Source organism: Rhizobium sp. BT04 (genome assembly GCF_030053135.1).
In the GTDB taxonomy this organism is placed as follows: Bacteria; Pseudomonadota; Alphaproteobacteria; order Rhizobiales; family Rhizobiaceae; genus Rhizobium; species Rhizobium binxianense.
In genome coordinates this window covers 669,367-781,064 of the sequence record NZ_CP125652.1, presented here as the reverse complement: position 1 = coordinate 781,064, position 111,698 = coordinate 669,367, and the positions used below count along the sequence as shown (strand labels likewise).

107 protein-coding genes, 2 tRNA genes and 5 pseudogenes (2 of these 114 only partly in view) are annotated in these 111,698 nt (G+C 61.2%); 65 read left to right on the top strand and 49 right to left on the bottom strand.

The features are described from left to right. On the top strand, nt 1-36 hold the 3' portion of the coding sequence (locus QMO82_RS12400; protein ID WP_183607229.1) for a copper chaperone PCu(A)C. It extends 984 nt beyond the left edge of the window; the window shows 36 of its 1,020 coding nt (coding positions 985-1,020); the start codon falls outside the window, past its left edge; its stop codon occupies nt 34-36. A 73-nt stretch (nt 37-109) separates the two neighbouring features. Here the strand turns inward: QMO82_RS12400 and QMO82_RS12395 are convergent, their stop codons facing one another. Beyond that, nucleotides 110-376, bottom strand: a complete 267-nt coding sequence (locus QMO82_RS12395; RefSeq protein ID WP_183607230.1) for a hypothetical protein — start codon at nt 374-376, stop codon at nt 110-112. A 121-nt stretch (nt 377-497) separates the two neighbouring features. On the opposite strand from QMO82_RS12395, the gene crcB reads away from it, so the two are divergent. From crcB to QMO82_RS12360, 7 genes are all read left to right on the top strand, one after another. Further along, a complete protein-coding gene (crcB, locus tag QMO82_RS12390; RefSeq protein WP_183607231.1) occupies nt 498-875 on the top strand; it encodes a fluoride efflux transporter CrcB in 378 nt (125 codons plus the stop codon). Nucleotides 876-969: 94 nt separating this feature from the next. Beyond that, the gene (locus QMO82_RS12385) at nt 970-1,962 is read left to right on the top strand and encodes an RluA family pseudouridine synthase (protein ID WP_183607232.1); all 993 of its coding nucleotides are present in this window, start codon (nt 970-972) and stop codon (nt 1,960-1,962) included. Continuing rightward, nucleotides 1,959-2,612: an HAD-IA family hydrolase gene (locus QMO82_RS12380; protein ID WP_183607233.1), complete on the top strand. Its 654-nt coding sequence runs from the start codon at nt 1,959-1,961 to the stop codon at nt 2,610-2,612. The genes QMO82_RS12385 and QMO82_RS12380 overlap by 4 nt, the downstream gene beginning before the upstream one ends. 9 nt (nt 2,613-2,621) lie before the next feature. Continuing rightward, nucleotides 2,622-3,407, top strand: coding sequence for an ATP12 family chaperone protein (locus QMO82_RS12375; RefSeq protein ID WP_183607234.1), 786 nt, complete (start codon nt 2,622-2,624; stop codon nt 3,405-3,407). 67 nt (nt 3,408-3,474) lie between these two features. Beyond that, nucleotides 3,475-3,933 carry a hypothetical protein gene (locus QMO82_RS12370; RefSeq protein ID WP_183607235.1) on the top strand — a complete coding sequence of 153 codons (459 nt, stop codon included), beginning with the start codon at nt 3,475-3,477 and terminating at the stop codon, nt 3,931-3,933. 141 nt (nt 3,934-4,074) lie between these two features. Then, a complete protein-coding gene (locus QMO82_RS12365; protein WP_183607236.1) occupies nt 4,075-5,607 on the top strand; it encodes an acyl-CoA carboxylase subunit beta in 1,533 nt (510 codons plus the stop codon). Nucleotides 5,608-5,746: 139 nt separating this feature from the next. After that, the gene (locus QMO82_RS12360; protein WP_183607237.1) at nt 5,747-6,139 is read left to right on the top strand and encodes a DoxX family protein; all 393 of its coding nucleotides are present in this window, start codon (nt 5,747-5,749) and stop codon (nt 6,137-6,139) included. A 42-nt stretch (nt 6,140-6,181) separates the two neighbouring features. On the opposite strand, the gene sugE is transcribed toward QMO82_RS12360, so the two are convergent. From sugE to QMO82_RS12320, 8 genes are all read right to left on the bottom strand, one after another. Then, nucleotides 6,182-6,496, bottom strand: coding sequence for a quaternary ammonium compound efflux SMR transporter SugE (gene sugE / locus QMO82_RS12355; RefSeq protein WP_097619638.1), 315 nt, complete (start codon nt 6,494-6,496; stop codon nt 6,182-6,184). A 179-nt stretch (nt 6,497-6,675) separates the two neighbouring features. Then, the gene (locus QMO82_RS12350) at nt 6,676-7,143 is read right to left on the bottom strand and encodes a YaiI/YqxD family protein (RefSeq protein WP_183607238.1); all 468 of its coding nucleotides are present in this window, start codon (nt 7,141-7,143) and stop codon (nt 6,676-6,678) included. Nucleotides 7,144-7,153: 10 nt separating this feature from the next. Then, a complete protein-coding gene (locus tag QMO82_RS12345) occupies nt 7,154-7,627 on the bottom strand; it encodes a GNAT family N-acetyltransferase (protein ID WP_183607239.1) in 474 nt (157 codons plus the stop codon). Next, nucleotides 7,627-8,754, bottom strand: a complete 1,128-nt coding sequence (locus QMO82_RS12340; protein WP_183607240.1) for an S-(hydroxymethyl)glutathione dehydrogenase/class III alcohol dehydrogenase — start codon at nt 8,752-8,754, stop codon at nt 7,627-7,629. The genes QMO82_RS12345 and QMO82_RS12340 overlap by 1 nt, the downstream gene beginning before the upstream one ends. Nucleotides 8,755-8,866: 112 nt before the next feature. Continuing rightward, nucleotides 8,867-10,876, bottom strand: a complete 2,010-nt coding sequence (locus QMO82_RS12335) for an acetyl/propionyl/methylcrotonyl-CoA carboxylase subunit alpha (protein WP_183607241.1) — start codon at nt 10,874-10,876, stop codon at nt 8,867-8,869. 75 nt (nt 10,877-10,951) lie between these two features. Continuing rightward, nucleotides 10,952-11,656 (bottom strand): hypothetical protein, encoded by a 705-nt coding sequence (locus QMO82_RS12330; RefSeq protein WP_183607242.1) that lies wholly within the window; start codon nt 11,654-11,656, stop codon nt 10,952-10,954. 97 nt (nt 11,657-11,753) lie between these two features. Beyond that, entirely contained in the window at nt 11,754-12,704 is a 951-nt protein-coding gene (locus QMO82_RS12325; protein ID WP_183607243.1) for a DMT family transporter, read from the bottom strand. 98 nt (nt 12,705-12,802) lie between these two features. After that, nucleotides 12,803-12,887 (bottom strand) — tRNA-Leu (locus QMO82_RS12320). A 184-nt stretch (nt 12,888-13,071) separates the two neighbouring features. Here QMO82_RS12320 and lipB point away from each other — a divergent pair. Both lipB and QMO82_RS12310 read left to right on the top strand, forming a co-directional pair. Next, nucleotides 13,072-13,791, top strand: coding sequence for a lipoyl(octanoyl) transferase LipB (lipB, locus tag QMO82_RS12315; RefSeq protein ID WP_183607244.1), 720 nt, complete (start codon nt 13,072-13,074; stop codon nt 13,789-13,791). Nucleotides 13,792-14,062: 271 nt separating this feature from the next. Beyond that, nucleotides 14,063-14,707, top strand: a complete 645-nt coding sequence (locus QMO82_RS12310) for an isoprenylcysteine carboxylmethyltransferase family protein (protein WP_183607245.1) — start codon at nt 14,063-14,065, stop codon at nt 14,705-14,707. A 61-nt stretch (nt 14,708-14,768) separates the two neighbouring features. On the opposite strand, the gene QMO82_RS12305 is transcribed toward QMO82_RS12310, so the two are convergent. The 3 genes and pseudogenes from QMO82_RS12305 to QMO82_RS12295 form a co-directional block, all read right to left on the bottom strand. Continuing rightward, nucleotides 14,769-15,134, bottom strand: a complete 366-nt coding sequence (locus tag QMO82_RS12305) for a hypothetical protein (protein ID WP_183607246.1) — start codon at nt 15,132-15,134, stop codon at nt 14,769-14,771. 329 nt (nt 15,135-15,463) lie between these two features. Beyond that, the gene (locus tag QMO82_RS12300) at nt 15,464-15,973 is read right to left on the bottom strand and encodes a BON domain-containing protein (RefSeq protein WP_183607247.1); all 510 of its coding nucleotides are present in this window, start codon (nt 15,971-15,973) and stop codon (nt 15,464-15,466) included. A 106-nt stretch (nt 15,974-16,079) separates the two neighbouring features. Continuing rightward, nucleotides 16,080-16,549, bottom strand: a pseudogene (locus QMO82_RS12295) (peptide deformylase). A 249-nt stretch (nt 16,550-16,798) separates the two neighbouring features. On the opposite strand from QMO82_RS12295, the gene mgtE reads away from it, so the two are divergent. Both mgtE and QMO82_RS12285 read left to right on the top strand, forming a co-directional pair. Beyond that, entirely contained in the window at nt 16,799-18,211 is a 1,413-nt protein-coding gene (mgtE, locus tag QMO82_RS12290; RefSeq protein WP_183607248.1) for a magnesium transporter, read from the top strand. 60 nt (nt 18,212-18,271) lie between these two features. Continuing rightward, a complete protein-coding gene (locus tag QMO82_RS12285) occupies nt 18,272-18,664 on the top strand; it encodes a MerR family DNA-binding transcriptional regulator (protein WP_085737334.1) in 393 nt (130 codons plus the stop codon). A gap of 95 nt (nt 18,665-18,759) precedes the next feature. On the opposite strand, the gene QMO82_RS12280 is transcribed toward QMO82_RS12285, so the two are convergent. Continuing rightward, a complete protein-coding gene (locus tag QMO82_RS12280) occupies nt 18,760-19,749 on the bottom strand; it encodes a heparan-alpha-glucosaminide N-acetyltransferase (protein WP_183607249.1) in 990 nt (329 codons plus the stop codon). Then, on the bottom strand, nt 19,749-20,513 hold the full coding sequence (locus QMO82_RS12275; protein ID WP_183607250.1) for a DUF599 domain-containing protein: 765 nt from the start codon (nt 20,511-20,513) through the stop codon (nt 19,749-19,751). The genes QMO82_RS12280 and QMO82_RS12275 overlap by 1 nt, the downstream gene beginning before the upstream one ends. Before the next feature lie 286 nt (nt 20,514-20,799). Here QMO82_RS12275 and QMO82_RS12270 point away from each other — a divergent pair, with 286 nt between their 5' ends. Together QMO82_RS12270 and QMO82_RS12265 are read left to right on the top strand one after the other, a co-directional pair. Beyond that, nucleotides 20,800-22,203, top strand: a complete 1,404-nt coding sequence (locus QMO82_RS12270) for an L-serine ammonia-lyase (protein ID WP_183607251.1) — start codon at nt 20,800-20,802, stop codon at nt 22,201-22,203. A 161-nt stretch (nt 22,204-22,364) separates the two neighbouring features. Then, the gene (locus QMO82_RS12265; protein WP_183607252.1) at nt 22,365-22,802 is read left to right on the top strand and encodes a DUF1489 family protein; all 438 of its coding nucleotides are present in this window, start codon (nt 22,365-22,367) and stop codon (nt 22,800-22,802) included. A 149-nt stretch (nt 22,803-22,951) separates the two neighbouring features. Here QMO82_RS12265 and QMO82_RS12260 read toward each other — a convergent pair whose 3' ends face one another. From QMO82_RS12260 to QMO82_RS12230, 7 genes and pseudogenes are all read right to left on the bottom strand, one after another. Then, on the bottom strand, nt 22,952-23,227 hold the full coding sequence (locus QMO82_RS12260) for a hypothetical protein (RefSeq protein WP_183607253.1): 276 nt from the start codon (nt 23,225-23,227) through the stop codon (nt 22,952-22,954). A 113-nt stretch (nt 23,228-23,340) separates the two neighbouring features. Next, entirely contained in the window at nt 23,341-24,897 is a 1,557-nt protein-coding gene (locus tag QMO82_RS12255) for a serine hydrolase (protein WP_183607254.1), read from the bottom strand. A gap of 157 nt (nt 24,898-25,054) precedes the next feature. After that, nucleotides 25,055-25,801: a hypothetical protein gene (locus QMO82_RS12250; protein ID WP_183607255.1), complete on the bottom strand. Its 747-nt coding sequence runs from the start codon at nt 25,799-25,801 to the stop codon at nt 25,055-25,057. A 250-nt stretch (nt 25,802-26,051) separates the two neighbouring features. Continuing rightward, nucleotides 26,052-26,657, bottom strand: coding sequence for a transglutaminase-like cysteine peptidase (locus QMO82_RS12245; protein ID WP_183607256.1), 606 nt, complete (start codon nt 26,655-26,657; stop codon nt 26,052-26,054). Between the two features lie 364 nt (nt 26,658-27,021). Continuing rightward, nucleotides 27,022-27,564 (bottom strand): annotated as a pseudogene (locus QMO82_RS12240) (alpha/beta fold hydrolase); the annotation flags it as partial. 120 nt (nt 27,565-27,684) lie between these two features. Next, entirely contained in the window at nt 27,685-28,296 is a 612-nt protein-coding gene (locus QMO82_RS12235; RefSeq protein WP_183607257.1) for a PilZ domain-containing protein, read from the bottom strand. A gap of 124 nt (nt 28,297-28,420) precedes the next feature. After that, the gene (locus tag QMO82_RS12230) at nt 28,421-29,065 is read right to left on the bottom strand and encodes a PAS domain-containing protein (protein ID WP_183607258.1); all 645 of its coding nucleotides are present in this window, start codon (nt 29,063-29,065) and stop codon (nt 28,421-28,423) included. Between the two features lie 263 nt (nt 29,066-29,328). Here QMO82_RS12230 and QMO82_RS12225 point away from each other — a divergent pair, with 263 nt between their 5' ends. Next, nucleotides 29,329-30,120, top strand: coding sequence for a rhomboid family intramembrane serine protease (locus tag QMO82_RS12225; RefSeq protein WP_183607259.1), 792 nt, complete (start codon nt 29,329-29,331; stop codon nt 30,118-30,120). Between the two features lie 91 nt (nt 30,121-30,211). Continuing rightward, nucleotides 30,212-30,646: a CBS domain-containing protein gene (locus QMO82_RS12220; RefSeq protein ID WP_183607260.1), complete on the top strand. Its 435-nt coding sequence runs from the start codon at nt 30,212-30,214 to the stop codon at nt 30,644-30,646. An 85-nt stretch (nt 30,647-30,731) separates the two neighbouring features. Here the strand turns inward: QMO82_RS12220 and QMO82_RS12215 are convergent, their stop codons facing one another. The 3 genes from QMO82_RS12215 to folE all read right to left on the bottom strand — a co-directional run bounded on the left by QMO82_RS12215 (nt 30,732) and on the right by folE (nt 32,904). Beyond that, a complete protein-coding gene (locus QMO82_RS12215) occupies nt 30,732-31,694 on the bottom strand; it encodes a patatin-like phospholipase family protein (RefSeq protein ID WP_183607261.1) in 963 nt (320 codons plus the stop codon). Nucleotides 31,695-31,811: 117 nt separating this feature from the next. After that, the gene (hisI, locus tag QMO82_RS12210; protein WP_097612728.1) at nt 31,812-32,264 is read right to left on the bottom strand and encodes a phosphoribosyl-AMP cyclohydrolase; all 453 of its coding nucleotides are present in this window, start codon (nt 32,262-32,264) and stop codon (nt 31,812-31,814) included. Between the two features lie 25 nt (nt 32,265-32,289). Further along, the gene (gene folE / locus QMO82_RS12205; RefSeq protein ID WP_183607262.1) at nt 32,290-32,904 is read right to left on the bottom strand and encodes a GTP cyclohydrolase I FolE; all 615 of its coding nucleotides are present in this window, start codon (nt 32,902-32,904) and stop codon (nt 32,290-32,292) included. 310 nt (nt 32,905-33,214) lie between these two features. Between folE and QMO82_RS12200 the strand changes: the two genes are divergently transcribed. The 4 genes from QMO82_RS12200 (at nt 33,215) to thrS (ending at nt 36,856) form a co-directional block, all read left to right on the top strand. Next, a complete protein-coding gene (locus QMO82_RS12200) occupies nt 33,215-33,661 on the top strand; it encodes an iron-sulfur cluster assembly scaffold protein (RefSeq protein ID WP_183607263.1) in 447 nt (148 codons plus the stop codon). Nucleotides 33,662-33,666: 5 nt separating this feature from the next. Then, nucleotides 33,667-34,071 (top strand): membrane protein insertion efficiency factor YidD, encoded by a 405-nt coding sequence (gene yidD / locus QMO82_RS12195; RefSeq protein WP_183607264.1) that lies wholly within the window; start codon nt 33,667-33,669, stop codon nt 34,069-34,071. Between the two features lie 127 nt (nt 34,072-34,198). Continuing rightward, the gene (locus QMO82_RS12190) at nt 34,199-34,726 is read left to right on the top strand and encodes a DUF1697 domain-containing protein (RefSeq protein WP_183607265.1); all 528 of its coding nucleotides are present in this window, start codon (nt 34,199-34,201) and stop codon (nt 34,724-34,726) included. Between the two features lie 123 nt (nt 34,727-34,849). Further along, a complete protein-coding gene (gene thrS, locus QMO82_RS12185; protein ID WP_097619681.1) occupies nt 34,850-36,856 on the top strand; it encodes a threonine--tRNA ligase in 2,007 nt (668 codons plus the stop codon). Between the two features lie 198 nt (nt 36,857-37,054). Here thrS and QMO82_RS12180 read toward each other — a convergent pair whose 3' ends face one another. Then, the gene (locus QMO82_RS12180; RefSeq protein ID WP_183610836.1) at nt 37,055-38,155 is read right to left on the bottom strand and encodes a hypothetical protein; all 1,101 of its coding nucleotides are present in this window, start codon (nt 38,153-38,155) and stop codon (nt 37,055-37,057) included. 113 nt (nt 38,156-38,268) lie between these two features. Here QMO82_RS12180 and QMO82_RS12175 point away from each other — a divergent pair, with 113 nt between their 5' ends. The 3 genes from QMO82_RS12175 to QMO82_RS12165 all read left to right on the top strand — a co-directional run bounded on the left by QMO82_RS12175 (nt 38,269) and on the right by QMO82_RS12165 (nt 40,715). Further along, the gene (locus QMO82_RS12175) at nt 38,269-38,853 is read left to right on the top strand and encodes a nitroreductase (protein WP_183607267.1); all 585 of its coding nucleotides are present in this window, start codon (nt 38,269-38,271) and stop codon (nt 38,851-38,853) included. Further along, complete coding sequence (locus tag QMO82_RS12170) at nt 38,853-39,464, top strand: flavin reductase family protein (protein ID WP_183607268.1); 612 nt, start codon at nt 38,853-38,855, stop codon at nt 39,462-39,464. The genes QMO82_RS12175 and QMO82_RS12170 overlap by 1 nt, the downstream gene beginning before the upstream one ends. A 108-nt stretch (nt 39,465-39,572) precedes the next feature. Next, complete coding sequence (locus tag QMO82_RS12165) at nt 39,573-40,715, top strand: DUF2336 domain-containing protein (protein ID WP_183607269.1); 1,143 nt, start codon at nt 39,573-39,575, stop codon at nt 40,713-40,715. Here QMO82_RS12165 and QMO82_RS12160 read toward each other — a convergent pair. Further along, nucleotides 40,712-41,122 carry a hypothetical protein gene (locus QMO82_RS12160; RefSeq protein WP_183607270.1) on the bottom strand — a complete coding sequence of 137 codons (411 nt, stop codon included), beginning with the start codon at nt 41,120-41,122 and terminating at the stop codon, nt 40,712-40,714. The two genes, QMO82_RS12165 and QMO82_RS12160, sit on opposite strands and share 4 nt — an antisense overlap. A 130-nt stretch (nt 41,123-41,252) precedes the next feature. On the opposite strand from QMO82_RS12160, the gene QMO82_RS12155 reads away from it, so the two are divergent. Further along, nucleotides 41,253-41,711 (top strand): GNAT family N-acetyltransferase, encoded by a 459-nt coding sequence (locus tag QMO82_RS12155; RefSeq protein ID WP_183607271.1) that lies wholly within the window; start codon nt 41,253-41,255, stop codon nt 41,709-41,711. An 18-nt stretch (nt 41,712-41,729) separates the two neighbouring features. Here QMO82_RS12155 and QMO82_RS12150 read toward each other — a convergent pair whose 3' ends face one another. Both QMO82_RS12150 and QMO82_RS12145 read right to left on the bottom strand, forming a co-directional pair. After that, nucleotides 41,730-42,947, bottom strand: coding sequence for an AI-2E family transporter (locus QMO82_RS12150; protein WP_183607272.1), 1,218 nt, complete (start codon nt 42,945-42,947; stop codon nt 41,730-41,732). A gap of 115 nt (nt 42,948-43,062) precedes the next feature. After that, a complete protein-coding gene (locus QMO82_RS12145) occupies nt 43,063-44,202 on the bottom strand; it encodes an esterase-like activity of phytase family protein (RefSeq protein ID WP_183607273.1) in 1,140 nt (379 codons plus the stop codon). Nucleotides 44,203-44,488: 286 nt separating this feature from the next. Between QMO82_RS12145 and QMO82_RS12140 the strand changes: the two genes are divergently transcribed. From QMO82_RS12140 to QMO82_RS12120, 5 genes are all read left to right on the top strand, one after another. Beyond that, nucleotides 44,489-44,887 (top strand): hypothetical protein, encoded by a 399-nt coding sequence (locus tag QMO82_RS12140; protein WP_183607274.1) that lies wholly within the window; start codon nt 44,489-44,491, stop codon nt 44,885-44,887. 129 nt (nt 44,888-45,016) lie between these two features. Further along, on the top strand, nt 45,017-45,463 hold the full coding sequence (locus tag QMO82_RS12135; RefSeq protein ID WP_183607275.1) for a hypothetical protein: 447 nt from the start codon (nt 45,017-45,019) through the stop codon (nt 45,461-45,463). 140 nt (nt 45,464-45,603) lie between these two features. Beyond that, a complete protein-coding gene (locus QMO82_RS12130) occupies nt 45,604-52,467 on the top strand; it encodes a calcium-binding protein (RefSeq protein WP_283196644.1) in 6,864 nt (2,287 codons plus the stop codon). A gap of 38 nt (nt 52,468-52,505) precedes the next feature. Then, nucleotides 52,506-54,218 carry a type I secretion system permease/ATPase gene (locus tag QMO82_RS12125; RefSeq protein ID WP_277545179.1) on the top strand — a complete coding sequence of 571 codons (1,713 nt, stop codon included), beginning with the start codon at nt 52,506-52,508 and terminating at the stop codon, nt 54,216-54,218. Beyond that, nucleotides 54,215-55,525 (top strand): HlyD family type I secretion periplasmic adaptor subunit, encoded by a 1,311-nt coding sequence (locus QMO82_RS12120; RefSeq protein WP_183607278.1) that lies wholly within the window; start codon nt 54,215-54,217, stop codon nt 55,523-55,525. The genes QMO82_RS12125 and QMO82_RS12120 overlap by 4 nt, the downstream gene beginning before the upstream one ends. 111 nt (nt 55,526-55,636) lie before the next feature. On the opposite strand, the gene parE is transcribed toward QMO82_RS12120, so the two are convergent. After that, a complete protein-coding gene (gene parE, locus QMO82_RS12115; protein WP_183607279.1) occupies nt 55,637-57,736 on the bottom strand; it encodes a DNA topoisomerase IV subunit B in 2,100 nt (699 codons plus the stop codon). 219 nt (nt 57,737-57,955) lie between these two features. Here parE and QMO82_RS12110 point away from each other — a divergent pair, with 219 nt between their 5' ends. Continuing rightward, nucleotides 57,956-58,855: an alpha/beta hydrolase gene (locus QMO82_RS12110; RefSeq protein ID WP_183607280.1), complete on the top strand. Its 900-nt coding sequence runs from the start codon at nt 57,956-57,958 to the stop codon at nt 58,853-58,855. A 51-nt stretch (nt 58,856-58,906) separates the two neighbouring features. Here QMO82_RS12110 and QMO82_RS12105 read toward each other — a convergent pair whose 3' ends face one another. Next, nucleotides 58,907-59,131 (bottom strand): hypothetical protein, encoded by a 225-nt coding sequence (locus tag QMO82_RS12105; protein WP_183607721.1) that lies wholly within the window; start codon nt 59,129-59,131, stop codon nt 58,907-58,909. Here QMO82_RS12105 and tpiA point away from each other — a divergent pair. The 3 genes from tpiA (at nt 59,079) to QMO82_RS12090 (ending at nt 62,278) form a co-directional block, all read left to right on the top strand. Continuing rightward, nucleotides 59,079-59,849, top strand: coding sequence for a triose-phosphate isomerase (gene tpiA / locus QMO82_RS12100; RefSeq protein WP_183607281.1), 771 nt, complete (start codon nt 59,079-59,081; stop codon nt 59,847-59,849). The genes QMO82_RS12105 and tpiA overlap by 53 nt on opposite strands. Nucleotides 59,850-59,980: 131 nt before the next feature. After that, a complete protein-coding gene (gene secG, locus QMO82_RS12095) occupies nt 59,981-60,505 on the top strand; it encodes a preprotein translocase subunit SecG (RefSeq protein WP_183607282.1) in 525 nt (174 codons plus the stop codon). A 144-nt stretch (nt 60,506-60,649) separates the two neighbouring features. Then, on the top strand, nt 60,650-62,278 hold the full coding sequence (locus QMO82_RS12090; protein WP_183607283.1) for a CTP synthase: 1,629 nt from the start codon (nt 60,650-60,652) through the stop codon (nt 62,276-62,278). A gap of 60 nt (nt 62,279-62,338) precedes the next feature. Here the strand turns inward: QMO82_RS12090 and QMO82_RS12085 are convergent, their stop codons facing one another. Next, nucleotides 62,339-63,427, bottom strand: a complete 1,089-nt coding sequence (locus QMO82_RS12085) for a citrate synthase/methylcitrate synthase (protein WP_183607284.1) — start codon at nt 63,425-63,427, stop codon at nt 62,339-62,341. Between the two features lie 84 nt (nt 63,428-63,511). Between QMO82_RS12085 and QMO82_RS12080 the strand changes: the two genes are divergently transcribed. From QMO82_RS12080 to QMO82_RS12055, 6 genes and pseudogenes are all read left to right on the top strand, one after another. After that, nucleotides 63,512-64,657, top strand: coding sequence for a citrate synthase (locus QMO82_RS12080; protein WP_183607285.1), 1,146 nt, complete (start codon nt 63,512-63,514; stop codon nt 64,655-64,657). A gap of 136 nt (nt 64,658-64,793) precedes the next feature. Further along, entirely contained in the window at nt 64,794-65,312 is a 519-nt protein-coding gene (locus QMO82_RS12075) for a FecR domain-containing protein (RefSeq protein WP_183607286.1), read from the top strand. A gap of 5 nt (nt 65,313-65,317) precedes the next feature. Further along, nucleotides 65,318-67,174, top strand: coding sequence for a CHASE2 domain-containing protein (locus QMO82_RS12070; protein ID WP_183607287.1), 1,857 nt, complete (start codon nt 65,318-65,320; stop codon nt 67,172-67,174). 98 nt (nt 67,175-67,272) lie between these two features. Then, nucleotides 67,273-69,243 carry a DEAD/DEAH box helicase gene (locus tag QMO82_RS12065; RefSeq protein ID WP_183607288.1) on the top strand — a complete coding sequence of 657 codons (1,971 nt, stop codon included), beginning with the start codon at nt 67,273-67,275 and terminating at the stop codon, nt 69,241-69,243. A 65-nt stretch (nt 69,244-69,308) separates the two neighbouring features. Beyond that, a pseudogene (locus tag QMO82_RS12060) lies at nt 69,309-69,380 on the top strand (GNAT family N-acetyltransferase); the annotation flags it as partial. A 54-nt stretch (nt 69,381-69,434) separates the two neighbouring features. After that, a complete protein-coding gene (locus QMO82_RS12055) occupies nt 69,435-70,139 on the top strand; it encodes a methyltransferase (RefSeq protein ID WP_183607697.1) in 705 nt (234 codons plus the stop codon). On the opposite strand, the gene glp is transcribed toward QMO82_RS12055, so the two are convergent. The 5 genes from glp to QMO82_RS12030 are packed head-to-tail and all read right to left on the bottom strand — an operon-like array spanning nt 70,108 to nt 75,566. Next, nucleotides 70,108-71,331, bottom strand: a complete 1,224-nt coding sequence (gene glp, locus QMO82_RS12050; RefSeq protein WP_183607289.1) for a gephyrin-like molybdotransferase Glp — start codon at nt 71,329-71,331, stop codon at nt 70,108-70,110. The genes QMO82_RS12055 and glp overlap by 32 nt on opposite strands. Then, nucleotides 71,328-71,825: a cyclic pyranopterin monophosphate synthase MoaC gene (gene moaC / locus QMO82_RS12045; RefSeq protein ID WP_183607290.1), complete on the bottom strand. Its 498-nt coding sequence runs from the start codon at nt 71,823-71,825 to the stop codon at nt 71,328-71,330. Before moaC ends, glp begins: the two co-directional genes overlap by 4 nt. Nucleotide 71,826: 1 nt before the next feature. Next, nucleotides 71,827-72,639, bottom strand: a complete 813-nt coding sequence (trpC, locus tag QMO82_RS12040) for an indole-3-glycerol phosphate synthase TrpC (protein ID WP_183607291.1) — start codon at nt 72,637-72,639, stop codon at nt 71,827-71,829. Nucleotides 72,640-72,648: 9 nt separating this feature from the next. Beyond that, nucleotides 72,649-73,665, bottom strand: coding sequence for an anthranilate phosphoribosyltransferase (gene trpD / locus QMO82_RS12035; RefSeq protein ID WP_183607292.1), 1,017 nt, complete (start codon nt 73,663-73,665; stop codon nt 72,649-72,651). An 8-nt stretch (nt 73,666-73,673) separates the two neighbouring features. After that, nucleotides 73,674-75,566, bottom strand: a complete 1,893-nt coding sequence (locus QMO82_RS12030; RefSeq protein WP_183607293.1) for a SurA N-terminal domain-containing protein — start codon at nt 75,564-75,566, stop codon at nt 73,674-73,676. A 221-nt stretch (nt 75,567-75,787) separates the two neighbouring features. Here QMO82_RS12030 and QMO82_RS12025 point away from each other — a divergent pair, with 221 nt between their 5' ends. Then, nucleotides 75,788-76,069, top strand: a complete 282-nt coding sequence (locus QMO82_RS12025) for a hypothetical protein (protein ID WP_097619829.1) — start codon at nt 75,788-75,790, stop codon at nt 76,067-76,069. Between the two features lie 101 nt (nt 76,070-76,170). Here the strand turns inward: QMO82_RS12025 and QMO82_RS12020 are convergent, their stop codons facing one another. Then, nucleotides 76,171-76,425, bottom strand: a complete 255-nt coding sequence (locus QMO82_RS12020) for a GlsB/YeaQ/YmgE family stress response membrane protein (RefSeq protein ID WP_097619707.1) — start codon at nt 76,423-76,425, stop codon at nt 76,171-76,173. Nucleotides 76,426-76,995: 570 nt separating this feature from the next. Between QMO82_RS12020 and QMO82_RS12015 the strand changes: the two genes are divergently transcribed. From QMO82_RS12015 to QMO82_RS12005, 3 genes are all read left to right on the top strand, one after another. Next, nucleotides 76,996-77,151, top strand: coding sequence for an entericidin (locus QMO82_RS12015; RefSeq protein ID WP_183607294.1), 156 nt, complete (start codon nt 76,996-76,998; stop codon nt 77,149-77,151). Nucleotides 77,152-77,664: 513 nt separating this feature from the next. After that, nucleotides 77,665-78,546 carry a transglutaminase family protein gene (locus QMO82_RS12010; RefSeq protein WP_183607698.1) on the top strand — a complete coding sequence of 294 codons (882 nt, stop codon included), beginning with the start codon at nt 77,665-77,667 and terminating at the stop codon, nt 78,544-78,546. A 97-nt stretch (nt 78,547-78,643) separates the two neighbouring features. Continuing rightward, nucleotides 78,644-79,462, top strand: coding sequence for a transglutaminase family protein (locus QMO82_RS12005; protein ID WP_183607295.1), 819 nt, complete (start codon nt 78,644-78,646; stop codon nt 79,460-79,462). 15 nt (nt 79,463-79,477) lie between these two features. Here QMO82_RS12005 and QMO82_RS12000 read toward each other — a convergent pair whose 3' ends face one another. Together QMO82_RS12000 and QMO82_RS11995 are read right to left on the bottom strand one after the other, a co-directional pair. Beyond that, nucleotides 79,478-79,702 carry an alkylphosphonate utilization protein gene (locus QMO82_RS12000; RefSeq protein ID WP_010035073.1) on the bottom strand — a complete coding sequence of 75 codons (225 nt, stop codon included), beginning with the start codon at nt 79,700-79,702 and terminating at the stop codon, nt 79,478-79,480. A 1,142-nt stretch (nt 79,703-80,844) separates the two neighbouring features. Continuing rightward, nucleotides 80,845-80,934, bottom strand: a tRNA-Ser gene (locus tag QMO82_RS11995). Nucleotides 80,935-81,200: 266 nt separating this feature from the next. On the opposite strand from QMO82_RS11995, the gene QMO82_RS11990 reads away from it, so the two are divergent. Beyond that, nucleotides 81,201-81,527: a GYD domain-containing protein gene (locus QMO82_RS11990; protein WP_183607296.1), complete on the top strand. Its 327-nt coding sequence runs from the start codon at nt 81,201-81,203 to the stop codon at nt 81,525-81,527. Nucleotides 81,528-81,603: 76 nt separating this feature from the next. On the opposite strand, the gene QMO82_RS11985 is transcribed toward QMO82_RS11990, so the two are convergent. Continuing rightward, nucleotides 81,604-81,807 (bottom strand): hypothetical protein, encoded by a 204-nt coding sequence (locus QMO82_RS11985; protein ID WP_183607297.1) that lies wholly within the window; start codon nt 81,805-81,807, stop codon nt 81,604-81,606. 117 nt (nt 81,808-81,924) lie between these two features. Next, nucleotides 81,925-82,398, bottom strand: a complete 474-nt coding sequence (locus QMO82_RS11980; protein WP_246718267.1) for a hypothetical protein — start codon at nt 82,396-82,398, stop codon at nt 81,925-81,927. A 429-nt stretch (nt 82,399-82,827) separates the two neighbouring features. Between QMO82_RS11980 and QMO82_RS11975 the strand changes: the two genes are divergently transcribed. From QMO82_RS11975 to QMO82_RS11945, 7 genes are all read left to right on the top strand, one after another. Continuing rightward, on the top strand, nt 82,828-83,934 hold the full coding sequence (locus QMO82_RS11975) for a septal ring lytic transglycosylase RlpA family protein (RefSeq protein WP_183607299.1): 1,107 nt from the start codon (nt 82,828-82,830) through the stop codon (nt 83,932-83,934). A gap of 74 nt (nt 83,935-84,008) precedes the next feature. Next, the gene (locus QMO82_RS11970) at nt 84,009-85,202 is read left to right on the top strand and encodes a D-alanyl-D-alanine carboxypeptidase family protein (RefSeq protein ID WP_183607300.1); all 1,194 of its coding nucleotides are present in this window, start codon (nt 84,009-84,011) and stop codon (nt 85,200-85,202) included. Between the two features lie 135 nt (nt 85,203-85,337). Further along, nucleotides 85,338-86,018, top strand: a complete 681-nt coding sequence (gene tmk / locus QMO82_RS11965; protein ID WP_183607301.1) for a dTMP kinase — start codon at nt 85,338-85,340, stop codon at nt 86,016-86,018. Between the two features lie 8 nt (nt 86,019-86,026). Continuing rightward, nucleotides 86,027-87,052, top strand: coding sequence for a DNA polymerase III subunit delta' (locus QMO82_RS11960; RefSeq protein ID WP_183607302.1), 1,026 nt, complete (start codon nt 86,027-86,029; stop codon nt 87,050-87,052). A gap of 296 nt (nt 87,053-87,348) precedes the next feature. Beyond that, the gene (gene metG / locus QMO82_RS11955) at nt 87,349-88,899 is read left to right on the top strand and encodes a methionine--tRNA ligase (protein WP_183607303.1); all 1,551 of its coding nucleotides are present in this window, start codon (nt 87,349-87,351) and stop codon (nt 88,897-88,899) included. A 4-nt stretch (nt 88,900-88,903) separates the two neighbouring features. Continuing rightward, entirely contained in the window at nt 88,904-89,686 is a 783-nt protein-coding gene (locus tag QMO82_RS11950) for a TatD family hydrolase (protein WP_183607304.1), read from the top strand. A 4-nt stretch (nt 89,687-89,690) separates the two neighbouring features. Then, nucleotides 89,691-90,509, top strand: a complete 819-nt coding sequence (locus tag QMO82_RS11945) for an MBL fold metallo-hydrolase (RefSeq protein ID WP_183607305.1) — start codon at nt 89,691-89,693, stop codon at nt 90,507-90,509. 31 nt (nt 90,510-90,540) lie between these two features. Here the strand turns inward: QMO82_RS11945 and QMO82_RS11940 are convergent, their stop codons facing one another. Further along, nucleotides 90,541-91,167, bottom strand: a complete 627-nt coding sequence (locus QMO82_RS11940; RefSeq protein WP_183607306.1) for a TerC family protein — start codon at nt 91,165-91,167, stop codon at nt 90,541-90,543. 270 nt (nt 91,168-91,437) lie between these two features. On the opposite strand from QMO82_RS11940, the gene QMO82_RS11935 reads away from it, so the two are divergent. Together QMO82_RS11935 and QMO82_RS11930 are read left to right on the top strand one after the other, a co-directional pair. Continuing rightward, a complete protein-coding gene (locus tag QMO82_RS11935) occupies nt 91,438-92,127 on the top strand; it encodes a hypothetical protein (RefSeq protein WP_183607307.1) in 690 nt (229 codons plus the stop codon). 66 nt (nt 92,128-92,193) lie between these two features. Then, a complete protein-coding gene (locus tag QMO82_RS11930) occupies nt 92,194-92,574 on the top strand; it encodes a hypothetical protein (RefSeq protein ID WP_183607308.1) in 381 nt (126 codons plus the stop codon). 200 nt (nt 92,575-92,774) lie between these two features. Here QMO82_RS11930 and QMO82_RS11925 read toward each other — a convergent pair whose 3' ends face one another. Then, nucleotides 92,775-94,037 carry a DUF4010 domain-containing protein gene (locus QMO82_RS11925; protein WP_183607309.1) on the bottom strand — a complete coding sequence of 421 codons (1,263 nt, stop codon included), beginning with the start codon at nt 94,035-94,037 and terminating at the stop codon, nt 92,775-92,777. A 313-nt stretch (nt 94,038-94,350) separates the two neighbouring features. Between QMO82_RS11925 and QMO82_RS11920 the strand changes: the two genes are divergently transcribed. After that, nucleotides 94,351-95,172 (top strand): universal stress protein, encoded by an 822-nt coding sequence (locus QMO82_RS11920; protein WP_183607310.1) that lies wholly within the window; start codon nt 94,351-94,353, stop codon nt 95,170-95,172. A 146-nt stretch (nt 95,173-95,318) separates the two neighbouring features. Here the strand turns inward: QMO82_RS11920 and QMO82_RS11915 are convergent, their stop codons facing one another. Beyond that, the gene (locus QMO82_RS11915; RefSeq protein WP_183607311.1) at nt 95,319-95,840 is read right to left on the bottom strand and encodes a PAS domain-containing protein; all 522 of its coding nucleotides are present in this window, start codon (nt 95,838-95,840) and stop codon (nt 95,319-95,321) included. A 159-nt stretch (nt 95,841-95,999) separates the two neighbouring features. Here QMO82_RS11915 and QMO82_RS11910 point away from each other — a divergent pair, with 159 nt between their 5' ends. From QMO82_RS11910 to QMO82_RS11885, 6 genes are all read left to right on the top strand, one after another. Next, nucleotides 96,000-96,197, top strand: a complete 198-nt coding sequence (locus QMO82_RS11910; RefSeq protein ID WP_246718288.1) for a hypothetical protein — start codon at nt 96,000-96,002, stop codon at nt 96,195-96,197. A gap of 8 nt (nt 96,198-96,205) precedes the next feature. Beyond that, a complete protein-coding gene (locus QMO82_RS11905) occupies nt 96,206-96,985 on the top strand; it encodes a LamB/YcsF family protein (RefSeq protein ID WP_183607312.1) in 780 nt (259 codons plus the stop codon). A 111-nt stretch (nt 96,986-97,096) separates the two neighbouring features. Further along, nucleotides 97,097-97,804, top strand: a complete 708-nt coding sequence (locus QMO82_RS11900; protein ID WP_183607313.1) for an allophanate hydrolase subunit 1 — start codon at nt 97,097-97,099, stop codon at nt 97,802-97,804. Next, entirely contained in the window at nt 97,801-98,760 is a 960-nt protein-coding gene (locus tag QMO82_RS11895) for a biotin-dependent carboxyltransferase family protein (RefSeq protein ID WP_183607314.1), read from the top strand. Before QMO82_RS11900 ends, QMO82_RS11895 begins: the two co-directional genes overlap by 4 nt. 97 nt (nt 98,761-98,857) lie before the next feature. Then, complete coding sequence (locus QMO82_RS11890) at nt 98,858-99,547, top strand: DUF599 domain-containing protein (protein WP_183607315.1); 690 nt, start codon at nt 98,858-98,860, stop codon at nt 99,545-99,547. A gap of 120 nt (nt 99,548-99,667) precedes the next feature. After that, nucleotides 99,668-100,570 carry a LysR family transcriptional regulator gene (locus tag QMO82_RS11885; RefSeq protein WP_183607699.1) on the top strand — a complete coding sequence of 301 codons (903 nt, stop codon included), beginning with the start codon at nt 99,668-99,670 and terminating at the stop codon, nt 100,568-100,570. Here the strand turns inward: QMO82_RS11885 and QMO82_RS11880 are convergent. Then, nucleotides 100,559-101,509, bottom strand: a complete 951-nt coding sequence (locus QMO82_RS11880; RefSeq protein ID WP_183607316.1) for an alpha/beta fold hydrolase — start codon at nt 101,507-101,509, stop codon at nt 100,559-100,561. The two genes, QMO82_RS11885 and QMO82_RS11880, sit on opposite strands and share 12 nt — an antisense overlap. Before the next feature lie 426 nt (nt 101,510-101,935). Here QMO82_RS11880 and QMO82_RS11875 point away from each other — a divergent pair, with 426 nt between their 5' ends. The 3 genes and pseudogenes from QMO82_RS11875 to QMO82_RS11865 form a co-directional block, all read left to right on the top strand. Beyond that, nucleotides 101,936-103,261: an epoxide hydrolase family protein gene (locus QMO82_RS11875; protein WP_183607317.1), complete on the top strand. Its 1,326-nt coding sequence runs from the start codon at nt 101,936-101,938 to the stop codon at nt 103,259-103,261. A 149-nt stretch (nt 103,262-103,410) separates the two neighbouring features. Next, nucleotides 103,411-105,555, top strand: coding sequence for a mechanosensitive ion channel family protein (locus QMO82_RS11870; protein WP_183607318.1), 2,145 nt, complete (start codon nt 103,411-103,413; stop codon nt 105,553-105,555). A gap of 201 nt (nt 105,556-105,756) precedes the next feature. Next, nucleotides 105,757-106,014 (top strand): annotated as a pseudogene (locus QMO82_RS11865) (hypothetical protein); the annotation flags it as partial. A gap of 2 nt (nt 106,015-106,016) precedes the next feature. On the opposite strand, the pseudogene QMO82_RS11860 reads toward QMO82_RS11865, so the two are convergent. The 4 genes and pseudogenes from QMO82_RS11860 to glyA form a co-directional block, all read right to left on the bottom strand. Then, nucleotides 106,017-106,118: pseudogene (locus tag QMO82_RS11860) on the bottom strand (FAD-dependent oxidoreductase); the annotation flags it as partial. 37 nt (nt 106,119-106,155) lie between these two features. Continuing rightward, on the bottom strand, nt 106,156-107,052 hold the full coding sequence (gene purU / locus QMO82_RS11855) for a formyltetrahydrofolate deformylase (protein WP_183607319.1): 897 nt from the start codon (nt 107,050-107,052) through the stop codon (nt 106,156-106,158). After that, the gene (gene folD, locus QMO82_RS11850) at nt 107,049-107,969 is read right to left on the bottom strand and encodes a bifunctional methylenetetrahydrofolate dehydrogenase/methenyltetrahydrofolate cyclohydrolase FolD (RefSeq protein WP_183607320.1); all 921 of its coding nucleotides are present in this window, start codon (nt 107,967-107,969) and stop codon (nt 107,049-107,051) included. The genes purU and folD overlap by 4 nt, the downstream gene beginning before the upstream one ends. 115 nt (nt 107,970-108,084) lie before the next feature. Beyond that, entirely contained in the window at nt 108,085-109,362 is a 1,278-nt protein-coding gene (gene glyA, locus QMO82_RS11845) for a serine hydroxymethyltransferase (protein ID WP_281413779.1), read from the bottom strand. A gap of 130 nt (nt 109,363-109,492) precedes the next feature. On the opposite strand from glyA, the gene QMO82_RS11840 reads away from it, so the two are divergent. After that, entirely contained in the window at nt 109,493-110,389 is an 897-nt protein-coding gene (locus tag QMO82_RS11840) for a LysR substrate-binding domain-containing protein (RefSeq protein ID WP_183607321.1), read from the top strand. A gap of 317 nt (nt 110,390-110,706) precedes the next feature. Beyond that, nucleotides 110,707-111,698 carry the 5' portion of a transporter substrate-binding domain-containing protein gene (locus QMO82_RS11835; RefSeq protein ID WP_183607322.1) on the top strand. The gene runs 40 nt beyond the window's last position, so the window shows 992 of its 1,032 coding nt (coding positions 1-992); its start codon is at nt 110,707-110,709; the stop codon falls past the right edge of the window.

The following is a 111,698-nucleotide window of genomic DNA, read 5'->3' as shown; positions in this document are numbered from 1 at the left end:
CTGGTGCTGCAGGTGTTGTCGGCCCAGGGCAAGTAGGGCAGCGGCTGTTGAGACAGAGAAGCCCGCGACTGTGATTTCAGTCGCGGGCTTTTTGTGTGGACGGCGGTGGTCAGAAATCTTCGTAGGATCGCAGCGCCTGCTTCAGGCCGGCCTGCGGCTGGCGGTTGCCCTTGGCCATCAGGTCGAGCGCCACCTCCGTCGACTGGATGATGCTGGAGGGCTCATCGGCTTGATCGGGGTTTTCGGCCTTCAATTGCCGGTCGGCAATGCGCCGTGCATCACGCGCAACGGTGCTCGTTGCCACACGCTGAGGGATTCTCAGCGATTCGAAGGCAATGGCAGCGGTGTTGGCCGATACGGACAGGAGCTGGGTCATGCCGTCACCGTATCGGCATGATCTTGGCGCCATCATAACAAAATCATCGGCATTTTACCGGATGGTAAGAATTCATTCCGTCACGATTGGAATCTCCGCGGAGTTGCGATAAATCCGGCTGATGATCCAGGCTCTTCTCGTCGCTGTCGGCGGCGCTATCGGTTCCGTTCTCAGATATTATGTCGGCCAGTGGTCGCTGCGGCTCTTCGGCCCGGCCTTTCCCTGGGGCACGCTCGCCGTCAATGTCGTCGGCTGCTTCGTCATCGGCGTCTTCGCCGAGCTGATCGCGCGGAAATTCAATGCCTCGGCGGAACTGCGCCTGTTGCTGATCACCGGCTTGCTCGGTGGCTTCACCACTTTTTCGGCCTTCTCGCTGGATGCGATCTCGCTGTTCGAACGCGGCGAGGCTGTCGCCGGCGGCATTTATATCGCTGCGAGCGTCGGACTTTCGATGGCGGCCGTCATCGCAGGCCTCGCTATCATGCGCGCGTTGGCCTGATTTCTTTTCCGGTTTCCGTTTTGCGTGAAAATGCTCTAAAGGCTGCGGCAAGAACGCCGGCTAGGCCCGCGCTGCAATTTCCGAAAGATTTTTTATGGCTGGCATAGAACATATCAAGGTTGAACCCGACGAAGCCGGCATGCGGCTCGATCGCTGGTTCAAGGTGCATTTTCCCGGGCTCGGTTTCGGTCCGCTGCAGAAGCTGTTGCGCTCCGGCCAGGTGCGTGTCGACGGCGGACGGGTCAAATCGGATGCGCGCGTGCAGCCCGGCCAAACGGTGCGGGTGCCGCCGCTGGATGTCGATGCCAAGGTCAAATCCGGACCGATCGCCGGTAGAGATCTCAAGCATTCGTCCGATTTCGAACTGTTGTCGCGCATGGTGCTGCATGAGGACGATAAGGTCATCGTGCTCAACAAGCCGCCCGGTATTGCGGTGCAGGGCGGCTCCGGTGTCGCCCGGCATATCGACCAGATGCTCGAAGCCTGGACCAGCCCGAAGGGCGAAAAGCCGCGGCTCGTGCATCGCCTCGACCGCGACACCTCAGGTGTTCTCGTCATCGCCCGCACCCGCGGCGCCGCACAGAAGCTGACGGCGGCCTTTCGCGAGCGCGACACCAAGAAGACCTACTGGGCGCTGGTCAAGGGCGTGCCGCGCAAGCACGAGGACAAGATCTCGACCTGGCTCGTCAAGGAACCGACTGCCGATGGCGACCGGATGCGCATCGCCAAACACGGCGAGGACGGCGCCGACCATGCGATTTCGTTCTACCGCGTGCTGGAGACGGCGGCACAGAACCTCGCATGGCTGGAGATGGAGCCCTATACCGGCCGCACCCACCAATTGCGCGTCCATGCCCTGCATATTGGCCATCCGATCATCGGTGACCCGAAATATTTCGACGATGATCCGAATTGGGATTTTCCGGGCGGCGTCCAGAAGAAGCTGCATCTGCACGCGCGCCACATCGACATCCCGCACCCCTCCGGCGGGCGGCTGCGCGTCAGTGCGCCGCTGCCGGCCCATATGGTGCAGACCTGGAATCTGCTCGGCCTCGACCTTGCCGGCGCTGAAAGGGACAGCGAATGAAACTCGCGCTTTTCGATTGCGACGGCACGCTGGTCGATAGCGCCGGCCTGATCCACGAAACCATGCGTAGGACCTTCGAGAAATTCGGCAAGCCGGAACCGCGATTTGAGGACACCAAGTCCATTATCGGCCTGTCCCTCGATATCGCGATCGCCCGCATGCAGGGCAAGCCGCATGTCGAGCCGGAAGATATCGATATGACGGCGCATTACAAATCGCTGTTCTCGGTCGTGCGCAGGGATCTCGACTACAGGGAGCCGCTGTTTCCCGGCATTCGCGAGATGATCGACGCAATCAGCGGGCGCGAGGATCTGCTGATCGGCGCAGTGACAGGCAAATCCAGGCGCGGGCTGAACCTCGTGATGGAGACGCACGGCTTCGACCCATATTTCATCGTTGCGCGCACCGCAGACGATTGCCCTTCCAAGCCGCATCCGGCCATGGTGACGGAATGCTGTGACGAAACCGGCATCAATGCCACTGATGCCATTGTCATCGGCGATGCGATTTACGATATGCAGATGGCAAAGGCTGCCGGCGCCAAGGCGATCGGCGTTGCCTGGGGCTATGCCAGCGTGGATGAGCTGATCGCCAACGGCGCCGATGCGATCGCTTACCATCCCAACGAGATATTGCGTCATTTTTCCTGAGGTGAACCCATGCGCGATCTGCTGAACGACCTTTCCGAAGGCCTGAGTCATCCCGATCCCATCCGCCGCGCGCAGATCCAGATGAAGAAGCCGCTGCCGAAGCGTTTCTATAACGACGTCTCGGTTGCCGAGCACGAGGACGGTTTTGCGATCACGCTCGACGGCAAGATGGTGCGCACGCCGGCTCGGCAGGTTCTGGCGGTTCCCACGGAGGCGCTGGCTCGGCTTGTCGCCGCCGAATGGCAGGCGCAGGGCGAAGAGATCAATCCCGTGACGATGCCGGTGACGCGGCTCGTCAACACGGCACTCGACGGCGTGACCGCCAATGCGCAGGCGATCTTCGAGGATATCCTGCGCTTTTCCTCCAGCGATCTCATCTGCTACCGCGCCGATGGGCCGGAACCGCTGGTCGAGCGCCAGGCCGGGCGTTGGGATCCAGTGGTCGACTGGGCGGCCAACGATCTCGGCGCCCGCTTCATCCTCATCGAAGGCGTGATGCCGCAAGAGCAGCCGCGCGAAGCGACTGCCGCCTTCGCCGTCACGCTCGCCAGATTTGATAGCCCGATGGCGCTTGCCGCACTCCACACGGTTACCACGCTCACAGGTTCGGCGATCCTGGCGCTCGCCTTTGCCTGCGGCCGGGTGCCGAGGGAGGAGGTCTGGTCGCTTGCTCATCTCGACGAGGACTGGACGATCGAGCATTGGGGCAGCGACGAGGAAGCCGAGGAGCGCCGCGCCAAGCGCTTTGCCGAGTTCAAGGCGGCGACGGAGGTTTTTTTCGCCCTAAGCGCCTGAAACATATTGCCTTCTCGGACATTATGACGAAATCTGCGACTCCAACGGGGTGGTGCGGGATTTTGCAATGAATTGGCTGAGGTCGTGTTTTTGCCGGGCCGCACTCTTTTGTGTCGCGCTCACGGCCTGCGCCAGCCTCTCGGCCACGAAGCCGGAGGCCCCGATGTACGACGTGCGCAGCGCCGTCGTTGTCTCCGGCCCGAACATGCCGGCCGAGCTGCTTGCCGGCATCAACGACCGCGTCAACGCTGCGATCAACGTCACCGTGCGCGATACTGTGCTGCCGCGGGTGGTGCTGACGATCCGCGTGGTGTCCATCGAGAAAGGCCTCGGCTTTCAGAAGGACCGCAATGTCGCGAAGATCAGCATCGACGCCGCCTCCGTCGAGGACGGCTCGGTCATCGCCGTCAGCGCCTTCGACGTGACCAGCATCGCCGCCGACCCCAAGCTTGCCGACGAGATCTTGGCCGAGGACGTCGCAGCAAGGATCCGCTCGGTTTTCTCACTCAGCGGGCGCGGGCGATAGAGCGATTCAGCTTTTAACGGAAGCGCAGAACCGCTCTATCCTGTTGTTTTTACGCAATTCCGGGAAAACCGCTTCGCACTTGTCCCGGAATTGCTCTAGCATTTACTGCCGGATTGCCGCCTGCTGCGGTGAGGAGATCGTATGAAGGAAATTCTCGAAGAACTGGAACGGCGCCGCGACGTAGCCCGCCTCGGCGGCGGTGAAGCACGCATCGACGCCCAGCACAAGCGCGGCAAGCTGACGGCACGTGAGCGCATCGACCTCTTCCTCGACGAAGGCTCCTTCGAGGAGTTCGACATGTTCGTCGAACATCGCTCCACCGATTTCGGGATGGACAAGAGCCGTATTGCCGGGGACGGGGTCGTCACCGGGTGGGGCACCGTCAACGGCCGCACGGTGTTCGTCTTTGCCAAGGACTTCACCGTCTTCGGCGGCTCGCTGTCGGAAGCGCATGCCGAGAAGATCATGAAGGTGCAGGACATGGCGCTGAAGAATCGCGCGCCTGTTATCGGTATCTATGATGCCGGCGGCGCCCGCATCCAGGAGGGTGTGGCGGCGCTCGGCGGTTACGCCGAGGTATTCCAGCGCAATGTGCTTGCCTCCGGCGTCATTCCGCAGATCTCGGTGATCATGGGTCCCTGCGCCGGCGGCGACGTCTATTCGCCGGCCATGACCGATTTCATCTTCATGGTGCGCGACACCTCCTACATGTTCGTCACCGGCCCCGACGTGGTGAAAACCGTGACCAACGAGACGGTGACGGCAGAGGAACTCGGCGGTGCCGTGGTCCACACGGTGCGCTCGTCGATTGCCGACGGTGCCTACGAGAATGATGTCGAAACCTTGCTGCAGGTGCGCCGGCTGATCGATTTCCTGCCGCTTTCGAATACCGCGCCGCTGCCCGAGATCGAGTGTTATCAGTCGGTGACAGATGTCGATATGTCGCTCGATACGCTGGTGCCGGCCAGCGCCAACAAGCCATACGACATCAAGGAGTTGATCCGGAAGGTGGCGGACGAGGGGGATTTCTTCGAGATCCAGCAAAGTTTTGCCGGAAATATCGTCTGCGGCTTCGGCCGCGTCGAAGGCTCGACCGTCGGTTTTGTCGCCAACCAGCCGATGGTGCTGGCCGGGGTGCTCGACAGCGACGCGTCGCGCAAGGCGGCGCGCTTCGTGCGCTTCTGCGACTGCTTCAACATTCCGATCGTCACCTTCGTCGACGTCCCCGGCTTCCTGCCGGGCACGGCGCAGGAATATGGCGGCCTGATCAAGCATGGCGCCAAGCTGCTCTTTGCCTATGCCGAGGCGACGGTGCCGAAACTCACCGTCATCACCCGCAAGGCCTTCGGCGGCGCCTATGACGTGATGGCGTCGAAACATCTGCGCGGCGACCTCAACTATGCCTGGCCGACAGCGCAGATCGCCGTGATGGGCGCCAAGGGTGCGGTCGAGATCATCTTCCGCAAGGATATTGCCGATCCGGAAAAGATCGCCGCGCATACGAAAATGTACGAGGACCGGTTCCTTTCACCCTTCGTCGCCGCCGAGCGCGGTTATGTCGACGAGGTGATCATGCCGCATTCGACCCGCCGGCGGCTGGCCCGCGGATTGAAGATGCTGCGCAATAAGGATCTCGCCAATCCCTGGAAGAAACACGACAACATCCCGCTCTGACATTTGCGGGCGAATAAAACCGCCAGCTCACGTGTTTACCTGCTGTCGAAAAAGTGAACGGCTGTCAGCAATCCGTGTGTTCAATCCGTGTCGATGACAGGCTAACGCTCGGCCGTATTGTTTTAAATGGAGAGGTTTAATGTCAAGTTTCGAGCGTCTTTCTGCCTATCGCCCCTATGGGCTGGCCGCTCTCAGAATCATCACCGCGCTGCTCTTTATCGAACACGGCACGATGAAGCTGTTCGCTTTCCCGGCTGCGCAGATGGCCGGCCCGCTGCCGCCGCTGATACTGTTTGCCGCCCTTCTCGAGCTTATTGGCGGCATCCTCATTCTCGTTGGCCTGCTGACGCGCCCTGTCGCCTTCCTGCTCGCCGGCGAAATGGCCGTCGCCTATTTCATGGCGCATGCCCCGAACAGCTTCTTCCCGGCCGTCAACCAGGGCGACGCCGCGATCCTGTTCTGCTTCGTCTTCCTCTACCTGTTCTTCTCCGGTCCCGGCGCTTTTGCCGTCGATAACCGCAAGTCAGCCTGAACGATAAACTGAGGGGCGTCGGCGACGCCCCTCAGCCTCATATCAGGCGGTGAGCTTGAGACCGGCGATACCGCCGACGATCAGCATGATGCAGGCAAGGCGGGAGACACTTGCCTCATCGCCCAGCAGCCAGATGCCGAGGAGCACGGTGCCCACCGTGCCGATGCCGGTCCAGACCGCGTAGGCAGTGCCGATCGGCAGATGCTTCACCGCGAGGCCGAGCAGCACGATGCTGACCACCATGGATATGACAGTCAGCGTCGTCGGCAGCGGTCGCGTGAAACCCTCGGTGTATTTAAGGCCGATCGCCCAACCGCATTCGAAAAGACCGGCGAGAAAAAGCAGAAACCAGGCCATGCGACTCTCCTTGTTCAAGAGCGAGGCCGTCCCCGCGACGGTTGCATCCTTGGGATGCCGCAGTCGTCTGCGATAGCGCCTATATGCGCGAGGCGACGGCTGACTTCAAGGTAGGAATCGGCACGGCCGCCATACCACCCGTTTCTTGCGCACCGGTTTTGCAGGTTCAAGGTACGGGATCAGCCTTGCCCGCCGGCTTCCGCGGCAAGGTTCTTGGTGCGGCGGCAGAGGCGGTCGAAGGTTTCGAGGAAGCGTGAGCGGTCTTTCGGGCTGAAGGCGGCGTTGTAGCCCTTGCTCTCGCCGGTTTCGCGCAAATGCGCGCCGAGATCGCGCATGGCGCTCGCCATACCGATATTCGTCTCGTCGAAGACGCGTCCCGTGGGGCCGCTGACGAAGGCGCCGGTCGCGACGCAGCGCACGGCGAGCGGTACATCGGCGGTGACGACGACATCGCCGGCGCCGGCGCGCTCGGCGATCCAGTTGTCGGCGGCGTCGAAAGCGTTGGATACGATGACGTTGTGGATCATCGGATCGCGCGAGGGGCGCAGGCCGGAATTGGCGACGAAGGTGACTTCGAGGCCGTGGCGTTCGGCAACCTTCAAGATTTCCGGCTTCACCGGGCAAGCGTCGGCGTCGACATAGATCATGGCGAAATCCTCATGCCGGCTGAATGGCCGGCTGTCTGATCATATCGATATGGGGAATGCCGTCTTCCAGATATTCCTGCGATATCCCGACAAAGCCGAAGGATTCGTAGAAACGGCGCAGATGGGCTTGCGCCGACAAGGCGATCGGACTTGCCGGATAAAGCCGCTCACAGGCGGTGATCGCTTCGCGCATCAATGCATCGCCCAGCCGCTTGCCGCGGTGGGCAGGCGAGACGACGACGCGGCCGATCTTTGACGGATCCCGCGGCTCATACGGTTTCAGGATTCGCGCTGCGCCCAGGAGCTCAGCGCCCTCCAGCAGCCGCAAATGCAGAGCATCGATATCCTTGCCGTCGAGTTCCGGATACGGGCAGTTCTGCTCGACGACAAAAACATCGACGCGCATTCTCATCAGGTCGTAGAGCTCCCGCGCGGGGAGCTCGTCGAGCCTCCTGAGATCGACCCTGTAGTTGGCTGCAGCCATCAGTAGACCACCACGCCGCGGATGCTCTTGCCCTTGTGCATCAGCTCGAAGCCCTTGTTGATGTCCTCGAGCGGCATGGTGTGGGTGATCATCGGGTCGATCTGGATCTTGCCCTGCATGTACCAGTCGACGATCTTCGGAACGTCGGTGCGGCCGCGGGCGCCACCGAAGGCCGTGCCCATCCAGTTGCGGCCGGTGACCAGCTGGAACGGGCGGGTGGAGATCTCCTGGCCGGCGCCGGCAACACCGATGATGATGGATTTGCCCCAGCCGCGATGGCTGGCCTCCAGCGCCTGGCGCATCACCTTGGTGTTGCCGGTGCAGTCGAAGGTGTAGTCGGCGCCGCCGATCAGGTCGCCGTTGCGCTTGGTCAGGTTGACGAGATAGGGCACGATGTCGTCGCCGACCTCCTTCGGATTGACGAAATGGGTCATGCCGAACTTTTCGCCCCAGGCCTTGCGGTCATTGTTGATGTCGACGCCGATGATCATGTCGGCACCGGCAAGGCGCAGCCCCTGCAGCACGTTGAGGCCGATGCCGCCGAGACCGAAGACGATCGCCGTCGAACCGATCTCGACCTTGGCGGTGTTGATGACCGCGCCGATGCCTGTGGTGACGCCGCAGCCGATGTAGCAGATCTTGTCGAAGGGGGCGTCCGGATTGACCTTGGCAAGGGCGATCTCCGGCAGCACGGTGAAGTTCGAAAAGGTCGAGCAGCCCATATAATGGTGGATCTTGTCCTTGCCGATCGAGAAGCGGCTCGTACCATCCGGCATCAGCCCCTGGCCCTGGGTCGCGCGAATCGAGGTGCAGAGGTTGGTCTTGCGGGAAAGGCAGGAATAGCATTCGCGGCATTCCGGCGTGTAAAGCGGAATGACGTGGTCGCCCTTCTTCACCGAGGTGACGCCGGGGCCGACATCGACGACGATGCCGGCGCCCTCATGGCCGAGGATGGCCGGAAACAGGCCTTCCGGATCGGCGCCCGACAGGGTGAAATCGTCGGTGTGGCAGATGCCCGTCGCCTTGACCTCGACCAGCACTTCGCCGGCCTTCGGTCCCTCCAGCTGCACAGTCATCACCTCAAGCGGTTTGCCTGCCTGAACGGCAACGGCGGCGCGAACGTCCATCTTCCTGTCTCCCTGCTGATTTTATCGGTTCCCAGCTGATTTATCGGGCTGAGCTTGGCATGGTCGGCGAACTCGGCTCAAGTGAAAACGGCCGGCCGCCGGTCTTTTCCTCTCAGGCGAATTCCATGATCACGGCGTCGACGGCCAGGCTTTCGCCGGCCGCGGCGTTGATCTTCGAAACGACGAGATCGCGGTCGGCGCGCAAGACGTTTTCCATCTTCATCGCCTCGACGATCGCCAGCGTCTCGCCGGCCTTGACCTCCTGGCCCTCGGCAACCGCGATAGCGACGACGAGGCCGGGCATCGGGCAGAGTAGGAGCTTGGAGGTATCCGGCGGCAGCTTCACCGGCATCAGCCTGTCGAGTTCGGCATGACGCGGCGAAAACACCTTGGCGATGACAGAGAGCCCCTGCCAGTCGATACGCAACCCGTTCAGAACGGGGCGAATCTGTGCGGTGATATCGCGACCGCCGACCTTGCCGCTCCAGACAGGTTCGCCAGGTCTCCAATCGGTGACAATATTCTGGCTCTCGCCCTCTATCGACATGTCCATATCGAAGGGGATGGTGACAAGGCCGTCGAGCAACCTTGCAGCGACGTGGTTGTCGCCAATCTTGACCACCCAGTCCTCGCGCAGCGCGCCCGATGCGGCGCGCAGACGATCGGCGAAACGTTCGCGGCGGTTCGCCTCGATCAGCGATGCGGAGAGGGCGATGGCGGCAAGCACGGCCTCCTCCGCCTGCTCCGGTTTCATCGGCGCAAAACCATCGGGATATTCCTCGGCGATGAAGCCTGTGGAAAGCCGGCCCTCGCGCCAGCGCGGATGTTTCATCAACGCCGACAGGAAGGGAACATTGTGTTCGATGCCGTCAACGACGAAGCCGTCGAGCGCCTTGCCCATGGCCTCGATCGCCTCCAGCCGCGTCGGCGCCCAGGTGCAGAGCTTGGCGATCATCGGATCGTAATACATCGAGATCTCGGCGCCCTCGAAGACGCCGGTATCGTTGCGGATGACGACATTGCCGGTCCGGCCTTCGGCCGGCGGGCGGTAGCGCGTCAGGCGGCCGATCGAGGGCAGGAAGTTGCGGTAGGGATCTTCGGCATAAAGCCGACTCTCGATCGCCCAGCCGTCGAGCCTGATGTCCTTCTGAGCAAAGGGAAGGGGCTCTCCCGCTGCCACCCGGATCATCTGCTCGACGAGATCGAGACCGGTGACGAGTTCGGTCACGGGATGTTCGACCTGCAGGCGGGTATTCATTTCGAGGAAATAGAAATTGCGGTCGCGGTCGACGATGAATTCGACGGTGCCGGCGCTCTGGTAGTCGACGGCTTTCGCCAGCGCCACCGATTGTTCGCCCATCGCTTTGCGGGTGGATTCATCGAGGAAGGGCGAGGGCGCCTCTTCCGCCACCTTCTGGTTCCGCCGCTGGATCGAGCATTCGCGCTCGCCGAGATAGACGACATTGCCATGCGCATCGGCCAGCACCTGGATCTCGATATGGCGCGGCTCGACAACGTATTTCTCGATGAAGACGCGTTCGTCGCCGAACGAGCTTTTCGCCTCCGAGCGGGCGCGCTCGAAGCCGTCGCGCACCTCGGCCTCGTTCCAGGCAATGCGCATACCCTTGCCGCCGCCGCCGGCCGATGCCTTGATCATGACGGGATAACCGATGCCACCTGCGATCGCTTCCGCATTGGCGGCATCCTCGATGATGCCGAGATGGCCGGGCACGGTGGAGACGCCGGCGGCATTGGCGAATTTCTTCGATTCGATTTTGTCGCCCATTGCCATGATGGCCTTCGGCTTGGGGCCGATGAAGACGATGCCCTGCTTTTCCAGTTCAGCGCAGAAGGCGGCGCGTTCAGACAGGAAGCCGTAGCCGGGATGAACCGACTCCGCACCCGTCGCCTTGCAGGCGGCGATGATCTTTTCGGCCACCAGATAACTCTCCGACGCCGCGGCCGGGCCGATATGCACGGCCTCGTCGGCCATCTCGACATGCAGCGCGTCCCGATCCGCATCCGAATAGACCGCAACGGTTCGAATGCCCATGCGGCGCGCAGTCTTGATCACGCGGCAGGCGATTTCGCCGCGATTCGCGATCAGGATTTTCTTGAACATCGAGACTCCACCCAGAAATGCGTTCCGGAGTTTTACGCACAAAACACCGGAACGCACAATCAGGCTTGAGGAGCATCAGGCGACAGCGGCTTCGCAGACAGGTTCCTCGTCGACGATTCGCAGCCAGCGGCTGCGCCGCGGCTCGGCATAGTCACGCAGCTCGACGGCGGCCATGATCCCCGCCCAGTGGGGATGATTGGCGCCGGGCAGGGTTGCCTGCTCGATCTGCTGGAGCACGCCGTATTCGGCCGAGGAAACGGGAATGATGCCGCTTTCGGCGACGCTTCTGAAGATTCGCATCGCGAAATCGACGTCCTGGCGGGTAATGCCCCGGCGATCGACGGCACGCGACAGCTTGTAGCCACCGATATTGTCGGTGATCGCCAGACGGAGCTGATCGAGGGCGAGCGCTCTCAATTCACCCGGGACGTCGGCCGAAATCTCCATGACGTGGAGAATGAGCTCGAGTTCCAGCGCCGAGTTGACGACACCGTCGGTCGTGAACATGCGCATGATCCAGGCGACGTTGATTTCATCAAGGGAGCCCTGCGGATAGGTGTAATGAACGATGAAACCGGCGAGCTGCTCTACGAAGAAAGCGTTCCAGGCGGCACATTTTTCAGGGCAGGAATTATTCAGCGCCAACATCGCCACGACATCGTCGGACGTCCGGATGCCTTCCGGAAAAGCATGTTTACGCAATAGCAATATATCTTCGGCCGTCAGCCGATGCTTGCCGGCCACCACACAGGCCGGAAAAGCGAGACGAAATTCGCTCATGTTTTAGCTCCAGGCTTCATCATGAAGCCGGAGACAGTTTTATCGCCTGCGAATTGACGATCCCTCAAGAAGAGGAGTTAATCCGATATTCCCGGGGTCAGGAAGATTTTAACGATTGCGCCTGCAGCCGCTCCCGCCAGATGATGAAGAGCCCTGAAGCAACGATGATGAAGATGCCGATCCATTTGGAAAAGCTCGGGAAATCGTTGAAAAGCGCATAGCCGAGAACGGTCGCCGAGATGATCTCGAAGTACTGGAACGGCGCAAGCAGCGACAGCGGCGCAAGCCGGAAAGCCCGGACCACGAGCATATGTGCATATCCCGAGATCGAGCCGAGGGCGAGAAGCAGGACAAGGCCGAGGCCGGAGGAGGGTAGGGAGACGGCAAAATCGGCATTGCCGGAACTGCTGCCGACGAGAAGGGCGGCCGCCATGAAGACCGTTCCGCCGATGCCGGCCATCGTCTGCATGGTCAGCGGCGAATCGGCCTCGCCGATGGCGCGGTTGAGGAAGAGATAGAGTGAGAACAGGAAGGCGCAGGCGACCGGCAGCAGCGCCTTCAGGCCGAAGATTTCATAGCTCGGTTGAATGACGATCATCGCGCCGCCGAAACCGACGACGATCGCCGTCCAGCGCCGCCAGCCGACCTTGTCACCGAGAAACAGCGCCGACAGGGCGGTCAGCATGAAGGGCTCGACGAAATAGATGGCGAAGACATCGGCGAGCGGCATGTATTTGACGGCGACGAAGAAGAGCAGGCTTGCAGCACCATGCAGCACACCGCGCAGCAGATTCATCCATGGCCGTTTGGCCGAGAGCGCCTTCAGCCCGAAAAGGGCGAAAAGAATCGGCAGGGTGCAGGCAATCTGGAAGAAGAATCGGTAGAAGGTCACCTGACCCGGCGACATCGCCTCGAAGGTCGCCATGTATTTGGCGATCGCATCCATGGTCGGCAGGATGAGCATGGCGCCCGACATGATGGCCATGCCCTGCAGGGAATTTTGATGGGGCTCTGACATGGCTGCCGATTCTTGCGGGGATGACGCCATCAACCATGAGATGGCTTGGCGATCAAGCCGAGCAACCGCAAATAACTTCGAGGGTGAAATCGAAATCGTCGCTTAGAAAGCGTTTCCCTGAAGGGAAATGGTGCGGTCGAGAAGACTCGAACTTCCACGGGTTGCCCCACAGCGACCTCAACGCTGCGCGTCTACCAATTCCGCCACGACCGCATCGTGGTAGGTGCCGATTTGCGTCGGCGGGGCAGCATGTAGCAAAAGCATTTGGGGTGCACAAGGGCGGTATGACAGTTTTTTTAAAAACCGGTCATCGCATTTGAATTGCTCCCGGAACGGGTCCATATAGCTGTCCTGCCGCCCTCCAATTTCGCAGGCATTTCGGGGAGAGCGGCAAGGAATGGCCATGCTTCGCACCGATCTCGAATTCTCCATGCTTCCCCAACCCGGCACTCGGCCGGTACGCTGGCGCATCGCCGATGGCCTCGTTGCCTATGAGGAGGCCGTGGAGACGATGGAGCGCGAGGTGGCGATGATATCGGATGGCGGAGACGAGCTCGTCTGGCTCGTCGAACATCCGCCGCTCTATACTGCCGGCACCAGCGCCAATGCCGGCGACCTCGTCCAGCCAGACCGTTTTCCGGTCTTTGCGACGGGGCGCGGCGGTGAATATACCTATCATGGACCCGGCCAGCGCGTCGCCTATGTGATGCTCGACCTGAAGCGCAGACGCCAGGACGTGCGCGCCTTCGTCGCTGCCCTTGAAGATGTCGTCATCCGCACGCTCGACATGATGAATGTGCGCGGCGAGCGGCGTGAAGACCGCGTCGGCGTCTGGGTGCGCCGTCCGGAAAAGCCGTTGCTTGCCGATGGGACGATGGCCGAGGACAAGATCGCCGCCCTCGGCATAAGATTGCGGAAATGGGTTACCTTCCACGGACTGTCGCTCAACGTCGATCCGGATCTCGACCATTTCAGCGGCATCGTGCCCTGCGGGATATCGGCCTATGGCGTGACCAGCCTCGTCGATCTCGGCTTGCCTGTGATGATGGCTGATGTCGATATCCGGCTGCGCACCGCCTTCGAGGCGGTTTTCGGCGAAACGACCGGCGAAACCTGATTGTTCAGGACGGCGACCTGTCTCCGGCAATCTGCATCTGAAGAAATGGCCGGCTTCGGCCTTGCAGGAGCCAATGCGTCGCGGCGGAATGGGCAGGCGCACGGCGTTGATATCGCTTGCAGAAACCCGTTGGCCTGTCACTGCTGCCGCATTCTGCCGTGAGGATCGGCCAGCAAGAACCGCCGCCCCGTCAGCACACGCCTTAACCGATAATTAGCGATTGCGCAGATATAGGTTATCACAATCTTATGATGCGGAAGACTTGCGAACAATGAAAAAAAAGACAACGGCAAGCTGGTCGTTCTTCGATGTGTATTTCGTTCTCGATATCATCGAAAAAGTCGTCATCGGTTATTTCTTTGTCGCGATCGTCTTGCGTATTCTGCCGCAGATGCAGGACAATCGAGCGATCATCGACTTCCTGCTGATCGTTTCGGAAGGAGCCGCCGCCTTCCTCATCCTGACGCGCCGGCCGACGAAAAATGCGTCGCTTCGTGTGTTTGACTGGATGGTCACCGCCATCGGCACGCTCTTCCCGCTGCTTGTCGTCCCCTCCGCGACACAACCGCTTGCACCGCTCGCACTCTGCGGGACAGTGATGGCGCTCGGTTTTGTGTTGCAGATATCGGCAAAGCTGTCATTGCGGCGAAGCTTCGGCCTTGTGCCGGCCAATCGCGGGATCAAGATCGGCGGGCCCTACAAATTTGTCCGCCATCCGATGTATGCGGGTTATCTGATGACACATATCGGCTTCTTCCTGGCGCATCCGAGCCTTTGGAATTTTGCCATCTATGCGACGGCGCTGACCGCACAATGTTTCCGCCTCCTGGCGGAGGAGCGTCTGCTCAGCCAAGATCCTGCTTACCAGGCTTTCATGGGCAGAACCCGTTACCGCCTCGTTCCATTTCTCTTCTGAAGCGGCGAACAAGTAATTGAAAAAGAGAAGGGCCGATTTCCGGCCCTTCTCTTATGTCGGATCAATGCGTTGCCCGGCATGCTTCGGTGCGGGAGGCGCCGCTGTCGGCACCCTTGGTGTGGGAGCCCTTCGGGCCAATCATGCTGTGGCACGGAGGCAGGGGGGCGATACTCGCCGTGGCGGTCTTGTCGACGGCAGGAGCTGCCATGGCGCTCGGGGCGAAGCCGTCGCTGTCATTGGTGTAGTCGCTGGAATAGGCCGGGGCCTTGCGGTTGCTGTAGTGGACCGGGGCCGGCTTCGACACCGGGCTCGGGGAGAAACCGTCGCTGTCGTTGGTATAGTCGTCGGAATAGGTCGGCTGGGCGAAGGCAGCGCCTGCAAGGCTGACGGCGAACAGCGACGCGGCAAGGGCAAATTTGATGCGCATGGGTCTATCTCCTCAATCTGTTGTTGAATTTCACAACATAAACTAACCCTCGGCACATCCAAGTTCGCGCCCCAATTCAGGCAATTTTGTGAACAAACGGCGGCGTGGCCGCGACCTTTTGTCCAAATGAAATCACAGTGTTGTCAACGAAATTGACGTTCACGTTACAGAAGCCGCCTAAGCAAAATGACAAAATATGGCGTCTGTAAAAGCATCTTGTGATGCAATCTGAAATTGTTAACTTTTGGTAATGTTGGCGGACGGAATTGACGGAGGTGGGCGAGAGGCATTGGGTGCCTCCCGCGGAATATCCGTATCTTGTGGGTGAATCAGTCCTCGTTCGGGATATGCGCGTCGACTCCGGTCAGCTGCAGTTTGTTGCGGACATGGCGCACGCCCTCGACCGAAAGCGCGCTGAGTTCGACCTTGCGGGCAATACCGATCGTCTCCACCGAACCTTCCAGGGTGACGACGTGGCCATCTGCGTGAACCTCGAGGCTGTCGATGTCGACCTCGGGGATGTTTTCGAGGTGATCGTTCACCCGTGCTTCGAGGTCGTCGCTTTCATCCCGGTCGATGCTATCGGGGCGCAGCGAATCCTTGAGGCGGTTCTCGTTGCCATCTTCATCCGTGCCGTCGATCCGGAAGCCCTTGTTGGGGTCGCTGTCGAAATTTGCCGCCGTCTCGCCATAGGGGCGGTTGGACGGGTCGGCGCCGACGCCGTCGGCATAGGGCCAGCCGTCGTCGAGATTTCGTTCCTCGAGGTCACGATAATCTTCCTCCCGGGAAAGCTCAGGCTTCTCCCGGGCAAACTTCGTCTTGTCACCGATCTCTACCATGGCGGTCGCTCCTCGTTTCTTTGCGGGTTCTTTGCTGGAAACGCCGTCCGCGGCGAATGGTTCGGTGTGCGGAGGGATTGTCAGCCGTGATAGTCCGCTCTGATTGTCAGTTCTGGGCCTTCTCCCATCGTTTCACGAGACGGTCGCATAGAAAATGCCGTCGAGCTGGTCGACCTCGTGCTGGATGCAGATGGCGTGGAAACCTTCGGCGGCTTCCTCGTGCACGATGCCCTCGGCATCCTGGTACCGGAAGCGAATTGCCCGCGGGCGTTTGACCTCGTCGGTGGCGCCGGGCATGGAGACGCTGCCTTCGGCGTGGTTCATCGTCTCCTGCGAGAACCAGGTGATCTCCGGGTTGACGTAGAGGCGCACGCCGTCGGTCTTGTCGAGCTCCAGCACCGTCACGCGGCTGAGGACGCCAATATGGGCGGCGGTGATGCCGACGCCGGGGGCGGCGCGCATCGTCGCCAGCAAGTCGTCAGCAAGCTCGGCGAGCGACGAATCGAAGGCCGTCACCGGCGCGCAGATGGTCTTCAGGGCAGGATGCGGATAGCGCAGAATCGGACGGATGGGCATGGGGCAGCTTTCTGCTTGAACGGGTTCTGCTTGGACGGGTGGCGAAACTATCGCCGGCCGCAGGCATTGTCATCAAGCGGCAGGTTTGCTGCTTTACGGCAAGGATGCTTTGGGCTAGCAGAAGCATGAATCCCATCGCGGGAGCCTCGCGCGGGATTTGCTTATCTGCTTGTTGACAATGTGTTTTCGCCGACACTGCGAGTGCGGCGCTGTAGTCGTTGAAATTCGAACCAGATGCGAGGGCGGCAGATGACGACGACCGACGGGGAAGACCGCATTCGCAGGCGCGATGACGAGGAAGCCGATATCTACGATGAGGACGGCAATGTCCGCAGCGATTTCCTGGCGCTTGTCGGCGCCGCGATCGCCGATCGCGATACGCTGTTCCTGCGCCAGAACGTTGCCCGCCTGCATGAATCCGAAATAGGCGACCTGCTGGAATCGATCCAGCCGGATCAGCGCTTGGCGCTGGTGCGGCTGCTCGGCGAAGATTTCGATATGACGGCGCTGACCGAGGTCGACGAGGCGATCCGCCGCGAGATCGTCGATCAGATGCCGAACGAGCAGATCGCCGCGGCGATCGGCGAGCTCGATTCGGACGACGCGGTCTACATTCTCGAAGACCTCGACCAGGAGGATCGGGAAGAAATCCTCGCTCAGCTGCCGTTCACCGAGCGGGTGCGACTGCGCCGGGCGCTCGATTATCCCGAAAGTTCGGCCGGGCGCCGCATGCAGACGGAATTCGTCGCCGTGCCGCCGTTCTGGACTGTGGGACAGACGATCGACTACATGCGCGACGAGGAGGATCTGCCCTATTCCTTCTCGCAGATATTCGTCATCGATCCGACCTTCAAGCTGCTCGGCGCCGTCGATCTCGACCAGATCCTGCGCACCAAGCGGCAGACGAAGATCGAGCAGATCATGCGCGAGACCAACCATCCGGTCCCGGCCGAGATGGACCAGGAGGAGGCGGCCCAGCTCTTCGAGCAGTACGACCTTCTCTCGGCCGCCGTCGTCGACGAGAACGGCCGGCTTGTGGGCGTGCTGACCATTGACGACGTCGTCGACGTCATCCACGAGGAAGCGGACGAGGACATCAAGCGCCTCGGCGGCGTCGGCGACGAAGAACTGTCCGACAATGTGCTCTCGACGGCGCGTTCACGTTTCCTCTGGCTTTTGATCAATCTGGGCACGGCGATGCTCTCGGCAAGCGTCATCGGCCTGTTCGACGCTTCGATCGAGAAGATGATCGCACTTGCCGTGCTGATGCCGATCGTCGCCTCGATGGGCGGCAATGCCGGCACGCAGACGATGACGGTGACGGTGCGCGCGCTCGCCACCCGCGACATCGACATCTACAATGCCGGCCGCATCATCCGCAGGGAGGCGGGCGTCGGCATCCTCAACGGTGTCGTCTTCGCGACGATCATGGGCTTGATCGCCGGCACGTGGTTCCACGACTACCAGCTCGGCGGGGTGATCGCGGCGGCGATGATCATCAATCTGGTGGCGGCAGCCCTTGCCGGCATCCTGCTGCCGCTGCTGCTCGACAAGGTGGGGGCCGACCCGGCGATCGCCTCCTCGGTGTTCGTTACGACGGTGACGGACTGTACCGGCTTCTTTGCCTTTCTCGGCATCGCCACATGGTGGTTCGGCATCTGACCGACGAAATTGACTATTACGTAAAAGTCAATATTATCACCGGTTCAAGACGGGGAAGGCATGCCGGTGAACAAATTTTATAGCATAACGGAGCTGACGCGCGAATTCGGTGTTTCCACGCGCACGCTGCGCTTCTACGAGGACGAGGGGCTGATCCATCCGGAGCGGCGGGGGCGGACCCGTCTCTTCCGCCAAGCCGACCGACGGCTCATCGGCGAAATTCTCCGCGGCCGGCGCATTGGCTTCACCATCGCGGAGATTCGCGAGATCATTCAGGTCTACAAGGAGCCGCCGGGTGAACTCGGCCAGCTGAAGCTGCTGATGAAGCGCGTCGACGAGAAGCGCGAGGACCTGCGCCAGAAGCGCAAGGATATCGACGACACGCTGACGGAACTCGACAATATCGAGGAGGCCTGCCTCGGCCGCCTCGCCGAAATCGGCGTCACCACCTGAGGCGAGAGCCTTTGTTTTTACGCAATTCCCGGCAAAAGCGCTTGGCGCTTTGCCTGGGAAAACCGCTTCACACTTTTCCTGGAATTGCTCTAGGCTTATTGCGCCTCGGCGCTGCATTCGGCGGCAATCGTCTGGACCCGCTCGTCCGTCTCTATATTGATGGCGCCCGCCTGCAACGGTGTGAACAGGGCTTGAGCCTGCAATTTCTCCAACGTGCACTGGCAGAAGCTGCGGCAGAGCGCTTCGCCTTGCTGCATGACGCAAGCGGAGTTGCATTGCCTTAGGTAAGTCGCGACCGGGTCCGGCGTTTGTGGCGGCACGACGAGGGAAAGTCCGTAGGCAATGCCGATCAACACCGGCTGGTGAATGAGGTAGAAGGCAAGGCTGTGGCGGCCGAGCCTAGCCGGCCACCAGGAACCGGTGCCGACAGCGGCAAGCCGATGCAGAAGCCTGGTTCTGATCGCGATCGAAGCGAAACTTAACCCGGCGAAAAACGGCGTTGCCCAGGGAAACAGCGGCACATAGTCGTTGGACCGTTCCGGCATCGCGGCAAGGCCGATCCAGGCCAGATATCTGGGATCGAAGAAGGATGACCGAAGCAGGCCGGGTGGGCCGAAATTATCGGTTATCCAGGCGGCAAAAAGTGCCAGCGTGGTGATGAGCGTGACGGCGAGCGGCAACCTCAAAAAAACGACGCCGATCAGCGTCAGCACCGCGATGCAATGCAGGATGCCGAAATAGATCCACTCGTTCGGCATCGCGATGCGCGTGGCGATCGAAATGACGGCGGCTGCCGCGGCAATCATGCCGAAACGCTTCCAGAAGGAGGGCCAGCGGATCTCGGGCGTGCTTGAGAGCACCAGGCTGATGCCGACGATGAACAGAAAGGTCGTGGCGATCGCCCGGGCATAGATCTTCAGCCAGCCGGTCTCGGCCGTGCCCGGCGCGAGATAGCCCATGAACTCCATATCCCAGCTGAAATGGTAGCTCGCCATGGCGATCAGCGCGAGACCGCGCGCCGTGTCCAATAGGCCGATGCGCGGCGGTCTTGCCGCCGCATCGGCTTGCATTGCCGGCAGTGTCATCAAAGTCCCTCGGGCAAATCACGTCCGTCGCTCGACGGCATGTCGCGGCCAATAGCAGAAAGGTGGAGATTTGATGGCGGGCCGGCGTCCATGATCGCCAGCCGCGCCTGCGAGAAGAATTGCCGCCGCGCCAGCACGAAGATGACGGTCGCCGTCGTCAGCATGAAGACATATGGATTGATGAACCAGCCGAGATAACCGATCGACAGGAAGATCGCCCTCAGCCCTTCGTTGAAATTGCTGCCGGCAATGACGTTCATGCGGATGACGCGTTCAGCGGCCCGTTCGGCGGCGATGACGTCGCGTTCGGTATCGCGCAGCATCGGAATCGAGCCGAACAGGATGGTGCAGTAGTTGAACAGCCGGTAGGACCAGCCGAACTTGAAGAAGGCATAACCGAAAAGCGCTGCCAGCCCGCCGACCTTCATCTCGAAGACGGCATGGCCGCTATGGAAGACGAAGGGCAGGTCGGCGAAGACCGCGTCGACCTTCTCGGTTGCCCCGAGCAGCGCGAAGCAACTGCCGATCGCGAAGATCGAGGTCGAAGCGAAGAAGGCGGTGCCGTTCTGCAGGCCTGCCATGATCTGCGTATCGATCATCTTCAGGTCGCGGCGCAGCGAATTGTAGATCCATTCCCGCCGCCGTTCGATCATCGCATGGGTGAGGCTGGTGCGTCCGAAGAAGGTGCGGCCATGCAGCAGCCAGGAATAGCCCATCCAGACACAGGCAAAGAAGGCCAGAGCGATATAGTCCGCCGTCGTCATCAGTGATTCAGTCTCCACGTGAAGTGCGGCCACCTTACATATGCATTGAAATGCTGCAATGACTGGTAAGGTCGGCCGCTTGGTTTTAGCGCCGACCCGCGAAGATCGGATTCGATTTTCGAAAGGGATTATGCGCAAACTCAAGCTGCCGGAGCGTCTTTCAGCGCGTCATCGGACGCATGGCGTTCTACCAATGTCGCACCGGCTCCATGCGATGTCGGTGCGCCGCACGGATTGAAGACCGGCGTCGCTTAAGCTTGCATCCTCGTAATCAGAAGGCGCATCCATGTTTCTCTCGGTATTCGATGTCTTCAAAATCGGTGTTGGGCCGTCGAGTTCGCACACGATGGGTCCGATGTCGGCCGCCAACCGGTTTCTCGCACTGATCCTGTCGAACGAATGGCCGCGCCCATCGTCGGGCGCTGAGGTCGTCGCGATCAAGGTCAGCCTGCACGGCTCGCTTGCCCATACCGGTATCGGCCATGGCACGGGCAGGGCGGTCATTCTCGGCCTGATGGGCGAGGCGCCCGACAGCGTCGATCCCGACAAGATGGACGGCATCGTCGATATGGTCGAGCGCACCGGGCGCATCACGCCGGAGGGTCATCCCGCCTACCAGTTCCAGCCGAAGACCGATCTGGTCTTCGACAAGAAGCAGCCGTTGCCCGGCCATGCCAACGGCATGTCCTTTTCCGCCTTTGACAGGGATGGCCGGCTGCTGCTTAAGCGCATCTACTATTCGGTCGGCGGCGGCTTCGTCGTCACCGACACCGAGTTGGAACAGATGCGTGCGAAGAAGAGCGCGGCCAGCGGGACGCGCGTGCCCTATCCGTTCTCGACGGCAAAACAGATGCTCGATATGGCGGAGCGCTCGGGGCTGTCGATCGCGCAGATGAAGCGGGCGAACGAGGAGAGCCAGCGCAGCCGGGAGGAGCTCGATCAGGGACTCGACCGCATCTGGGAAGCGATGCGCTCCTGCATCGAGCGTGGCCTCAAGGTCGACGGCATCATGCCGGGTGGACTCAACGTCAAGCGCCGCGCCCGCAGGATTCACGACAAGCTGGAGGAGGAGTGGCGCAGCAACCGCGTCAACCCGCTGCTCGCCAACGACTGGCTCTCCGTCTATGCGATGGCTGTCAACGAGGAGAATGCAGCCGGCGGGCGCGTCGTCACCGCACCGACCAATGGTGCGGCCGGCGTCATTCCGGCGACGATCCGCTATTACGAGCATTTCCACGAGGACTGGGACCAGAACGGCATCCGCGATTATCTGCTGACGGCCGCGGCCATCGGCGGCATCATCAAGCATAATGCCTCGATCTCGGGCGCCGAGGTCGGCTGTCAGGGCGAGGTCGGATCGGCGGCGGCGATGGCGGCCGCCGGCCTTGCCGCGGTCATGGGCGGCACCCCGGAGCAAATCGAGAACGCCGCCGAGATCGCGCTCGAACATCATCTCGGCATGACCTGCGACCCGGTCGCGGGCCTGGTGCAGGTTCCCTGCATCGAGCGCAACGCGCTCGGCGCCGTCAAAGCGGTCACTGCGGCATCCCTCGCCGTCAAGGGCGACGGCCAGCATTTCGTGCCGCTCGACGCCTGCATCGAGACGATGCGCCAGACCGGTCACGACATGAGCGAAAAATACAAGGAAACCTCGACGGGTGGTCTTGCCGTCAATGTCGTGGAATGCTGAGTTTCCGGACGCTTGCGTAAGAGCGCGCTTTCCCAGGCAAAAGCGTTTAACGCTTTGCCCGGCAAAAGCGCTGCGCGCTTTGCCTGGGAAAACCGCTCACACTTTTTGTGGAATTGCTTTAGACGCTTGACGCTCGCTGCCAAAAGGATTTCAACGGCGGCATGGCATTGCATCTCATCAAACTCTGTGTCGGCGCCGACTCGATAGACGATCTGCGCGAATGGGTGGCGGAACGCTCGCTCAGCGCCATCGCCGCCGGACTTGAGCCGCACTCGGTGCACACGACGCGAATGGTGCCGAAACGCATCGAGGAGCTGCTGGATGGCGGCTCGCTCTACTGGGTGATCAAGGGACAGGTGCAGGCGCGGCAGAAACTGCTCGGCATCCAGACCTTCACCGACGGCGAGGGCATTTCGCGCTGCCGGCTGATGCTCGGCCCGGAGGTCATCGAGACGGCTGTGCAGTCGAAGCGCCCCTTCCAAGGCTGGCGTTATTACACTGAGGACGACGTGCCGCGCGACCTGACAAGCCTTGGGGCCGGTATTGTCGAAATGCCTGCGGACCTTCGCCGCGAGCTGACCGAGCTTGGCCTGCTCTAAACCGCGTCGCGATCTTTCAGATTCGCTCCTCGCGCTTTAGATCCTTGTTTTTACGCATGCGGTTATCGCAAAACCGCTGCACACTTTTTGCGCGACATGCTCTAATCCCGAAAATCAGAACCGGTTTTCTGCAGGCGGATGTCTGCCGTTCAGCGTAGGCGCAGTTGCACCGGCGCGCTACCGTCGGGCGAAGTCACATGCAGGTGAATGCGAGCTTCGGGCTGCGAATAACGCCAGGCGCGGGCGCCATGGCAAAGCAGCAGATTGATGAGATCTCGGGTCTTCGGAGACTTCGGCTTCGGTCGCTGCAGGCCGATCTCGGCCAGGCGCATGGCCGCCTCGTGCAACGGATGCAGGGAAGAGCGGCCTTTGGCCGTCGTACGGCGGTCTGAAGGCATTCCCGGAACATTCTCATTGATCGCCATTGTTTTCCCCGTACGCAATACTGATCGAGTTCAAGAAAAGTGGCCGGAAACGCAAACACCGATTCCGGCCGTCACCGATGCCGCCGGCCATTTTGCAGGCAGCATCGAATAGCTCATTGGGCAGCCGCCCAGCACTTGATGCCGGCCTTCTTCAAGGCCTTGCAGGCGTTGACCGCATCACGCTGGTCATCGAAACCACCGAAGCGGGCGCGATAGAGCTGGTCACCACCAGCGCCGTAGGCGACGGCGAAAGGCTTTGCCGAGGCCAATGCCTTGCCGCCCTTGCCCTTAGCGTTCTCCAGAAGGTCCATGGCCATCTGCCGGCTCGGCGAGACGCCGACCTGCACGACCCAGCCGGCGGGGCCATTGTTGGCAGAAACGGGGCTGGCAGAGGCAGGGCTGGTCGAGGCCGTCGTGACGTTGTCGACGCCGGTATCGCTTTCCGACGGCATGGATGCGGGCGCCGGCTTCGGTGCGGGGACCGATGCCTGCTGCTTGAAGGTCATGGTCTTGACTTTGGTCGGCGCCGGCATCGGCTGCGCGACCAGCGGATTGTCGGATTTCGGTGCTGATGTCTCGGCATAGGCGACTTCGGTCTCGGCGACCTGATAGCGCGCATCCGGCAGCGGGCCTTTGTGCGGAAGGCTGAGATCGGCAACTGCTGCCGAAACCGGCGGCTGCGCCGCGGTGATGGTCTTTGCCATTTGCGGCTGGACCTTCTGCGGCTGGACCGGCGCAGGTGTCTCAATCATTGCAGAGGCGGGGGCAGGGGCCGCCTGGGCGATCAGCGCCGACGATCCACCACGGCTCGATGCCTTCGGCAGATAGGTGGCGATCAGATTGCGCATCTGGGCATCGCGGGCAGGCGTCGAGGCGCCGCCGAGCACGACACCAACGATCGACTTGCCGTCCAACTGCACCGAGCTCACCAGGTTGAAACCGGCAGCTCTGGTGTAGCCGGTCTTGATGCCGTCGACGCCGCGTACCGAACCGACCAGGCGGTTGTGGCTGCGGATCGTGCGACTGCCGAACTTGAAGGCGCGGGTGGAGAAATAGCCGTAATATTGCGGGAAATGCTGACGAAGAGCGATACCGAGGCGGGCCTGATCGCGCGCCGTTGTCATCTGCGCCGTATTCGGCAGGCCGTTGGCGTTGCGATAGGTGGTGCGCGTCATGCCGAGCGCATGCGCCTTGGCGGTCATCAGCTGGGCAAAACGATCCTCGCTGCCGCCGCCGAGCATTTCGCCGAGCGCGGTGGCGGCATCATTGGCCGACAGGGTGACGAGCCCGAGAATGCCTTGCTCGACGGTGATCGTGCCGCCGGCGCGAACGCCGAGCTTGGTCGGCGCCTGGGCTGCCGCATGGGCGGAGAAGGGAACCGGCGTATCGAGACGGATGCGACCCTGTTCCAGCGCCTCGAAGGTCATGTAGAGGGTCATCATCTTGGTCAGGGAGGCGGGATATTGCAGCCGGTCGGCATTCTCACTGTAGAGAACATTGCCGGTCTTGGCGTCGACGACGATGCCTGCATATTTCGAATTCGCCGCTTCCGCTTCGGCACTTACCGAATCGACCAGGACGATCGTGACGGCCACCGAAAGGATCGCCAGCAGCTTTGCGAAAAAACTACCGGATCGGGACGATGATACGGAGGAGACTGACCTTGACACTATTCCACTCTTCGCTTTGCATTTCAGATATTTGGCACTTCAGATATTCGGCCGGAACCGCACACCTCCCGCCGCGCAGCTCGTCTTTCAAATCTACCGATTGGGCGTTACCAATCCGTTTATGATGAATCGTTTATTTCGCTGTCCGGGGAGCATTTTAGGGACTTGTTGCAGAACGGTTCATAAGACGCGCTTCCACAAAGGTGCGGATAGCGGCATCAATATGTTCCCAGTCATCGAGATGGCTGCTGGAGAAGCGGTAGAGAACGCTGAGATCGTTGCCGACTTTGATATCGCGTTGGCAATCTCCGCTCGTCGCCTTGTCCGGGGCTGAAGGCAATACGCAGCGTACCACGTAATCCGGGCCGTCTTTGACGGGCGCCGTCAACAGCACCTCGTCGCCGTAACCGGCGTCGGCGCGAAGACGATGCAGCGTCAGGCCGTTGCCGAAAGTCTCGGCCGGTCCTTCGAGCAGATGCGAATAGATCGGCTCCAGCCGGCCGGACATGTCGCGCGACATGGTGCTCTGGGTGATCTGCAGAAAGAGCAGGCCGGAGGATTGGGTGACATCGTCGAATCGAAGATGGTTTTCCTTGCCGTAACCCTGCATTTCGGGCCAGGCGAGGTAGAGATCGACGCGCTCGGCCGCGCCTTCATGCCTTTGGCTCGGGAAGCGGATGGCATTCTCGGGGAATTTCACGCTGTCGCGGCCGATCGTCAGCGAGATCTCGGCAGTGCTGTCCGTGTTGCCGGCAAGCGAGATATGCCGGCCGAACCAGCGCCCGCCGATGCTGATGGCGACGGTCAGCACTGCAAGGACCGCAATCACCGCCATCGTGCGAAGGAGAAACCCCATCGAGAAAAGCGGCTGCTCTTGGGATGCGCTGTGCACGGCATGGCTCATGGCGGTTCTTCGCGTTTCGGCCGCGGGAAAACATGAATCGCCGGTGCCGATGATGAATCTGATCGGCAGGATCAGACCGGCATGGTTAATAATTCGCTAAAGCATGTCGGGGAAGGAACGAATGCTTGTCCCAAAAGAAAACGAGCCGTTCCCGGGACAGCGGGAACGGCTCTTGAGGCGCCGGTCGGGGACGGGATGCGGGGACTGACCGGGCCGCAGGCTGCAGCCGGCATGGAGCCGGCAGTATTTCTTACTTGACGCTACCGACCGCGACAGCGCGGCCGTCCTGAAGCTTCGACCAGCGGGCCGGATCGTCGGCGGACTGGCGTTTCAGATAGGTGTATTCGGTATCCGACCACAGCAGCACCTTGTTGCGCATATTGTCGAGGATGAAGTCGCCGTGATCGGTGCGGACCGTCAGTACGGCATGGCCTTCGCCGTTCGGCTGCAACACGACTGTTATCAGCGTGTCTGACGGCGAGAAGCCGTCCTCGATCAGCATCTTGCGCTTGAGCAGGGCATAATCCTCACAGTCACCGACGGTTGTGGGATAAGCCCAGCGCTCCTCGACGCCGTAGATCTGTTCATCCGTCTCCGGCTGAATCGTCGAATTGACCGTGTAATTGACCTTGAGAATTTCCTTCCAGCGATCCTCGGTGAGGATAGCCGGTCCGGCATCGCCGCCGACCTCGACGCATTCTTTCGGATTTGCCTTGCAGAATTCATAATGTCCGATCGGCTGGCTGGCATTGCCTGCCAGCGCCATGCTGGCGGGCGTCGCCTGTCCCGAACCCGCCATTGCCATCATGAGGACACCGGCCAGCAGGCCGCCTTTCAGGATGTTCGCACTTGTCATTGCCGTCTCCCCGTAAGTTGAGGCGACAATGGCACAGACGTTTTTATCCCGCGCAAAATTACGCAATAGAATTAAAGGCTTAGTTGATTCAAATGCCGGTAAAATCTGGCTAAAAACCAAGTCGAATGCGACTAAAACTTGAAGCGGATTTGTCTCGAAATCGATTAAAAATGTAATTGGCGCAACAAGGCTTTCGGCCGCAAAAAGGTTGCGTTGCCGTGCCGGCGTTAAGGGTTTTCGTTGAGCCGGGTAAGATCCGATGTCTTGGGGTTGCGCTGGGAAAGCCGGCGATGCAGGCCGGGCTCGGTCGATTCGACCGCTTCAAAAGCAGAATTTCGCTTAGATCCGCGTTTCCGGCGGCAAATTATTTTTGAGGAAAATTGCGAAACCGATCGGTGGCGGCGACGATCGCCGCACTCATATCGGGATTTTCAGTGGAATGGGCGGCATGCGGGAGGATTTTGAGTTCGCTTTGTGGCCAGGCGCGCGCAAGTTCCCAGGCGGTGACAAGCGGCGCCTCGATGTCGAGCCTTCCCTGCAGCAGGACGGCGGGAATGCCTGTCAGGCGCGCGGCGTTCTTCAAAAGCTGGCCGTCTTCCAGCCAGGCGCCATGGATAAAATAATGGGTGATGATGCGGGCGCGGGCAAGCAGATAGGTCGGATTGGCCCAGCGGCGCGGCAGCCCCTCGGGATCGGCGAGCAGGATCGAGGCCGCCTCCCAGTCATGCCAGTCACGCGACGCCTTCAGCCGCGTGTCCGGGCTGGGGTCGTTGAGCAGACGATGATAGGCGGCCACCATGTTCTGATCGCGTTCCCGGTGACCTGCGGGAACCGCCTGTTGGAAACGGTGCCATTCTTCCGGAAAAAGCGGCGCCATGCCGCGATAGAGCCACAGGATTTCGAGCCTGCTTTCCGAAGCCAGATTCCTTGCCGCTTGCAGATCTCTTGCCGTGAAGCTCAAGCCCTGTCAACGCGACCTGACCGGGTGCGCACCGGACTCGGCAAGCGCGACAGGATCAGCAGCCTGTCAGAGGAATTCGCGCAGCGTCTCGCGGGACTGGATCGACAGGAATTCGATCGCCACACCTTCGACGAAATGGCGCACGACGCGGCCGCGCATGTTGCCGAGGCGCACCGCCGTTCCGATCGAGGGGCGCATCTCGACGTCGACGGCAGCGCCCGACAGCGAAAGGTCCATGATGCGGCAGGAATAACGTGTACCGTCTTCGAGGGTCAGCTCGGTCTTCGTGTCGCGCGGCGTCAGGCGGTCATGGCGACGATCTTCCGGCAGGCCGAGTTCGTGCTTGTTGGCAAGCCAGGTGAGCTGGGCGGCGAGCTTCTCGCGCTTCCGCTCGGTGGCATTGATCGACATGGTGAAGCCGCGGCCATCGAGCGTCTGGACATAACCTTCGACACGGCCGAGATGGTCGATATAGGCGACGACGCGTTCGTTGGCGCGCGGCCGGCCGGGGCAGGTGACGTACATGTCGCCAGGCGACATGTCGATCACCATGCATTCGAATTCCTCGTAGTTCGCAAGCATCAGCCGGCCCTGCATATTGATGGGCACACGCTGAAAAACGCCGTGTTCAGGGCGCGGCGCAGGTCGTTGCGTCTGAGCTGGCTGGAACGAGTGCATCAAGGGGCTTCTTCATCAAAATCGCAGAGACCGATCTTTACCCGCAATCCATTAACAGAAGGTTGTTTTGCCTCAATCGGACATAGCCGAAAACGAGTATGTCCGATGTCCCGAAACGAAACGATCAGTGCGCCTCCACACTCAGCAGCTGCGACACCATGCGGCGCATGACCTGGCCGAACCCGGCGCTTTTTCCGGCGACGATTTCATTGATGGGGCGCAGTTCGGTCGGCGCGGCGGTGCCGAATTTTCCGGGCAGAAGGCGGCTTCGGTCGAGCGCCAGGAATTCGAGCGGTACAACCTCCAGCCAGCTCGCAGCCGCCGTGGGTGCGATCGCGCCGAGCAGCCGGTCGCAGGCGCCGTGCGGCGAGCGCAGCGGCATCATGATGATCTCGAAGGAGGCCTGATGACCGATGGTGCTGTAGCCGGTCGCATTGAACAGGGCCGGCATGGCATGGTCCATCACGCCCATCGCCGTGCGTTCGATATCCGCGTGCTGGCCGTTTCCCCAGAGTGAGGAGAACCGTTCGCCGCGCAGATCCCGCCCGAACAGATCGCAGATACGGGTGCCGGCGAGCCGGAAGCCGATGTTTCCTGCGTCGCGCGTCTCGAGGATGAAGAGGCTTTGCAGCAGGTGGGGTACGGCGGAGGGTTCGACCTGCGATTTCAGCGGCGCATCGGCAGCGCCGCGGATACGGTTCCAGTAGTCAAAAATTTCGATGGTCGTTTGCACACGCATTTTACACCAACCTGTCCCATTCCGGATCATTTTCGGGCAGTCATTGCCCGTACAGGCTCTACCTTGCGGATTTCATGCCAAACCGAGGCCGTTAAGGTTAAGAAACGGTTTCGGTTGAGGTGCAGTGCCTGTCGTGACACTGTCCTTTCATCGCTTCGACTTTCGAAGTTTAGCACAACCTGCGGGGTCCAGGTCTTTCCAGGAGCTCCCGGTCACGCCGTCCGGCACTTCGGACGGCTTTTTTTTTGACAGGTGCTCCTGTATGGCTGTGGCCTCAACGAGGCGATATTGAAATGAATGAGCAGACGGCCGAGCCGCATAAGGCGCCCGAACCTCCCGAGGTCCAGCCGCCGGCAAAGCCGCCGCGCGTGCCGGTCTTCAACCTCCCGCCGGCGCTGTTCTTCAGCCTTTGCCTGCTTGTTCTCATCTATGCGGTGCAGGAACTCGTGCTTTCCGACGATGTGATGAGCTGGCTGCTCTTCACCTTCGGCTTCGTTCCCGCCCGCTATGTGATTCCGCTGTCGCAACAAGGGCCGGAGCTGTTCTGGACGCCCGTCACCTATTCTCTGCTGCACGGCAGCGTCCAGCATATCGTCTTCAACGCCTTCTGGCTGATGGCCTTCGGCGCCCCGGTCGTGCGCCGCATCGGGACGCTGCGTTTCGTGCTCTTCTGGCTTTTTTCGGCGGTCGCGTCCGCCGCCCTGCACGCGGTGTTGAACTGGGGGGATGTGACGCTGCTGATCGGTGCGTCGGGCGTCATCTCCGGGCTGATGGGCGCTGCCTGCCGATTCGCCTTTCCGGCCGAACGGCGACCGATGCTGCCGGCCCATCTCAATCCCCGGCTTTCCATCGTCGAGGCGCTGAAGAGCCGCACCGTCGTCATCTTCATGCTGCTCTGGCTGGTCGGCAACGCCTTGATCGCCATCGGCATTCCGCTCGTCGGCGACAGCGACCAGGCGATTGCCTGGGACGCGCATATCGGCGGTTTCGTCTTCGGCTTCCTCCTCTTTTCGCTGTTCGACCGGGCGCCGCGCCCGCCCGTGACGGAACCTGCCGGAACGGAGAAGGATTTGTTGCAATCCTGAGCCGGGCAGTGCACGATTGACCTATCCGCGCTGGGGGGAGAAACCGCCGCGGATGCCTGTGACAAGTGTTTCACGGACATAGGAGGTTCGAATGGCCAGTTCAGTCAAAGCAATTCTCGACCTGAAGGGCAGGGACGTCGTCACCGCCGGGCCGAATACCACGGTCGCCGAGGCGGCCGTTATCCTGAGCAAGAAGAAGATCGGCGCCATCGTCGTCGTCGGCATGGAAAACCGGATTTCCGGAATGTTCACCGAGCGCGATCTCGTGCATGCCATCGCCAAACATGGCAAGGACGGCCTCGACCAGTCGCTGGCCCAGGTTATGACCGCAAAGGTCTACCGCTGCCACGAGGAAACGACCGTCAACGAGCTGATGGAGCTGATGACCAGCCGCCGTTTCCGGCACGTACCTGTCGAAAGCAACGGTAAGCTTGCCGGCATCATCTCGATCGGCGACGTGGTGAAATCGCGCATCGCCGAAGTTGAGCGCGAGACCGAGGAAATCAAGGCCTATATCGCCGGCTGAGGTTTTCGTCTGTTTGGGTTGACCGACGTCGTCGTCGCAAAACCACGACACGCCTTTGGACGGCATGTATCAGGGGTGGCTGGCATCAGGGGTGGGTGGCGTAGACTTCCTGCATGCGTTTGATCTCGGGGAGCCGGGCTCTGGCTTCCTCGTAGCCGCGTTCGATCGCCTCGCCGGCCCGGTGGAATTCGGAAAGGCCGATATAGCTGAGACGCGGCTGCAGCGAAATATCGGGCGGGTCGCCGGCAAGACGGGCGCGGGCGATCCTGTCCTGGATGATGTTGAAGGCCTGCACCATGACGCCGGTCATGCCGAGACGGGCATAGGGCGCCTCTTCCTGCTTTTGCACTTCCTGCGGCGAGAGGCTGGCATTGTGCCGGACGACGGCCGAGCGGCCGTAGAGATCGTAGTTGAGATTGACGGCGACGACCAGCGGCTGCTCATAGGCGCGGCAGACGGAGACGGGCACCGGATTGACCAGCGCCCCGTCGACCAGCGTGCGATGGTTGCTGCGCACCGGCTCGAAGATGCCGGGAAGGGCATAGGAGGCGCGCAACGCCGTAATCAGCGAACCATTGGCGATCCAGACCTCGTGACCGGTATTGACCTCGGCGGCGACCGCCACGAACGGCCGGTCGAGATCCTCGACATTCAGGCCTTCGAGATGTTCCTGCATGCGCTTGGTCAGCCGCATGCCGCCGAACAGGCCGCTGCCGCCGATGGTGAGATCGAGGAGACTGGCGATCCGGCGCATCGTCAGCGAGCGGGCGAAGCTTTCAAGTTCATCGAGTTTGCCGGCGAGATAGCAGCCGCCGACCAGCGCGCCGATCGAGGTGCCGGCAATCATGCCGATCTCGATCTTTGCCTCGTCGAGCGCACGCAGCACGCCTATATGGGCCCAGCCGCGGGCAGCGCCGCCGCCGAGCGCAAGCGCAATCTTGATTTTCTTGACAGGCGCGGGAGGCGGGATCGTCTCGAGGGTGGTCGACATGCCGGAACCAGCACCTTCGCCTTCAGAGCTTTGACGATGCAGACTCCAGCTCAGCATGGCGCTCTCCCCTCCCAGCAGAACACTTGGTTCCCGATAGTGTGCCCGATCAGTTTCCAAATGGTATATAGAAGCGATTTCTGGCGCAATAAGGAGCAAATGCCGGAGAAATTCGGGCTATTTTCCGTAGACATCCTGTGGATCGAAATGTAGCTCGTCGTCGACGATATCCAGCATCGGCTTTCCGTCCCGAAGCGTGATCGTCCGATAGAAGCAGGAGCGACGGCCGGTGTGACAGGTGGCGTCGTGGCCGGCGACCTCGACCTTCAGCCAGATGGCGTCCTGATCGCAATCGGTGCGAATTTCCTTCACCGTCTGGAGATTGCCCGAGGTCTCGCCCTTCTTCCAGATCTTGCCGCGCGAACGGCTGAAATAATGGGCCGTGCCGGTCTGGATGGTCAGCGCCAGCGCCTGAGCATTCATATGCGCCACCATCAGCAACTCGCCGTCGCCGGCGTCGGTGACGATGGCGGTGATCAGGCCGCGGTCATCGAAACGCGGCGTGAAATCGCCGGCGTCTTCCAACGCCGACTTGTCCTCGGATGGTTGATTGAAGATCAGTTGGTTCATCGCGGCCCTCCTGAGGGAGCCGGTATCAGCGGCTCCGCACCATGCTCATGAAACGGGCCTGATCGGCCGGCTCGGTCTTGAACGTACCCGTAAACGTCGTCGTCAGCGTGGTCGAGCCCTGCTTCTGAACGCCGCGCATCGCCATGCACATATGTTCGGCCTCGATCATCACAGCGACGCCGCGCGGATTCAGCGTATCGTCAATGGCCCGGGCGATCTGCGCGGTCATCGTTTCCTGCGTCTGCAGGCGGCGGCCATAGATCTCGACCACACGGGCAATCTTCGACAGGCCGAGCACTCGCCCGTCCGGCATGTAGGCGACGTGGGCCTTGCCGATGATCGGCACCATGTGGTGTTCGCAATGCGAGAAGAACGGGATGTCCTTGACGAGGACCATGTCGTCGTAGCCGGCGACCTCCTCGAAGGTACGGCCGAGCACGTCTTCCGCCGCCATGTCGTAACCGGAAAAAAGCTCGCGGTAGGATTTGACGACACGGGCCGGCGTTTCGAGCAGGCCTTCGCGCGTCGGGTCGTCACCGACCCAGCGCAACAGGACGCGAACGGCTTCCTCCGCCTCCTGCTGGGAGGGACGATCGGAGTCGCGGGTCGTCTGCGGAAAGTTTTTTACGATGGCGTCCATGAACAATGGTCTCCTGGTCCGCACCGCGGACCGATCTGTCGGAATCGCCACTGGTCAATCCCATGCGGGAATTCATGCACCTTTGGCAGGCTCCGGGGCTTTCAAGGCGCATTCAACGCCCGTCCGGCACGGTTTCCCAATCAAACTTACACGAGGCCATTGCATTTTTATGGCCTTCGAACGACATACATATAGGAAGACGGCCATCGTATGTAAGTATCCTCAGATGACACGGTGTGTTTTTTGTTTCAACAACAATAACAGCCCCTATTGAGGCCGATCCGCAGCGATTTGGGAGCGGAAATCCAACATGGACGATATCTACAACAGCAAGATCCTCGAATTCGCCGGCAATATTCCGTTGACCGGGACGCTTGATGATGCCGATGCGAGTGCCCAGGCCTATTCCAAGCTCTGCGGCTCGAAGGTGCGGATCTGGCTGAAGATGGATGGCGACACCGTGACTGGTTTTGCTCATGACGTGAAGGCCTGCGCGCTCGGCCAGGCCTCTTCCTCGATCATGGCGCGACACGTCGTCGGCGCCACATCGGGCGAATTGCGCCAGGCACGCCAGGACATGCTTGCCATGCTGAAGGCGGATGGGGCGGGGCCTGAAGGCCGTTTCGAAGACATGCGTTATCTCCGGCCGGTCCGGGACTACAAGGCCCGCCATGCCTCGACGATGCTGACCTTCGACGCCGTCGTCGATGCGATCGGGCAGATCGAGGCGAAACGGGCGGAAGTTGTCGAGGCGTAACTGACATGTGCGAGTTCTGCGCCCTGCAGGCAGGCGATGAGGAAGACGGCGGCGCCGCCGGACCTGAAAAGCCGCGTGAAAAGGCTGCACGCACTTCCCGCAATTATACCGGCCCATTCCGCAAGTCCCCGGACCGCCTGCTCGGCATGGGGGTCATCCGCCTCTATCAGCTGACGCTTTCCGGCTTTGTCGGCAATTCCTGCCGGCATATCCCGACCTGTTCCGAATACGGCTACGAGTCGATCGCCCGCCACGGCCTGTGGGCCGGCGGCTGGATGACGCTGTTTCGCGTCGGCCGCTGCGGCCCGGGCGGCACCAGCGGCCTCGACCCGGTGCCGGAAATACTCGGCGAACACTTCCGCTGGTGGACGCCGTGGCGGTATCTCTCCCTCGGACGCAAGAGAGGGTAAACGCCATGACGACGCCTTGCGAATACGCATGCGTGTCGGAGAGCCGGGCAGCGACGATGCGTAAGGTGCGGTCACCATTCGGTGACCGTGGTCTCGGATCCAGGGCAACCGAGGAGGTCTGGCAGTCATGAGCATGTTCGTCGCCCTTCTGCACAGCATCGTCCTGACGCCCGATCGCCGCGTCATCATGCAGGATTTGCGAACACTGGCCGAAGAGCTCGGATTTCGCGAGCCGCGCACGCTGGTTTCCACCGGCAATCTGGTTTTCGAGGCCGACGATATGCGGCCGCACGAACTCGAGGTCATGCTGGAAGAGGGCTTTGAAGAAAAGTTCGGCAAACATGTCGATATCGTCGTGCGCAGCGACTGCACGTGGATGGCGCTTTGCAGCACCAATCCCTTCAAGGACGGCGATGGTGACCAGGTCATCGTCCGAGTGATGCGCCTGCCGGTCGACCCGAAGAAGGTGGAGGCGCTGAAACCGCTGATGGCGGAGGGACAGCGCATCGCCGTCGTCGGCGGCGATCTCTGGATCGATTTCGCCGGCAAGCCGAGCCAATCCAAACTGCTTTCGGCGCTGACGACCAAGCGGCTCGGCGTCGGCACGATGCGCAACTGGAACACCGTGTGCGGCCTTGCGGAAATGATCATGTAGGTCGGCTTCTTCTTTACTCACACACCAAATCTGGCTATCAGGCGGCGGCGCATCCAAAGAACGGAGGCGCTTCCATTTCAACCACCCGCATTCGTTGGCGGGACTGGACAAGGAGAAATTTCAATGTCTGACGCTATTTCCCTGACATTTCCCGATGGTTCCGTGCGCAGCTTTCAGGCTGGCGCGACCGGCAGGGATGTCGCCGAATCCATTTCCAAGTCGCTCGCCAAGAGCGCGGTCGCCATTGCGCTTGACGGCGCCGTGCAGGACCTTTCCGATCCCGTCACCGATGGGAAGATCGAGATCATCACCCGCAAGGACGGCCGTGCACTGGAACTCATCCGCCATGACGCCGCGCACGTCATGGCCGAAGCGGTGCAGGAGCTCTGGCCCGGCACGCAGGTGACGATCGGCCCGGTCATCGAAAACGGCTTCTATTACGACTTCGCCAAGAACGAGCCCTTCACGCCCGACGATCTGCCGAAGATCGAAAAGAAGATGAAGGAGATCATCGCCCGCAATGCGCCTTTCACCAAGCAGGTGTGGTCGCGCGAGAAGGCCAAGGAGGTTTTTGCAGCCAAGGGCGAGCAGTACAAGGTCGAGCTCGTCGATGCGATTCCCGAAGGGCAGGATCTAAAGATCTACAATCAGGGCGATTGGTTCGATCTCTGCCGCGGCCCGCATATGGCCTCCACCGGCCAGATCGGTACGGCCTTCAAGTTGATGAAGGTTGCCGGCGCCTATTGGCGCGGCGACAGCAACAACGCCATGCTCTCGCGCATTTACGGCACGGCATGGGCTGATCAAGCTGATCTCGACAACTATCTGCATATGCTGGCCGAAGCGGAAAAGCGCGACCATCGCAAGCTCGGCCGCGAAATGGACCTGTTCCATTTCCAGGAAGAAGGCCCCGGTGTCGTCTTCTGGCACGGCAAGGGCTGGCGCATCTTCCAGACGCTCGTTGCCTATATGCGCCGCCGGCTTGCCGTCGACTATGAAGAAGTCAACGCGCCGCAGGTGCTCGACACCTCGCTCTGGGAGACCTCGGGTCACTGGGGCTGGTATCAGGAAAACATGTTCGCCGTGAAATCGGCGCATGCGATGACGCATCCCGACGACAAGGAAGCGGATAATCGCGTCTTCGCGCTGAAGCCGATGAATTGCCCGGGCCACGTGCAGATCTTCAAGCATGGCCTGAAATCCTATCGCGAACTGCCGATCCGCCTTGCCGAATTCGGCCTGGTGCATCGCTACGAGCCTTCAGGCGCGCTGCATGGCCTGATGCGCGTGCGCGGCTTCACGCAGGACGACGCGCACATCTTCTGCACGGACGAACAGATGGCCGCCGAGTGCCTGAAGATCAACGACCTGATCCTGTCGGTCTATGAAGACTTCGGTTTCAAGGAAATCGTCGTCAAGCTTTCCACTCGTCCGGAAAAGCGTGTCGGCTCCGACGCGCTCTGGGATCGGGCGGAAGCCGTCATGACCGACGTGCTGAAGACGATCGAGGCGCAATCCGAGGGCCGCATCAAGACCGGCATCCTGCCGGGCGAGGGCGCCTTCTACGGGCCGAAGTTCGAATATACGCTGAAGGATGCGATCGGCCGCGAATGGCAGTGCGGGACGACGCAGGTCGACTTCAACCTGCCGGAACGTTTCGGCGCCTTCTACATCGACAGCAACTCCGAAAAGACGCAGCCGGTGATGATCCACCGGGCCATCTGCGGCTCGATGGAGCGCTTCCTCGGTATTCTGATCGAGAACTTCGCCGGCCACATGCCGCTCTGGGTATCGCCGCTGCAGATCGTGGTAGCAACGATCACCTCGGAAGCCGACGCCTACGGGCTTGAGGTGGCCGAAGCGCTGCGCGAAGCCGGTCTCAACGTCGAGACCGATTTCCGCAACGAGAAGATCAACTACAAGGTCCGCGAACACTCGGTCACCAAGGTTCCCGTCATCATCGTCTGCGGCAGGAAGGAGGCCGAGGAGCGCACGGTCAACATCCGGCGCCTCGGCAGCCAGGACCAGGTTTCGATGGGGCTCGACGCCGCGGTCGAGAGCCTTACCCTCGAGGCGACGCCTCCCGACATCCGCCGCAAGGCCGAAGCAAAGAAAGCCAAGGCGGCCTGAAAACCACCGGGCTCCGACAGCGCCGGATTCGGCGCTGTCGGAAATCCAATCTACAATCACAATGTCGTTGTGACGACGGGAACTCGTCATCCCGAGCGTTGAAGGGTTCCCGATCTGCGTCGTCAGGGGCTTTCCAGCGGTCTTCTCAGTGACGGCGAAGCGCACTTCTCCAAATAAACCGAAACCGCTTACTCTAAATCAATCGAGGCTGGTGTCGTCGCCGCCCTGCGGGGCGAGTTGTTCGTAAGAGGGGAGCGGTGCCACCGGAGCCGGCTGGACGCCTGGCGGCGGCGGCGTGCCCACAGGCACCTGCTGCACCGTGCGGGCCGCGTCGTTCACCGGCGGCTGCGGCTGCTGATCCTTCATCAGAACCTCGACATCGGTATTCCTGCCAGCGACGACGGTGAAATCGCGCTGGTAGATCTTGTCCTTGTTGCGGGCGACGGCGGAATATCCGCCTTCGGCAAGAACCATAGTCGGGAAGGCGCTGACGCTTTCGCCGACGCTGTCGCCGGCCGCCGTCAGGATCGACCATGCCGTATCGGCGATCGCCTCGCCGCCGGCATCGGAGACCAGCTTGAAAGTGACCTGCGCGGCGCGATGCTGGATCGTCGCCTCGGTCAGCTTGCCGGCTTCGACCTGGATGTCGGCGCGGATGACGGCGTTGACGCTGCCATATTCGGAAACGATGTGATAGGTGCCGGCATTGAGGCGGACGACGGTGTTCGGCGAGACATCGGCCACGACGAGGCCGCGCTCGCCGTCGTCGCGCACCTCCGAGGAATAGATCGAGAAGCTCAACTGATCGGGGCGGATGCGGGCATCGGTGCCGGAGACGGCGTTGAGCAGCAGGCCGCCGGCATCGAGCACCATCACCTGTTTGCCGACTTCGCCATCAGCGGGCACGGTCAGTTTCTTGGTGACGCCGGCGCGGCCGAAGGAGACGTTGACGAAATAATCGCCGGGAGCGAGCTGGAAGGCGGCGGTTCCGCCCTTGGCGCTGGCAATCAGCGGCAGCTTGCCGTCGGTTCCGGCGATCGGGCTGAAGACGTACCAGGAGAGGCCTTCCTCGACCGGTGTGCCGTCCGCGGTCAGCTTGGCTTCCAGCGGGACATCACGCAGCTTGACGCCTTCGGGCGCCGCGCCGGGCGCGATGAAAGCATTCAGCTTGGGCATCTTCGACGTTGAGTCGAGCTGTTTGAATTCCTTGAAGGCATCCTGAGCGCTGGCGCCCAAGGGCGTCAGTATCATCAGGGCGATGGCAAGGCCGATGCGTGCAAAGGGCGAAATGCCAAACATCTGTTTCGTGAACCGATTGACTTCTGAAATCGCAAAGGCCACTTCAAGACCAACGCGATGGCAAATTCAAGACCCAGCCTTTGCAGCCGCATAAAAATGAGAGTTTCTCCCGCATGAAATCCGATATCAAGCTGATCGACTACCTCGCCGTGCGCCGCTCCATCCCCGCTTTCCAGATGTGCGAACCAGGCCCCGAGAGGGCCGAGATCGAGGAAATATTGCGGCTTGCCTCGCGTGTCCCCGATCACGGCAAGATCGCGCCATGGCGCTTCATCGTCTATCGCGGACAGCACCGCGCCCATCTCGGCGAGGCGCTTCTGAAGTTGGCGCTCGAGGCAAAGCCCGAGCTTTCCGAGGAGATGATCGAGGTCGAGCGCGCCCGTTTCACCCGCGCGCCCGTGGTTGTCGCCGTCGTCAGCAAGGCGGGGCCGCACATCAAGATCCCGGAGTGGGAGCAGCTGATGTCGGCCGGCGCGCTCTGCCTCAACGTCATCCTCGCCGCCAATGCCAGCGGTTATGTCGCCAACTGGCTGACGGAGTGGTTCGCCTATGACGAACGCGCCTATCCGCTGCTCGGAGTCGGGCCGGATGAAAAGGTGGCGGGCTTCATCCATATCGGCTCGACGACATTTCCGGCGATCGAGCGGCCGCGGCCGGAGCTTGCCGACACCGTGACCTGGGTCGGCGGAGAGGACTGATGTTCTACACCACCGGCAGCAATCGGCACGGGCTCGCGCATGACCCCTTCAAGGCGATCGTCTCGCCGCGTCCGATCGGCTGGATCGGCAGCAAGGGCAGGGACGGTTCGATCAATCTGGCGCCCTATTCCTTCTTCAATGCCGTTTCCGATCGGCCGAAGCTGGTGATGTTTTCCTCCAGCGGTCGCAAGGACAGCCAGCGCAATGCGGCCGAAACCGACGTCTTCACCTGCAGTTTCGTCAGCCGCAATCTCGCCGAGAAGATGAACCTTTCCTCGGCGGCGCTGCCCTATGGCGACAGTGAATTTGATTTCGCCGGCCTGACTGCGAAGCAGGCCGAACTGATCGACGCGCCCTATGTCGGCGAGGCTTTCGCGGTGCTCGAATGCAAGGTCACCGAGATCATCGAGCCGAAGACGCTGTCGGGCGAACCGTCCGAAAACGTCTTCGTCTTCGGCGAAGTGGTCGGCATTCACATCGACGAGGCGATCGTCCGGGACGGCCGCCTCGACATGTCGCTCGCCCGGCCGGTCGCGCGTCTCGGCTATATGGATTACAGCGAAGCCAGCGAGGTCTTCGAAATGTTTCGGCCGAAGCCGCAGCAAGGTTGAGGTGAACGAGCAAGGCGCACAAAGGCTTAAGAAACATGGTGAACCAATCTTAAACCTTTTGCCGCTACCGTCGCAGCATTGAATGAAACGCGAGGGAATCGCGTTCAAGTGCTGGGGCGTCGCGTGATCGTAGAAGCTTTCCTTCGTTGGATCGAAACCGCCAAGACCGGTGACCGGGCCCGGGCCGCAAATGCACTGGGGCGAGCTTATCTGCAATCCGAGATGACGGCGGACGAGCGCGCGGCGGCCGAGATGGCGATGACCTTCCTGCTCGACGATCCGTCGCCGCGCGTGCGGCTGGCGCTGGCCGAGGCGATCGCCTGGTCACCGGATGCGCCGCGCAGCCTGATCCTCTCGCTTGCCGAAGACCAGCCCGAAGTCGCCTGCCACGCGGTGACCTGTTCGCCGCTTTTGAGCGATGCCGATCTCGTCGACCTTGCCGCCCGCGGCAACGGTGCCACCCGCATGCTGATCGCGGCGAGGGCGCATGTGACGCGCCCTGTCTCCGCCGCCCTTGCGGAGGTTGGCGACGAAGAGGAACTGCTCTGCCTGCTCGAGAATGACGGTGCGATAATCTCTACCCTATCGTTGAAACGCATCGCCGAACGGCTCGGTGACTGCTGCGATATTCGCAACCTGCTTCTCGACCGCAGCGATCTTCCCGCCGATGCCCGCCAGCTGCTGACCCAGCATGTCAGCAATGCGCTGATCGGCCTGCCGCTGGCACAGGCGGCGATTGGCCTGCAGCGGCTCCAGCGCATCAGCCGTGAGGCGACCGAGGCTGCGATCGTCTCGATTGCCGGCGACATTGCGCCGCGTGAAATACCCGACCTCGTCCAGCATCTACGCCTCAATGGCCGGCTGACACCGTCCTTCCTGATGCACGCGCTCTGCGCCGGCAAGGTGGATTTCTTCGCCGGCGCGATTGTCGATCTCACAGGCTGCAGCGACCGCCGGGTGCGTTCGATCCTGGCAACCGGGCGCATGCATGCGGTGCGCGCGCTCTACGAATCCGCCGGCCTGCCGAGGGACATCAGCGTCATCTTCGTCGAGGCGACGATGCTGTGGCGTGACGCCGCCAGAAAAGCACCAGGCAGCATGACCGGCACCATCTGCGGCCGTCTTCTCGATAAATTCCGCCATCACGAGGCGCATGGTGCCGTCGGCGAGCTGCTCGACATGGTGGAAAAGCTTGGTGTCGCCGAACAGCGGCAATCGGCCCGCGTTTATGCGGCTCTTGCGGCCGCCTAATCGGCGAGCCGCGTCACCACCCAGGAATAACTGGTGGAGACGAAATGCACCGGCTTGGCGACCGTGTCCTTGACGCTCCTGCCGGAGGGCAGATGGTCGCGCACCTGCTGGGCAATGTCGTCGGCGAAACCAAGCAGCCCCTGCGGGCGCTGTTCGGCCACTTCAGCGACAGCCGGGGGAGCAGGCGCCGGCTTCGGCGGCTCGGCGGCAGCGAGGGCCTTCGGCGCCTCGCACACCGCAATCACCGAGGGATAGCTGACATTGGCATAGGTTTTTAGCTGACGTTCGGCTTCGGCGTCACAAGCGGCAACGGTTTCCCAGCGCTTATCGACCGTCGCGACATAGCTGCACTGGCTGATGGAATCGTCGCAACCGAGAATGGTCATGGCGATGAGCACCGCTTGCATATTCTGTCTCCTTGGCTATGGAACCTGACATCGCCTTAGACGGCGCAATTCCAACCGAAAGAAGGCGAAGGCATTAACTCTTCGTCACCTCGGGAAAAATTTGCGCCTTTCGCAAGCATTGGGAATCATCATGTCCGTCATCATCGCCCAGGAGCCGCCGCGCCAGGACGGCGTCATCCGCCTTCTCGATCTTTCCGACGCCTATGCGCAGTCGCTCTATCCCGCGGAAAGCAACCATCTGGTCGACCTCTCCGTGCTGGAGAAACCTTCGGTGAGCTTCTTGGTTGCCCGCAACGACGGCACGATCGTCGGCTGTTGCGCGCTGGTCGAAGCCGGCGACGGCACGGCTGAGATCAAGCGGATGTTCGTCGATCCCGAGGCAAGGGGGCTGAGGATCGCCAGCGGCCTGATGAATGCGCTCGAAGCGATCGCCAGGGAAAAGCGGCTGACGGCGATCCGGCTCGAAACCGGCATCTACCAGCCCGAGGCGATCGCTCTCTACCGCAAATACGGTTACCAGGACATCGAGCCCTTCGGCGCTTATCTGCCGGATCCGCTGAGCCTGTTCATGGAAAAGCGGCTGGGGTGACGATCCGCGAAGGCCGGTTCAGCCTTCGGCAACGCGCGGGATCGTTTTCGGTGGTCCGGGGACGGTCGGCGGTGCCAGTTCGTCGATAAGTACCTGCGGTCCCGTCTCGCTCTTGTCGGCGTTGCGGGCTTCGTGGATCCATTCGCGCCAGATGGCGACGATCAGCGCCATCAGCACCGGGCCGATGAAGAGGCCGAGGAAACCCATCGTCTTGACGCCGCCGACGAGGCCGAAAAAAGTCGGCAGGAAGGGCAGCTTGATCGGCCCGCCGACGAGCTTCGGCCGCAGCGTCTTATCGACGATGAAGAGTTCGACCGTACCCCAGACGAAAAGACCGATGCCGGCGACATGCGAGCCGCTGGCCAGCAGATAAACGGAGACCAGCGTGAAGGAGAGCGGCGCGCCGCCCGGGATCAGCGCCATCACGCCTGTGAGCACGCCGAGGGTGACAGGCGAGGGCACGCCGGCGATCCAGTAGGCGACCCCGAGCACGATGCCTTCGCCGATGGCGATCAGCGTCATGCCCATGACGGTGGAGCTGATCGTCGCCGGCACGACGCGGGAAATACGCTCCCAGCGGTTCGGCAGGATGCGCTCTCCGAGCATGTCGATCTGCTTGGAGAAGGAGAAGCCGTCGCGATAGACGAAGAACAGCGCGATCAGCATGAAGAGCAGCGTCAGCAGCAGGTGGAAGGCGCCGCCGCCGGCCGCAAGCACGGCACGGTAGATATTGCCGATATTGGCGCCGCTGACCGCCTGGATGACTTCGCCGAGAGCGCCGGGGCTGCCGATATATTTTGTCCAGACTTCATCGAGATAGGCGCCTGCCCAAGGCAGGGCGACGATCCAGTCGGGCGTCGGGGCGCCGGCGCGGTTGGCGTGGATTGCCCAGGCAACCCAGTTGCGCACTTCGCCCGTCGTATAGGTGATCGCAAGCCCGATCGGGATGACCAGGAAGGTGATGATCATGAGGATGGCGACGGTCGCGGCGATCGTCGTATTGCCGCCGACCCGGGCAAGAAGCTGGCGGTAGAGCGGCCAGCTGGCAAAGCCGATGACGAGAGCGGCGAGCACCGGCACGAGGAAGCCGTAGAAGAAATAGACGCCGGCCGCAACGATCAGGACCAGCAGCCAGCGCGCCGCCGAGATGGAGGGAATCAGCGGCGTGCGCGTTTGCGCCGACGATCCGAGCCATCGCGGTTCATGATTGCTTTTCTGACGGTCGAATACACCCACGCGCGCCTCTTCTTTTTCTTGTACTCTGGTTATGGGCCATCACCCCCGCGGTTTCAAGGTGCATAGCCCGAAAGCGTATACAAAGCGTCGCTATTCGACCGTCAGATGCAGCATCTTACGATTGCGGACGGCTGAGAATCTTGAAGGCGTAGAACTGCGTCTTCTGAGCGGGCGAGAAGTTGTTGTCGGAGCCAAGGATGAGAACGTCGCTGCCGTCCTTGGCCCTGCCGAACGACATGGCCTCGATATTGTCGGGGACGAGGCCGATCGCTCTCACATCGAGGATCTGGCTCTTGCGGGCGGGGACGACGCGCTGGTCGTTCTTGGCGAGTGAGGCGATGACGGATATGTCGGTCGCATCTGCGAGATCTATCATCATGATCTTGACGTTATTGCCGAAGCCTTCGGCGTAGCTGCGCTCGACGGCGAGCAGGCGGTGATCGTCAAGCGCAAGCATCTCCGACATGCCGTTATCATTGCCGCCGTCGGCCTTGGCGGCGGCCTGCGGGATCGGCGAGACCGGGTAGACATACTGCGCCTTCGGCTCGCCGGTCGCGCCATCATAACGGATGATGCGCGACAGGCCGCCCGTCGCCAGCGACGGCTTCGGGCCATCCTGATAGAGCGCCGCTTCGACGCCGACGAAAACATCACCCGAGGGCGCGACGGCGAGGTCCTCGAAGGCGAGATTGTCGCGGATGCCGGTCGACTTGTCGGCGGTCGGCGCAAAGCCTTGCGGCAGCTTGAATTCACGGATGAAGGACCCGTCCGGCCCGGCAACGCGGATGAAGGGCGGCAGCAGCACCTTGGCGTCGCCTTCGCTGCCCCAGTAGATGCCGTCCTTGCCGAGGCGGATCGATTCCGGATCGACCGTTTTTGCGGCGAAAGGCTCACCGTTCTTGTCCTTCAGCGTGACCTGCTTGACGATCGAAACGCCCTTTATTCCCGAAGCATCGACATCGATGTCGAGTTCATAAAAGCGGGCCGGAGCCCTTTCCGAGCGGTCGTCGCTGATCGCGATATAGTGGCCGGTGGCGGCATCGAAATCGAGGCCTGATATGCCGCCGAATTCGACGCCGTTTTCCATGTGCCCGGTGGGGATGACGAATTCACCGAGGTAAGAGAGCGAAATGCCGGCGGCGCAATCGCCGAAAGGGCAGGCGGTCTCGAACGTGGCGCCGATTTCGGTGGCGCTGACGGTGACGGTGCTGGACAGGAGAACGAAAGCGGCAGTCGCGAGAAAACGCTTGGTCATGACAAATATCCGGCAAGGGGTTGAAAACGGTCGAACCGGCGCCGCCACTCCCTCAAGGGGAAGGCGCGCCGACCGTGTCATGCGCCGGTTGTTTGACGGAGTTGTTACGGTTCTTCGTCAGTTCCGTGAAATCGCAGATGCTGAGCAAACGCAGCTTCGATGGCGGACGTCCTCACTGAAATGCCGAAGGCCGCGTGCTTGCGGTCGTCGATACGCTAAAATTTTAGCTTTCGCCGCGAGAATTGTTTCAACCTTGATGTGTATTTTTAGGTTGAAGGAGAAAATCATGGGCTGGAAGATTTTCGCTATATGCAGTGCGATTTCGTGCATCTGGGGCATATTCGATTGTGTGGCAGGGAATGATCCGCTCGGCGTGGTAGATGCTATCGCATTGCTATTCTGGTTGTGTGGAACAGCAGTCGTTGGATTTTACGCATTCGACATTGTGGTTTTAGATCTAAGAATTCTAAATCTATTCTTTGTTTTATTTTCAATATTTGTGTTGGTGCAGATCAGTTGCGCATTATGGGTTGCGCTGCCTCTGATAGGGCAAGCCCGCTCCAACGCCTACGCCGCTGGTGTTATGATTTCGTTCTTCGCGATCTTAGCCTTGGACGGGTTGAATTGGGTTGCTATACGCCGCTATTCGAGAGGCTACACCCTTAGAGGACTGGCAGAGTTTTAAATTGAACGAATGTCGATTTTCAAGAATCACGAACCCTCGAAATTGGGTTGGCCTCCTGTCATGTTTAGAGGCACGCAAGTAGCCCACAGTCCGGCTCAGCTGCGACCTTGTAATTGTGAAGGAAAGTTCATGAGAATGATCGCTGGACTTGTGGCAGTCGTGGGCTGCATTTTGGTGTCAGGTTGCGAATCCAAGTCCGATCTGATTCATCAGATCGAGGTTTCGGAACTCCACCCCTTAGGTGAAGAGTGCAACGGTTTGTTTTACAAGCTGGATCGTGACGCCCTGGTCCTCGTAGAGGAAGGTAAAGGAGTTCGCAAACTTGCCGACGGCGTTACGGTGCGCAAGGACGAAAAATCTGTAATTTTAGAGTTTGGAATTGAGCCGACAATTTTCCAATGGGTTCTGACGCCGACGGCTGCCGAGGACGTCGTAAGGCTTGAATCGCGCATGAGGCACCCTCTCACCGAGGCACAATTGGCCTACTACAAGAAAGCGACCGGGAGGGTGCCGGATGACGTTAATAAAATTTGGACAAGTTTCAAAGGATTTACCCTCTGCCCGGCGCGAACATAACCCATGTCCCCTATTCAAAATTCCTAATAAGTTGTATTTTTATCGCAACAAAGCAGGCATTGCGTACCGTAGTAACAATTGTCATTGCTCTTCTCTTAAATTGCACATAACAAAAATTACTATTTTATGTGGAGATATTTATGGGCGACGTTGCTGGGGGTATTGTCAAGTACGGCATGAACCAAGTGCCAGGTGTCAAGGAAGGGCGCGAAGCCTTCGGGAAGCTTCGAGGGCTACTGGAAAAGGAGGTTGATCCGACGAAAGCTGATGGTACGCCAGGTGGTACGTTAGGTGATGCTGCGTCTACGCGCTCGCCGGAGGCAACTAAGGCTCTCAACGATCTTCTTAAAAAAGCAAATGACGCGAGCGACGCATTGGATGATATATTGGATGGGAGCGAGAACATCCAAGATGGCGTCGACCAAAAAGGTATGCATGGCCTAGCCAAGATATACGACGGCGCAGGAGATATCTCTGAGGGGGCGGGCAAACTTCTTGGCCCTTTCGGCGGCCCTTTAGCAAAGCAGATTGGCAACCTTTTTCATAAAATGGCGGAGGGGCTAGATTGGTTCGCCTCACATGTACTCGATCCGCTTAGCGATGCGTTGACCCTCCCGGAGGGAATGCCGCATCTTCCAACGCTTCGTGATCCTCTTATACTCGATCTGGATGGTTTGGGAGTTTCGCTAACCTCGCTTTCTGGTTCAACGGCTCATTTTGATTTTACCGGCAGCGGTTTCGCGACGCAGACCGGTTGGATGGGTGCCGGGGATGGGATGCTGGTCACGGCTCCCGCTGACGGGAGTTCGACGATCCGAGCTGGGAATGTCCTTGGCGCTCAAAGCGGAAACGCTTTTGCTGATCTGGCAGCGCTCGACGAGAACGGCGACGGCATTATTGATGCCAGCGACAGTGCGTTTGCCAATTTAAGGGTTTGGGTGGACAACGGCGATGCGTCATCCAGCGGCGGCGAACTCCACACCTTGACCGAGCTTGGCATTGTTTCGATCTCGCTTGCCCAAACGTTAGTAAATAAAGCGAATAACGGCAACACTGTCGTTGCATCTGCGACTTTTGTGCGGGTTGTTGATGGCCAGACACATACCAATACGATTTCCGAAGTTAATTTCGCTACGAACACACAGGTAACGAAGTTCATTCTGCCAGAGGGATTTGCATACTCCGAAGCGGCAATGAAACTGCCTGAGTTGATTGGCTATGGACATTTGCCCGATTTGTGGGCGGCGATGACGCTGAACCAGGATTTGTTGGATTCCGTTAAAGCACTCATCCTCAATTCTGCCACCATGAGCGCCGGGGAATTTGATCAGGCGTTTGAGAATATCATCTTCAAATGGGCTGGGGTTGAAAATGTCGATCCGTCCAGCCGCGGTCCCTACGTCGACGCGCGGCATCTGGAAGTCGCTTTGGCGTTCTATGGTGTCGACGAAACGCTGAATCCCGAATACGCCCTTGATCCGACGAACCGTACCGGACCGAATACCTGGGAGCCTCTGTATCGAGACATCGTCAAGATGTTCGAGGTGCGATTTGTTACCCAAATCAATGTCGCCCAGTTTCTGAATGGCGTCGACTTAGACGACACCATGTCAAATCCTTTTTCGATCTTCGGCGGCACTGAATACGATCGAGGAACGGACCGGTTGGTGATCGATGCCGAAGACCTGGCATCGAGTACACTCTCCTTCATCCAGTCTCACCCGGCAGACGAGAGCGCCATCTGGGCGAAGATTTCGCCCATCTTTGCTGATCTTAAGGTGGATTGGAATTATGGGTCAGCGTCGGCCGACATGGTCGGCACCGCCGGAACGCCGATTCAACAAAAGACAATATTCAAGCTTGGCGCTGGTGACGACGGTGTATTTGCCGACAGTGATCAAGGTAGCGTCATTGTTTATAGCCGGGGTGATGGCAGTGATACGCTGCATCTCTCGGGGACGGATACGACAAACACTGCGCTTCTTTTCACGGATGTTTTGTCTGACAACGTAGCATTTCATTATTCCGGTCTCGATCTTTTGATAACAGTGCTGCCGGACGGCAATACGATCACCGTTGCAAACCAGTTTGCGTCGATATCAAGCGGTGTCGATCATGTTACGTTTGCGGACGGCTCGACATGGAGCATCGATCGAATCCTTGCGAATCTGAGCATTTCCATTCCTCAGGCTGACGGTCAGACAGTGTCAGGTTCATCGACCGCGGATATCTTGCTCAGCGGCTCCGGAATGGACTTGCTTCAGGGCGGTGCCGGTAACGATATCTACTTGTGGGGTCGTGGTGCGGGTCATGATGTGATCAAAGAAGCGCCGTCGGAAGGTTCGCTCGATCGCCTTGCCTTAATTGGGGTTGCCGCTAACCAAGTCACGTTGGTTCGCAACGGAAATGACGTAACGATTGTTGTCGCTGAGAGCACAACAGGGGCGAGCGACGGTGGGTCGGTGCTCCTCAAAGATAGCCTAAACGAATATTATAATCGGGGTGTTGAAAGGGTAACCTTTGGCGACGGCACCGTTTGGACCCGGGCCGACATCCGTCGCGCAGTGCTTGATCAAGCAGGTACCGCGGGTAACGACTCGATAACCGACTTCAATACGGACGACATCCTTCGTGGACGAGCCGGTGATGACATCCTCTTGGGCGCAAGTGGCAACGATACCTATATCTATGCCCGCGGCGACGGCAATGACACGATCACGGATGCCGACGATTACAGCACCGACGACCGACTGGTGCTTACCGGCATCAATCCCGCCGATGTGACGCTGCAGCGCAACGGCAACGACGTGACGCTGGTTATCGCCGAGAGCGTGGTGGGTGCGGGCGACGGCGGTACTATCCTGCTCAAGTCCAATCTCGATGATTACTATCAGAACGGTATCGAGAAGGTTGTCTTCGACAACGGCACGATTTGGACGCGCGACACGATCCGGGTGGCGCTGCTGGCACAGGCATCGACCTCGGGCAACGATGTGATCACCGGCTTCAATGTGGCCGACATCATCAATGGCGGTGCCGGCAATGACACGATCACTGCCGCTGACGGCAATGACCTGATCACCGGCGGCACCGGCAACGACACGCTCAACGGTGGCGAGCACAACGACACCTATTACTACGGCCGCGGCGACGGCGCCGACACGATCATCGACCCTGTTTATGGTGACACCGACAAGCTGGTGTTCAACGGGATCAACCCCGGCGATGTGACGCTGGTGCGCAATGGCAACGACGTCACCTTCGTGATCGCCGAAAGCGCGCCGGGGGCGGGCGATGGCGGGTCGGTGCTCGTCAGGGCAACGCTCGACAATTCGTCCGGCGAGGGCGTCGAGCAGTTCGTCTTCGGCGATGGCACGACGTGGTCGCTGAACGATGTCAGGGTGAAGATCCTCGCCCAGGCGTCGACGTCCGGCAACGACGTGATCACCGGCTTTGCCTCAAGCGACATCATCAATGGCGGCGCCGGCAATGACACGATCACTGCCGCTGACGGCAATGACCTGATCACCGGCGGCACCGGCAACGACACGCTCAACGGTGGCGAGCACAACGACACCTATTACTACGGCCGCGGCGACGGCGCCGACACGATCATCGACCCTGTTTATGGTGACACCGACAAGCTGGTGTTCAACGGGATCAACCCCGGCGATGTGACGCTGGTGCGCAATGGCAACGACGTCACCTTCGTGATCGCCGAAAGCGCGCCGGGGGCGGGCGATGGCGGGTCGGTGCTCGTCAGGGCAACGCTCGACAATTCGTCCGGCGAGGGCGTCGAGCAGTTCGTCTTCGGCGATGGCACGACGTGGTCGCTGAACGATGTCAGGGCGAAGATCCTCGCCCAGGCGTCGACGTCCGGCAACGACGTGATCACCGGCTTTGCCTCAAGCGACATCATCAATGGCGGCGCCGGCAATGACACGATCACTGCCGCTGACGGCAATGACCTGATCACCGGCGGCACCGGCAACGACACGCTCAACGGTGGCGAGCACAACGACACCTATTACTACGGCCGCGGCGACGGCGCCGACACGATCATCGACCCTGTTTATGGTGACACCGACAAGCTGGTGTTCAACGGGATCAACCCCGGCGATGTGACGCTGGTGCGCAATGGCAACGACGTCACCTTCGTGATCGCCGAAAGCGCGCCGGGGGCGGGCGATGGCGGGTCGGTGCTCGTCAGGGCAACGCTCGACAATTCGTCCGGCGAGGGCGTCGAGCAGTTCGTCTTCGGCGATGGCACGACTTGGACAATCTCAACGGTGCGTAGCCTCCTAATTAATTTTGCAAGCACGATGGGAGATGATGTTATCAATGGCTCGAGCGCTAACGACATCATCAATGGCGGTGCCGGCAATGACACGATCACTGCCGCTGACGGCAATGACCTGATCACCGGCGGCACCGGCAACGACACGCTCAACGGTGGCGAGCACAACGACACCTATTACTACGGCCGCGGCGACGGCGCCGACACGATCATCGACCCTGTTTATGGTGACACCGACAAGCTGGTGTTCAACGGGATCAACCCCGGCGATGTGACGCTGGTGCGCAATGGCAACGACGTCACCTTCGTGATCGCCGAAAGCGCGCCGGGGGCGGGCGATGGCGGGTCGGTGCTCGTCAAGGCAACGCTCGACAATTCGTCCGGCGAGGGCGTCGAGCAGTTCGTCTTCGGCGATGGCACGACGTGGTCGCTGAACGATGTCAGGGTGAAGATCCTCGCCCAGGCGTCGACGTCCGGCAACGACGTGATCACCGGCTTTGCCTCAAGCGACATCATCAATGGCGGCGCCGGCAATGACACGATCACTGCCGCTGACGGCAATGACCTGATCACCGGCGGCACCGGCAACGACACGCTCAACGGTGGCGAGCACAACGACACCTATTACTACGGCCGCGGCGACGGCGCCGACACGATCATCGACCCTGTTTATGGTGACACCGACAAGCTGGTGTTCAACGGGATCAACCCCGGCGATGTGACGCTGGTGCGCAATGGCAACGACGTCACCTTCGTGATCGCCGAAAGCGCGCCGGGGGCGGGCGATGGCGGGTCGGTGCTCGTCAGGGCAACGCTCGACAATTCGTCCGGCGAGGGCGTCGAGCAGTTCGTCTTCGGCGATGGCACGACGTGGTCGCTGAACGATGTCAGGGTGAAGATCCTCGCCCAGGCGTCGACGTCCGGCAACGACGTGATCACCGGCTTTGCCTCAAGCGACATCATCAATGGCGGCGCCGGCAATGACACGATCACTGCCGCTGACGGCAATGACCTGATCACCGGCGGCACCGGCAACGACACGCTCAACGGTGGCGAGCACAACGACACCTATTACTACGGCCGCGGCGACGGCGCCGACACGATCATCGACCCTGTTTATGGTGACACCGACAAGCTGGTGTTCAACGGGATCAACCCCGGCGATGTGACGCTGGTGCGCAATGGCAACGACGTCACCTTCGTGATCGCCGAAAGCGCGCCGGGGGCGGGCGATGGCGGGTCGGTGCTCGTCAGGGCAACGCTCGACAATTCGTCCGGCGAGGGCGTCGAGCAGTTCGTCTTCGGTGATGGCACGACTTGGTCGCTGAACGATGTCAGGGCGAAGATCGCCTACGTTGGCGGCACTTCGGGGAATGAGACGATCACGGGCTCTTCCGGGGTTGACGAGATCCGGGCTGGGCTTGGCAATGACACGCTTATGGGGTTGGCGGGCAGCGACACCTATGTCTATCTGGTCGGCAATGGTAATGACATCATTGATGAGCAGACGTCTGGAACGGACAGCGACATCCTGCGGCTTAACGATCTTCTGAGGAGCGAGGTTCGATTCGAGACTACCGGTTCGGCTATCAATGACGCCATTGTTCGGGTTCTCGCAACCGGTGAAGCCATCACTCTCCGGAACCAGTTCAGTCTCGCTGGAGGTGTGGAATCGATCGTCTTCAAGGATGGAGAGATCCTTGGCGGCGCTACCGGTAGTCTCGATACGGCATTGAAGGGCCTTGTCGCGATCTACGGCACTTCCGGCAACGATACGCTGACTGGCACGACCGGCAATGACACGCTTTATGGGGGCGCAGGAAACGACACCCTCAACGGCGGCAATGGCGACGATATTCATCTGGCCGGAGACGGCAACGATTTGCTGATCGGCAATTTGGGCGCCGACAGTTTCGATGGCGGCAACGGGATCGATACGCTAGACTTTACCTACTACACCTCCAGTCATGTCATCGATCTCGCGGCGGGCCTAGCCACCTTCGCCGACAACACCACCGAGCAGATCCTCAACATCGAGAACGTCATCGGAAGTTCCGGCGCCAGCGAAATTCGGGGTTCTGCCGCCGACAACAGACTGGATGGCGGCGCTGGCAACGACACGCTCTCCGGCAATGACGGCAACGATATTCTCATTGGCGGCGATGGTGACGATGCTTTGCGCGGAGGCAATGGCGACGACAGCCTGACAGGAGGCGTCGGCTTTGATAGTTTTGATGGCGGCAACGGCTTCGATACGGCGGACTTCAGTTATTCGGCGGTCAACTGGACGCTAGATCTTCAGCAAGGCAAGGCGTTGTCGGATGGCACTACGGAAACGATGGTATCCATCGAAGCGCTGATCGGCGGAACCGGAAACGACATCCTCGTCGGTGATGCGGGGGGCAACCGGTTGGAAGGCCATCGCGGCAATGACACACTAACGGGTGGCGCAGGCGATGATGTCTTCGTGTTCAAAGCCGGGTTTGGTCGTGACACGCTGACGGACTTTGCTGCCGGCGCTGCGAGTGACGATGCGCTCGACATCAGCGCAACCCTCTTCAGCGATTTTGCCTCAGTGATGGCAGCGGCAACGCAGGCTGGTGCGGATACGCTGATCACTTACGATGCTAACAATTCGATCACCCTGAAGAATGTCACCATGACGAGCCTGCATCACGACGACTTCCGCTTCACGGCCGCGGTGTGAGCGTGTCCAGCAATCCAAGACCGCCACAGGCTTTTCTTGTGGCGGTGCTCTTCTCGCTGAAGAAAGCCGTCCTCGGGATCGGTGCGACCAGCGCGATCATCAATATTCTGGCGCTGACCGGTTCGTTCTTCATGCTGCAGGTATACGACAGAGTCATCCCCGGCCGCAGCCTGCCGACGCTCGTCGGCCTCGGGATCATCGCCGCCACGCTCTATGCGTTTCAGGGAATTCTCGAGCTTGTTCGCTCGATGCTTCTTGTGCGCGTCGGGCTGTCGGTCGACGAACGCTTCGGAGAAACGGTCTACGATTCGCTCGTCCTGTTTCCATCGCGCATGCAGATGCCTGGCGATGGTCTGCAGTCGGTGCGCGACATGGATACGGTGCGCGGGTTTCTATCGGGTCCCGGCCCCACGGCATTGTTCGATATTCCCTGGATGCCGTTTTACCTTGGCCTGTGCTTCTTTTTCCATGTCTGGATCGGCATGACGGCTCTCGCCGGCGCCTTGATGCTGGTTGGCCTAACGATCCTGGCGGAACAGAAGTCGCGTGAGCCGGCCAAGGAGGCCGCGAAAATCGCATCCGAGCGGACGGCTCTTGCGGAAGCAACGCGTCGAAACTCGGAAGCTGTCCTGGCAATGGGATTCGGTCGTCTGCTTGGCAAGAAATGGGACGAAATCAATCGGCGTTATCTCAACAATCATCTGCACGCATCGAACGTGACCGGCACGCTTGGAACATTGTCCAAGATATTGCGAATGATGCTCCAGTCCGCCGTGCTGGCTGTCGGGGCGGTTCTCGTCATCCGTCAAGAGGCATCAGGCGGTATCATGATCGCCAGTTCCATTCTCGTCAGTCGAGCGCTGGCGCCGGTTGAACTGGCAATCGGCCAATGGAAGGGATTTGCAGCGGCTCGCAATAGCTGGTCCCGGCTGTTGCAGCTTTCGCAACTCATGCCGGCGGATGGGCGTGAGGTATCGCTGCCCGAGCCGACAGGTCTGCTAAAAGCCGAGAGCCTGCATCTCGCCGCACCCGGCTCGAAGAGCGCGATCCTGCGTGGCGTCTCCTTCGAACTGAAGGCTGGTGACGCTGTTGGCGTGATCGGCCCCAGCGCCTCTGGCAAGTCCTCGCTCGCCCGCGGCCTCGTCGGCCTTTGGCAACCGCTCGCCGGCGCTGTCCGCCTTGACGGCGCTTCACTGTCCCAATGGGATCCAACGGCGCTCGGTCGGCACATCGGATACTTGCCTCAGGATGTCTCGCTTTTTGGAGGATCGATCGCAGAAAACATCGCGCGTTTCGATCCGGACGCATCATCCGACAAGATCATCGCGGCGGCAAAAGCCGCGGGCGTCTACGACATGATCGTTCAGTTTCCCGAAGGCTTCGACATGAAAATCGGCGAGCAGGGATCGACGCTGTCTGGTGGCCAGCGGCAGCGCATCGCGCTGGCGAGAGCCCTTTACGGCGACCCCTTCCTGGTCGTGCTCGACGAACCAAACTCGAACCTCGACGCGGAGGGAGAAGCAGCATTGTCGCGGGCAATCTTCGGCGTGCGGTCACGGGGCGGTATTGCCGTTGTCATCGCTCATCGTCCAAGTGCGCTCGCCGCGGTCGATACCGTTATGGTTTTGGCGAACGGTCAGATGCAGGCCTTTGGTCCGAAGGAGGAAGTCCTGAAAAAGACGACGCAAGCAGCCCAATCGCCGTCCCCGCCCGTTCGATTGACGATAGCCGGCGAGGGAGCGGCGCAATGAACCCCAGCTATGCGCCATTCGCTGAACGGGCGATCCGGCATCTGACGCTTGTTGCGATCGCGATGATCGTTCTGCTCGTCGGCGTTCTCGGGGGGCTTGCCGCGACCATCCGGCTTCAGGGCGCTGTCATTGCTGCCGGAACGCTGGTGGTCGACACTTACGTCAAACCTGTCCAGCATCAGAAGGGCGGAACGGTTGGCCAAGTCTTCGTCAAGAATGGAGATCGTGTCGAATCTGGTCAGATACTGGTGCATCTCGACGATACGCAAACACGTGCGAATCTTGCGATTGTATCGAAGCGGCTGAAAGAACTCGCAGCGCGCACTGCGCGATTGTCGGCCGAGCGGGACGCAAAGGAAACAATTACCTTTCCCGAGACGCTGCTGAAGGATCGGGAGATTGCCGAAGTCGGTGCGATGCTCGATGGCGAACAACGGCTGTTTCAAGATCGACGATCATCCAGAACCGGTCGCAAAGGGCAGCTAGCCGAACGGGTTAGCCAGCTTTCGAAAGAGGCCGAGGGGCTGGACGCGCAGCAGGACGGTAAGCGGCAGGCGATTTTCATCATCAACAAGGAGCTCGCCAGCCTGCAGCCGTTGCTCGATCAAGGCATCATTCCGGCGACCCGTGTCTATGCACTGCAACGGGATGCTGCCGACTTGACGGGTGAACTTGGCAGCCTGGTTGCGTCAGCAGCTCAGACCAACGGAAAGATCGCTGAAACCCGGTTACAGATCATCCAGGTCGATGACGACCAACGGACCGAGGTTTCGGATCAACTGCGACAGGCCGAAAGCGAAAGCGGCGAATATTCCGAACGGCTTGTCGCGGCGGAAGACGAATTGAAGCATATCGATATTCGCGCGCCTCAAGCCGGCATTGTCCATCAGCTGGTGGTTCACGCGCCCGGCGCTGTCGTCACACCGGGAGAAGCAATCATGCAGATTGTCCCCGACACCGACGCTCTGACACCGGAACTCAAGCTCTCACCGCAGGATATCGATCAGGTTGCGGTTGGGCAGGAGGTGACACTTCGGTTTTCCGCTTTCAGCCAACGGACAACTCCGGAGTTGAATGGCCGTGTCACAAAGATAGCTGCAGATCTCACGACGGACCAACGGACGGGGCAGAGTTATTACAGCCTCAGGGTCGGGGTCCCTGAGGCTGAATGGAAGCGATTGGGTAGTCTCTCGCCAGTGGCCGGGATGCCGGTGGAGGCGTTCGTTCAGACCGGTGAGCGTACTGCCCTGGCCTATCTTGCAAAACCACTAACCGATCAGATAGCTCGAGCTTTCAAGGAGGAATAGCCTATTATCAAAGTCTATAAGGCTTGCACTTGAAAGAGCCGATTTACCCGGCGGCCAGTCTAATTTCTCTTAAGTCGAGGCATAGCGTTTCTCGCAACTTGACCTCATGCTTTAAATATCAAGATTCTCCGCGAAGGCCGCACGCTCCTGGATGAAGCGGAATCTGGCTTCCGGTTTGGTGCCCATCAGATCGTCGACGGCGCTGCGGGTGCCTTCGAAATCCACCTCGTCGATCAGCACCTTGAGCAGGGTGCGCTTGGACGGATCCATGGTGGTTTCCTTGAGCTGGGCGGGCATCATCTCGCCGAGACCTTTGAAGCGGCTGATCTCGACCTTGGCCTTGCCCTTGAACTCCGTCTGCATCAGCTCGGCGCGATGGTTGTCGTCGCGGGCATAGGCGGATTTCGAGCCTTGAGTGATCTTATAGAGCGGCGGCACGGCGAGGAAGAGATGGCCGCCGCGCACCAGCTCCGGCATCTCCTGATAGAAGAAGGTGATGAGCAGCGAGGCGATGTGGGCGCCGTCGACGTCGGCATCGGTCATGACGATGATGCGCTCGTAGCGCAGGTCTTCGTCGCGGTATTTCGAGCGCGTGCCGCAGCCGAGAGCCTGGATGAGATCGGCGAGCTGCTGGTTGGCGCCGAGCTTTTCACGGCCGGCGCTGGCAACGTTGAGGATCTTGCCGCGCAGCGGCAGAATGGCCTGGTTGGCGCGGTTGCGCGCCTGCTTGGCCGAACCGCCTGCCGAATCGCCCTCGACGATGAAGAGTTCGGCGCCTTCGGCGGTGTTCTGCGAACAATCGGCGAGCTTGCCGGGCAGGCGCAATTTGCGCACCGCCGTCTTGCGGTTGACTTCCTTTTCCTTGCGGCGGCGCAGGCGCTCCTCGGCGCGCTCGATCACCCAGTCGAGCAGCTTGGCCGACTCGTTCGGATTGTCGGCAAGGTAGTGATCGAAGGGATCGCGGAGCGCATTCTCGACGATGCGCTGGGCCTCGACGGTTGCGAGCTTGTCCTTGGTCTGGCCGACGAATTCCGGCTCGCGGATGAAAACCGACAGCATGCCGACGGCCGAGATCATCACGTCGTCGGTGGTGATCTGGGCGGCGCGCTTGTTCTGCGTCAGCTCGGCATAGGCCTTCAGGCCCTTGGTCAGCGCGATGCGCAGGCCGGCCTCATGCGTGCCGCCTTCGGGGGTCGGGATGGTGTTGCAATAGGAATGCACCTGCGGATCGCCGCCGTACCAGGTGATCGCCCATTCCATCGAGCCGTGGCCGCTCACCTTCTCGGTCTTGCCGGCGAAGATCTCGCGGGTGACGGTGAACTCCTTGCCCATCGTCGCCTGGAGATAGTCCTTCAGGCCGCCGGGGAAGTGGAAGACAGCCTTGTCAGGCACCTCGGAGCCTTCGGGCAGCACGCCCGCCTCGCAGCTCCAGCGGATTTCGACGCCGCCGAACAGATAGGCTTTCGAGCGCGCCATGCGGAAAACGCGGGCGGCATCGAACTTCATGTGATCCCCAAAGATCTGGGGGTCGGGGTGGAAGCGTACGCGGGTGCCGCGGCGATTGTGGACGTCGCCCAGCTCTTCGAGGCCGCCCTGAGGCAGGCCGCGGGAGAAACGCTGGCGGTATAGCTTGCGGTTGCGCGCTACCTCGACCTCGAGGTCGTCGGAAAGCGCATTGACGACCGAGACGCCGACGCCGTGCAGGCCGCCGGAGGTCTCGTAGGCCTTGCCGTCGAATTTGCCGCCGGCATGCAGCTTGGTCATGATGACTTCGAGCGTCGATTTGCCCGGCACCTGCGGATGGTTCTCTACCGGGATGCCGCGGCCGTTGTCGGAGACGGTGAGGTAACCCTCGAGGTCAAGATAGACCTCGATGAAATTGGCGTGTCCGGCGACCGCCTCGTCCATCGCATTGTCGATGACTTCGGCAAAGAGGTGATGCAGCGCCTTTTCATCGGTGCCGCCGATATACATGCCCGGCCGCATGCGCACCGGCTCGAGGCCTTCGAGGACGCGGATCGACGAGGCGCCATAATCATCGGAGTTCGACGCGGCCGGCGCCGGGCGCGCAGAGGCTCCGGCAGGGGGTGCTGCGGCGGCGACGGGCGCAGCTGTCATCGGCGGCCGCTCGGCCGGAGCGGCAGGCTTCTGCGCCTCCTCGCGTTTTTCAGAGAGGGGCATTCCGGAAAAGAGGTCGTTGCTATCGTCCATGGGGCCGTTCAGATCTTCATCCTGTCTTGGGTCTGGTTTGGGCGGGTATCCGCCGCCGACCCAAAATCACCGCATTTCATGCCACGTTTGCGAATCAGGCAGATTTTGCCAGAAAGCACCTCTATACGCGACACCGCCTGACTTGGCGGGCTTTTCCCAAATGATTTGCGTTGCCGGGCGCCGAATGGCAAGCGGCGGCAGGCCTCAGGAACCATCCGAATGCGAATGTCCACAAGTCATTGCACCATCATCACCGCAATTGCGGCGTTTTTCTTGTCCGCAGCCGTCCTCTCTGCTGCCGCCCCGGCGCGGGCGGCCGATGCGCTGCCGCCTTTCAAAGACGATCTGTTTTCGAAACAGACGATCTTGCAGACGGGCGATGACGGCGCCTTCGAGGTCATCGGCTATGACGAGATGCGCGATATCAACGGCCGCGACCAGATCCCGCAAAAGCGGGTACAGCAGAAATATGTGGCGCTCGGCATCCGCAAGAGCCAGGCCGACGAGACGCTGCCGCTCGACGGTATCAGCCTCGATGTCACCAGGGTGGGACCGGCTCAGAATGCCGCCTTCACGGTGATTTTCATTCATGGCCGCGACGGCGACCGGCGGCTCGGGGCCAACGACTACAGTTTCGGCGGCAACTTCAACCGGCTGAAGAACCTCGTCGCCGGCAATGGCGGCGTCTATTATTCACCCACCGTCAAAAGCTTCGACAGCAGCGGTGTTGCGGCGATCGCCGGTCTGATCCGCTATGCCAACGCGCTATCGCCCGGCCGGCCGATCATCCTTTCCTGCGCCTCGATGGGCAGCCAGGTCTGCTGGGGCATTGCGCGCGACAGCGACAGCGTCAAGCGGCTGAAGGGCATGCTTGTTATGAGCGGGGTCACCGATCCGGATTTCATCAAGAGCGCCTTCTACAGGGCGAAGCTGCCGCTCTGGTTCGCCCATGGCAGCCGCGACCCGGTCTATGCCGCCTCCGACCAGCAGGCGCTGTTCGAAAGCCTGCACAAGGCAAAATATCCGGCGCGTTTCACGCTGTTTCAGACCGGCAATCACGGGACGCCGATCCGGATGATCGACTGGCGCAGGGTGGTGAACTGGATTCTTGCCGGCTAGCGCATCGGTCGGAAATTCGGAGACCATTTTTAGAAAGCACGATGCATGAACTCAAAATGCTACCTTTGCGTGTCTCAAAAGATGCGCGGCGCTGTAGTGGACGATATTCGGCAGAAATATGCGCGGGATCGCAGAGATTCCCCTTACGTCAAGGGCATGATGCTTTTCTTTGCTGCAAGCTTTTGATATTGCCCAAGGCATAAGCAGATTGTGGAAGGCCAGCATGACACCTGATGTGCGCCCGCTTGTGGCGGGAAACTGGAAAATGAATGGCATGCGTGCCTCCCTGGATCAGATCAAGACGATCGCCGAGGGTGTTCGCTCGCCGCTGGGCGACAAGGTCGAGGCGCTGATCTGCCCGCCGGCGACGCTGCTTTACGTGGCGACGGCGCTGTGCACCGACAGCCCGCTGGCGATTGGCGCTCAGGACTGCCATCAGAATCCGTCGGGTGCGCATACCGGCGACATCTCGGCCGAGATGATTGCCGATTGTTTCGGCACCTATGTCATCGTCGGTCACTCCGAGCGGCGCACCGACCATGCCGAAACGGATCATTTGGTGCGCGCCAAGGCGGAGGCGGCCTTCGCCGCAGAGCTGACGGCGATCATCTGCATCGGCGAGACGGCGGATGAACGCCGGACAGGCCAGGCGCTTGACGTTATCAAACGCCAGCTTTCCGCCTCCGTTCCCGATGGCGCGACGGCCGAAAATACCGTTATCGCCTACGAGCCGATCTGGGCGATCGGCACCGGTGTGACGCCGACATCAGGTGATGTCGAAAAGGCGCATGCCTTCATGCGGGCAGAGCTTGTGGCCCGCTTCGGCGATGAAGGCCGCAAGATGCGTCTTCTCTACGGCGGCTCGGTCAAGCCGGCCAATGCCCATGAATTGATGGGCATCGCCAATGTCGACGGCGCGCTGATCGGCGGAGCGAGCTTGAAAGCGGCCGACTTCCTCGCCATCTACCGGGCCTATGAGGCGCTGCTCGCCTGAGGCATTTTTTATTCCTGGGTTTATTCCCGGGTTTATTCCGGGCCGAAGGGCTTGGAATAGATGAAAGCCTCATGTAAAGAGCCGCCAGAATTCTTATTTATGTCCGTCTCCAGGCGGGCAGGACTGGACCCATGCAGACAGTATTGATTGTCATCCATCTTATGATCGTGCTTGCCCTTGTCGGCGTTGTGCTCATCCAGCGCTCTGAAGGCGGCGGCCTCGGCATCGGCGGCGGTTCCGGCTTCATGTCGGCCCGCGGTACGGCCAATGCACTGACGCGCACCACCGCGATCCTTGCAACCCTGTTCTTCCTGACCTCACTCGGCCTCGGCATACTGACGCGTTACGAGGGCCGTCCGAGCGATATTCTCGATCGCATTCCGGCTACAGGCGGCCAGGGCAACGGCATTCTCGATTCGCTCGGCGGCGGCGCACAGGCTCCGGCAAATCAGCCGGCCGGCAACGGCGTTCCGAGCAGCGGGGCGGCAACGCCCGCACCGCAGGCTCCCGCCGCTCAAGCGCCGGCAGCGGCTGCTCCGGCCACTCAGGCGCCTGCTGCCACCGCACCGGCAACGACCGCTCCGGCGACGACTGCGCCTGCAGCTCCGGTCACGCCTGCGCCGGCTCAGCCTTCCGGCGTCCCGACGGGACAGTAAACCGGGCTTCGACATAAACCGCCGGCAGGCCCCAGGGTCTGCCGGTTTTCTTTTGTTCAGATTCCTGCGCCACGCTCCGAAAGTTCCGGAAAAGAATTTTTGGGGCTGGTGGAATCGTTTTTGAAAAGGTATCCGGTGAATCCCATGGCGCGATACGTATTCATCACTGGCGGCGTGGTTTCCTCTCTCGGAAAAGGAATTGCGGCCGCGGCTCTCGGAGCGTTGCTGCAGGCCCGTGGATATCGGGTCCGGCTTCGCAAGCTCGATCCCTATCTGAACGTGGACCCGGGCACGATGAGCCCGACCCAGCACGGCGAGGTCTTCGTCACCGACGACGGCGCGGAAACCGATCTCGATCTCGGTCATTACGAACGCTTCACGGGGCGTTCGGCGACCAAGACCGACAATATCACCACCGGCCGCATCTACAAGAACATCATCGACAAGGAGCGGCGCGGCGACTATCTCGGCGCGACGGTGCAGGTCATTCCGCACGTCACCAACGAGATCAAGGATTTCGTTATCGAGGGCAATGACGACTACGACTTCGTCATCTGCGAGATCGGCGGCACGGTCGGCGATATCGAAGCGATGCCGTTCATGGAGGCGATCCGCCAGCTCGGCAACGATCTGCCGCGTGGCACCGCCGTCTACGTCCACCTGACGCTGATGCCCTATATTCCGGCGGCCGGCGAGCTGAAGACCAAGCCGACCCAGCATTCGGTCAAGGAGTTGCAGGCACTCGGCATTCATCCCGATATCCTGCTGGTGCGCGCCGACCGCGAAATTCCGGAGGCCGAGCGCCGCAAGCTGTCGCTGTTCTGCAACGTGCGCCCGTCCGCCGTCATCCAGGCGCTCGATGTCGCCAACATCTACGACGTGCCGATCGCCTACCACAAGGAAGGCCTTGATGACGAAGTGCTTGCCGCCTTCGGCATCGAGCCGGCGCCGAAGCCGCGTCTTGACCCGTGGGAAGAGGTCTGCAACCGCATCCGCACGCCGGAAGGCGAGGTGACAATCGCGATCGTCGGCAAATATACCGGCCTCAAGGATGCCTATAAATCGCTGATCGAGGCGCTGCATCACGGCGGCATCGCCAATCGCGTCAAGGTCAAGCTCGAATGGATCGAGTCCGAGGTCTTCGAAAAGGAAGATCCGGCGCCCTATCTCGAAAAGGTGCACGGCATCCTCGTGCCCGGCGGCTTCGGCGAACGCGGTTCGGAAGGCAAGATCCATGCAGCCCGTTTCGCCCGCGAACGCAAGGTGCCGTATTTCGGCATCTGCTTCGGCATGCAGATGGCCGTCATCGAAGCGGCGCGCAATCTCGCCGACGTCTCCGGCGCCTCCTCGACCGAATTCGGCCCGACCAAGGAGCCGGTGGTCGGCCTGATGACCGAATGGGTCAAGGGCAACGAGTTGCAGAAGCGCACGGCAGCCGGCGACCTCGGCGGCACGATGCGCCTCGGCGCTTACAAGGCGGCGCTGAAGAAGGGCACGAAGATCTCGGAGATTTACGGCTCGACCGATATTTCCGAGCGTCACCGCCATCGCTACGAGGTCAATGTCGACTACAAGGACCGGCTCGAGAGCTGCGGCCTCATCTTCTCCGGCATGTCGCCGGATGGCGTTCTGCCGGAAACGATCGAATATCCCGATCATCCCTGGTTCATCGGTGTGCAGTATCACCCGGAACTGAAGAGCCGGCCGCTCGACCCGCATCCGCTATTTGCCAGCTTCATCGAAGCGGCGACGGAACAGAGCCGCCTCGTCTGACGAATGCCGACACCAGATCGCGCGGCTATGCGCGATCTGGATGCTCTGCCGGATCAACCTTCAAGCAGCGGCCGGCAGCGGCCCGATATAGACCGAGCGCGGGCGAATCAACCGGCCGTCGAGTGCCTGTTCGCGCGCATGCGCCAGCCATCCGACGGTGCGGCCGATCGCGAAGACGCCGGTGAAGGCCCGGCGCGGGAAGCCGAGCGTTTCCAGCAGCAGCGCCGTATAGAATTCGACATTGACGTCGAGCGGCCGGTCCGGCTTGCGCAGCTTGAGGATCGCCAATGCCGCGACCTCCACGGCCTCTGCCAGGGCGCTACGGGCGCTGTCGACCTGTCCTGACGCGATCAACGGCTTCAGCGCGCCTTTCAGCGCATCGGCACGGGGATCGCGGACACGGTAGATGCGGTGGCCGAAGCCCATCAGCCTTTCGCCGCGGTCGAGCGCTTCGCCGAGCCAAGGCCCGGCATTCTCCGCTGTTCCGATCGCGTCCAGCATGTCGAGCACCGGACCGGGCGCACCACCATGCAGCGGTCCCTTCAGCGCGCTCAGCGCTGCGAGCACCGAGGAGGTGAGACCGGCCTGCGTCGAGGCGATGACGCGCGATGCGAAGGTTGAGGCGTTGAGGCCGTGGTCGGATATCGTCACGAGGTAGGTGTCGAGTGCGGCCGTCTGCTCCCTGGTCGGCACTTTTCCGGTCAGCATGCGCAGGATATCGGCCGCCTGCGGCAGCGAGGCGTCGGGCGCGATCGGTTTTTCGCCGCGCTGCATGCGCAGAACCGCCGGCAGGAAGACTGCCGGCGCGGCCAGCAGGCGAAGCGCGGTATCGAAATCCTCACCGTCGGGCAGCCGGGCAATCAGCGCCCGCATCGCATCGACCGGAGGCAAAGCGAGCAGCGTGGCATCGGCAGCCTTGATATGGTCGAACACCCCGGTTCGCGCTTTGGCCAGCCAGTCGCGCAATTGCGCTTCGCCGAAGCTTCGCTCCATCAGCCCGTCGAGCAATAGTGCGGCGACCGCTTCATAGGTGGAGTCTGCGACCAGATGATCCAGCGATACGCCGCGGATGATCAGTCGACCTGCTTCGCCATCGACATCCGAGAGCTGCGTTTCGGCGGCAATGACGTCTTCCAAGCCATTTTTCATGTGGTTTTCTCCTTTACGGCTTGAATGATCCGACCTAGTCTCATTGACGTCAATCTTGATGCAATTGATCAATATGAGGATCCGATGTCGTGGCTCACTGCCGAGGAGGCGCTGCAAGCGCTGAAAACCAAGCCGCAGACGCTCTACGCCAATGTCAGCCGCGGGCGCATCCGCGCCAAGCCGGATCCCGCCGACCCGCGCCGCAGCCTCTACCAGTCTGCCGACGTCAAGCGGCTTGCCGAACGCCATGCCGGCCGGCGTAAAGCCGAAACGGTTGCCGCCGAGACGATCCGCTGGGGCGATCCGGTTCTGTCTTCGGCAATCTCCACCATCATTGATGGACGGCTTTTCTATCGCGGACGGGACGTGGCCGATTTTGCCGAGGTCGCGACGCTGGAGCAGACGGCAGCACTGCTCTGGAATGGTGCTGAAGCGCTGCCCTCCAACGCCGAGGCCGGGCATGCCGCTCCGTCGCTTCAGGCTGCGTTCCTGGCGCTTGCGGGGCGGGTGACGACGGATCTGCCGTCACTCGGCCGATCGCAGGCAGCCCTGCGGCGTGAAGCGCACGGCGTTCTCTCCACCATCGCCGATGCGCTGGCGCCGGGGCCTTCGGAGCAGCCGCTGCATCTGCGGCTGGCCGCAAGCTGGGAACGGCCGGATGCCGCCGATTGCCTGCGTCGCGCTCTGGTGCTGCTTGCCGATCACGAACTCAACGCCTCGGCTTTTGCGGCACGGGTCACGGCATCGGCAGGTGCTGCCCTTTCGGCCGCCGTGCTGTCCGGTCTGGCGACGCTGACAGGGCCGCTGCACGGCGCCGCCTGGCAGGGTGTCGACGCCCTGATCGAGGCAGCTTCAGCGCTCGGGGCGGAGCAAGCGATCCGCCGCTCGCTTGTCCAGGGCAATCACCTCTCAGCCTTCGGCCATCTTCTCTATCCCGATGGCGATATCAGGGCTCAGGCACTGCTTTCGCATTTCCCCCTGCCGCCGGAATTTGCAAACCTCCGTGACGCCGGCGAAGCGATGGTCGGCGAAAAGGTCAATGTCGATTTCGCACTTGCCGCGATGGCGGTCGCCTTCGATCTGCCGCGGGAGGCGCCGATCATTATTTTTTCGCTTGCCCGTTCCGCCGGCTGGCTTGCGCATGCGATGGAGCAGATCGGGAGCGGAGAGTTGATCCGACCGCGGGCGCGTTATGCCGGGCCGACGCCCGAAACAAGAGGCGCTCCTTGAGAATCGGCTTGCGATGAGCCGGCCTGCTTTTTTGCCTAGGGAAATATTCGAATTCGGCTATCATGCCCGGCATGGAAGAAGACGGTTGGCGGGCGCTTTCGAAATGAGCCGCTCCGCACGGTCATGGGGGCTTTCCATGAATATCACGCTTCGCTGCCTGTTTGCCGGCGCACTCGCGGTCGGCCTGTTCGCTGAAGGGGCGGCCTTTGCGCAGTCTGCCGGCTGCACGATTTCGCGCGACGCCGGCGCCCGCCAGGTGTTCAGTTGTCCGGGCGGCGTCAAGGTGACGGCGGAGGCCGGCGCATCCTTCCGCCTTGCCGACCGCAATCGTGACGGCAGTCCCGATTCGGCATCGCTGCGGCGCAAGGCCATCCTCGTCGATGTCGACAGCAGCCAGCACGCGGGCGGTTTCCAGGTGGTGACGCCGCAGGCGATCGCTGCCGTGCGCGGCACGCAATGGGCGGTCGATGTCGCCGGCGGCAAGACCTCGGTGCTGGTCGTCAGTGGCAGCGTCGCGGTGCGCCGGCCGGCCGGCGAGCAAGTGGTGCTGTCGCCGGGCGAGGGCGTCGACGTCTCTGATGGAACCGAGCCGCTCGTCGTGCGTCGCTGGCCGGCGCCGCGCGTTGCCGCGCTTCTTGCCCGCCTCGGCCAATAAGTCCCATGAACCATCGCCTGCAGACTGTGATCGCGCTGCTGCTCGCTGGTCTTTGGGCGGTAGCACTCGGCCATGCCAATCTCAATGGCGGAGGCGGCCTTCTCGATCGGATGGAGGCTTCGCTTGCCGATATCCGCAGCGCCATCGTCGGGGCAAAAACACCGCCTGCCGTCGTCTCGATCGTCGCCATCGACGATCGCACAGCCGCCGCCCACGGCTATCCGCTCGACCGGGCCACACTCGCGCGGCTCGTCGGCGCGATCGCCGCGCTGAAGCCGAAGGCCCTGGCACTCGATATTCTGCTGGTCGATCCGGGGCCGGAGGAGGGCGATGCGGCGTTGGCTGCCGCCCTTGCCCAGGGGCCGAGCGTGATTGCCGCGGCCGCCACTTTCGCGCAAAGCCGCCAGCAGGTCAGCGATGCGGCGAGAGATCCGCTTGCCGCCATTCCCGAGGCAAGCCAGCTTCTCTTGCCGCTTCCCCGCTTTGCCGAGGCGGCCGCGGTCGGCATCGTCAATGTCGCAACCGATCAGACCGGCACGCCACGCTATATACCGCTGATCTCGCGGGCGGCGGACCGGCTGGATCCGGCCTTTCCGCTGCGGGCCGCTTCGGTGGCGCTCGGTGTCAATCCCAGCATCGAACCCGATGCCATCACGCTCGGCAAGCTGCGCATTCCCACCGATATCGGCCAGCGCCTGCCGGTGACCTTCTATGGCGGGCACGGCAGTATCGCCACCTTCAGCGCCGCCGATGCGCTCGACGGCAAGCTGGCGGCGGATGCGGTCGCCGGCCGCATCGTCGTCATCGGCTCGACGGTCACCGGCGGCGGCGACGTCTTTCCGACGCCGTTCGATCCCGTCATGCCCGGCGTCGAGGTGATGTCGACGGCGATCACCCATCTCGTCACCGGCGACGGCATGGTGCGCGACCGCAGGATCAGGCTGATCGATGCCGGCATCGCCATCGGTCTGACGCTCGTGCTGGTGTCGCTGATCGCCTGGCGCCGGAGTGCGGCAGGCTATGTCATCATCGTGCTGACGCTGATCGTCTGGGCGATGCTCAATCTATCGGCCTTTGCGCACGGCTACTGGCTGAGTGCAGCACTGCCGATCGCAGCCGCGCTGCCGCCGGCGCTGATCCTCGGCGCGGCCGAACTCTGGCTCGACCGCGGCCGCGCCCGCCATTTCGCCGAGCAGAGCGCGCTGCTGCAGCGCATCGAGGCGCCCGGCCTCGGCGAATGGCTGGCGCGCGATCCGAATTTCCTGGCTGAGCCGGTGCGCCAGAACGCTGCCGTCATCTTCATCGACCTCTCGGGTTTCACCGGTCTCAGCGAAAACCTCGGACCGGTCAAGGTGAGCGAAGTGCTGAGCGGTTTCTTCGAACTGATCGACGAGGAGGCGCGCGCCCATGGCGGCGCCATCACCAGCTTCATGGGCGACGGGGCGATGATCCTGTTCGGGCTGCCGGAGCCCGCCGATGACGATGCCGCCCGCGCCGCCGCCTGCGCGGTCAGCCTCTGCGAGCGGACACGCGGCTGGCTTGGTGCCCATGCGGGCTTCGCCCAAAAGAAGATCGGCTTCAAGGTCGGCGCCCATTACGGCCCCATCGTCGCCTCGCGTCTTGGCACCGGCGACCGGCAGCAGATCACCGCGGCAGGCGACACCATCAATGTCGGCAGCCGCCTGATGGAGGTCGCCGCCCGCCATGGCGTCGAGCTGGCGCTGAGCGCCGAAATCGTCCGCGCCGCAGGCCCTGATAGCGTGCTGACGCAGTCAGGACGGATGGAGGGTCCGCTGGAAACAACGCTGCGCGGCCGGGCAAGCCATATCGACGCCTGGCTGTGGCGCAGTCGCACGCTTTGACAATCGCCGCGGGAGCGGCTAGGAACGGCGCAAATACCCCGCCGGCTGGCTCCGGCCATGGCGCATTTCGCGCCTGACAGCTCCGAAAGATCGAACTCATGACAGAATTCAACGGCGTCGTTCCGGCGATCGCCAAGGCGTTGCAGAAGCGCGGTTACGCCGAACTCACCCCGGTGCAGAAATCGATGCTCGATCCGGCGCTTGCCGCTTCCGACGCGCTGGTCTCGGCCCAGACCGGTTCCGGCAAGACCGTCGCCTTCGGGCTGGCGCTGGCGCCGACGCTGCTTGAGGGCAGGGAACGCTTCGGCAATGCCGGCGCCCCGCTCGCCCTCGTCATCGCCCCGACGCGCGAGCTTGCCCTGCAGGTGAAGCGCGAACTCGAATGGCTCTACGAAATGACCGGCGCGGTGATATCAAGCTGCGTCGGCGGCATGGACATCCGCAGCGAGCGGCGGTCGCTCGAACGCGGCGCCCATATCGTCGTCGGCACCCCCGGCCGGCTCTGCGACCATATCCGCCGCCGGGCGCTCGATATGTCGGAACTGAAGGCCGCCGTGCTCGACGAGGCCGACGAGATGCTCGATCTCGGCTTTCGCGAGGACCTGGAATTCATTCTCGATTCGGCGCCGGACGAGCGCCGCACGCTGATGTTTTCGGCAACTGTGCCGGCGGCCATCGCCAAGCTGGCCAAAAGCTACCAGCGCGACGCCGTGCGCATCAGCACCGCGGCCGAGGAGAAGCAGCATGTCGATATCGAATATCGCGCGCTGATGGTGGCGCCGAGCGACCGCGAGAACGCTATTATCAACGTGCTGCGCTATTACGAGGCGACCAACGCCATCGTCTTCTGTTCGACGCGCGCCGCCGTCAATCATCTGACCGCGCGGTTCAACAACCGCAATTTCGCCGTGGTGGCGCTTTCCGGCGAACTGACGCAGAACGAGCGCAGCCATGCGCTGCAGGCAATGCGCGACGGCCGCGCCCGGGTCTGCATCGCGACCGATGTCGCCGCCCGCGGCATCGACCTGCCGGGCCTCGATCTCGTCATCCATGCCGACCTGCCGACCAATCCGGAAACGCTGCTGCACCGCAGTGGCCGCACCGGCCGGGCCGGGCGCAAAGGCATCAGCGCCATGATCGTGCCGCTGAATGCACGGCGCAAGGCAGAGCGCCTGCTCGAGAATGCCGGTATTTCGGCCGCCTGGGCGCGGCCGCCGTCTGCCGAAGAGGTGAACGAGCGCGACGACGAGCGGCTGCTCGCCGACCCGATCTTCAACGAAACACCGCAGGAAGAAGAACAGGGACTGGTGCAGCAGCTTCTTTCCAGCCACGGCGCCGAAAAGCTCGCCGCCGCCTTCCTGCGTCTCTACCGCACCAATCATTCGGCGCCGGAGGATCTGATCGAGGTCACCGTGCAGGACGATCGCAGCCGCAAGCGCCGCGACAATGCCGAGCCCTACGAGCCGGCGCAGAAGGGACCGCGCGAGGATTTCGGCGCCAGCGTCTGGTTCTCCGTCTCGGTCGGGCGCAAGCAGAATGCCGAGCCGCGCTGGCTGATCCCGATGCTCTGCCGCAACGGCAATGTGACGAAGCGGGAGATCGGCGCCATCAAGATGCAGCCTGAGGAAACCTTCGTGGAGATCGCGGCTGCAAGTGCCGAAAGCTTCCAGGCGGCGATCGGGCCGAACAAGGCGCTCGAACGCGGTATCCGCGTGACCCGGCTTTCCGGCACACCGGATTTCAGCCGGGCGCCGTCGCCGAAGCCTTATGCCGGCAAGCCATCGCGTGACGAGCGGCCGGATGACTCCTCCCGTGGCGAGCGGCCGAAGAACAAGTTCGGCAAGGGTCCAGGCGGCGGATATGCTGCAGCCGACAATAGCGGCGGGGAGAGACGGGATAGCAAGCCCTGGAGCAAGAAACCAGGCAAGCCCGGTTTCGACGGCCCGAAATCGGACAAGCCCAAATACGATAAGCCGAAATTCGAAGGTGCCAAGTTCGACGGTCCCAGATCTGAGGGCAAGGGCGGCGCCGGGCCGAAGAACAAATTTTCAAAGAAGAAGCCCGGCTGATTTCGCCAGCAGCCCTTCGCCGATCCGGCGTGGGGCTGTGGCTCGTATTTCTCGGGGAGGCAAAGGTGATGGCGGAGACGGCGATCCTCAGCGTCCCGGTTTTCAGTACGCTCTGCAACGAGGCCTTCCGGCTGCGGTGCATCGTGCCATGAAGAATTATTGAGCTTCGGCGCGGGCAGGAGCAGGCGATGATGAAACGCGCGAGCCAGCCGCAACCCGATCCGGCCGCCTTCATCAAGGCCAATCTGCCGATATCGCCGGTTGCCTCCATTCCCGAAATCCTGCTTCATCAGGCCGGACCTGCGAGCGGGCTCTGGCGACTTGCAGGCCGCGGAGACGCCGATCCGGCGCCCTACTGGGCCTATCCCTGGGCCGGCGGCGCCGTGCTGGCCCGCCATCTGCTCGATCGGCCGGAAACGGTCGCCGGTCGCCACGTCCTCGATCTCGGCGCCGGCTCCGGGCTCGTCGCCATCGCTGCGGCAAAGGCCGGAGCAGCCATGGTGACGGCGGTCGATATCGATGCCAATGCCATCACCGCAATCGGCCTTAACGCAGAAATTAACGGGGTGAACATTGCGGCCATTGCCGCAGACATCATCGATGGGCCGCCGCCTGTGTTGGATCTCCTGCTCGTCGGCGACCTGTTCTATCATCCCGCCCTTGCCTTGCGGGTGATGGCGTTCCTGCGGCGTTGCCGGGCCGCCGGCATCGAGGTGCTGATCGGCGATCCCGAGCGCGCCTATCTCCCGCAAAGAGAACTCAGGCGAATCGCGACCCATGCGGTTGCAGATTTCGGCATGGGCACGGGTGGCGGAGCGGTGCAGGCGGGTGTCTTTTCGCTCTCCGCAACAGCTGGAGAGGCAGCTAAACGAGAAGGTCCGGCCGCAGCAGCATGACTGGGCAGGGCGCTCCGGCTGGCAGTTCCGGCGCCTGCGGCGGGCGGACGATGAGGCAGTCGGCTTCGGCAAAGACCTTCATCATCGAGGAATCCTGCTTGCCGAAGGGCTCGGCCAGCCAGTTTCCGGTCGTGGATTTCAAAAGTTTCGCCCTGATATAGTCCTGCCGGTAATCGTTGGCGCGCAATGCGACGGCCGCCTCCACCACTGTCTCGCGCTGCACCGGCGGCAGGGAGGCGAGCTTGCGGATCAGCGGCTCGAGGAACAGCAGCGAGCAGACGAGGCTCGAGACCGGATTGCCGGGCAGGCCGAGCACATGCGTTTCGCCGAAGCTGCCGACCATCAGCGGTTTGCCGGGACGCATGGCGATGCGCCAGAAATCGAGCTGCATGCCGGCCTCAACAAGCGTCGCCTGCACCAGGTCATGGTCGCCGACCGACGCGCCGCCGAGCGTGACGATGACATCGACCTTGGCGTCGCGCGCCGTGTCGATCGCCGCGGTGATCCTGGGCTTATCGTCCGGCACGATGCCAAGATCGAGCACATTGGCGCCGGCTTTGCGGGCAAGGGCTGCAATACCAAACGTATTGGAGGCAATGATCTGCGAAGGGCCGGGCGTGCTTCCGGGCGGCAGCAGTTCGTCGCCGGTTGCGAGGATGGCGATCCGCGGACGCCGGAAAATCTCGACCTCAGGTCGGTTCATGCCGGCAGCGACCGTCAGCCGCGAGAAATCGAGCACCGTGCCGGCAGACAGCACTGCTTCGCCCTGGACGAAATCCTGGCCGCGGGGACGAATATGCTGGCCCTGCCGGACGGGGAAATTGGTTCGGATGCCGCCTTCGATCTTCTCCGCATCTTCCTGCAGCAGGACGCTATCGGCGCCCAGCGGGACAGGCGCGCCGGTGAAGATGCGGACGGCCTCTCCCTTGTTAACGCTTGCCTCGAAGCCGTGGCCGGCGGCAGATGTGCCGATGACCTTCAGCACGGCGCCCGGCTCCGGCGCGTCTTCGCGGCGCAGCGCATAACCATCCATGGCGGAGGCATTGAAGGGCGGCTGGGTGAGGCCGGCTGTGAGAGCAACGGCGAGGACTCGGCCTTCCGCTTCTGCGAGCGGCAGCGTCTCGGATGCCACGACGGGTTTTGCGCGCGCGAGCAAGCGGTTCAGGGCCTCGGCGACCGGGAGAAGGTTCATCTTGCCTCCGGATGGCGGAAATCGCCGGATTTTCCGCCGGACTTTTCTAGAAGTCTGATGCCGCCGATCTCCATTGCCTTATCGGCCGCCTTGGCCATGTCGTATATCGTCAGACAAGCGACCGAGACGGCGGTCAGCGCCTCCATCTCCACACCGGTCTTGCCGGTCAGCTTGGCGGTTGCCGTGACGCGCAGGCCGGGCAGGGCGGCATCCTCCTCGATCTCGACCGTCACCTTCGTCAGCATCAGCGGATGGCAGAGCGGGATGAGATCGGCGGTGCGTTTTGCCGCCATGATGCCGGCAAGGCGCGCGGTGCCGATCACATCGCCCTTCTTGGCATTGCCTTGACGGATGAGGGCGAGCGTTTGCGGCGCCATCTTCACATGGCCCTCGGCGGTGGCGATGCGCACCGTCTCGGCCTTGTCGGAGACATCGACCATATGTGCCTCGCCGGAGGCATCGATATGGGTCAGGCCGGGCTTTGCGCCACCCATATCATTCGGCCGCGATGGCGGCTTCGCCAAAGAGCAGCGCACGGGTGGCGGCGGCGACGTCGTCCTTGCGCATCAGGCTCTCGCCGACAAGGAAGGTGTTGATGTCGACGGCCTGCAGGCGTTTGCAATCGGCATGGGTGAAGATGCCGCTTTCACCGATGAGCAACCGGTCGGTCGGAACCATCGCAGCCAGCGTCTCGCTGACCGTCAGGCTGACCTCGAATGTGCGAAGATTGCGGTTGTTGATGCCGACGAGCGGCGAGGAGAGCTTCAGCGCACGGTCCATCTCAGGCGCGTCGTGAACCTCGACGAGCACGTCCATGCCGAGCGCGAAAGCTTCGTCCTGCAGGCGCTCTGCATCGTCATCGCTCAGCGACGCCATGATCAGCAGAATGCAGTCAGCACCCCAGGCGCGCGCCTCATGGACCTGATAGGTCTCGAACATGAAGTCCTTGCGCAGGGCGGGCAGCGCGCAGGCAGCCCGCGCCGTCGTCAGGAATTCCGGCGCACCCTGAAAACTCGGCTTGTCGGTCAACACGGAAAGGCATGCCGCGCCACCGGCTTCATAGGCCCTTGCCAGCGCCGGCGGATCGAAATCCGGGCGGATCAGCCCCTTCGACGGGCTCGCCTTCTTGATCTCGGCGATCAGACCGAAATGGCCGGCCTCCCGCTTGGCAACGAGCGCCTTGTGAAAACCGCGCGGGGCGGACTGGTCGGCCTGCATCGCCTTCAGATCGCCAAGCGACACAGCAGCCTTGGCGGCGGCGATTTCCTCGCGCTTATAAAGTTCGATCTTCTTCAGGATATCGGTCATCGGCCAATCCTAGTCGATATCGTTGGAGACGGCGATGAGTTTGTCGAGGGCGAGCGCGGTGGCGCCGCTATCCAGCGACTGCGCGGCCAGCGTCATGCCGTCGCGTATCGTCTCCGCCTTGCCCGCAATGACCAGCGAGGCGGCGGCATTGGCGAGCGAGACATCGCGATAGGCATTCTTTGCGCCGCTGAGGACCTCGCGAAGCGCAGCGGCGTTGGCGACACCATCACCGCCCTTGATGTCGGCGAGCACGCAGGGGCTGACACCGAAATCGGCTGGTGACAGTTCGAAGGTGCGGATCTTGCGGTCTTCGAGTGCGGCGACTTTCGTGATGCCGGTGGTGGTGATCTCGTCGAGACCGTCGCCATGGACCACCCAGACACATTCGGAGCCGAGATCGCGCATGACTTCGGCAAGCGGCACCAGCCATTGCGGCGAGAAGACGCCGAGCAACTGGCGGCGGACACCGGCCGGATTGGAAAGCGGCCCGAGCAGATTGAAGATCGTGCGCGTGCCGAGCTCGACCCGCGACGGGTTGACATGGCGCATGGCGGAATGATGCATCTGCGCGAACATGAAGCCGACACCGGCCTCCGCGATGCAGCGGGAGATGATTTCGGGACCGACGTCAAGCTTGACGCCGAGGGCGGCCAGATTGTCTGCTGCGCCCGATTTCGAACTCAGCGCACGGTTGCCGTGCTTGGCGACGGGGACACCGGCGCCGGCGACGATCAGCGCCGCCAGCGTCGAGATATTGTAGGTGCCGCTGGCATCGCCGCCCGTGCCGACGATGTCGATCGCATCGGCCGGCGCCTCGACGGTCAGCATCTTGGCGCGCATCGCGGTGACGGCGCCGACGATCTCATCGACGGTTTCGCCGCGCACGCGCAGCGCCATCAGGAAGCCGCCGATCTGCGAGGGCGTCGCCTGGCCCGACATCAGGATGTCGAAGGCGGCGCGAGCCTCGTCACGCGTCAGCGGCTCACGGCTTGCGGCCTTGGCCAGGAACGGCTTCAGATCGGTCATAAAGCCTCCTAGCGGGTCGTTGCCTGTTCGGCGAGCGTCTGGTTGATCTGAGCGCCATACTGCGTCTGCAGCAGGTTGACCATCTGATCGAGAATATCGTCGCCGGCCGCATTGGCCATGGCGGTGATCTGGGCATCGCGGTTGTTCAGCACGTCGCCGGTCGGCTGACTGTTGACCTCGGTGACCTTCATCAGGATCTGCGTCGAGGGATCGGCGCCGACAGCGCTCGCAACCGTATCGATGGGCCCGGAGAAGGCGGCGGTGACGGCGGCACGGCCAAGCACCGGATCATCGGTGGAGCGGGTAAGGCCGCTCTTGCTTTCGACGGCGATGCCGAGCGGCGTTGCGATATCGGCAAGCGCGGTGCCCTTGGCTGCCGCGGCCTTCAATTCGTCGGCCTTCTTGGCGAGTTCGGCTTTCTGCTGTTCCGCCGTCCAGTCCTCGACCGCCTTTTCGCGCACCTCGGCAACCGGGCGCTCGCGGGTCGGCGTGATTTCCCGGACGTTGAACCAGACATAACCGTCATTGCCGATCGGCAGCGGCGGCGCATCGACGCCAACCTCGGTCTTGAAGGCTTCGCCGAGCAGTTGCTGCTTGACGGGGATATCCTTGACCTCTTTGCCGCCCTTGTCGGCGCCGGTCATGTCGACGGCGTCGACGGTGACGGCCTGGAGCTTCAGCTGGCCGGCGATATCCTCGAGCGTGGAACCTCCGGCGCGCAGATCCTCGATGCGGTCATGAACGTTGATCACTTCCTGAGAGGCATTGGACAGCGCCAGCTGCTTGCGGATGTCCTCCTTCACCTCGTCGAAATTCTTCACCGTTTCCGGCTTGATGTTGGTGATGCGCAGGATGACGGAGCCAAAGGAGCCTTCGACGACAGGCGTCGTGCCGCCATCGCGCGACACTGCGAAGGCCGCATCGGCAACGGCCTGGTCGGGAACCTTGTCCTTGGTGAATTCGCCGAGCAGTACATCGCTTGCCGTTTTGCCCTGGTCGGAGACCAACTGATCGAAGCTGGTGCCGCCCTTCAGCGCTGTTTCGGCGGCGGCGGCAAGATCCTTGCTGGCAAAGGTCAGCTGTTCGATGGTGCGGCTCTCCGGCGTGCGGTAAGTATCCTTGCTCTTGTCGAAGGCTTCGTGGATCTGGTCGTCGGTGACGGTCGCGGCGTCAGCGATATCGGCGGGCTGCAGCTTGAGATAGACGAGCTTGCGGTATTCAGGCGCCTGGTAGCGCTGCTTGACGCCGTCGAACCACGTCGCCAGCACGTCGTCGGCAGGCGCCTTGATCGGCTCGATATTGGCGTTGGTGAGCAGGAGATAGTCGATGCTGCGGCTTTCATCGCCATAGAGCTTCAGGGCGTCGACCAGCGTCTTCGGGGCGGTGAAACCGTTCGAGATGGCATCGACGACCTGGCTGCGGACGGCGACCTTGCTGCGCTCCTTGATGTAATCGTCCTGGCGGATATTGGCATTGCGCAGGCGCGAGATGAAGAGCTCACGGTCGAACTTGCCGTTGACGGCCTTGAAAGCCGGATCGTCGGCGATCAACTGGGCGAGGCGATCCTCGGACAGGCCGAGATTCATATCTTCTGCGAGCTGGTCGAGCGAGGCGCCGGCAACGAGTTGGGCGAGCACCTGCTGTTCGACGCCGAAGGCGCGGGCCTGTTCCGGGGTGAGGCGCATGCCGAACTGCTGGCCGAGGCTTGCCACCTGGCGCTGATAGGCGAGGTGGAATTCGTTGACGTCCACATGCTGATCGCCGACGGTCACAACCGTGGTGCTGTTGCCGCCCGTTAACAGCTGATGCGACACGCCCCAGGCGCCGAAGGAGACGACGAGCAGAAGCAGGAGCAGCTTGGCAACCCAGGTCTGAGCAGCTCTTCTCAGGATATGGAACATCGAAACGCAAACCTCGCAGTATTCATTAGAGCCGCGCGCGGGCGGACATTCGACGTTCCTTAAAACAAACCCGACAGGAAATGAAGGGTTTGTCGCGCGAAAAGCTGCACAAGGCCGCCGCTCGGCCGAGGCGGCTTTGCGGCCAACAAAAGATCGGTTGCGACGGAACCTTTCGGGCCGCCATTTCGTTGAACCGGCATCCCATGAAACAGGAGCAGACCATGGCAGAATTGAAAACCGCTTCCGCCGAATCCACCGCTGCGCGCGTCAAGGCTGATATGGCAGCAGACGACCTGTCGGCGCAGGTCGCAGCCCTTCGCAACGATCTCTCCCGGCTGACGGAAAGCGTGGTCGCGCTCGGGCAGGGGGCAAAGTCGGCGGTGACCGACGAGGCGTCGCTGATGACGGAACAGCTGCGCGACAAGGTTCGCGAAGAACCGCTCATCGCCCTCGCCGTGACGGCAGGCATCGCCTATGTTTTCGGCCTGCTGAGCCGTCGCTGAAAGAGACTTCAGGACAATGAAAAGCCGGGCGCCATGATTGCCCGGCTTCTGGTGTTTCGATGGCCAGCTACCGCGACCGGGTCAGCTAACGCTTACCGGGGTCAGCGGCGGATGAGGCGGCCGACGAAAATCAGAATGCAGGCGCCGACGAAACCGGTGATCAGATAACCCAGCCAACCGGCAAGCGGCTGGATGTGCAAGAAACCCAGGATCCAGTTGGCGACAATGGCGCCGACAATGCCGAGCAATATGTTCATGAGCAAGCCCATGTTGCTGCTCATGGCCTTTTCCGCCAGCCATCCGGCGATGCCACCGATAATGATGGCTGCAATCCAACCTACACCTGCGTTTTCCATGGTTAGCTCCCTCCTGGTAAACCGACTCGAAACAATGCATGAAACGGAAGGAAATTCCACTCCTGGCAGAATTTAAAGCGGCTTACGGGTGCAACTGGGTGACCGGAGTCTCCAGCGCGTACATAGCCAGCTGGAACAGGAGGCCTGATATGGCGAGCATTGCGAAGCCTAAAGGCATGATCAGGCTTTTGCTAAACATTCTTTTCTCTCCCCTTTGAGAAAAGAATAAACTTAAGCTTCCGCTTCGCAAGGTTATTACTAATAAATAGTTAAGCGCCGCATTTGAGTAAACTTAAAGTATCGAAATGGTACATGTGTTCTTTTGCGGGATGGAAGAATATATACTCGAATAACTGCCGCAGATCACGGGAGAGATGACTTGAGAATGTTTTTCGTACCTTGAAAAGCGGTGACCGAAGGCGCGATGGGGGTGACTACACTTCAAGAGTTTGCGGCATGTTTTCAGCGGATTAATCCGTCGCTCATTCGATTCATGCCGGCTTCGACGGATTGATTTTGGCGCGAAGCGCATCATTTTATTCAGAAGCCATTCGATCCGAGGGAACACTGATGTCAAAAGCTACAATCGCCATCGCCTGTATCTGCCTGCTCACCCTGTCCGGCTGCGGCAATACCGCATACGGGCTGAAGAAGGATGGACAGGAGGCGAGCCACGCAATGGACAATGCGACACATCGGGTGCTTTCGGCAGGCGCCAAGAAGTGAGGCAGGCGCCAGGAAGATATGCGCGATAGAAGAATTACCGTGAAAAAAGCCCGCCTGGGGTGAGGCGGGCTTGCAATCACAGGAGAATGGACGGATTGACGCCGTCTCGGCTAATGAAGCACTTGCTGAAGCACATGGCTTTACGTCATTCGACGTATCCGCGGCCGGCGCCCTTCCGGCAGCGAGACGATGCGACCAGTCTATCGGAATCGAATCAGAAATTGCCCCAGTTCTGAGCGCGGGCACGGGCGCGAATAATCCGGTATTCGCGCCCGCCATAGAGCGAGCCGATTGTCAGCAGAAGTGTCAGAACGTCCCAGATGATATGCATGTTATCCTCTTAGGTTGGACGGCTCTGCCGTCGATCGGTGAAGGTACAATAGCAATCTTTCGAATGTGCTTATATGACAAGAAATCGGGATGAGCGGGGAAGCGGGCAGGGCGCTTTCGCAGAGGAGAGGCGGCGCCGCCGCCTTGGAGAAGCACAGTGAACAGATTATCGGACGGCCGCCGATGACGATTTTCTCCGTCCGCCACATCACGTCCTATCGCTACGTCAGGGAGGTCGATTTCGGCGAGCATCGGTTGATGTTCCGGCCGCGCGACAGTTTCGACCAGCGGTTGATCGAAGCGTCGTTGACGACCTATCCTGAGGAAAGTCATGTCCGCTGGATCCACGATGTTTTCGGCAATTGCGTGGCGCTCGTCGATATTTCACGACCGTCGGCTGAGCTTCGCTTCGAAACCTGGATCACCCTCGATCATACGCCGCAGGTTGCCCTGGATCTCAAGGTGGACGAAGAGGCCCTGATCTATCCATTCTCCTACGACAAGGATGAGATTGCCGATCTGACGCCGGCGATGCAGCGCCATTATCCCGACCCCAACGACGAGGTCGGACGCTGGGCGCGCCAGTTCTTGCGTCTTGGGCGTCCGACGGAGACCGGCCATCTGCTGATGACGCTGTGTTACGCCATTCGGGAAAGCTTCGTCTATGCGCGGCGCCAGGAACATGGGACGCAGACGCCGGTCCAGACCTTGCAGCTTCGTTCCGGCACCTGCCGGGATTTCGCCCTGCTGATGATGGAGGCGGCACGCGTCCTCGGCCTCGCGGCGCGCTTCGTCACCGGCTACGTCTATGTTCCCGACCGGGACGGCTCCACCGTGCTCGGCGGCGGTTCCACCCATGCATGGTGCCAGATCTATCTTCCAGGCGCCGGCTGGGCGGAGTTCGATCCGACCAATGGGATCGTCGGCAACCGCGATCTCATTCGTGTCGCGGTGGCCCGCGATCCGCGCCAGGCAGTCCCATTGAGCGGCAGCTATGACGGGGATGGGAAGGATTTCGACAGCATGACAGTGCAGGTGAACGTCACCACAAGGCAATCTGGCTAGTCGCGCGGTGACAGTCCCGGTCTCGCGGGAACCGGGTAGCGCGACCAGCGTTCTCTACTCACCGCTGCCAAAGCGCAGACGCGACAAGGAAGCCACAATGAAGATACGCGCCGGGTTTCATCTGGGCTACGAATGCGTGCAGCCAACGCCGATGCTGCTCGTCCTCAATATCCACCCCTCCCGTCGTGCCGATCTTCTCAGCGAGCAGGTCCTGACATTCGACCGGGCAATCGAGGCCTGGGAATATACCGATGGTTTCGGCAATGCCTGCAGCCGGATCGTCGCACCGGCGGGAGTGACGACGATCTCTACGGAGTTCGAGATCTACGACAGCGGCCAGCCCGACGTCGTTCCCGAAGATGCAGTCCAGCACGCGATCAACGACCTGCCGGACGAGGTGCTGGTCTTCCTGCTCGGCAGCCGCTATTGCGACACCGACAGGCTTGCCGATTTTGCCTGGGCAACCTTCTCGTCGACGCCGCTCGGTTGGGCGCGCGTTCAGGCGATTTGCGATTTCGTCCATGACCACATCACTTTCGATTACCTGAAGGCCGACCTCCTGCGGACCGCGCATGGCGGCTTCATCGACAAAGCAGGAGTCTGCCGCGACTTTGCCCATCTCGCCATCGCGCTTTGCCGATGCATGAATATCCCGGCGCGATATTGCACCGGCTATCTCGGCGATATCGGCGTTCCGATCGATCCCAATCCGATGGATTTCAGCGCCTGGTTCGAGGTCTTTCTCGGCGGCCACTGGCATACGGTCGATGCCCGCCACAACACGCCGCGCATCGGCAGAATATTGATGGCGACCGGCCGCGACGCCACCGATGTCGCAATGTCGACGGCTTTCGGCCCGGCAACGCTCGCCCGCTTCGAGGTGATCACCGAAGAAGTGCCGCAAGAGGGCGATTGATGCGGCGAGGTGGCCCTATGCCTTCTTCAAAAACTCGGTTTTCAGCACCAGGCCTTTGACCTGCTTGGTGTTGCACTCGATCTCACCGGGATTGTCGGTCAGGCGAATGCCCTTCACCAGCGTTCCACGCTTCAGCGTCTCCGAGGTTCCCTTGACCTTGAGGTCCTTGATCAGGGTTACGGAATCGCCGTCATGAAGCTGGCTTCCGTTGCTGTCCTTTACGATGATGTCGTCGGCCATGATGTCCTCTTTTGATGATCCCGGACGGGAAATCATGGCGACACGGCATAGTCAACCATGGGAACGGATCGGACGGTCATGGGCTGCGGCCGGTATTATTGCGGCAACAGGCAAATGGTGGCGCCTTCAGTCCGGGGTAACGCTTGCCGAGACGCTGCGAATCCTCGAAACTGACGGCGTGCTGCATCCGGTCTGATCAAGGCGGCCCGGAGCCTTCCGAGCGCGAGTTCTGCAGCCGCCACGCATACGACCGCGGACCTGCGAGCCCGTGCCGGCGCGATTCGCGATATCCGCCAACACAAGGAGAACGAGCGGCTGGCGGCAGAAGGCAGGAGGAGAAAGAGGCAGCGCCCGCCGCGCACGGCTCAACGCGATCATACAACCGGGCGATGCTGTCTGGCGCGAGGTCGAAACCGAGACCGTGCGGCGCAAACGCTTCCGGCTATAGCGCGGCAGCCGGCCGCCTCGCCGACTTGAAGACGATCGCCGAACAAAATGCGGCACGGCCGATTTCACCCACCGCCTGCATTCGATCCGCGAACGCCATGCTCAGAAGGAGCGCTTCGTCGAGCGGCTGGCCGCTTTCGGTTAGCCTTTCTCGCGCGAAATAGGCGGAGACATAGCGGAAAGGTCTATCGGTTGCGGCGGAGTTCAATGATCGCCGCCATACGAACGACGCTATCGCATTTCGGAATTACCGCAACACTCAGACTAAAGTCAGATCTATCCGGGACTTTATGCCCATAGCAAACCAACGTCACTGCAATAGGTTTTGCGGCGTGAATGCAGTTGCGGAGTTTGCGGTGACAAAGATTTTCTTTGCGGGAATGATACTTACGCCGGTTATTTTCTGGGGCTCTGTCGGCCTCCTGATATATTCTTACTTCTCGTGAGAGCTCTCACGCGCCAATCTCCCGCCTACCTATTGAGCGACGACGCGATTTCGACCAGCGCATCCGGTTTCACGAGGCCGCATTGGTAGCGCGTGGGTTTGTTACCGAGGCAGGATCAGGCTGGCCGGATACCGAAGGTGCAGATCGTGAAGGAACATCTGGTCAAGATTCGCACGGAGAACCCCGGTCAACTGGAGGGCTGAATTGCCAGCAGTGAGCTGCTTCCTGTTCTCGCGAAAATATGGGAACTGGCGGAAGAGGTGGGATTCGAACCCACGGTACGGTTTCCCGCACGCCGGTTTTCAAGACCGGTTCCTTAAACCACTCGGACACTCTTCCATCTGATTGAAAAGGTTGAGTAATCAACATTTTGTTGACTACCTGAAATCGGCGCTTGCTGCCGATTTGCTACCCAATCACTCGATGGCTGGCTTTTTAGCAGCTTTGTTCGCAGCGTCAACGTACTCTGCAGCATTTGCCGACATCTTCGATGTTCGCCGTTTTGCGAATGAAACCGGGGCGGCAGGCCCGTTTCGTACAATGGAAATAACTGGCGTTCTCCCCGGCTTGGGCGTTTACTGTTTTGTTTCGGCGGAGGACGAGACATGGCCATGTATCTCACGCGCTTCAGCTACACGCCCGAGACGTGGGCGCGCATGATCGAAAAGCCCGAAGATCGCCGGGAGGCGGCGCGGACCTACATTGAATCGGTGGGCGGGAAGCTGCATGGGTTCTGGTACGCCTTCGGCGAGCATGACGGTTGGAATCTGTGGGAGGCGCCCGACAACGTATCGATGGCGGCGGTCGCGTTGGCTATCGGTGCAGGCGGCGCGCTCAGATCCATGGAGACCACTGTCCTCCTCAGCGTCGAGGATACGATCGAAGCCTTGAAAAAGGCCAAGTCGGTTCGGTATCGGCCACCGGCAGCGTAGGTGGCGGGCCACTGAAGATCAGTGCTTCCCTCGTTCTCGGCGCAGGCTGTCTGGGTGCGCCGGAGACATCAGAGATTTAGTGTCCGTCAGATCCGAGGCCCTTCGGACCGTTGAGTTGGTTCATGTCCTCGCAGAGAGAGCGAACTGCCTCCATCGTCACGGCCAGTGCCGACATCAGGATTGCGGTGTCGTTGTCGTTATCCGGCTGGGAAAGCTGGCGAGATCGGGCATGCAACTTCTGGCTGATCGTGTCGAGCTGCGTCATGGTTTCGTCGTTCATGGTAATCCTCCAAAGGCATAGACCTTTAAAGCTCGCGGCGGACATTTCGTTCCCATACAGCCACGAAGCTGTCAAATCCGCGATCCGCACTGCATCACATGCAATCGGTGACGTGACTTACCCGTTCGGTTTGCGCAAGGGCGGAAGCCGCATGTAGTAGGAATCCAGAGGGTCGTAGGATCCCTTTGGTTCACCCTTTCCGGGTTTTACCAGATTGGGCGCCAGTTTTCCCTCCGGCCCGAACATGTAGTCGATGCCGGCGCAGAGATGGGCGAGGGAGCGGTAATTGAAGTATTTGAACCAATCGTTCGCAAGGAAGGCGGCTTCGTCCCAGGCCTTTCCGCGCAGGCGGTGATATCCGGCCTGCTGCAGAAAGGTCTCGCCTGTCCTCGTATTGATGGTGGCGCCGAGACACAAATTGCCGGCGATCAGCGACAGCCTGAGCACTCTGATGGTTTCGGCATCCTTGTTCGGTAAGGGCTTCAGGGCCTGGGCAAGATAGTAATTCGTGGTGGGATCATTGGTCATCGTCTTGCGCCAATAGGCGGGGAAATCTTCCGCGGCGGCTCCGACGGCCGATGAGACGGTCATTATAACAAGCAAAATCAAGCTTTTAAAAATTCCGCCCATGGCAATCCCCCAACCCTGCGCAGAGAATGCTTAGCGTCATTTGGCCAGGCGGGGCAAAGGGACGTCGCCCCGCTTGGGAACCCGCTCCGGCCTGTGCCAATTTGGGCTTTTCGGCCATTCGAAAGCGAGTTCAGATTTACCATATGCCCCGCATCGGCACGAGGCGTCAGGGCCTTATTGCGGCGGCGGAATGAGCAGGGCGGCAAGGCTCACGTTAGTGATTTATAAACCATAATCATTAGATTTGTCGCTATCGCTGCGAAATCCTTCGTAAATTTGCCACGAACTTAACAAGATTAAAGTCTCGTTAGGCGGGCGGGGATAAGGCGTAATGGCCCAAGATGGGGCAGAGTTCCTTAACCATAACGATCTTTGAGCGGCGTGGGGCATATGAAATTGGGATACGGGGCGGCGTCTTTCGCAACGACAGCACGGTGGCTGGCAATCTCGGCGATGTGTGCGACGGTTGCGGCGTGCGGCACGACACAGGCGGTGCCGAAGAAGAAATCCCACGGCAAAGAATATTTCTCCGAATCCGAATATGGCGTGAAGGCGAGCCCGCGGGTCGCCACCGGCAACAACATCCCCAAGGGCGGCGGCCGCTACATGGTCGGCAATCCTTACGAGGTGAAGGGCAAGTGGTATTATCCGAAGGAGGACTTCTCCTATAACAAGGTCGGCGTCGCCTCCTGGTATGGCTCGGCCTTTCACGGCCGCCTGACGGCGAATGGCGAAGTCTACGACCAGATGCATCTTTCCGCCGCGCATCCGACCTTCCCGCTGCCGAGCTATGCGCGCGTCACCAATCTCGAAAGCGGCTCCTCCGTCATCGTGCGCGTCAACGATCGCGGCCCCTATCACGAAGGCCGCATCATCGACCTGTCCAACAAGACGGCCGACATGCTGGATCTGCAGCACAGCGGCACCGGCAAGGTGCGCGTGCAATATGTCGGCCGCGCCCGCATGGACGGCCACGACATGCCCTATCTGATGGCCTCCTACGTGCCGAAGGGCAGCCGCATTCCCGGCGTCAATCCGGAAGGCCAGATCGCAACCGGCGTGATGGTCGCCTCCAACAGCCGCAAGATCACCCGCGATCAGTTGCAGAGTGCCGAAGACTATGAGACGCCGGCCAGCGTGCCGGTGCCGATGTCGGCCACGTCCTATGCCGGTTCGACGCCGAGCGCGCGCTACAATGCGGTACCCGCCGCAACGCCCGCCCTGGCAGCACCCACCCATGTTCTGGTGGCGCCGTCAGCCCCGTCCATCAACAATGCCGCGCCGTCCTTCGACCAGATGGTCGTGCTGCCGGAGATCGGTCCGATGCCCTACGAACGGCCGCTGGGCTCTCTCGCGCTCGGCTACCAGGACGAGGACGTGAAGACGGTGACCGTCGATCTCGCCTTCGACGCGGTGATGGTGCGCAATGACGGGCTGACGCAGGAGTCGATCCTTGCCGCGGCCAAGCGTCATCAGGCAAAAACCGCCGCGCGCTGAGCGCGGCAATTGCATCGGATTTCCTCTCGCTCTAACCTCCTGAAATACGCCCCCCTGATCGATGGGAATTCTTGATGCTGAAGCCTTTGCTTCGCCTGCTTGCATGCATCATGCCGCTCGCCACCGGCGCATTCGCAGCCGATAGCGGTACCGCCGGCTTCGCCACCAAGGCGGCGCAGGCCTATATGATCGAGGCCGCCACCGGCACCGTGCTTCTCGCCAAGAACGAGGATCAGGGTTTTTCGCCGGCCTCGCTCGCCAAGCTGATGACGATGGATCTCGTCTTCGAAGCGTTGACGAAGGGCCAGATCACCCTCGATACCGAATATCCGGTTTCCGAATATGCCTGGCGAACCGGCGGCGCGCCATCGCGGACGGCAACGATGTTCGCCAGCCTCAAATCGCGGGTGCGCGTCGATGACCTGATCAAGGGTGTCGCCATCCAGGGCGCCAATGACAGCTGCATCATCCTCGCCGAGGGCATGGCCGGAACCGAGCAGCAATTTGCCGTGTCGATGACGCGACGCGCCCGCGAGCTCGGCATGGAGAAGGCCGAGTTCGGCAATTCCACCGGCCTTCCCGACGGAAAGAGCAAGGTGACGGCGCGCGAGATGGTGACGCTCGCCACCGCCCTGCACCAGTCCTATCCCAATCTCTATCCCTATTTCGCCCTGCCGGATTTCGAGTGGAACAAGATCTTCCAGCGCAACCGCAACCCGCTGCTCGGGCTCGATCTCGGTGCCGACGGGCTGGCAACCGGCTTTACCGAGGGCGAGGGCTATTCGATCGTCGCTTCGGTTGAGCGCGACGGCCGGCGGCTGTTTCTGGCGCTGGCCGGCATCGCCTCCGACAAGGAGCGGACGGAGGAGGCCAAGCGGGTGCTCGAGTGGGGGCTGACGGCCTTCGAAAACCGGCAGATCTTCGCCGACAAGGAAGTGATCGGCGCCGCCAGCGTCTATGGCGGCACGGCGCGCACCGTCGATCTCGTCGCCAAGGCGCCGGTCAGCGTCTATATCCCGATCAGCAACCCCGACCGGCTGTCGGCGCGCATCGTCTATCGCTGGCCGCTGACGGCGCCGGTAGAGCCGGACACCCAGGCAGGCACACTCAGGATTTTCGCAGGGTCCCGTCTTCTCAGGGAGGTGCCGCTCTATACCGTGCAGGCGGTCGGCGAGGGCTCGCTCAGCAGCCGGGCGGTGGACGCCATGCTGGAGCTCGGCGAATCGCTGTTTTTCTCCTGGCTCTGGGACAAGTCGGCGCCCGGCTGAACGGCCGGCCTTCCCATGCGTTTTGCTGGGAAAGGTGAATATGTCGCCGCGGCGAAAGGTTTTCCTCCCCGATATCTTCGGATAGATAGAAGAGGTGGGGCGCACGCGGGGCGCCTGGAATGCGGGAAGTTGGCATTGTCATCCGGTATGGGATTGTTCGTTACATTTGAAGGCGGGGAAGGCGCTGGTAAATCCACGCAGATCCGTCGCCTCGCCGCGGCGCTGAAGGGCGAAGGTCACGACGTGCTGGTGACGCGCGAACCGGGTGGATCGCCGGGCGCGGAGGCCGTGCGTCACGTGCTGTTGTCGGGGGCTGCCGAAGCCTTCGGCACGCGGATGGAGGCGATCCTCTTTGCGGCCGCCCGCAACGACCATGTCGAAGAGGTGATCCGGCCGGCGCTTGGCGCCGGCAAGATCGTGCTCTGCGACCGCTTCATGGATTCCTCCCGCGTCTATCAGGGCATCACCGGCAATCTCGAACCCGATTTCATCGAGACGCTGCAGCGCGTCGCCATCAACGGCGTCATGCCGGATTGCACCGTGATCCTCGACATCCCGGCCAAGATCGGGCTGGAGCGGGCGCAGAAGCGCGCCGGCGCCGACGCTCCCGATCGCTTCGAGAAGGAGCGGCTCGAAACCCACGAGAAACGGCGCGAGGCCTTTCTCGATATCGCCGCCCGCGAGCCGGAGCGCTGCCACGTGGTCAACGCCATGCAGACCGAGGAGGCGATTTCCGCCGAGATCCTGGCGATCGTCAAACAGTTGCTATCGCCTGCAGGCCGTGCCCGAATGCCGGAAGCCGCTCATCATGAGTGAGGCCCATTATGAGTGAAGAGAGGCCCGGACTGCTCGACGGCGCTATCTGGCCAGGCGAAAATACCAGGCTGTTCGGCCATGAGGAGGCAGAAGCCTTCCTGGCGCAATCCTACCGGTCCGGCAAGGGCCACCACGCCATCCTGATCGAGGGGCCGGAGGGCATCGGCAAGGCGACGCTCGCCTTCCGCTTCGCCAATCATGTGCTTTCGCATCCCGATCCCGACGGGGCGCCGGAGACGATCGGCGATCCGGATCCGGCCTCTGCCGTCAGCCGGCAGATCGCCTCCGGCGCCTCGCACAATCTCCTGCATCTGGCCCGGCCCGTGGATGAAAAGACCGGCAAGGTGAAATCGGCGATAACAGTCGACGAGGTGCGCCGCGCCGGCAAGTTCTTCTCGCAGACTTCGGGCACCGGCAACTGGCGGATCGTCATCATCGATCCGGCCGACGACATGAACCGCAATGCGGCCAACGCCATCCTGAAGATCCTGGAGGAACCGCCGAAGCGGGCGCTGTTCCTGGTGCTCTCGCATGCACCGGGACAGCTGCTGCCGACCATCCGCTCGCGCTGCCTGCCGCTGAAGCTGGCGCCGCTTGCCGACGATGAACTCTTCGCGGCCCTTGCCCATCTCGGCATATCAGGCGAAGGCGGGACGGTGCTTTCGGCCGCCAAGGGCAGCGTCGGCGAGGCGCTGAAACTCCTGAACTACGGCGGCGGCGAGATCATCGCCGCCTATGACGAGATGCTGTCGGCCGAGGGGCCGACCGCCCGCAAGGCCATGCATCGGCTGGCCGACGCGCTTTCCGGCCGGGAAAGCGACACGATCTTCGATTTCTTCGTCAGCCATGTCGGCGACGACATCATGAACCGCGCGCGCGTAGCGGCAGGCGAGGGGCAGATCACCGCTGCGGAACGGCTGGCACGGCTCTATTCGGAGATCACCGAGCGGCTGACGATTTCCGATGCCTACAACCTCGACCGCAAGCAGACGATCATCAGCATTCTCGCCGATATCAAGCAGCCAGGCCTCTGATCAGCCGGTCACCGGCTTGCCTGCGACAGGCCGGAAAGCGAATAGAGCGGCTCGAACGTCAAACTAGCGCCCCTGACGGCGCACGGTCAGGACAAATCCGGTAGATGAGAACTGGCACTTGGTTCTGTTCCGCCCTCTTTTCCATGACGGGTAGATTGCGGCAGAAGCTGAGTAAAGTTCACCGTGCTAACCTCCCGGAAATCATTGGCGGCGGTGAAACTTGATGTTTCGCTTGACGGTGACATGCGCTAAGAGCGGCTGACCATTTTTATAGAGTTAGCCGGACATTGGCCGCCATGACAGACAAGACACCCTTCTACATCACCACCGCGATTTCCTATCCCAACGGCAAGCCGCATATCGGCCATGCCTATGAGCTGATCGCGACGGATGCGATGGCGCGCTATCAGCGCCTCGACGGCAAGGATGTGTTCTTCCTGACCGGCACCGACGAACACGGCCAGAAAATGCAGCAGACGGCGCGCGGCGAGGGGATCACTGCACAGGCGCTTGCCGATCGCAACTCCGGCGAATTCCAGGCGATGGCCAAGCTGCTGAACGCCTCCAACGATGACTTCATCCGCACCACGCAGGAGCGCCATCACGAGACATCGCGCAACATCTGGAACCTGATGGCCGAGAACGGCGACATCTACAAGGACAGCTATGCCGGCTGGTACTCGGTGCGCGACGAGGCCTATTACCAGGAAAACGAGACGGAGCTGCGCGCCGACGGCGTGCGCTACGGGCCGCAGGGCACGCCCGTCGAATGGGTGGAAGAGGCAAGCTATTTCTTCAAGCTCTCCGAATACCAGGAGAAGCTGCTGGCCCATTACGAGGCGAACCCCGATTTCATCGGTCCGGTCGAGCGCCGCAACGAGGTGATCTCCTTCGTCAAGTCAGGCCTCAAGGACCTCTCGGTCTCGCGCACGACCTTCGACTGGGGCATCAAAGTGCCGAACGATCACGCCCACGTCATGTATGTCTGGGTCGATGCGCTGACCAACTATATCACCGCGACCGGCTATATCGAGGACCGGAACGGCCCGCGGGCGAAATACTGGCCGGCCGACGTCCACATCATCGGCAAGGACATCATCCGCTTCCATGCCGTCTATTGGCCGGCCTTCCTGATGTCGGCAAAGCTGCCGCTGCCAAAGCGGGTCTTTGCCCATGGCTTCCTGCTCAACAAGGGCGAGAAGATGTCGAAGTCGCTCGGCAACGTCGTCGATCCCGTCAACCTGGTGAACCATTTCGGCCTCGACCAAGTGCGCTACTTCTTCCTGCGCGAAGTCTCTTTCGGCCAGGACGGCAGCTATAGCGAAGAGGCGATCGGCATTCGCATCAATTCCGACCTCGCCAACGGCATCGGCAATCTCGCCAGCCGCTCGCTGTCGATGATCGTCAAGAACTGCGACGGCAAGATCCCGGAATGCGGGGCACTCAGCGACGAGGACAAGGCGATGCTCGCCCAAGCCGACGCGCTGCATGCCTCGACGCGCGAGGACATGGGCAAGCAGCAGATCCACCGGGCGCTCGCTTCGATCATCGCTGTTGTCTCCGAGACCGACCGTTATTTCGCCGGCCAGGCGCCATGGGCGCTGAAGAAGACGGATCCGGAGCGTATGGGCACGGTGCTCTATGTGACTGCCGAAGTCGTGCGCCAGATCGCCATCCTGCTGCAGCCCTTCATGCCGGAATCATCCAGCAAGCTACTCGATCTGGTTGCCGCACCCGCTGGCAAGCGCGACTTCGCCGCTCTCGGTGAAGCCGGCCGTCTCGTTGCCGGAACGCCGCTCGAAGCGCCGACGCCGATCTTCCCGCGCTACGTGGCTCCGGAGGCTTGAAGCCGTGCTGATCGATACGCATTGCCATCTTGATTTCGCCGATTTCGAGGCGGAGCGCGACGAGATCGTCACGCGCGCCCATCAGGCCGGCGTTGCGCAGATGGTGACGATCTCGACGCGGGTGCGCAAGCTCGGCGCGCTACTTGCCATCACAGAGAAATATCCCTCGGTGTTCTGCTCGGTCGGCACGCATCCGAACAATGCCGACGAAGAGCTGGATATCCCAACGGAAGAGCTGGTACGTCTCGCCAATGCCCATGAGAAGATCGTCGCCATCGGCGAGGCCGGTCTCGACTATTTCTATGACACGCAAAAGCCTGAGGACCAGCAGACCGGTTTTCGCCGCCATATTGCCGCGGCGCGCGAGACCCGGTTGCCGCTCGTCATCCACAGCCGCAGCGCCGACGAGGACATGGCTGCGATCCTGACCGAGGAAACCGGGAAGGGGGCTTTCCCGTTCATCCTCCACTGCTTCTCGGCCGGCCCGGAACTGGCGAAGACCGGCGTCGCGCTCGGCGGCTATGTCTCCTTTTCGGGAATCCTGACCTTTCCGAAGTCGGAAGAGCTGCGCGAGATCGCCAAGACGATCCCGCAGGATCGGCTGCTGGTGGAAACGGACGCGCCGTATCTGGCGCCGAAGCGCTGGCGCGGCAAGCGCAATGAACCGTCCTATGTCGTCAACACCGCCGAGGTGCTCGCCGAGACGATCGGCCTTTCCTATGCTGAGGTCGCACGGATCACGACAGAGAATGCCTTCCGGCTGTTCTCGAAGATGCCGAGGGTCTAGCGGCGTGCTCTACCGACGGCGCTTCACCATTCTCGGCTGTTCGTCGTCACCCGGCGTGCCGCGCATTACCGGCGACTGGGGCGCCTGCAATCCCGACAATCCGAAGAACCGGCGCACGCGCGCCGCCTTCATGGTGCAGCAATTTGCGGGGGATGGCGGCGTCACCACCGTCGTCATCGACACCGGGCCGGATTTTCGCGAACAGATGATCAGGGCAGGGGCCGACCATGTCGATGCCGTGCTCTACAGCCATCCGCATGCGGATCATATCCATGGCATCGACGATCTGCGCGGTTATTTTCACAATACCCGCCGCCGGGTGCCGATCTTCGCCGACCAATTTACCATGGACCGGCTGCGGGACGCCTTCGGCTATTGCCTGGAAACGCCGCCGGGCAGCAATTATCCGCCGATCGTGCTGCCTGTTGTCATCGAAAATCTCGACGACCCCGTCGAAATCCGCGGTCCGGGAGGCACGATCGCCTTCTATCCGCATCTCCAGCAGCACGGTGATATTCACTCGCTCGGCTTCCGGATCGGCGATGTGGCTTATTGCAGCGATATCAGCGATTTCCCGCCGCAGACCGTCGACAAGCTGCAGAATCTCGACGTGCTGATCATCGACGCACTTCAATATGCCTATCATCCGAGCCATCTGTCGCTGGAACAGTCGCTCGACTGGATCGGCCGGCTGAAGCCGAAGCAGGCGATCCTCACCCATATGCACACGCCGCTAGACTACGACGTGGTGATGGCTGAGACGCCGGACCATGTGGTGCCGGCGTATGACCAGATGAGCTTCGAGACCGAGGTCAGGCTCTAAATCCTATGGCTCAGATAACTGTCCACAGATCCTAAAGCTTGAACCCGCTCGCTTGCACATACGGCAGCACTTCGACGCCGCCGCGATGGATCATGTCGAGCGAGACGTAGAGGATGATCAGCAGGCCGACATAGGCGATCCAGCGATGGTTGTTGAGCAACCGGGCGATCAGGTTGGCAGCGATGCCCATCAGCGCGATCGACAGAGCAAGACCGATGATCAGCACGCTCGGATGTTCGCGCGCGGCACCGGCAACGGCGAGTACGTTGTCGAGCGACATGGAGACGTCGGCGATGACGATCTGGGTGGCCGCCTGGAAGAAGGTCTTTTTCGGCGCGCTTTCGGCGCCCGCCGCGTCGTGGTTTTCGCCATGGCCGGCGCGAAGTTCGCGCCACATCTTCCAGCAGACCCACAGGAGCAGAAGTCCGCCTGCCAGCAGCAGGCCGACGATCGCCAGCAGATAGACCGCGACGCTGGCAAAGAGAATACGCAGGATGGTCGCGGCGGCAATGCCGACGATGATCGCCTTGCGGCGTTGCGTCGCCTCGAGGCCGGCAGCGGCAAGACCGATAACCACGGCGTTGTCGCCAGCGAGAACGAGGTCGATAGCAATGACCTGCAGCAGAGCCGTCAGACCGGCTGCCGTAAAGATGTCCATATGAAATATCCCCAATGCGTCAAGAGCCGTGCTAGCGTCTCGACGGTTTGACGTCAACCGCCAGCGGTGCCGCCGGACAACGATCCTTGACGTCAAACCGTTCCTCCATTCGATATGCACCGGCCATCGACGGCCCGGGCCGGCGTTGCAGCTGATGTCCGCGCTTATCGCTCGCATTCGCTTGGAACATTCCTCTTGTCCGCCGGTTTTCCGGTCAGGGATTCAGACGTCGGGTCGACGGCTGGCTCCATGCATCGAGAGGAGAATCCCGTGAGCAACATTTACAACGATACCAATCCGGCCTTCTCAGGCCCGACGGGCGGCAGCAGCCTCACCGCACTTTTCGACAGCCGATCGGAAGCTGAATCCGCCATCACCCGTCTGGAGGATGCCGGCGTGCCGGTTGCGAGAATAAGGCTAATGCCGGGATATGAAGCGGATGGAAAAAATGCCGGCGTGATGAGCGACGACCGCAGCGGCTTTTTCGACGCGCTGGCAGACTTCTTGTTCCCCGACGAGGATCGTGCGGTCTACGCGGAAGGACTGCGGCGAGGCGGCTTCCTTGTTCAGGTCAATGACATCGATGACGCGCTCTATGAGGCCGTCCACGATATCCTGGAACACGAGGGCAGCATCGACATGGACGAGCGGGCGGATCTGTGGTCCTCGGAAGGCGCATTTGAAGGCGCGTCAAACACCGGCTTTGCCGGATCGCCTCAGGGCGGCAAAGCCTCGGAAGACCTTGCCGTGTCCGAGAGCGCATTCGAAGGCCGGGATTCGCCTGCGACTTCCGACGACGCGCGCCCGGTCGTAACCCGCGACACCACGCATGGAAGCGCCAAAGTGCGGGCCTATAGCTTCACCGGCGCCGGCTCGCCATCGAGCGACGCCGATCGCCAATCGCAGAGCCAGTCGCAAGGTGGAGGCCAACAGAGCCAGAGCTTCCGGCGCGATCACTGATGTAAACCCTGACCCGGCCGCAATGCCGGGCCTTATTTCTCTTGCTCTTCGTTGGAGGACATGTCCATGCAATCATCCATCAACCGGGACGGCGTCCTTCCGCTCGATCCCGATGAACTGGTCGCCGAAGGCGAACCGCCTTTTGCCGATGCCGCCGCAGAGACCGCGCGGGAAAAGGCCGACCATGATCTGAACGTCCTGCGGCATGAAGTCAGGTTGCTCAGCGCCCGGCTCGGCATGTTGCGCGAGGACGCGGAAGCGGCGTTGAAATCCAAGGCCACTTCGGTCGATGCAAACGCCCATGTCCAACTCGGCGACTATCCTTGGGCAAAGCTTGCTGCGGCGATGTGCGCGGCCTTCGTCGCAACCAGACTGGTTCGACGCCTTCCGTTCGACCTCATGCTTGCCGGATCTGTCGCTCATCTGTCACAGGCGAGGCGGCGGTGAGAACGGCCTTGACGTCCGAAGCCGCATGCGCGCACGATCGATCTAACCGCTGTGTGCGGGAGGCTCCGACTCCAGCCTATGCGTTGGCGACGTCAATTCCATGGCGATGTCGACAAAGCGCTGACTGAGCGGATTGAGTTGGCGGCCGGCGAGGGGCCGCATGAGGCCAATCCCGACAAGATGCTCTGCGTCGGGCAAGCTCATACCAGCAGCGTGCCGGCAATTCCCGCCAAGGTCGCGACACCGCCTGCGATCGCGAAACGAACCGCATAAGCGATGCTCCCCATACTTGCTGCAAGAACGGCTTTCGCCAGCAGATTGGCGAAGGCCGCGACCGCTATGGCGCGAGCGGCCGCATCCGCGGGTACCTGGATGGATGACAATTTCGCAACGGCAAGTGTTATCGCATCGAGATCGCCCAGTCCTGTGACGAATGCAAGGGCCATCAGTGACTGAGTTCCAAAGACGATCAAGGTCATTCGTGTAAGGACTGTCACGACGGCGAGAAGGAGTGCGAAACGAAGCACAACCATCACCTCGAGGGGGTTTCGGGGTGAAAAGTCGCTGCTGTCATCCGGGCGTTGCAGCAACGCGGCGAAGCCGCCTGCTATGGCGAGGATGGCAGCAGCCGGAGCGAGAGATAGAGCAAGCTCCGTGAAAACGACTGGTGCAATGGCACCGCAAATCAAAAGTACGCGGGCGAGAGAAACGGCTCCCGCAAGCATTGCACCCGCAGAGAGGAGTGGCGAGAGGACCGGCATCTGCTTCGACTGACGGGCGAAGGAAAGCGTCAGGGCCGTGGAGGAGACGATGCCGCCGCTGGCTCCGGTCAGCAATATTCCGGCGCGGGCGCCGCTCAGCTTGATCAGGATATAGCCGGCAAAGGAAACGGCTCCCACCAGGATCGTCAGCATCCAAAGTTCGAAAGGATTGATTGCCTGCCAAGGATCAATCGCCTTATTGGGAAGGATAGGGAGGATGACGATCGTCATCGTCAGCAGGATCAAAGCGGCCCTGAGCTCCAGCCAGGTCAATCGGCGAAGAAATCCATGCAGCGGCTCCCGCGCTGCAAGAAGGGCGGTTATCGCCACAGCGCTTGCGGCCGTTATCGTCATATCCGCCACGACCGCGCCAAAGCCCAGCGCAAAGACCGCCAGGGCCGCAATGGTGCCGGTGGCGCTGTAATCCTCCTCTCGCGCCGCCTGCATGCAACTGAAGAGGAGAACCGTGATGCAAAAGAATATAAAGATAGCTGTCGGCAGAATTGGCCCTGTCACAGGCTGCAGGAAACCGCAGAAGCCGCCGAGGAAGCTTGACAGTCCATAGGTGCGGATACCGGCTACTCTCTTGCCTGGAGCAACCTCACGATCCTGCCAGCCGCGCTCAATGCCGACAAGAATGCCGATTGCAAGTGCCAGACTGAGGCGCTGGAATGCTTCTGTCGTCACCAATGATGTCATCATCCGTTGGGTCCAGGCAAGCCGGCCGATTCATCGAAGGCAGCTGCGCCGTATATGCCATAACTGTTCATCCGCAAGCTGCTGCTCAGCGGCGTCCGGACACGTTTGCTCCGCGAAGTGCTGATATTCAATCGCGCATCGCACTTCATCGCTTAGCATAGATCTTTGCCGCTTCGCCCAACGAATTCCGCTTCCTTCCTCATGAGGACGTTCAGTATCACGCTCGCGCTTTCGCGGTGGAACGACCTTGATCTTCGTCAAGCGCCGGAGACACCTTTACGCTATGATACCTCCAACCATTCGGAGGACTTCAGCCATGAAAGCGCAATTCCATTTACCGCTGGCCACCTATCCAGACGCAAGCTCCTTCTCGCTCCTTCAGAATGCTGTCGATGTTTCCCTTCACCAAAAGGCCGGTTTGACGGCGAGTATACCGCTGGTCAGGATCGAACCCGTTCAACCGCGATTTCCATCACTCCTTGACATAGACAAAATGCGCGCGGAGGCGGAGCGCTTGAGTAGAGACAATGGAACCGTTCTCGGGCAGACGCTCCGTGATTATGCGAATGAAGCCGAGGTCGAACTCGAGATCCAGCCATTCGATGTGAGGCAGCCGTTTGTCGTACAAACTCTTGCCGAGCTGTCGCGCACATATGATCTTTCCATTTTAGAAGCATCTGAACTGATGAGGCCGTTGATCGAGAGCGTGCTGTTTGAAAGCGGTCGACCGCTCCTGCTTTTTCCCCCGGATAATTTCAGCGGCCGGATCGATGCTATTGCCGTCGCCTGGGATGGAGGAGCCACTGTCGCGCGGACACTGGCGGGTTCCAGGTTCTTGCTGGATCAAGTTTCGCGCGTCGTCCTGATTTCCATCACCGATGATAAGCAGATTGACGAGCGTAGCCGAGATCACCTTGCGGCTGTGCTTCGGAAGGCTGGTCTTGCCGTCGATGTCGCAGCCGTGCAAGCGAAGGGCGACTCACCGGCCAGCGTCATTCAAGGCGCAGCCCTGGAACGCAAGGCAGATTTGCTCGTCGCCGGCGCGTTCGGTCATTCGAGGCTGCGCGAATTTATCTTGGGAGGGGTCACACGGTCGCTGTTGACCCGCCTCGAAATGCCCACTGTCCTTTGCCACTAACTGCGGTGCGCGCGGCGTGTTGCCGATGGCCGCAACGTCGATCGCTTCCAGAGAAGAGCGTCCTCTGCGGGTGACAAATATCCAAGGCTCGCAAACCCATCGCTATCACCCAATGCCTGATGCGGCAACCAGCAGTTGGTATGAAATCAATGAACCTGCACGGTGTCTGGCGGCATCGGGTTGGCAAGCTCTTTGAGAATCGCTTCAAGCGCATCGGCCGTCGTTTGCAGGCCGGATGACCGCGCAATTTTCAGTGCCGCACTGCAGTGAGCAGACAATTCGTCCTGGTGGACGTGATCATTCGTCGGAAATACGATGCCCGCATATTGCGACGGGTTTCCAGCTTCATTCTTGAAGCACCGGCCGAAGGCAGCCACGTTTACTATTTGCCCGCTTCGATCAAATACCCGATAGTCATGGCGATACGGATCTCCTGTGATCACCGAGTCTGAAATCGCCTTGGCCACAGATGGCTTGTCGTCCGGGTGAATCCGGTCGAGGTATTTTATAATCGGCAGCCCCGCGATGGTCTGCTCCGGGTCAAGCCCAAAGAGCTTTGCCAGCGCCGAATCCGCATAAACCGTGTCGGTCGCCAAATCCCAGGTAAAAATGCCAGGCTCTTCGGCAACGGAGAATTCGGACGTTCCAATGCTGCTGACAGGGTTCATTCCACATCCCCACTGCGCGCCAGCGCTGCCGGTCGATCACGTCACCCTGGCTCTTGAGAGGATACGACGTGCTCAACCATTTCGCTGTTTATCTTACTGCATATTTCCTCAAATCGGAATCGATTTGAGGATTCCTCGCTTGGCAGGAATGCATGCTTGATGGGTTCGATCTGTGCCGAACGAATGGCAAGTTTGCCACCGAAGCCTCACGCGAAAGGCAGCCCGAGATCGCCACACAAGCTCGCCGCGCGCAGCCGGCAGCATCGTTTTCTTGACGCGTACGGCGAAGGTGTGCTTCACCTCGGCTTCGACGTTCCAGAATGCGACGAAGCCGACAAGACCGGCGCGAAGGGTTGACGGAAATCATGACGAAGATCGATCTCAATTCTGATCTGGGGGAGGCGTTTGGACCTTGGCGCATGGGCGACGACAAGGCGATCCTTGACGTCGTCACCAGTGCGAACATCGCATGTGGCGGGCACGCCGGAGATCCGGCGACCATGGTGGAGACGCTTGCCTTGGCAGCTGAGCGGGGTGTCGTCGCGGGAGCCCATCCGGGTTTCGCGGATCGCGAGGGTTTCGGACGACGCCTGATCCCCTTGAGCATCCGGGAGGTGGAGCAGCTTGTGGCGACGCAGACCGGCGCGCTGATGGGCGCTGCAGCTCTGGCGGGCGCCCGCGTCCGTTACGTCAAACCGCACGGCGCACTCGCCAATTGGGCGGCCGACGAACGGCCGGTCGCCGACGCCATCATCCGCGCAAGCCGAGCGGTCTCGCCGGAACTTGCCATACTGGCGATCTCCGGGACAGAGCTGGAGCATGCGGCCCGCGATGCCGGGATGACCGTCTTCAGCGAGATTTTTGCCGACCGCGGCTACCTCTCCACGGGTCGGCTCGTTCCGCGCAACTTGCCGGGAGCGATGATCCATGATCCAGCACAGGCGGCATCGAGATTGATCGGGTACCTGTCCAGCGGCCTCATGCCGACGGTCGACGGCGTTCCGATCCCTCTCTATGCGCACTCGATCTGCGTTCATGGGGACAGCCCGGGAGCGCTCGCCATGGCCGTCCACGTGCGCCAGGAGCTGCAAAAGGCAGGCATCGAGGTGGCACCATTCCTCCAACCGACACAGGAAAACAGGTGATGGCCAAAGGCTATCTTATCGCCCAGGTTACCGTCGCCGATCTGGAAGCCACGGCGCCTCGAGCAGGGGCTGCGGATGCGGACTTCCTTCTGATCGAAGGCGCCGACTGATTTGTCACAGGACCCGTCCGCATCGTCCGGCAGCGTTCCGAACTACCGCCCGGTGGGCGGGCACGCGGTGCTCGTCGAATTCGGCACGACCATCGACAAACGGATCCACGATCAGGTCGTCAAGCTGGATGCCGCCTTGAAGACGGCACCCTTTCAAGGATTCGTCGAAGCCGTTCCGGCCTATGCCAGCATTCTCGTATGCTTCGATCCGCTCGTGGCCGATCATCGCACGACGGAGGCGGCCATTGCTGAGCGTCTGGGAGCTGAGGTTCCAGAGACGATTGGAGCAATGCGCGAAGTCGAAGTCTGCTACGATCCTGATCTTGCGCCCGACCTTGCCGCCGTCGCCGAGGCAAGCGGATTATCGCCGGAAGACGTTATATCCGCCCATCTCTCCGGCGACTACAGCGTCTTCATGTACGGCTTCGCTCCCGGCTACGCTTACCTTGCAGGCGTGCCCAAAGCCATTCAGCAGCCGAGGAAGCCGGCGCCTATTCGCGGCATCGCCGCCGGAAGCGTGCTGATCGCCGGTCCGCAGTGCCTGGTGAGCACGCTTACCATGCCGACCGGTTGGTGGGTCATCGGCCGCTCGCCGACGAAGATCCTCGACGCCGCGTCCAACGATCGTCCGTTCCTTTTCGACGTCGGCGACGCGGTACGTTTCCGCCGCATATCGAGGGCCGAATTCGACGCGAGGCGCCTCGCATGAGCGAAGCCGTCCTTGCAATCAACTTCGCGGGTCCTCACGTCGCGGTCCAGGACGGAGGACGTCACGGATTGATGCGGTACGGCGTTCCGGCCTCCGGTCCGATGGACAGGACCTCGTTTGCAGCCGCCAACGCCGCCGTCGGCAATCCTACTAGTCAGCCGGCAATCGAAGTCTCCATGGGCGGCCTGGTTCTCGACTGCCTATCGGGGGAAGTTACGTTTGCTGTCGCGGGAGGAGGCTTCATCGTAGAGCATGCCGGCGACAAGCGTGGCGCATGGATGGTCGCCACGCTGAGGGCCGGGGAGCGGCTGGCGATCCGCCCGGGACACTGGGGAAGCTGGACCTATCTGGCCTTCGCCGGTCACATCGAGGCAAAGACCTGGCTGGGCAGCATGTCGACTCACAGCCTCTCCGGCCTCGGCGGCGGGCGCCTTGCAACCGGGCAGACGCTCACTATAGCCGATCCGGACGTGCGCGATGATCGACATGGTCCGATCACATGTCCGGTCATAGCAAGACCGCGATCCGAGCTGCGTGTGGTGGTCGGTCCGCAGGATCGGTTCTTCTCGAAGGAAACCTTGTCGAATTTCCTGTCGTCAGCTTTCCGCCTGAGCGACGCCTATGACCGCATGGGAGTGCGCCTCCAAGGTCCGTCGCTTGCGCCAAGCGTCGCGCTGGACATGCCATCGGAAGCGATCGTGCGGGGCTCGGTGCAGGTGGCTGGAGACGGCGTCGCCACCATTCTGCTGGCCGACCACCAGACGACCGGAGGCTATCCCAAGATCGCAACGGTGGTGGATTCAGATCTGGACGCCTTCGTTCAGCTGCGCCCACGCGACCATGTCGGTTTCCTGGCCGTGACGCCGCAGCAGGCGAGCGAGCACATCCGGCTTCGGGCTGCGACGATGTCCCGTTACCTTGCGGCGGTCCGCGATCCATGCAACGCCCTTATATAGGCGTGTCGATCTGAAGGGCAGGGCGGCGACAGACGCTTGGAGCTGCCGTTAGCTCGAAGTACTGTTCAGGAAAATCCAGTTTCAGTTCGGGGGCACCATGGATTTTCTGAACGTTGTGGCGATCGTTTTCTTCCTTCTCGTCTGGGTGGCGGTCGAGCCTTTGATGGCAGCAGGGTGGCCGAGAAGGAACGACAGTCTTTCCGTCGACATGGTGCGCGTTCGCGCGGCCTGGATGCGGGAGGTCCTGACGCGAGACAATAATTTTATCGGCGACGCCGCGATCCTCGGGCACACGATCAATTCGGCATCCTTCTTCGGCTCCGCCAATCTCATCGTCATCGTCGGGCTGAGCGGCGCGCTGTTCATGGAGCCGAATTATGGATCGGGTGGCCTGATCGCGATGTTTGCGGCTCAGGACCCTGCCTGGTTTTTCCAGTGCAAGGTCCTCCTGATCATGGCGACGCTGCTGCGCGGCCTATCCGATTTCATATGGGCGGTGCGGCAGATCAACTACTGCCTGGCGGCGATCGGGGCGAGCCCCTCCCGTGATGAAGACAGGGACATCGCCGGCTGGACGAACGCGCTCACCCTGGTGTTGAACCCTGCGCTTCGTTCGTTCAGCGTCGGCGTCCGATCCTACTACTTCACCGTCGCGGCCGCCTTCTGGTTCATCGGGCCAATCCCGTTCATTGTTGCGACCATCCTCAGCGTCGGCGTTCTGATCTGGCGCCAGTCCTGGTCGGATGCTGCAAAGGGGATCATGGCGATACGCAAGCTGCTCGACTAGGAATCGATTGTCCGCGGCCCGGCGCAAGGTGATAGTCTGAGCGACGTGCGGTTAAGTACGTTGCGAACATCGGACTCTCGAAGACACGAAACAGAAGCGGTATCTCACGGGCGGTGGCCGATGGATCGTCTTGAAGCGATGCGCATATTGCTGGCGGTCGTCGATGCCGGGAGCATCTCCGCCGGCAGCAGGAAGCTGAGCGCGCCACTGCCGAGCGTCAGCCGGAAGGTGGCCGAACTTGAGCGACATCTCGGGGCGAACCTCATCGTCCGCACCAGCCGCAATCTTCAGCTCACCGATGCCGGACGCGACTATGTCGATGCTGCCAGAAAGATCATGGCGGATCTCGAGGAGGCCGAACGAAGGGCTTCCGGGGAATACCAGACACCCCGTGGTGTGCTCACGATCACGATGCCGGTCGAATACGGGAACCGGTACGTTCTTCCTGTCGCGCTGAGCTTCATGGAAAAATACCCGGAAGTGTCGCTGAACCTTCTGTCGCTCGACCGCACGGTCGATCTCGTCTCCGAGCAGGTGGATATCGCGATCCGTCTCGGGGACCTCGCCGACAGCGCGCTCCATGCCGTCAAGGTTGGGGAGTTCCGGCTGCTGACCTGTGCGAGCCCCGCCTATCTCGAGCGGCACGGCATGCCGGAGCGTCCCGGCGATCTCATCGATCGCGACGGAATCATCTTTAACAAGAGAACGTTCTTCTGGACGTTCGACGTCGACGGCACGCCTATGGAGGCGGCGCCCCGCAACCGGCTGGAAGTGAATACCGCAGCGAACTGTGTTGCGGCGGCTGTCGGCGGGGCGGGGATCGCGCGGCTGTTCGACTATCAGGTTTCTGACGAACTGGCGTCCGGCGCGCTCGTTCCCATCTTGCGCGATTTCGACGGCGCACCGCAGCCCATTCATATCGTCTACGCGCGCCAGGGGCTTCTCGCCTTGAAGGTACGGGCTTTCGTCGATTGGGCGGTGCCGCGGTTGCGGGCGCAACAAAATATAGCATTATCCGAATGATGTACGGATCTCTTCAATCGTTTGTTTCGGGTTCTGAAGGTGCGGAAAGTGCCCGACACCCAAGAGGATATCGACTTTTGCACCGATCTTGCCGGCGAACTCGATGCCCATCTCGCTTCTGATGTAGAGGTCCTTCTCGCCCCAGATCACCTTCACGGGCGTCTTCAGGCGGTGGAGGTTTGCCTCGAGGAAGTTCTGGTCGCGGGTGAAATTCGCGTAGTAGTGGGCGAAAGCATCCGCCGACGTGACGCCATCGAGGCGCCAGGAGCGGGCCATGTCTTGCTGCACGTCTGTCGGTAGATCGAATTGCGCGGTAGGAGAGAGGCCGCGCCTGTGCACGTTCTGAAGGATCTCGTCGCTCGTCTTGTTCATGTAGGCGCGGGTCGGGGAGGCGGTCGGCTCGGCTTTGAGGTTCTGCAGGTTCTCCCACATGTAGTGCGGCCGGTCGAACGGCGCGAAGTCACCGACGATGATCCGTCTGGCGATCGTCGGTTCATCGAGAGCGAGCAGCAGGACGGGGAGGGCGGCGATATCAGTCGCATAGATCACGAGCTTCGATCGGTCGATGCCTGCCCGCTCGATATAGGCTCTCAGTACCTGGGCGTAGGCCTTCGGTGCATAGGAAAAGCGTTCAGAAACCGGGCGCGACGACTGCCCATAGCCCGGCCAATCGAAGGCATGGACGTCGTAGTCGCGCGCAAGCGCGGTCGCGATTCCCTTCCAAACCGTCAGCGTTTCCGGAAATCCATGCAGGAAAAGCACGGTGCCTTTTGGCGCCGGGGCTCGGACAATCATCCTTCTCAGCGTCAGGATCTCGTCGATCTCGATGAAGTCGACAGCGTCGTGCGCGGCGTCTCCGGAAGCGACGATTTCAGACGTATAGGAAGAAGGAGTTGCTGCGACCGATGCAGCCGTTTTTACGATTTTGCCCTTAGACATAGGATGTCCTTTCCTGAATGGCGCTCAGCCAAAGCTCAAAGCCGGTTGTCTCCTGACATAATTGAGCACGGCGTCGGAGCGCAGTAGCCGGAGAAAGTGAGAGGTACCCTCTCGATGGCGGTAGCGCTGCACCGCGGCTGCCCAAGGCTGGCATCTAACCGAGAGGGTGCCTCTCACTTTTCCAAGGTGCCGGCCGGTCCGCGACAATATAAGGAAGAACTGATAGTCATCGAGTACAAGCACGAGGAGCGCAAACCGATCAGGTTCAACTCCCGTCAGCCGCTATTTATCCCCGACCGTGTGGCGCGCTCGGCCAGGGATGTCGGCGAGGGCAGGGCGTCCGAAGTGGCGACCGATTGGTCACCTGGGGCTTCCCTTGTCGAAAATCTGTCCGTTGACCCTCGATGTCATGAAAGGACACGTGTCATGGCACTGACCTCTTTGAAACATAGCCACTCCTTGAAGCTCGGGCATATGTCACGACGCTCACTGCTGTTGGGGGGTGCGGCGGCCGGCATGTCTGCCGCTCTCCTGCCACGCACATCCGACGCTGCTGACGTCGTCGGCGCCGCGTCCGAGGAGATCCGACCGTTCAAGGTTGAGGTCCCTGAGGCGGCGCTGGCAGATCTCAGGCGGCGCCTCGCCGAGACCCGGTGGCCCGACGGCGAAACCGTCATGAATCGTTCGCAGGGCGTCCAGCCCGACAGGTTGAAGGAACTGGTGCGCTATTGGCAATCGTCCCACGACTGGCGGAACGCGGAGAGCAGGCTGAACAGTCTTCCGCAGTTTCTCACCAATATCGATGGACTGGACATCCATTTCATCCATGTTCGCTCGCGCCATCAAAACGCGCTACCGCTGATCATGACCCACGGCTGGCCAGGGTCGGTATTCGAGCTGCTGGATGTCATCGGGCCGCTCACGGACCCGACGGCGCATGGCGGCACGGCTGATGATGCTTTCCACCTGGTGATACCGTCGATCCCGGGATTCGGTTTCTCCGGAAAACCGCCGGCAACGGGTTGGAACCCGCAGCGAATAGCGGCTGCCTGGGACGTGCTGATGAAGCGGCTCGACTATAACAGCTACGTCGCGCAAGGCGGCGACTGGGGCGCGATCATCAGCGATGCCTTGGGTCGCCAGGCGCCCGATGGGCTGCTCGCAATCCACGTCAACAGGATCGAGCGGGCCACGACGCTCCCATCGGGCGCAGCCCAGGCACTCAAAAATGGGGGGCTGGCTCCCGATAGTCTGTCTGCGGATGAGAGGATCGTCTTCGATGAGGCGCGGGACTTTCTCAACAACGGCTTCGGCTACGCCGCGATTATGAGCACGCGCCCGGAGACGATCGGCTACGGCATTGCGGATTCTCCGGTCGGCCTCGCCGCCTGGCTCTACGATAAGATCGCCGACTGGGTGTTCACCCCGGGCGATCCCGAACAGGCGCTTGGCAAGGATGCCATCCTCGACAACATCACGCTGTACTGGCTGACGAACACCGGCCCCTCGAGTGGCCGTATCTATTGGGAAAACGCCATGTCCGGCGCCAAGCTCACCGCCGTCAAAGTGCCGGTCGCCGTTACAATATTCCCCGGAGAGGTCTACAAGCCACCAAAGCACTGGCTGTCCAAGGCCTATCCGAAGCTCATCTATTACAACCGCGTCTCCAAGGGCGGCCACTTCGCGGCCTGGGAGGAGCCGGAACTCTTCAGTCAGGAGATCAGGGCAGGGTTCAAGTCGGTGCGGTTATGAGCAACCGCAGATTTGCTCAGAGGCAGCAGTCGGGTCTGCATCCGCCGGACAGGTTCGTCGATTGACGTTGATGGTGCAACGCTTCACAAAGTCCGAAGCTTCCTTCAACCAAGCAGAAGCGACGACAACTTCGCGGGGATCACGGCTACATGCGCATCAACGACGACCGTCATTTCTTCGGCAGAGTATCCACATTCCTGACGGTGGTATTTTCAACGCTTCTGCTCGCCGGCGCAAACCCCGCCCCGGCGGCCGAAACGACCAGTTCGGCGCCGATCCGGGTTATGATCGAATTGCCGAACGATGAGGCTGGACGCGCGCTGGTCAATCGGATCGTTCCCGGCAATCAGGAACCGGCGCAGCCTGTAGCGGTCTCGCAAGAGACGCCGCCACCATCGATTGCCACTTCGTTACAGGATTTGCGCCAGAGGCTACTCGCACTCGTCAATGCCGTCCCGACCCTCCCGGGTCAGATCCAGGCGGCGGTCCGCGCCTTCCAAACAGATAATCATATCGACCCTGTCGGCCTGATCTTGGCGGTCGCACTCTTCGTTGCAGGCGGATTCGTCGCGCAGCGCCTCGCCTGGTGGTCCGGGCGAGGGCTTCTCCATTTTGTGCTGACCGCGCCTGCCGACACCGTGCGGCAGCGGATCAAGCTGCACGTTGCCCGGCTTTCAATGGGTCTTCTTGCGCTGGTCGGTTACCTGATCGGAAGCCTCGGCGCGTTTATCCTCTTTCCATGGCCTGCCGTGTTCCGCGATATCGCGCTCATCCTGCTATCAGCCGCGCTCATGCTGCGCCTTGGCGTTCTTATCGGCCGCGTCGTCATCGCGCCGGGCGCCCGCCTGCCACATATGCGGCTGCTAACGCTTGTCACATCGCTTGCCTGGTTCTGGTACTACTGGCTCCTCGCAATCGTCGCAGTGCTGGCGGCTGGCTGGGCCATTATCGAGGTGATCCGGACGATCGGGGCTTTGCCCATCCTGGTCGATCTCTTTACTGCGGCATGGTTCGGTGTCGTTTCAATCGCTTTGATCGTCATGATCTGGCTGCGGCACTTTCGTTCCGACGGGCCACCCGTGAACCGGCTGGTCTGTGTCGGCTTCAGCGCGAGCATCATCCTATCGTGGCTGCTATGGGTGTCCGGGCTCCGCGGTGCATTCTGGACGGTGTTCGTCATCACGCTTCTGCCGCTTACCGTTTCGGTGGCGCATGATATCATTCGGCGCATCATACAATCCGGGGAGGGGCAGGCGGTCGAAGATCCCACCATCGTCGGATGGTCTGTCGTCATCATGCAAACGCTGCGTAACGGCCTCATTGTGGTTGCCGCGCTCCTGATTGCCCGATCGTGGAACGTCAATCTCGGTGACCTCGCCGCAGCCGAAACGGTGACCACGCGGTTGATCCGCGCAGGAATCCGCATCGTGATCGTGCTGCTGGTGACCGACGTTATCTGGAAACTCGCAAGCACCCTCATCGACAGCCAGATGGCGGTGGCCTCGCGAAGCGCAGAGGCGGGGCATCAGGACGGCCCCGAGGTGCGCCGGCGTCAGCGGTTGAATACCCTCCTGCCCATTCTTCGCAACGTGTTGTTCCTGGCGATCGGAGCTGTCGGTTTCCTGATGATCCTGGATGCCGTTGGCGTCCAGATCGGACCGCTGCTGGCGGGCGCCGGTGTCGTCGGCATAGCCGTCGGCTTCGGTGCACAAACACTCGTCAAGGACATCATTTCAGGCGTCTTTTATCTGTTCGACGATGCCTTTCGCATCGGCGAATACATTCAGGCGGCGAGATATAAAGGGACGGTCGAAGGCTTCTCGCTGCGATCGATCCGCCTGCGACATCACCGCGGTCCGGTCACCATCGTTCCGTTCGGCGAACTCGGCGCGGTGCAAAACCTCAGCCGCGACTGGGTGATCGACATCATTACGCTTACCCTGAACTATGACAGCGATCTCGAGGAAGTCCGCAAGACCATCAAGCGCATCGGCGTCGAGCTTCTGGAGGATGCCGAACTCGGACCCAACATCATCGAGCCCTTGAAAATGCAAGGGATTGAGCAAATGGCGGACTATGGCGTGCAGATTCGTCTGAAGTTCATGGCGAAACCCGGCGAACAATTCGCCGTTCGCCGAAAGGCACTCGCCATGCTCAAGAAGACATTCGCGGAAAAAGGCATCCAGTTCGCAACTCCGACGGTTCATGTCTCCAGCGGCACGGATGCAGCGGCAACCGCCGCCGCGTCGGAACTCCAGAGGCCATCAAAAGTCATCCCAACACCGCAGGAATAGCAGCGTCGAGCCACTCTATAAGGGCACGTCCAGGCGGGACGATGTAAAAGACGAAGGTATGCCATTGTCATCAAATAGCATTCTCATGTTCCATAATCTGTCTTATGCGATTTTTGTATGTAGCCGCAAAGTTGAAGTGTCCTGATCCTGCAAAGTTGGAATGTCACTCTCCTCACGTTTTGATGACGTGGGAGATTGCGGATGGGACTGATAGCGATGAGCGAACGTGATCTGCAGCGGATCGAGGTTTTGTCGAGGGTAATCGCCGGTCGCATGACGCTGGTGTCGCGCGAGACGTTGCTCGGCTGGATGGTTGATGCCGGACTGTGGCTGTCGCGCAAGTACCGCCGGACGATTCATCAGCCGCGCTTGCGGCGCGAAGCCTATGGCGAGCTGGTGGAGATCGACGGCTCCGAACATCGCTGGTTTGAGGATCGTGGAGATCCCTGCTCGCTCTTGGAGCCGGGCCGCCGATCGATGACAACGACTTCGTGCGCCGCCGTTGCGAACTCGTAGGCAGATGTCACGCCGATGATGCCGTCACCCAGAACCGCGACCCTCATTGGTCCCTCTCGAAGCCTTGGTTGCGGTCGCCCGCGATCAGCCCATGCGCTCAGACGCGTAGGAACCGGGAGACGCTGGAAACACCACCGTCTTGTTGCCGTTGATGAACACGCGCCCATGGATGTGAGCGTGGATCGCGCGGGCGAGCACCTGGCTTTCGACATCGCGGCCAAGGCTCACATAGTCCTCGCCGCTCTGCGTATGGGTGACCCGTACGATGTCCTGCTCGATGATGGGACCTTCGTCCAGATCCGCGGTGACGTAGTGCGAGGTCGCGCCGATTAGCTTCACGCCGCGCTCGAACGCCTGTTTGTATGGATTCGCACCCTTGAAACTCGGCAGGAAGGAGTGGTGGATATTGATGATCCGGCCCGACATCTTGCGGCACATCTCGTCGGAGAGTACCTGCATGTAGCGGGCGAGAACGATGAGTTCTGCCCCCGACTCGTCGACGATCTGCATCTGCTTCGCCTCGGCTTCCGGCTTATTCTCCTTCGTGACCTTGATGCAATGGAACGGGATGTCATGGTTCACGACAATCCGCTGGTAGTCCATGTGGTTCGATATCACGCCGACGATGTCGATCGGGAGCGCCCCGATCCGCCACCGATAGAGGAGATCGTTCAAGCAGTGGCCGAAGCGGCTCACCATCAGGATGACCTTCTTCTTTTCTGTCTCGTCGAAGAATTCGGCATTGGCCTCGAACTTGTCGGCGATCGGCTTGAACCCTTGGCGGAGCTGTTCGAGTGTGTGCCCCTCGTCCGGCTGGAAGCTGATGCGCATGAAGTAGCGTCCCGTGTCGGCGTCGTCGAACTGGGCGCTGTCAGAGATGTTGCAGCCGTTCTGCGACAGATAGGTCGTGATCGCAGCCGTAACCCCACGGATCGATAGGCAGGCGACGCGGAGAGCGTAACGGGGCGTCGTGGTTGTCATCTCAGAAATCCTTGTTCGTTTCCAGGCAGCAACGGCCAGGGTTGATGCCGGCGGAAGGCGGTCAGCGTGTTCGAAAGCAGGCAGGCGATCGTCATCGGACCGACCCCGCCGGGAACCGGCGTGATGGCGCGGGCATGACCCGCCTCCCCGTAGGCGACGTCGCCGACGAACTTCGTCTTTCCGTCTTCCTGTATCCGGTTGATGCCGACGTCGATGACGACAGCGCCGGGCTTGATCCAATCGCCGCGGACAAGGCCAGGACGACCCGCGGCAACGACGAGGATGTCGGCGGTTCGGCAAAGGTCGGCGGTGTTCCTCGTCTGCGAATGGACCACCGTCACAGTGCAGTGCGCATTCATCAGCATCTGCGCCATAGGCTTGCCGACGATGTTCGACTTTCCGACGATAACGGCGTGCGATCCGGAAAGGTGTTCGCCCAGCGCATTCTTGATGAGCATCATGCAGCCAAGCGGCGTGCAGGGAACGAGCCCGGGGCTGCCCGTCGCCAGCCGTCCGGCATTCGAAACGTGAAAACCGTCTACGTCCTTGTCGGGGTTGATCGCCTGGATAACCGCGTTCGGATCCAAGTGAGATGGAAGCGGCAACTGAACAAGGATTCCATGCACTTGCTGATCAACGTTCAAGCGGTGAACGAGCGACAACAGGTCGTTCTGCGTGGTGCCCGCTTGCAGTCGATGCTCGAATGACTTCATGCCCGCAGCTATCGTCTGCCGATGCTTGGAAGCTACATAGACGGCGCTTGCCGGATCATCGCCGACGAGGACGACGGCAAGACCGGGAACAACGCCCGTCTCTGCCTTCAGGATCTCTACGTCAGTTTTGATTCTTTCCAGCAGCTCGGTGGCCAACTGCTTACCATCGATGTCGGCGGCGCGAATGAATCTATCCATTCCCATGGGATGCGTCTCCATATTGGATCCGAGCTCGAGCCAGCAAGCTACGTCTACGAAAGGAATGCCGCGCGTTCGATTCGTCCGCGCGGCATGATCTGCGTACGGCGTTAGTTAGATGTCAGTGCCCGTAGACCGGGAACTTGCTCGTCAATTCTGCGATCTTGGCCTTCGCGCCTTCAACAGCGTCCTCCGCCCTGCCCTGCGTCTCGGCGTCGATGAGGTCAGCGATGACGTTGCCGAGGATGCGGAATTCCTCTTCCTTCAGACCACGCGTCGTCCCTGCCGCCGAACCAAGGCGCATGCCGACCCATTCGGGCGGACGTGGGCTGTCGCCAGGGATTGGGTTCTTGTTCGAGGTGATGTTCGCTCTCGCGAGCAGCGTCTCGGCCTGCTTCCCAAGAAGGCCCTTGCTGGACAGATCCAGAAGGACGATATGCGTGTCGGTGCCGCCGGAGACGATCCGTACGCCCCGGTCAGCGAGGGTGCTTGCAAGCGCCTTCGCGTTGGCGACTACCTGGCGTGCATAGTCCTTGAAATCGTCGCGCAGCGCTTCCCCAAGGCAGATCGCCTTTGCGGCGAGAACGTTGCTGTGCAGCGACCCTTGAACGCCCGGGAAAACGGCTGCCTGCAGCTTCTTGTACCATTCCTCGTTGTTGGTGAGGATCAAACCACCGCGGGGTCCGCGAAGCGTCTTCGTCGTCGTGCACGTCACGATGTCGGCGTGCGGGAACGGCGACGGATGGACGCCGCCTGCGACGAGGCCTGCGATATGGGCCATGTCAACCAGGAAGTGGGCACCGACCTTCTTCGCAATCGTCGACATGCGCTCGAAGTCCAGTTCGCGCGGATACGCGGAACCGCCAGTGATCAGCAGCTTCGGGCGAACCTCTTCTGCGACCTTCTGGAGTTCGTCGAGATCAATCACCTCGTTCTGTGGGTTGACGTTATAGTTGTGCGCCTCGAACCAGCGACCCGAAAGGTTCGCCTTCATCCCGTGCGAGAGGTGACCGCCGGCCGCCAGATCGAGCGACAGGACCTTCTCGCCTGGCTTCAGGAGGAGGAAGAAGACGGCGAGGTTGGCCTGAGTGCCCGAGTGCGGCTGAACGTTGGCGTAGCCGCAGTTGAAGAGTTGCTTCGCACGGTCGATCGCAGCCTGTTCAGCGATGTCGACGAACTGTCCTCCGCCATGGAATCGGTTGCCCGGATAGCCTTCGAGTGTCTTATTGGTGATCTCGTGACCCAGAGCGTCGAGTACCGCCCGGCTGACAATGTTCTCCGAGGCGATGAGTTCGATCTGGTTCTGCTGACGAGCGCGCTCCGATGCAAGGGCGTCGGCAATGAGCGGATCAACCCCTTGAACCATCTGGGTAAAATGCGCTCTGGCAGTGCTGGTCATCTGGGTTCTCCAATTCTTCGAAAATCGTGAGGAGAACCTAGGTCGATCAAAACACCAGAAAAAGTTAATAATATTTGCTTATACGTTGAGCGATGCTAATGATTCATCAAACTCGCGTGAGGAGGTGGCTATGGATATCGGACGCTTGCGCGCTCTTCGAGAGTTATCGATACGCAAGACAATGGCCGCCGTGGCGGAAGCCCTTTACGTATCACCATCGGCCGTCTCCCAACAGATAGCTCTCCTCGAAGAGGAAGTCGGTATTCGGCTTATCGAACGTCGCGGTCGAGGCGTGGTGATGACTCCGGCGGGGCAGCAGCTCGTCCAGCGGGCCGAAAAGATCCTGATCGAGATCGAATCCGCGAAGGCGGACATCGCCGAGATGAAGAGCGTGGTCTCGGGAGAACTCCGTGTTGCCGCCTTCCCTTCCGTGGCTGCGGCAGTCATCCCGAAAGTCGTGTACGACCTTGCCGCGCGGCATCCCCAACTCACGGTGCAGTTTGATGAAATGGAGCCTGCCGAAAGCGTTGCGGCTCTCCGGAGCTGGCAGACGGATGTCGCGATCATTGACGATCTGAACATGCCCACGGGGGCGCTGGACCCGAACATCGAGACAATCTTCCTAATGGAAGACGTGTTCAACGTGATGGTTTCCAAGGAACACAGATTGTTCGAGCAGCCGACGGTTGGACTCCGCGAGCTCCGCGACGAACGCTGGGCGATCGACACAGCGTCGGACACCTACACCAAGATGCTCGCGGAGGCCTGCCAGGAGGAAGGATTCAAACCGAACATCGTTGCGCGGTGTAAGGGATTCGAGGTGACCATCGCTTTGATCCGGCAGAACTGCGGAATCTCCATTCTACCCGGCCTGCGCGCCAGCTATGATCTTGAGGACGTCTGGGTATGCAGGGTAGTTCCGGAAATCCGGCGACGGATCTTCATCGCCTTTCGAAGGGAGGAGAAGCGGAGCCCTGCCCTTCAAGCCTTCCTAGATCGGATGACCGAGAAGCCGCCGCTCTCCTGACCGTTGCCATCCGGCGCGTGACGAGCCCTTCTCGTTCGAGAACTTGACCGATCTCGGGCCCCAAGATTCATCAATCCAACAGTTTCCCTAATGTATCTCACAAGGAGAATTAAGTAGATTTGAATTAACCCTCTTCCTATGGTCCTGAAGCCAAATGATGAGACTGGGAGCGAGGATCGCGCAGACCTTGGCCAACAGTGGGAACGACGCGTTCAGAATGGCGACAACGCCGCTGCGTCCAACCGAACTTTCGATCAGGCCGCTGCTCATTGCTTGGCGTCACCATCGCTATCGCGCGATCCGAAAGGGGAACTTTGATGAATCTACTTAAAATCCTGACCGTAACTGTGTTTGCTGGGGTCGCGTTCGCCGCCACCCAGGCGTCCGCGTCCGTGCTGGACACCGTGAAGCAGCGCGGCGTGCTCAACTGCGGCACTGACAACACCGCTCCGGGATTTGGCTATCTGAATACGACCACCGGCCAGATGGAAGGTCTCGACGTCGACTTCTGCAAGGCAGTCGCCGCCGGTGTCCTCGGCGATGCTTCGAAGGTCAAGTTCATCACCGTCACTGACAAGAGCCGCTTCGACGCGGTTCTCACCGGCCAGGTGGACGTCGTATTCGCACACACCACGATCAAGCCTGCCCGTGAATCGTCCATCGCGATCGACTTCCTTCCGATCAACTTCTACGACGGCACGGGCCTGATGGTTAAGGCCGACGCTGGCATCAAGGCGTTCGGTGATCTGGACGGCGCAACGATCTGCACCACGCAAGGGTCGGCGACCGAAACCGTGCTGACTGCAGCGTTCAAGGCCCGCGGCTGGAAGGACTCCAAGGTTCTCACCTACGAAAACCTCGAAAAGCTCTTTTCCGCACTCAACGCAGGCCGTTGCAACGCGATGAGCACCGACAAGTCCGCCCTCGCCGCGTGGGCCGGAAATGCTCCCAAGCCGAGCGACTATCTGATCCTCCCGGACACACTCGACAAGTCGCCATTCGGCGGCTTCGTCGTTGCTAATGACTCCAGGTGGCGCAACGCGCTGCGCTGGATCGAATATGCTCTCTTCCAGGCTGAAGAGTCCGAAATCACGCAGGCCAACCTGGCGGAGAAGCTCACGAGCGAAGATCCGTTCGTCCAGAAGTTCCTCGGCATTGGCGGCGGCTACGGCAAGGACTTCGGCCTGAAGGACGACTTCGTTGCGCAAGCGATAAAGGCAGTCGGCAACTACGGCGAAATCTACGACCGCAACCTCGGCCCGAAGACGAAGATGTATCTCGATCGCAAGGGCACGCCCAACGCGCTCTG

Excerpts from the sequence above, each read along its gene's own strand:
- QMO82_RS12025 (WP_097619829.1), top strand. The coding sequence starts at position 75,788 with ATGGCAGAATTGAAAACCGCTTCCGCCGAATCCACCGCTGCGCGCGTC.
- QMO82_RS11990 (WP_183607296.1), top strand. The coding sequence starts at position 81,201 with ATGGCCATGTATCTCACGCGCTTCAGCTACACGCCCGAGACGTGGGCG.
- QMO82_RS12080 (WP_183607285.1), top strand. The coding sequence starts at position 63,512 with ATGTCGTGGCTCACTGCCGAGGAGGCGCTGCAAGCGCTGAAAACCAAG.
- QMO82_RS12015 (WP_183607294.1), top strand. The coding sequence starts at position 76,996 with ATGTCAAAAGCTACAATCGCCATCGCCTGTATCTGCCTGCTCACCCTG.
- QMO82_RS11980 (WP_246718267.1), bottom strand. The coding sequence starts at position 82,398 with ATGACCGTCTCATCGGCCGTCGGAGCCGCCGCGGAAGATTTCCCCGCC.
- QMO82_RS12155 (WP_183607271.1), top strand. The coding sequence starts at position 41,253 with ATGTCCGTCATCATCGCCCAGGAGCCGCCGCGCCAGGACGGCGTCATC.
- mgtE (WP_183607248.1), top strand. The coding sequence starts at position 16,799 with ATGACGACGACCGACGGGGAAGACCGCATTCGCAGGCGCGATGACGAG.
- QMO82_RS12145 (WP_183607273.1), bottom strand. The coding sequence starts at position 44,202 with ATGACCAAGCGTTTTCTCGCGACTGCCGCTTTCGTTCTCCTGTCCAGC.
- folD (WP_183607320.1), bottom strand. The coding sequence starts at position 107,969 with ATGGGAATGGATAGATTCATTCGCGCCGCCGACATCGATGGTAAGCAG.
- QMO82_RS12055 (WP_183607697.1), top strand. The coding sequence starts at position 69,435 with ATGAAACGCGCGAGCCAGCCGCAACCCGATCCGGCCGCCTTCATCAAG.
- QMO82_RS12375 (WP_183607234.1), top strand. The coding sequence starts at position 2,622 with ATGCGCGATCTGCTGAACGACCTTTCCGAAGGCCTGAGTCATCCCGAT.
- QMO82_RS11870 (WP_183607318.1), top strand. The coding sequence starts at position 103,411 with ATGCGCATCAACGACGACCGTCATTTCTTCGGCAGAGTATCCACATTC.
- QMO82_RS11875 (WP_183607317.1), top strand. The coding sequence starts at position 101,936 with ATGGCACTGACCTCTTTGAAACATAGCCACTCCTTGAAGCTCGGGCAT.
- QMO82_RS12335 (WP_183607241.1), bottom strand. The coding sequence starts at position 10,876 with ATGTTCAAGAAAATCCTGATCGCGAATCGCGGCGAAATCGCCTGCCGC.
- QMO82_RS12090 (WP_183607283.1), top strand. The coding sequence starts at position 60,650 with ATGGCGCGATACGTATTCATCACTGGCGGCGTGGTTTCCTCTCTCGGA.
- QMO82_RS12135 (WP_183607275.1), top strand. The coding sequence starts at position 45,017 with ATGAGAATGATCGCTGGACTTGTGGCAGTCGTGGGCTGCATTTTGGTG.
- QMO82_RS12105 (WP_183607721.1), bottom strand. The coding sequence starts at position 59,131 with ATGCCATTCATTTTCCAGTTTCCCGCCACAAGCGGGCGCACATCAGGT.
- crcB (WP_183607231.1), top strand. The coding sequence starts at position 498 with ATGATCCAGGCTCTTCTCGTCGCTGTCGGCGGCGCTATCGGTTCCGTT.
- glp (WP_183607289.1), bottom strand. The coding sequence starts at position 71,331 with ATGAACCTTCTCCCGGTCGCCGAGGCCCTGAACCGCTTGCTCGCGCGC.
- QMO82_RS12245 (WP_183607256.1), bottom strand. The coding sequence starts at position 26,657 with ATGACAAGTGCGAACATCCTGAAAGGCGGCCTGCTGGCCGGTGTCCTC.
- QMO82_RS11915 (WP_183607311.1), bottom strand. The coding sequence starts at position 95,840 with ATGAACCCTGTCAGCAGCATTGGAACGTCCGAATTCTCCGTTGCCGAA.
- QMO82_RS12175 (WP_183607267.1), top strand. The coding sequence starts at position 38,269 with ATGAAATCCGATATCAAGCTGATCGACTACCTCGCCGTGCGCCGCTCC.
- QMO82_RS12220 (WP_183607260.1), top strand. The coding sequence starts at position 30,212 with ATGGCCAGTTCAGTCAAAGCAATTCTCGACCTGAAGGGCAGGGACGTC.
- QMO82_RS12070 (WP_183607287.1), top strand. The coding sequence starts at position 65,318 with ATGAACCATCGCCTGCAGACTGTGATCGCGCTGCTGCTCGCTGGTCTT.
- QMO82_RS11985 (WP_183607297.1), bottom strand. The coding sequence starts at position 81,807 with ATGAACGACGAAACCATGACGCAGCTCGACACGATCAGCCAGAAGTTG.
- sugE (WP_097619638.1), bottom strand. The coding sequence starts at position 6,496 with ATGGCCTGGTTTCTGCTTTTTCTCGCCGGTCTTTTCGAATGCGGTTGG.
- QMO82_RS11930 (WP_183607308.1), top strand. The coding sequence starts at position 92,194 with ATGCAATCATCCATCAACCGGGACGGCGTCCTTCCGCTCGATCCCGAT.
- parE (WP_183607279.1), bottom strand. The coding sequence starts at position 57,736 with ATGGACGATAGCAACGACCTCTTTTCCGGAATGCCCCTCTCTGAAAAA.
- QMO82_RS12330 (WP_183607242.1), bottom strand. The coding sequence starts at position 11,656 with ATGAGCGAATTTCGTCTCGCTTTTCCGGCCTGTGTGGTGGCCGGCAAG.
- QMO82_RS12020 (WP_097619707.1), bottom strand. The coding sequence starts at position 76,425 with ATGGAAAACGCAGGTGTAGGTTGGATTGCAGCCATCATTATCGGTGGC.
- QMO82_RS11885 (WP_183607699.1), top strand. The coding sequence starts at position 99,668 with ATGGATCGTCTTGAAGCGATGCGCATATTGCTGGCGGTCGTCGATGCC.
- QMO82_RS12280 (WP_183607249.1), bottom strand. The coding sequence starts at position 19,749 with ATGACACTGCCGGCAATGCAAGCCGATGCGGCGGCAAGACCGCCGCGC.
- lipB (WP_183607244.1), top strand. The coding sequence starts at position 13,072 with ATGGCCATGCTTCGCACCGATCTCGAATTCTCCATGCTTCCCCAACCC.
- QMO82_RS11925 (WP_183607309.1), bottom strand. The coding sequence starts at position 94,037 with ATGATGACATCATTGGTGACGACAGAAGCATTCCAGCGCCTCAGTCTG.
- trpD (WP_183607292.1), bottom strand. The coding sequence starts at position 73,665 with ATGACCGATCTGAAGCCGTTCCTGGCCAAGGCCGCAAGCCGTGAGCCG.
- yidD (WP_183607264.1), top strand. The coding sequence starts at position 33,667 with ATGTGCGAGTTCTGCGCCCTGCAGGCAGGCGATGAGGAAGACGGCGGC.
- QMO82_RS11880 (WP_183607316.1), bottom strand. The coding sequence starts at position 101,509 with ATGTCTAAGGGCAAAATCGTAAAAACGGCTGCATCGGTCGCAGCAACT.
- QMO82_RS12265 (WP_183607252.1), top strand. The coding sequence starts at position 22,365 with ATGGCATTGCATCTCATCAAACTCTGTGTCGGCGCCGACTCGATAGAC.
- QMO82_RS12300 (WP_183607247.1), bottom strand. The coding sequence starts at position 15,973 with ATGGTAGAGATCGGTGACAAGACGAAGTTTGCCCGGGAGAAGCCTGAG.
- secG (WP_183607282.1), top strand. The coding sequence starts at position 59,981 with ATGCAGACAGTATTGATTGTCATCCATCTTATGATCGTGCTTGCCCTT.
- QMO82_RS12005 (WP_183607295.1), top strand. The coding sequence starts at position 78,644 with ATGAAGATACGCGCCGGGTTTCATCTGGGCTACGAATGCGTGCAGCCA.
- QMO82_RS12190 (WP_183607265.1), top strand. The coding sequence starts at position 34,199 with ATGAGCATGTTCGTCGCCCTTCTGCACAGCATCGTCCTGACGCCCGAT.
- QMO82_RS12385 (WP_183607232.1), top strand. The coding sequence starts at position 970 with ATGGCTGGCATAGAACATATCAAGGTTGAACCCGACGAAGCCGGCATG.
- QMO82_RS12235 (WP_183607257.1), bottom strand. The coding sequence starts at position 28,296 with ATGCACTCGTTCCAGCCAGCTCAGACGCAACGACCTGCGCCGCGCCCT.
- tpiA (WP_183607281.1), top strand. The coding sequence starts at position 59,079 with ATGACACCTGATGTGCGCCCGCTTGTGGCGGGAAACTGGAAAATGAAT.
- QMO82_RS12380 (WP_183607233.1), top strand. The coding sequence starts at position 1,959 with ATGAAACTCGCGCTTTTCGATTGCGACGGCACGCTGGTCGATAGCGCC.
- QMO82_RS12140 (WP_183607274.1), top strand. The coding sequence starts at position 44,489 with ATGGGCTGGAAGATTTTCGCTATATGCAGTGCGATTTCGTGCATCTGG.
- QMO82_RS12160 (WP_183607270.1), bottom strand. The coding sequence starts at position 41,122 with ATGCAAGCGGTGCTCATCGCCATGACCATTCTCGGTTGCGACGATTCC.
- moaC (WP_183607290.1), bottom strand. The coding sequence starts at position 71,825 with ATGGGTGGCGCAAAGCCCGGCCTGACCCATATCGATGCCTCCGGCGAG.
- QMO82_RS11970 (WP_183607300.1), top strand. The coding sequence starts at position 84,009 with ATGCTGAAGCCTTTGCTTCGCCTGCTTGCATGCATCATGCCGCTCGCC.
- purU (WP_183607319.1), bottom strand. The coding sequence starts at position 107,052 with ATGACAACCACGACGCCCCGTTACGCTCTCCGCGTCGCCTGCCTATCG.
- metG (WP_183607303.1), top strand. The coding sequence starts at position 87,349 with ATGACAGACAAGACACCCTTCTACATCACCACCGCGATTTCCTATCCC.
- QMO82_RS12275 (WP_183607250.1), bottom strand. The coding sequence starts at position 20,513 with ATGACGACGGCGGACTATATCGCTCTGGCCTTCTTTGCCTGTGTCTGG.
- QMO82_RS12130 (WP_283196644.1), top strand. The coding sequence starts at position 45,604 with ATGGGCGACGTTGCTGGGGGTATTGTCAAGTACGGCATGAACCAAGTG.
- QMO82_RS12075 (WP_183607286.1), top strand. The coding sequence starts at position 64,794 with ATGAATATCACGCTTCGCTGCCTGTTTGCCGGCGCACTCGCGGTCGGC.
- QMO82_RS11890 (WP_183607315.1), top strand. The coding sequence starts at position 98,858 with ATGGATTTTCTGAACGTTGTGGCGATCGTTTTCTTCCTTCTCGTCTGG.
- QMO82_RS12200 (WP_183607263.1), top strand. The coding sequence starts at position 33,215 with ATGGACGATATCTACAACAGCAAGATCCTCGAATTCGCCGGCAATATT.
- QMO82_RS12310 (WP_183607245.1), top strand. The coding sequence starts at position 14,063 with ATGAAAAAAAAGACAACGGCAAGCTGGTCGTTCTTCGATGTGTATTTC.
- QMO82_RS11910 (WP_246718288.1), top strand. The coding sequence starts at position 96,000 with ATGGGTTCGATCTGTGCCGAACGAATGGCAAGTTTGCCACCGAAGCCT.
- QMO82_RS12110 (WP_183607280.1), top strand. The coding sequence starts at position 57,956 with ATGCGAATGTCCACAAGTCATTGCACCATCATCACCGCAATTGCGGCG.
- QMO82_RS12225 (WP_183607259.1), top strand. The coding sequence starts at position 29,329 with ATGAATGAGCAGACGGCCGAGCCGCATAAGGCGCCCGAACCTCCCGAG.
- QMO82_RS12285 (WP_085737334.1), top strand. The coding sequence starts at position 18,272 with ATGCCGGTGAACAAATTTTATAGCATAACGGAGCTGACGCGCGAATTC.
- QMO82_RS11940 (WP_183607306.1), bottom strand. The coding sequence starts at position 91,167 with ATGGACATCTTTACGGCAGCCGGTCTGACGGCTCTGCTGCAGGTCATT.
- QMO82_RS11905 (WP_183607312.1), top strand. The coding sequence starts at position 96,206 with ATGACGAAGATCGATCTCAATTCTGATCTGGGGGAGGCGTTTGGACCT.
- QMO82_RS12260 (WP_183607253.1), bottom strand. The coding sequence starts at position 23,227 with ATGGCGATCAATGAGAATGTTCCGGGAATGCCTTCAGACCGCCGTACG.
- thrS (WP_097619681.1), top strand. The coding sequence starts at position 34,850 with ATGTCTGACGCTATTTCCCTGACATTTCCCGATGGTTCCGTGCGCAGC.
- QMO82_RS12230 (WP_183607258.1), bottom strand. The coding sequence starts at position 29,065 with ATGATCCGGAATGGGACAGGTTGGTGTAAAATGCGTGTGCAAACGACC.
- QMO82_RS11920 (WP_183607310.1), top strand. The coding sequence starts at position 94,351 with ATGAAAGCGCAATTCCATTTACCGCTGGCCACCTATCCAGACGCAAGC.
- QMO82_RS12010 (WP_183607698.1), top strand. The coding sequence starts at position 77,665 with ATGACGATTTTCTCCGTCCGCCACATCACGTCCTATCGCTACGTCAGG.
- QMO82_RS12270 (WP_183607251.1), top strand. The coding sequence starts at position 20,800 with ATGTTTCTCTCGGTATTCGATGTCTTCAAAATCGGTGTTGGGCCGTCG.
- glyA (WP_281413779.1), bottom strand. The coding sequence starts at position 109,362 with ATGACCAGCACTGCCAGAGCGCATTTTACCCAGATGGTTCAAGGGGTT.
- QMO82_RS11840 (WP_183607321.1), top strand. The coding sequence starts at position 109,493 with ATGGATATCGGACGCTTGCGCGCTCTTCGAGAGTTATCGATACGCAAG.
- QMO82_RS12120 (WP_183607278.1), top strand. The coding sequence starts at position 54,215 with ATGAACCCCAGCTATGCGCCATTCGCTGAACGGGCGATCCGGCATCTG.
- hisI (WP_097612728.1), bottom strand. The coding sequence starts at position 32,264 with ATGAACCAACTGATCTTCAATCAACCATCCGAGGACAAGTCGGCGTTG.
- QMO82_RS12350 (WP_183607238.1), bottom strand. The coding sequence starts at position 7,143 with ATGATCTATGTCGACGCCGACGCTTGCCCGGTGAAGCCGGAAATCTTG.
- QMO82_RS12360 (WP_183607237.1), top strand. The coding sequence starts at position 5,747 with ATGTCAAGTTTCGAGCGTCTTTCTGCCTATCGCCCCTATGGGCTGGCC.
- QMO82_RS12395 (WP_183607230.1), bottom strand. The coding sequence starts at position 376 with ATGACCCAGCTCCTGTCCGTATCGGCCAACACCGCTGCCATTGCCTTC.
- QMO82_RS12000 (WP_010035073.1), bottom strand. The coding sequence starts at position 79,702 with ATGGCCGACGACATCATCGTAAAGGACAGCAACGGAAGCCAGCTTCAT.
- QMO82_RS12215 (WP_183607261.1), bottom strand. The coding sequence starts at position 31,694 with ATGCTGAGCTGGAGTCTGCATCGTCAAAGCTCTGAAGGCGAAGGTGCT.
- trpC (WP_183607291.1), bottom strand. The coding sequence starts at position 72,639 with ATGACCGATATCCTGAAGAAGATCGAACTTTATAAGCGCGAGGAAATC.
- QMO82_RS11960 (WP_183607302.1), top strand. The coding sequence starts at position 86,027 with ATGAGTGAAGAGAGGCCCGGACTGCTCGACGGCGCTATCTGGCCAGGC.
- folE (WP_183607262.1), bottom strand. The coding sequence starts at position 32,904 with ATGGACGCCATCGTAAAAAACTTTCCGCAGACGACCCGCGACTCCGAT.
- QMO82_RS12250 (WP_183607255.1), bottom strand. The coding sequence starts at position 25,801 with ATGAGCCATGCCGTGCACAGCGCATCCCAAGAGCAGCCGCTTTTCTCG.
- QMO82_RS12085 (WP_183607284.1), bottom strand. The coding sequence starts at position 63,427 with ATGAAAAATGGCTTGGAAGACGTCATTGCCGCCGAAACGCAGCTCTCG.
- QMO82_RS12180 (WP_183610836.1), bottom strand. The coding sequence starts at position 38,155 with ATGTTTGGCATTTCGCCCTTTGCACGCATCGGCCTTGCCATCGCCCTG.
- QMO82_RS11895 (WP_183607314.1), top strand. The coding sequence starts at position 97,801 with ATGAGCGAAGCCGTCCTTGCAATCAACTTCGCGGGTCCTCACGTCGCG.
- QMO82_RS12345 (WP_183607239.1), bottom strand. The coding sequence starts at position 7,627 with ATGGCTGCAGCCAACTACAGGGTCGATCTCAGGAGGCTCGACGAGCTC.
- QMO82_RS12030 (WP_183607293.1), bottom strand. The coding sequence starts at position 75,566 with ATGTTCCATATCCTGAGAAGAGCTGCTCAGACCTGGGTTGCCAAGCTG.
- QMO82_RS12325 (WP_183607243.1), bottom strand. The coding sequence starts at position 12,704 with ATGGCGTCATCCCCGCAAGAATCGGCAGCCATGTCAGAGCCCCATCAA.
- QMO82_RS12370 (WP_183607235.1), top strand. The coding sequence starts at position 3,475 with ATGAATTGGCTGAGGTCGTGTTTTTGCCGGGCCGCACTCTTTTGTGTC.
- QMO82_RS12170 (WP_183607268.1), top strand. The coding sequence starts at position 38,853 with ATGTTCTACACCACCGGCAGCAATCGGCACGGGCTCGCGCATGACCCC.
- QMO82_RS12365 (WP_183607236.1), top strand. The coding sequence starts at position 4,075 with ATGAAGGAAATTCTCGAAGAACTGGAACGGCGCCGCGACGTAGCCCGC.
- QMO82_RS12305 (WP_183607246.1), bottom strand. The coding sequence starts at position 15,134 with ATGCGCATCAAATTTGCCCTTGCCGCGTCGCTGTTCGCCGTCAGCCTT.
- QMO82_RS12065 (WP_183607288.1), top strand. The coding sequence starts at position 67,273 with ATGACAGAATTCAACGGCGTCGTTCCGGCGATCGCCAAGGCGTTGCAG.
- QMO82_RS11975 (WP_183607299.1), top strand. The coding sequence starts at position 82,828 with ATGAAATTGGGATACGGGGCGGCGTCTTTCGCAACGACAGCACGGTGG.
- QMO82_RS12340 (WP_183607240.1), bottom strand. The coding sequence starts at position 8,754 with ATGGACGTTCGCGCCGCCGTTGCCGTTCAGGCAGGCAAACCGCTTGAG.